The sequence below is a fragment of the Pseudomonas sp. GM78 genome, assembly GCF_000282475.1.
In the GTDB taxonomy this organism is placed as follows: domain Bacteria; phylum Pseudomonadota; class Gammaproteobacteria; order Pseudomonadales; family Pseudomonadaceae; genus Aquipseudomonas.
In genome coordinates this window covers 1-107,077 of the sequence record NZ_AKJF01000201.1, presented here as the reverse complement: position 1 = coordinate 107,077, position 107,077 = coordinate 1, and the positions used below count along the sequence as shown (strand labels likewise).

Annotated in this window: 88 protein-coding genes, 1 pseudogene and 1 riboswitch; of the genes and pseudogenes, 55 read left to right on the top strand and 34 right to left on the bottom strand. The window is 56.8% G+C overall.

What is annotated here, in order from left to right:
* Positions 1 to 182 precede the first annotated feature (182 nt).
* Together PMI35_RS03685 and PMI35_RS03690 are read right to left on the bottom strand one after the other, a co-directional pair.
* On the bottom strand, positions 183 to 1,496 hold the full coding sequence (locus PMI35_RS03685; RefSeq protein ID WP_008065290.1) for a PQQ-dependent sugar dehydrogenase: 1,314 nt from the start codon (positions 1,494 to 1,496) through the stop codon (positions 183 to 185).
* 67 nt (positions 1,497 to 1,563) lie between these two features.
* Positions 1,564 to 2,148: a hypothetical protein gene (locus tag PMI35_RS03690; protein WP_008065289.1), complete on the bottom strand. Its 585-nt coding sequence runs from the start codon at positions 2,146 to 2,148 to the stop codon at positions 1,564 to 1,566.
* Positions 2,149 to 2,300: 152 nt separating this feature from the next.
* Positions 2,301 to 2,534: riboswitch (cobalamin riboswitch) on the top strand.
* A gap of 83 nt (positions 2,535 to 2,617) precedes the next feature.
* Here PMI35_RS03690 and cobO point away from each other — a divergent pair.
* The 14 genes from cobO to PMI35_RS03755 all read left to right on the top strand — a co-directional run bounded on the left by cobO (position 2,618) and on the right by PMI35_RS03755 (position 14,060).
* Positions 2,618 to 3,229 (top strand): cob(I)yrinic acid a,c-diamide adenosyltransferase, encoded by a 612-nt coding sequence (cobO, locus tag PMI35_RS03695; RefSeq protein WP_008065287.1) that lies wholly within the window; start codon positions 2,618 to 2,620, stop codon positions 3,227 to 3,229.
* Complete coding sequence (locus PMI35_RS03700; RefSeq protein WP_008065286.1) at positions 3,226 to 4,608, top strand: cobyrinate a,c-diamide synthase; 1,383 nt, start codon at positions 3,226 to 3,228, stop codon at positions 4,606 to 4,608. The genes cobO and PMI35_RS03700 overlap by 4 nt, the downstream gene beginning before the upstream one ends.
* Complete coding sequence (gene bluB / locus PMI35_RS03705) at positions 4,605 to 5,255, top strand: 5,6-dimethylbenzimidazole synthase (protein ID WP_008065284.1); 651 nt, start codon at positions 4,605 to 4,607, stop codon at positions 5,253 to 5,255. The genes PMI35_RS03700 and bluB overlap by 4 nt, the downstream gene beginning before the upstream one ends.
* A complete protein-coding gene (cbiB, locus tag PMI35_RS03710; protein WP_008065282.1) occupies positions 5,252 to 6,160 on the top strand; it encodes an adenosylcobinamide-phosphate synthase CbiB in 909 nt (302 codons plus the stop codon). Before bluB ends, cbiB begins: the two co-directional genes overlap by 4 nt.
* Positions 6,153 to 7,145 carry a threonine-phosphate decarboxylase CobD gene (cobD, locus tag PMI35_RS03715; RefSeq protein ID WP_032832067.1) on the top strand — a complete coding sequence of 331 codons (993 nt, stop codon included), beginning with the start codon at positions 6,153 to 6,155 and terminating at the stop codon, positions 7,143 to 7,145. The genes cbiB and cobD overlap by 8 nt, the downstream gene beginning before the upstream one ends.
* The gene (locus PMI35_RS03720) at positions 7,142 to 8,593 is read left to right on the top strand and encodes a cobyric acid synthase (protein WP_008065279.1); all 1,452 of its coding nucleotides are present in this window, start codon (positions 7,142 to 7,144) and stop codon (positions 8,591 to 8,593) included. The genes cobD and PMI35_RS03720 overlap by 4 nt, the downstream gene beginning before the upstream one ends.
* Positions 8,594 to 8,740: 147 nt before the next feature.
* Positions 8,741 to 9,262 (top strand): bifunctional adenosylcobinamide kinase/adenosylcobinamide-phosphate guanylyltransferase, encoded by a 522-nt coding sequence (gene cobU, locus PMI35_RS03725; RefSeq protein ID WP_008065273.1) that lies wholly within the window; start codon positions 8,741 to 8,743, stop codon positions 9,260 to 9,262.
* Positions 9,259 to 10,314, top strand: a complete 1,056-nt coding sequence (gene cobT / locus PMI35_RS03730) for a nicotinate-nucleotide--dimethylbenzimidazole phosphoribosyltransferase (RefSeq protein WP_008065271.1) — start codon at positions 9,259 to 9,261, stop codon at positions 10,312 to 10,314. Before cobU ends, cobT begins: the two co-directional genes overlap by 4 nt.
* On the top strand, positions 10,311 to 10,886 hold the full coding sequence (cobC, locus tag PMI35_RS03735; protein WP_008065268.1) for an alpha-ribazole phosphatase family protein: 576 nt from the start codon (positions 10,311 to 10,313) through the stop codon (positions 10,884 to 10,886). Before cobT ends, cobC begins: the two co-directional genes overlap by 4 nt.
* Before the next feature lie 2 nt (positions 10,887 to 10,888).
* Positions 10,889 to 11,620: an adenosylcobinamide-GDP ribazoletransferase gene (locus PMI35_RS03740; RefSeq protein ID WP_008065265.1), complete on the top strand. Its 732-nt coding sequence runs from the start codon at positions 10,889 to 10,891 to the stop codon at positions 11,618 to 11,620.
* A gap of 21 nt (positions 11,621 to 11,641) precedes the next feature.
* The gene (locus PMI35_RS03745; RefSeq protein WP_008065263.1) at positions 11,642 to 12,046 is read left to right on the top strand and encodes a MarR family winged helix-turn-helix transcriptional regulator; all 405 of its coding nucleotides are present in this window, start codon (positions 11,642 to 11,644) and stop codon (positions 12,044 to 12,046) included.
* Positions 12,047 to 12,098: 52 nt separating this feature from the next.
* Entirely contained in the window at positions 12,099 to 13,307 is a 1,209-nt protein-coding gene (locus tag PMI35_RS03750) for an MFS transporter (RefSeq protein WP_008065262.1), read from the top strand.
* On the top strand, positions 13,304 to 13,426 hold the full coding sequence (locus PMI35_RS35685) for a hypothetical protein (protein ID WP_008065259.1): 123 nt from the start codon (positions 13,304 to 13,306) through the stop codon (positions 13,424 to 13,426). Before PMI35_RS03750 ends, PMI35_RS35685 begins: the two co-directional genes overlap by 4 nt.
* A 67-nt stretch (positions 13,427 to 13,493) precedes the next feature.
* On the top strand, positions 13,494 to 14,060 hold the full coding sequence (locus tag PMI35_RS03755) for a glutathione peroxidase (protein ID WP_008065253.1): 567 nt from the start codon (positions 13,494 to 13,496) through the stop codon (positions 14,058 to 14,060).
* A 227-nt stretch (positions 14,061 to 14,287) separates the two neighbouring features.
* Here PMI35_RS03755 and PMI35_RS03760 read toward each other — a convergent pair whose 3' ends face one another.
* From PMI35_RS03760 to PMI35_RS03770, 3 genes are all read right to left on the bottom strand, one after another.
* Entirely contained in the window at positions 14,288 to 15,565 is a 1,278-nt protein-coding gene (locus PMI35_RS03760) for an OmpP1/FadL family transporter (protein ID WP_008065250.1), read from the bottom strand.
* 146 nt (positions 15,566 to 15,711) lie between these two features.
* Positions 15,712 to 16,194 carry a hypothetical protein gene (locus PMI35_RS03765; protein WP_008065248.1) on the bottom strand — a complete coding sequence of 161 codons (483 nt, stop codon included), beginning with the start codon at positions 16,192 to 16,194 and terminating at the stop codon, positions 15,712 to 15,714.
* A 262-nt stretch (positions 16,195 to 16,456) separates the two neighbouring features.
* Positions 16,457 to 16,681, bottom strand: coding sequence for a hypothetical protein (locus PMI35_RS03770; protein ID WP_007898912.1), 225 nt, complete (start codon positions 16,679 to 16,681; stop codon positions 16,457 to 16,459).
* 977 nt (positions 16,682 to 17,658) lie between these two features.
* Between PMI35_RS03770 and PMI35_RS03775 the strand changes: the two genes are divergently transcribed.
* Positions 17,659 to 17,982 (top strand): hypothetical protein, encoded by a 324-nt coding sequence (locus PMI35_RS03775; RefSeq protein ID WP_063887084.1) that lies wholly within the window; start codon positions 17,659 to 17,661, stop codon positions 17,980 to 17,982.
* A gap of 175 nt (positions 17,983 to 18,157) precedes the next feature.
* Positions 18,158 to 19,522, top strand: coding sequence for a DNA recombination protein RmuC (gene rmuC, locus PMI35_RS03780; protein ID WP_162831858.1), 1,365 nt, complete (start codon positions 18,158 to 18,160; stop codon positions 19,520 to 19,522).
* Between the two features lie 139 nt (positions 19,523 to 19,661).
* Here rmuC and PMI35_RS03785 read toward each other — a convergent pair whose 3' ends face one another.
* Both PMI35_RS03785 and PMI35_RS03790 read right to left on the bottom strand, forming a co-directional pair.
* Positions 19,662 to 23,132: a hybrid sensor histidine kinase/response regulator gene (locus tag PMI35_RS03785; protein WP_008065244.1), complete on the bottom strand. Its 3,471-nt coding sequence runs from the start codon at positions 23,130 to 23,132 to the stop codon at positions 19,662 to 19,664.
* Positions 23,133 to 23,299: 167 nt separating this feature from the next.
* Positions 23,300 to 23,836: a TetR/AcrR family transcriptional regulator gene (locus PMI35_RS03790; protein ID WP_008065243.1), complete on the bottom strand. Its 537-nt coding sequence runs from the start codon at positions 23,834 to 23,836 to the stop codon at positions 23,300 to 23,302.
* A 129-nt stretch (positions 23,837 to 23,965) separates the two neighbouring features.
* Here PMI35_RS03790 and PMI35_RS03795 point away from each other — a divergent pair, with 129 nt between their 5' ends.
* From PMI35_RS03795 to PMI35_RS03805, 3 genes are all read left to right on the top strand, one after another.
* Positions 23,966 to 25,156 (top strand): MFS transporter, encoded by a 1,191-nt coding sequence (locus PMI35_RS03795; protein ID WP_008065242.1) that lies wholly within the window; start codon positions 23,966 to 23,968, stop codon positions 25,154 to 25,156.
* 105 nt (positions 25,157 to 25,261) lie between these two features.
* Positions 25,262 to 26,413 (top strand): TDT family transporter, encoded by a 1,152-nt coding sequence (locus PMI35_RS03800; RefSeq protein ID WP_008065240.1) that lies wholly within the window; start codon positions 25,262 to 25,264, stop codon positions 26,411 to 26,413.
* A gap of 104 nt (positions 26,414 to 26,517) precedes the next feature.
* Positions 26,518 to 28,392 (top strand): MFS transporter, encoded by a 1,875-nt coding sequence (locus tag PMI35_RS03805; RefSeq protein WP_008065237.1) that lies wholly within the window; start codon positions 26,518 to 26,520, stop codon positions 28,390 to 28,392.
* 8 nt (positions 28,393 to 28,400) lie between these two features.
* Here the strand turns inward: PMI35_RS03805 and PMI35_RS03810 are convergent, their stop codons facing one another.
* The 5 genes from PMI35_RS03810 to PMI35_RS03830 form a co-directional block, all read right to left on the bottom strand.
* Positions 28,401 to 29,327 (bottom strand): GGDEF domain-containing protein, encoded by a 927-nt coding sequence (locus PMI35_RS03810; protein ID WP_008065233.1) that lies wholly within the window; start codon positions 29,325 to 29,327, stop codon positions 28,401 to 28,403.
* 360 nt (positions 29,328 to 29,687) lie between these two features.
* Positions 29,688 to 30,428: a YciK family oxidoreductase gene (locus tag PMI35_RS03815; RefSeq protein WP_008065232.1), complete on the bottom strand. Its 741-nt coding sequence runs from the start codon at positions 30,426 to 30,428 to the stop codon at positions 29,688 to 29,690.
* A gap of 175 nt (positions 30,429 to 30,603) precedes the next feature.
* Positions 30,604 to 31,275, bottom strand: coding sequence for an N-acetylmuramic acid 6-phosphate phosphatase MupP (mupP, locus tag PMI35_RS03820; RefSeq protein ID WP_008065230.1), 672 nt, complete (start codon positions 31,273 to 31,275; stop codon positions 30,604 to 30,606).
* A 4-nt stretch (positions 31,276 to 31,279) separates the two neighbouring features.
* Complete coding sequence (ubiG, locus tag PMI35_RS03825) at positions 31,280 to 31,978, bottom strand: bifunctional 2-polyprenyl-6-hydroxyphenol methylase/3-demethylubiquinol 3-O-methyltransferase UbiG (RefSeq protein ID WP_008065228.1); 699 nt, start codon at positions 31,976 to 31,978, stop codon at positions 31,280 to 31,282.
* Between the two features lie 58 nt (positions 31,979 to 32,036).
* The gene (locus tag PMI35_RS03830; RefSeq protein WP_008065226.1) at positions 32,037 to 33,371 is read right to left on the bottom strand and encodes a TRZ/ATZ family hydrolase; all 1,335 of its coding nucleotides are present in this window, start codon (positions 33,369 to 33,371) and stop codon (positions 32,037 to 32,039) included.
* Between the two features lie 108 nt (positions 33,372 to 33,479).
* On the opposite strand from PMI35_RS03830, the gene mtnA reads away from it, so the two are divergent.
* From mtnA to PMI35_RS03915, 19 genes are all read left to right on the top strand, one after another.
* A complete protein-coding gene (mtnA, locus tag PMI35_RS03835; protein WP_008065224.1) occupies positions 33,480 to 34,556 on the top strand; it encodes an S-methyl-5-thioribose-1-phosphate isomerase in 1,077 nt (358 codons plus the stop codon).
* A gap of 427 nt (positions 34,557 to 34,983) precedes the next feature.
* The gene (gyrA, locus tag PMI35_RS03840) at positions 34,984 to 37,638 is read left to right on the top strand and encodes a DNA gyrase subunit A (protein ID WP_008065222.1); all 2,655 of its coding nucleotides are present in this window, start codon (positions 34,984 to 34,986) and stop codon (positions 37,636 to 37,638) included.
* Between the two features lie 250 nt (positions 37,639 to 37,888).
* Positions 37,889 to 38,974 (top strand): 3-phosphoserine/phosphohydroxythreonine transaminase, encoded by a 1,086-nt coding sequence (gene serC, locus PMI35_RS03845; RefSeq protein ID WP_008065221.1) that lies wholly within the window; start codon positions 37,889 to 37,891, stop codon positions 38,972 to 38,974.
* Positions 38,974 to 40,068, top strand: a complete 1,095-nt coding sequence (pheA, locus tag PMI35_RS03850; RefSeq protein ID WP_007939916.1) for a prephenate dehydratase — start codon at positions 38,974 to 38,976, stop codon at positions 40,066 to 40,068. The genes serC and pheA overlap by 1 nt, the downstream gene beginning before the upstream one ends.
* A gap of 13 nt (positions 40,069 to 40,081) precedes the next feature.
* On the top strand, positions 40,082 to 41,194 hold the full coding sequence (gene hisC, locus PMI35_RS03855) for a histidinol-phosphate transaminase (protein WP_008065219.1): 1,113 nt from the start codon (positions 40,082 to 40,084) through the stop codon (positions 41,192 to 41,194).
* A gap of 28 nt (positions 41,195 to 41,222) precedes the next feature.
* On the top strand, positions 41,223 to 43,430 hold the full coding sequence (locus tag PMI35_RS03860; protein WP_032832079.1) for a bifunctional prephenate dehydrogenase/3-phosphoshikimate 1-carboxyvinyltransferase: 2,208 nt from the start codon (positions 41,223 to 41,225) through the stop codon (positions 43,428 to 43,430).
* Complete coding sequence (gene cmk / locus PMI35_RS03865) at positions 43,427 to 44,116, top strand: (d)CMP kinase (protein WP_008065217.1); 690 nt, start codon at positions 43,427 to 43,429, stop codon at positions 44,114 to 44,116. The genes PMI35_RS03860 and cmk overlap by 4 nt, the downstream gene beginning before the upstream one ends.
* 119 nt (positions 44,117 to 44,235) lie before the next feature.
* Positions 44,236 to 45,930 carry a 30S ribosomal protein S1 gene (gene rpsA, locus PMI35_RS03870; RefSeq protein ID WP_008065216.1) on the top strand — a complete coding sequence of 565 codons (1,695 nt, stop codon included), beginning with the start codon at positions 44,236 to 44,238 and terminating at the stop codon, positions 45,928 to 45,930.
* A 216-nt stretch (positions 45,931 to 46,146) separates the two neighbouring features.
* Entirely contained in the window at positions 46,147 to 46,425 is a 279-nt protein-coding gene (locus tag PMI35_RS35550) for a hypothetical protein (RefSeq protein ID WP_032832066.1), read from the top strand.
* Between the two features lie 131 nt (positions 46,426 to 46,556).
* Positions 46,557 to 46,853, top strand: a complete 297-nt coding sequence (gene ihfB, locus PMI35_RS03875; RefSeq protein WP_003218804.1) for an integration host factor subunit beta — start codon at positions 46,557 to 46,559, stop codon at positions 46,851 to 46,853.
* 27 nt (positions 46,854 to 46,880) lie between these two features.
* Positions 46,881 to 47,120: a LapA family protein gene (locus tag PMI35_RS03880; protein ID WP_008065215.1), complete on the top strand. Its 240-nt coding sequence runs from the start codon at positions 46,881 to 46,883 to the stop codon at positions 47,118 to 47,120.
* A gap of 69 nt (positions 47,121 to 47,189) precedes the next feature.
* On the top strand, positions 47,190 to 47,585 hold the full coding sequence (locus tag PMI35_RS35680; protein WP_081504866.1) for a GDP-mannose 4,6-dehydratase: 396 nt from the start codon (positions 47,190 to 47,192) through the stop codon (positions 47,583 to 47,585).
* Positions 47,586 to 48,001: 416 nt separating this feature from the next.
* Positions 48,002 to 49,444, top strand: coding sequence for a mannose-1-phosphate guanylyltransferase/mannose-6-phosphate isomerase (locus PMI35_RS03885; RefSeq protein WP_008065211.1), 1,443 nt, complete (start codon positions 48,002 to 48,004; stop codon positions 49,442 to 49,444).
* A 125-nt stretch (positions 49,445 to 49,569) separates the two neighbouring features.
* Complete coding sequence (locus PMI35_RS03890) at positions 49,570 to 50,934, top strand: phosphomannomutase/phosphoglucomutase (protein ID WP_008065209.1); 1,365 nt, start codon at positions 49,570 to 49,572, stop codon at positions 50,932 to 50,934.
* A gap of 740 nt (positions 50,935 to 51,674) precedes the next feature.
* On the top strand, positions 51,675 to 53,024 hold the full coding sequence (locus PMI35_RS03895; RefSeq protein ID WP_008065207.1) for a class I SAM-dependent methyltransferase: 1,350 nt from the start codon (positions 51,675 to 51,677) through the stop codon (positions 53,022 to 53,024).
* Positions 53,024 to 55,558 carry a glycosyltransferase family 4 protein gene (locus tag PMI35_RS03900; protein WP_008065204.1) on the top strand — a complete coding sequence of 845 codons (2,535 nt, stop codon included), beginning with the start codon at positions 53,024 to 53,026 and terminating at the stop codon, positions 55,556 to 55,558. The genes PMI35_RS03895 and PMI35_RS03900 overlap by 1 nt, the downstream gene beginning before the upstream one ends.
* A 43-nt stretch (positions 55,559 to 55,601) precedes the next feature.
* Complete coding sequence (locus PMI35_RS03905; RefSeq protein ID WP_008065202.1) at positions 55,602 to 57,242, top strand: DUF6311 domain-containing protein; 1,641 nt, start codon at positions 55,602 to 55,604, stop codon at positions 57,240 to 57,242.
* Positions 57,239 to 58,183 carry a glycosyltransferase family 2 protein gene (locus PMI35_RS03910; RefSeq protein WP_008065201.1) on the top strand — a complete coding sequence of 315 codons (945 nt, stop codon included), beginning with the start codon at positions 57,239 to 57,241 and terminating at the stop codon, positions 58,181 to 58,183. Before PMI35_RS03905 ends, PMI35_RS03910 begins: the two co-directional genes overlap by 4 nt.
* Positions 58,180 to 58,575, top strand: a complete 396-nt coding sequence (locus tag PMI35_RS03915) for a GtrA family protein (protein ID WP_008065199.1) — start codon at positions 58,180 to 58,182, stop codon at positions 58,573 to 58,575. The genes PMI35_RS03910 and PMI35_RS03915 overlap by 4 nt, the downstream gene beginning before the upstream one ends.
* 171 nt (positions 58,576 to 58,746) lie before the next feature.
* Here PMI35_RS03915 and PMI35_RS03920 read toward each other — a convergent pair whose 3' ends face one another.
* Genes PMI35_RS03920 through PMI35_RS03955 form a run of 8 tightly spaced genes read right to left on the bottom strand, consistent with a single transcriptional unit; the run spans position 58,747 to position 67,013 of the window.
* On the bottom strand, positions 58,747 to 60,054 hold the full coding sequence (locus PMI35_RS03920; RefSeq protein ID WP_008065197.1) for a glycosyltransferase: 1,308 nt from the start codon (positions 60,052 to 60,054) through the stop codon (positions 58,747 to 58,749).
* Positions 60,051 to 61,088 (bottom strand): glycosyltransferase family 4 protein, encoded by a 1,038-nt coding sequence (locus PMI35_RS03925; protein ID WP_008065195.1) that lies wholly within the window; start codon positions 61,086 to 61,088, stop codon positions 60,051 to 60,053. The genes PMI35_RS03920 and PMI35_RS03925 overlap by 4 nt, the downstream gene beginning before the upstream one ends.
* Entirely contained in the window at positions 61,085 to 62,119 is a 1,035-nt protein-coding gene (locus PMI35_RS03930; protein ID WP_032832062.1) for a glycosyltransferase family 4 protein, read from the bottom strand. The genes PMI35_RS03925 and PMI35_RS03930 overlap by 4 nt, the downstream gene beginning before the upstream one ends.
* 2 nt (positions 62,120 to 62,121) lie before the next feature.
* Positions 62,122 to 63,222 carry a DegT/DnrJ/EryC1/StrS family aminotransferase gene (locus PMI35_RS03935; RefSeq protein ID WP_008065191.1) on the bottom strand — a complete coding sequence of 367 codons (1,101 nt, stop codon included), beginning with the start codon at positions 63,220 to 63,222 and terminating at the stop codon, positions 62,122 to 62,124.
* 10 nt (positions 63,223 to 63,232) lie between these two features.
* Positions 63,233 to 63,862 (bottom strand): acetyltransferase, encoded by a 630-nt coding sequence (locus tag PMI35_RS03940; protein ID WP_008065184.1) that lies wholly within the window; start codon positions 63,860 to 63,862, stop codon positions 63,233 to 63,235.
* 16 nt (positions 63,863 to 63,878) lie between these two features.
* The gene (locus PMI35_RS03945; RefSeq protein ID WP_008065183.1) at positions 63,879 to 65,426 is read right to left on the bottom strand and encodes an FkbM family methyltransferase; all 1,548 of its coding nucleotides are present in this window, start codon (positions 65,424 to 65,426) and stop codon (positions 63,879 to 63,881) included.
* Between the two features lie 6 nt (positions 65,427 to 65,432).
* Positions 65,433 to 66,176 carry an ABC transporter ATP-binding protein gene (locus PMI35_RS03950; RefSeq protein ID WP_008065182.1) on the bottom strand — a complete coding sequence of 248 codons (744 nt, stop codon included), beginning with the start codon at positions 66,174 to 66,176 and terminating at the stop codon, positions 65,433 to 65,435.
* 12 nt (positions 66,177 to 66,188) lie between these two features.
* The gene (locus PMI35_RS03955; protein WP_238543210.1) at positions 66,189 to 67,013 is read right to left on the bottom strand and encodes an ABC transporter permease; all 825 of its coding nucleotides are present in this window, start codon (positions 67,011 to 67,013) and stop codon (positions 66,189 to 66,191) included.
* A 188-nt stretch (positions 67,014 to 67,201) separates the two neighbouring features.
* Between PMI35_RS03955 and PMI35_RS34850 the strand changes: the two are divergent.
* From PMI35_RS34850 to PMI35_RS03990, 8 genes and pseudogenes are all read left to right on the top strand, one after another.
* Positions 67,202 to 67,458, top strand: a pseudogene (locus tag PMI35_RS34850) (hypothetical protein); the annotation flags it as partial.
* Between the two features lie 666 nt (positions 67,459 to 68,124).
* The gene (gmd, locus tag PMI35_RS03960) at positions 68,125 to 69,156 is read left to right on the top strand and encodes a GDP-mannose 4,6-dehydratase (protein WP_008065180.1); all 1,032 of its coding nucleotides are present in this window, start codon (positions 68,125 to 68,127) and stop codon (positions 69,154 to 69,156) included.
* Positions 69,156 to 70,052 (top strand): GDP-mannose 4,6-dehydratase, encoded by an 897-nt coding sequence (locus PMI35_RS03965; protein ID WP_008065179.1) that lies wholly within the window; start codon positions 69,156 to 69,158, stop codon positions 70,050 to 70,052. Before gmd ends, PMI35_RS03965 begins: the two co-directional genes overlap by 1 nt.
* A complete protein-coding gene (locus PMI35_RS03970; protein WP_008065177.1) occupies positions 70,053 to 71,198 on the top strand; it encodes a glycosyltransferase family 4 protein in 1,146 nt (381 codons plus the stop codon). It begins immediately after the preceding gene.
* The gene (locus PMI35_RS03975; RefSeq protein ID WP_008065175.1) at positions 71,195 to 72,304 is read left to right on the top strand and encodes a glycosyltransferase family 4 protein; all 1,110 of its coding nucleotides are present in this window, start codon (positions 71,195 to 71,197) and stop codon (positions 72,302 to 72,304) included. Before PMI35_RS03970 ends, PMI35_RS03975 begins: the two co-directional genes overlap by 4 nt.
* Before the next feature lie 54 nt (positions 72,305 to 72,358).
* On the top strand, positions 72,359 to 73,330 hold the full coding sequence (locus PMI35_RS03980) for a UDP-glucose 4-epimerase family protein (protein WP_008065173.1): 972 nt from the start codon (positions 72,359 to 72,361) through the stop codon (positions 73,328 to 73,330).
* Entirely contained in the window at positions 73,327 to 74,355 is a 1,029-nt protein-coding gene (locus tag PMI35_RS03985; protein ID WP_008065155.1) for an MraY family glycosyltransferase, read from the top strand. Before PMI35_RS03980 ends, PMI35_RS03985 begins: the two co-directional genes overlap by 4 nt.
* Positions 74,356 to 74,462: 107 nt before the next feature.
* A complete protein-coding gene (locus tag PMI35_RS03990) occupies positions 74,463 to 76,457 on the top strand; it encodes a polysaccharide biosynthesis protein (protein WP_032832061.1) in 1,995 nt (664 codons plus the stop codon).
* A gap of 113 nt (positions 76,458 to 76,570) precedes the next feature.
* Here the strand turns inward: PMI35_RS03990 and rfbC are convergent, their stop codons facing one another.
* From rfbC to PMI35_RS04020, 10 genes are all read right to left on the bottom strand, one after another.
* Positions 76,571 to 77,116, bottom strand: a complete 546-nt coding sequence (gene rfbC / locus PMI35_RS03995) for a dTDP-4-dehydrorhamnose 3,5-epimerase (protein WP_008065142.1) — start codon at positions 77,114 to 77,116, stop codon at positions 76,571 to 76,573.
* Positions 77,116 to 77,997, bottom strand: a complete 882-nt coding sequence (gene rfbA, locus PMI35_RS04000; protein WP_008065141.1) for a glucose-1-phosphate thymidylyltransferase RfbA — start codon at positions 77,995 to 77,997, stop codon at positions 77,116 to 77,118. Before rfbA ends, rfbC begins: the two co-directional genes overlap by 1 nt.
* An 8-nt stretch (positions 77,998 to 78,005) precedes the next feature.
* Entirely contained in the window at positions 78,006 to 78,908 is a 903-nt protein-coding gene (gene rfbD, locus PMI35_RS04005) for a dTDP-4-dehydrorhamnose reductase (protein ID WP_008065139.1), read from the bottom strand.
* Positions 78,905 to 80,005, bottom strand: coding sequence for a dTDP-glucose 4,6-dehydratase (gene rfbB, locus PMI35_RS04010; protein WP_008065137.1), 1,101 nt, complete (start codon positions 80,003 to 80,005; stop codon positions 78,905 to 78,907). Before rfbB ends, rfbD begins: the two co-directional genes overlap by 4 nt.
* A gap of 254 nt (positions 80,006 to 80,259) precedes the next feature.
* Positions 80,260 to 81,426, bottom strand: coding sequence for a nucleotide sugar dehydrogenase (locus tag PMI35_RS04015; RefSeq protein WP_008065135.1), 1,167 nt, complete (start codon positions 81,424 to 81,426; stop codon positions 80,260 to 80,262).
* Positions 81,427 to 81,456: 30 nt separating this feature from the next.
* Positions 81,457 to 82,788 carry an alginate O-acetyltransferase AlgX-related protein gene (locus PMI35_RS34260; RefSeq protein WP_008065133.1) on the bottom strand — a complete coding sequence of 444 codons (1,332 nt, stop codon included), beginning with the start codon at positions 82,786 to 82,788 and terminating at the stop codon, positions 81,457 to 81,459.
* 28 nt (positions 82,789 to 82,816) lie between these two features.
* Positions 82,817 to 83,629: a prolyl oligopeptidase family serine peptidase gene (locus PMI35_RS34770; protein WP_008065131.1), complete on the bottom strand. Its 813-nt coding sequence runs from the start codon at positions 83,627 to 83,629 to the stop codon at positions 82,817 to 82,819.
* Between the two features lie 113 nt (positions 83,630 to 83,742).
* Positions 83,743 to 86,805, bottom strand: coding sequence for a glycosyltransferase (locus PMI35_RS33370; protein ID WP_008065129.1), 3,063 nt, complete (start codon positions 86,803 to 86,805; stop codon positions 83,743 to 83,745).
* Positions 86,806 to 86,874: 69 nt separating this feature from the next.
* Positions 86,875 to 88,908 carry a hypothetical protein gene (locus PMI35_RS0133040; protein WP_008065124.1) on the bottom strand — a complete coding sequence of 678 codons (2,034 nt, stop codon included), beginning with the start codon at positions 88,906 to 88,908 and terminating at the stop codon, positions 86,875 to 86,877.
* Positions 88,905 to 90,773: a glycosyltransferase family 2 protein gene (locus PMI35_RS04020; protein ID WP_443217074.1), complete on the bottom strand. Its 1,869-nt coding sequence runs from the start codon at positions 90,771 to 90,773 to the stop codon at positions 88,905 to 88,907. The genes PMI35_RS0133040 and PMI35_RS04020 overlap by 4 nt, the downstream gene beginning before the upstream one ends.
* On the opposite strand from PMI35_RS04020, the gene PMI35_RS36010 reads away from it, so the two are divergent.
* A complete protein-coding gene (locus PMI35_RS36010) occupies positions 90,762 to 91,349 on the top strand; it encodes a hypothetical protein (RefSeq protein ID WP_401316495.1) in 588 nt (195 codons plus the stop codon). The two genes, PMI35_RS04020 and PMI35_RS36010, sit on opposite strands and share 12 nt — an antisense overlap.
* 65 nt (positions 91,350 to 91,414) lie before the next feature.
* Here PMI35_RS36010 and PMI35_RS04025 read toward each other — a convergent pair whose 3' ends face one another.
* The 3 genes from PMI35_RS04025 to PMI35_RS04035 form a co-directional block, all read right to left on the bottom strand.
* Positions 91,415 to 93,904, bottom strand: a complete 2,490-nt coding sequence (locus tag PMI35_RS04025) for a glycosyltransferase (protein WP_008065114.1) — start codon at positions 93,902 to 93,904, stop codon at positions 91,415 to 91,417.
* Between the two features lie 149 nt (positions 93,905 to 94,053).
* Positions 94,054 to 95,427: a DUF4214 domain-containing protein gene (locus PMI35_RS04030; RefSeq protein WP_008065112.1), complete on the bottom strand. Its 1,374-nt coding sequence runs from the start codon at positions 95,425 to 95,427 to the stop codon at positions 94,054 to 94,056.
* Positions 95,428 to 95,444: 17 nt separating this feature from the next.
* The gene (locus PMI35_RS04035) at positions 95,445 to 96,266 is read right to left on the bottom strand and encodes a hypothetical protein (protein WP_008065111.1); all 822 of its coding nucleotides are present in this window, start codon (positions 96,264 to 96,266) and stop codon (positions 95,445 to 95,447) included.
* Positions 96,267 to 97,184: 918 nt separating this feature from the next.
* On the opposite strand from PMI35_RS04035, the gene PMI35_RS04040 reads away from it, so the two are divergent.
* The 6 genes from PMI35_RS04040 to fabF all read left to right on the top strand — a co-directional run bounded on the left by PMI35_RS04040 (position 97,185) and on the right by fabF (position 104,524).
* On the top strand, positions 97,185 to 98,927 hold the full coding sequence (locus PMI35_RS04040; protein ID WP_008065110.1) for a type I secretion system permease/ATPase: 1,743 nt from the start codon (positions 97,185 to 97,187) through the stop codon (positions 98,925 to 98,927).
* Positions 98,928 to 98,940: 13 nt separating this feature from the next.
* Entirely contained in the window at positions 98,941 to 100,269 is a 1,329-nt protein-coding gene (locus PMI35_RS04045) for an HlyD family type I secretion periplasmic adaptor subunit (protein WP_008065109.1), read from the top strand.
* Positions 100,266 to 101,663 (top strand): TolC family outer membrane protein, encoded by a 1,398-nt coding sequence (locus PMI35_RS04050; protein ID WP_008065108.1) that lies wholly within the window; start codon positions 100,266 to 100,268, stop codon positions 101,661 to 101,663. Before PMI35_RS04045 ends, PMI35_RS04050 begins: the two co-directional genes overlap by 4 nt.
* Before the next feature lie 217 nt (positions 101,664 to 101,880).
* Positions 101,881 to 102,216: a ComEA family DNA-binding protein gene (locus PMI35_RS04055; protein ID WP_008065107.1), complete on the top strand. Its 336-nt coding sequence runs from the start codon at positions 101,881 to 101,883 to the stop codon at positions 102,214 to 102,216.
* A gap of 207 nt (positions 102,217 to 102,423) precedes the next feature.
* Positions 102,424 to 103,218 (top strand): SDR family NAD(P)-dependent oxidoreductase, encoded by a 795-nt coding sequence (locus tag PMI35_RS04060; RefSeq protein WP_008065106.1) that lies wholly within the window; start codon positions 102,424 to 102,426, stop codon positions 103,216 to 103,218.
* 31 nt (positions 103,219 to 103,249) lie between these two features.
* Entirely contained in the window at positions 103,250 to 104,524 is a 1,275-nt protein-coding gene (gene fabF, locus PMI35_RS04065; RefSeq protein WP_008065105.1) for a beta-ketoacyl-ACP synthase II, read from the top strand.
* On the opposite strand, the gene PMI35_RS04070 is transcribed toward fabF, so the two are convergent.
* Positions 104,521 to 105,072, bottom strand: coding sequence for a TetR/AcrR family transcriptional regulator (locus PMI35_RS04070; RefSeq protein WP_008065104.1), 552 nt, complete (start codon positions 105,070 to 105,072; stop codon positions 104,521 to 104,523). The two genes, fabF and PMI35_RS04070, sit on opposite strands and share 4 nt — an antisense overlap.
* 174 nt (positions 105,073 to 105,246) lie before the next feature.
* On the opposite strand from PMI35_RS04070, the gene PMI35_RS04075 reads away from it, so the two are divergent.
* Together PMI35_RS04075 and PMI35_RS04080 are read left to right on the top strand one after the other, a co-directional pair.
* Entirely contained in the window at positions 105,247 to 105,900 is a 654-nt protein-coding gene (locus PMI35_RS04075) for a GntR family transcriptional regulator (protein ID WP_008065103.1), read from the top strand.
* 15 nt (positions 105,901 to 105,915) lie between these two features.
* On the top strand, positions 105,916 to 106,767 hold the full coding sequence (locus PMI35_RS04080; protein WP_008065102.1) for an urea carboxylase-associated family protein: 852 nt from the start codon (positions 105,916 to 105,918) through the stop codon (positions 106,765 to 106,767).
* Positions 106,768 to 107,077 lie beyond the last annotated feature (310 nt).

The following is a 107,077-nucleotide window of genomic DNA, read 5'->3' as shown; positions in this document are numbered from 1 at the left end:
AATCTCCCACAACAAGCTTCGATGCGGCATGGATCAACGTTGGTAGAGGCTCCGATGGAGGTCGTCACAGGTTGACGGCTCAGGGTGTGAGGGGGCAAGAAAATCAAGATCTAAAGCCCCGCAAACGCAAACGCAAACGCAAACGCAAAAGCCGACCGGTCGACCTGTTTTTCAAGTGCAGGTTATTGCGCTGCCGACACCCGCCACACCTTGTTCCCCACATCATCGGCCACCAACAAATCCCCTTGCTGATCAATCACCACACCCACCGGCCGGCCCATGGCTTTTTCCTCGTCATTGAGGAAGCCGGTGAGCACATCCACCGGTTGCCCGTTCGGCTTGCCGCCGCTGAAGGGCACGAAAATCACTTTGTAGCCGCTGTGCGGCTTGCGATTCCATGAGCCATGCTGGCCGATGAACGCGCCTTCCTTGAACTGCGCCGGCAACCTGTTGCCTTCGGCAAACGTGAGGCCCAGTGAGGCGGTGTGGGGGCCCACCGCGTAGTCCGGGGCAATCGCCCTGGCCACCAGGTCGGGGTTTTGCGGTTCGACGCGCACGTCGACGTGCTGGCCGTAATAACTGAACGGCCAGCCATAGAAAGCGCCATCTTTCACCGAAGTGATGTAGTCCGGCACCAGGTCGCTGCCGATTTCGTCTCGCTCGTTGACGGCCGTCCACAGCGCACCACTTCGTGGCTCCCAGGCCATGCCGTTGGGGTTGCGCAGGCCCGATGCGAAGATCCGGTGGTTGCCGGTGGCGCGGTCCACTTCCCAGATCGCCGCGCGACCTTGCTCCTGGTCCATGCCGTTTTCGCCGATGTTGCTGTTGGAGCCCACCGTGACGTACAGCTTGCTGCCGTCCTTGCTGGCGATGACGTTTTTGGTCCAGTGGTGATTCAGGGTTCCCCCCGGCAGGTCGACGACCTTGATCGGTTTTGTCTTGATGGCCGTGTCGCCGTTTTCATAGTGGAAGCGCAGCAGGCGGTCGGTGTCGGCAACGTACAGGTCATTACCGACCAAGGTCATGCCAAAGGGCGAGTTGAGGTTTTCCAGGAATACCGTGCGGGTTTCGGCAATGCCGTCGTGGTCGGAATCGCGTAGCAGTGTGATGCGGTTCGGGCTCGGGACGGCGGCACCGGCGCGGCCCATGACTTTTTTGGTGATCCAGCCCTTGATGCCTTTGTTGTCATCGGGTTTGGGCGGGGCATTGGTTTCGGCGACCAGCACGTCGCCATTGGGCAGCACGTACAGCCAGCGCGGATGATCGAGGTTCTCGGCAAATGCGCCGACCTGAGTGCCGCTGGCCGCGACGGGTTTTGCGCCGTCCGCCCAGCCGATGGCCGGGGCGATGTTCATCGTCGGGAACAGTGTCTTGTTCGGTTCCGGGAGCTTGGGGGACGGCCCGGTGCCGTCGATGACTTGCAAGCGGGCGGTTTCGCCACAGGCGGCGAGCCCTCCCGCTAATGCGATAACGAAAACCAGTTGGGACGTGCGCATTGCTGACCTTCCCTATGAGTGAGGTGACTTAAATCATAGAGAAGCGTGACAGCCCGATGGTTCAACCTCAGCCCCGGGCTTCCTTGAGCAGCACGGCAATACCGGGGTGATAGTGACCGGCTTCGTTGCGCAATTTGCGATAGGCATACGGGAAATACCAGGCCACGGCGCAGCAGTGCTCCTTTTGCAGGTCATCGACCATGTCCTGCAGTTCTTCGGGGGTGGCACCTTGTTGGCTCTTGTGCGGAGCGACGAACAGGCAGCCAATTTTCAGGTCGCTGGCGTAGCTGATTTTTTTCGCGTCGCTGGTGATGTCCTGCAGGGCTTGGGTCAGGTTCAGGCTGTTGACCCGCGGCCAGCGTTGGGTGGTCTGCAGCCAGGCGCGTGCTTCGGTCGTGGCGATGAACAGATCGGCGCGGCCATTGCGTTCGCCTTCCTCGACCTGTTTGCGCGTGGGCGATTGTTGCAGCGTGATCATCTCGGCCATCCATGCGGCGGCAGAGAGCAGGCCGAGGTTGGCTTTTTCGTCGAGCCAGTAGGGTGTCTCGCTGTCGCCGCGCACGGCGTTGTAGCGGTCGATACAGTCGAACCAGCGTTCCAGTACCGGACTCAGGAATTCCAGCTTCGGATTGCTGATGATCATGCCTTGCATGGGGCTCACCCTTATTATTGTGTTGTGAGGTCGTGGCTATTTGATATCGCTGCTGTGAGTGTGACACAAGATTGACGTCATTTTATGGATGGATGGCAGTTATTCGTTCCGACACCTTGTCTTCAATTGACGCTCCACCCCCAACCCTCTAACCTTCGCCGCTTGTTTCAGGTGCTCTGTGGCTTGGGTCGACAGAGTGAAACAGGGAAGCCGGTGAGTGAGCGCTTCAGTTGATGAAGCCCTGCGATCCCGGCGCTGCCCCCGCAACGGTAAATGAGTGAAAACTGCGTCTGAAGCCACTGCGTCGATCATTGATGCGGGAAGGCGCGCAGTCAGGCATCACGCCGCTCATGAGCCCGGAGACCGGCCTGATCCATCCAAGCGGCATCACGGTGGGCGATGCCAGGCTTCTTGCCGTCTATTCTTGTGCCTGCCCGCCGTTAATCCTGCCTCAACGGAGAGCTCCCCCATGTCTGATACCCCTGATCGTGACGAACGTCATCTGGCGCGCATGCTGCGCAAAAAAGCCGTGATCGACGAGCGCATCGCCAATTCCCCGAACGAATGCGGTCTGCTGCTGGTGCTGACCGGCAACGGCAAAGGCAAGAGCAGCTCGGCGTTCGGCATGCTTGCGCGTGCCATGGGGCATGGCATGCAGTGCGGCGTGGTGCAGTTCATCAAGGGGCGCAATAGCACCGGCGAGGAGTTGTTCTTCCGGCGCTTCCCCGAGCAGGTGCGTTTTCATGTGATGGGCGAGGGCTTCACCTGGGAGACCCAGGACCGCCAGCGCGATATCGCCGCTGCCGAAGCGGCCTGGGCAGTGTCGCAGCAACTGCTGCGCGATCCATCGATCGGCCTGGTGGTGCTGGACGAACTGAACATCGCCCTCAAGCACGGCTACCTCGATCTCGATCAGGTGCTCAGCGATTTGCAAGCGCGCCCGCCCATGCAGCATGTAGTGGTCACCGGTCGCGGCGCCAAGCCGGAGATGGTCGAGCTGGCCGATACCGTCACCGAAATGGGCATGATCAAACACGCCTTCCAGGCCGGTATCAAGGCGCAAAAAGGCGTCGAGCTGTGAACCAGCCTCGACATTGCCCGGCGGTGCTGATTGCCGCGCCGGCGTCCGGTCAGGGCAAGACCACCGTGACCGCCGCGCTGGCCCGGTTGCATCGTAACCAGGGACGCAAGGTTCGCGTGTTCAAGTGCGGCCCGGACTTTCTCGATCCGATGATCCTCGAACGCGCCAGCGGTGCGCCGGTGTATCAGCTGGACATGTGGATGGTCGGCGAGCAGGACAGTCGTCGCCTGTTGTGGGAGGCCGCCTGCGACGCCGACCTGATCCTGATCGAAGGCGTCATGGGGCTGTTCGACGGTACGCCGTCCAGCGCTGATCTGGCGCGGCATTTCGGCGTGCCGGTGCTCGCTGTGATCGACGGCACCGCGATGGCCCAGACCTTTGGCGCACTGGCCCTGGGCCTGGCGCGTTATCAGCCGGACTTGCCGTTTGCCGGCGTGCTGGCCAACCGCGTGGGCACCCTGCGTCACGCGCAACTGCTCGAAGGCAGCCTGACCGAAGGCCTGCGCTGGTACGGCGCCTTGTCCCGGGAGACCGGGATCGAATTGCCGAGTCGACACCTGGGCCTGGTGCAGGCCAGTGAATTGAACGACCTCGATGCGCGCCTCGATGCGGCGGCCGACGCCCTGGCCAGCAGTTGTGAAGTCGCGCTGCCGCCGGCGGTGGAGTTCGCTGCGCCGGATGCAGTGACGGTCGAACCCTTGCTGGCGGGCGTGCGCATTGCCGTGGCCCGCGACGAAGCGTTTGCCTTTACCTATGGCGCCAGCCTCGATTTGCTGCGGGCGATGGGCGCCGAACTGCGGTTTTTCTCGCCGATCCGTGATGCGGGTTTGCCAGAGGCAGACAGCCTGTACCTGCCGGGCGGCTATCCGGAATTGCACCACGTGGCTTTGGCGCAGAACACCGCCATGCTCAGCGCCATCCGCGCGCACCACGCGGCGGGCAAACCCTTGCTGGCCGAATGCGGCGGCATGCTTTATCTGCTCGATTCGTTGACCGATGTCGAGGGTACGCGTGCAGAGCTGGTCGGTTTGTTGAAAGGTGATGCGGTGATGCAGAAGCGCCTGGCTGCGTTGGCTCTGCAAGCGGTGGAGCTGCCGGAAGGGTCCCTGCGTGGGCACACCTATCATCATTCGCTGACCAGTACCGAGCTTGAGCCGATTGCCCGTGGCCTGAGTCCTAACGGCGGGCGCGGGGCCGAAGCGGTTTATCGTGAGGGGCGGATGACGGCCTCTTATGTGCATTTTTATTTCCCGTCCAACCCGTCGGCGATAGCTGCTCTATTTGTACCTGACTGTGCGGACGCCACCGCGAGCAGGCTCACTCCTACAGTTGATCACCTAACCCCTGTGGGAGCTGGCTTGCCAGCGATGAGGCCATGACTGACAACGCCTTCAGCCCGGCCGAACGCGCAGCGGTCTACCGCGCCATCGGCGAACGTCGCGACATGCGTCACTTCGCCGGCGGCACGGTCGAGCCTGAATTGCTGCGGCGCCTGCTCGAGGCCGCGCATCAGGCACCGAGTGTCGGCCTGATGCAGCCCTGGCGCTTCATCCGCATCAGCGACCCCGCCTTGCGCAGCCAGATCCAACGGCTGGTGGAGCAGGAACGTATCCGCACCGCCGAGGCCCTGGGTGAGCGCACCGACGAATTCATGCAGCTCAAGGTCGAAGGCATCAACGATTGCGCCGAGGTACTGGTCGCCGCCCTGATGGACGATCGCGAACGGCATATTTTCGGTCGTCGCACCTTGCCGGAAATGGACCTGGCCTCGTTGTCCTGCGCGATCCAGAACCTCTGGCTGGCGTCCCGCGCCGAAGGGCTGGGCATGGGCTGGGTCTCGCTGTTCGAACCACAGGCCCTGGCAGACCTGCTGGGTCTTCCGCCTGGCGCCAAGCCCTTGGCCATTCTCTGCCTGGGCCCGGTCAAGGCCTTCTATCCGGCGCCGATGCTGGTACTCGAAGGCTGGGCGCAGTCACGTCCGCTGAGTGAGCTGTTGTATGAAAATTATTGGGGAGTGAGTCAATGAGTGTGGCGTTGTTGAGTGTCGCCGCGGTAGCGCTGGATGCGCTGCTGGGTGAACCCAAACGCTGGCATCCGCTGGTGGCGTTCGGCCGTTTTGCCGAGCGCATCGAGCAACGTTTCAATGGCGGCGGTCGCGGCTGGCGCAGCCATGGGGTAACCGCGTGGGTGATCGCCGTGTTGCCGCTGACCCTGTTGGCCACGGCGTTTTCATGGGCGCCTTACGTCGGCTGGATCGTCGAGATTCTCGCGCTCTATTGCGCCCTGGGCATGCGCAGCCTCGGCGAGCACGTCACGCCGGTGGCCAAGGCCTTGCGCAGCGGTGATCTTGAAGAGGCGCGCCAGCGTGTGAGTTACCTGGTCAGCCGCAAAACCAGTGATCTGGATGAAACTGCCGTGGCTCGTGCTGCTACGGAGTCGGTGCTGGAAAACGGCAGCGACGCGGTGTTCGCCGCGCTGTTCTGGTTTGCCGTTGCCGGTGCGCCGGGCGTGGTGCTCTACCGTTTGAGCAACACCCTGGACGCGATGTGGGGCTATCGCAACGAACGCTTCGAGCGTTTCGGCTGGGCGGCGGCGAAGATCGACGACGTGCTCAATTACATTCCGGCGCGCCTGGTGGCGCTGACCTATGCGCTGCTGGGCAAAACCCGCCTGGCGTTGAAATGCTGGCGCACCCAGGGGCCGACCTGGGACAGCCCGAATGCCGGTCCGGTGATGGCGGCGGGTGCCGGTGCGTTGGGCGTCGAGCTGGGCGGGCCGGCGATTTATCACGGTGAACTGCATCAGCGCCCGACGCTGGGCGAGGGCGTGCCGGCGGATGCCGACGCCATCGACCGCGGCTGGCAGCTGGTGCAGCGTGGGGTATGGTTGTGGCTGCTGATTCTGTGCGTGGGGTCTGAATTTTATGCTTGAGCACGGCGGACGATTGCGCAAGGCGGCGCACGATTACGGCATCGACGAAGCCGATTGGCTCGACCTGTCCAGCGGCCTGGCGCCCTGGCCGTTTCCCGTGCCGGACATCCCGCAACGGGCCTGGGCACGGTTGCCGGAAACCGATGACGGCCTGGAGCAGGCGGCCTGCGATTACTACGGAACCCTGCAGGCACTGCCGGTCGCCGGTTCGCAGATGGCCATCCAGTTGCTGCCGCGTTTGCGCCGGGCGGGCAAGGTTGGCGTGCTGTCGCCCTGTTACGCCGAGCATGCCGAGGCGTGGCGCCGCAATGGCTATATCGTGCGTGAGGTGCTGGAGCAGGAGGTCGACTTCTTCGTCGACAGCCTCGACGTGCTGGTGGTGGTCAACCCGAACAATCCGACCGGGTTGAACCTGACGCCCGCCCGGCTGCTTGACTGGCATTCGCGTCTGGCACCGCGCGGTGGCTGGCTGGTGGTGGACGAGGCTTTCATGGACAACACGCCGCACCTGAGTGTGGCGCCGTTTGCTCATCAGGTCGGCTTGATCGTGCTGCGTTCCTTTGGCAAGTTTTTCGGCCTGGCCGGCGTGCGCCTGGGGTTTGTCCTGGCTGAGCGCAAGTTGCTCAAATTGCTCGCCGAGCAGGTGGGGCCGTGGGCGGTCAGCGGGCCGACCCGGGTGCTGGGCCAGGCGTGCCTGCGCGACACCGAAGGACACGTGCGACAGCGGGTACGGGCCGATGAGGCCAGTGAGCGTCTGGCAACCTTGTTGACCCGGCACGGCTTCCAGCCCCAAGGCGGTTGCGCCCTGTTCCAATGGCTGATCACCGAGCGCGCCGAAGTGCTGCACGAATTCATGGCCCGGCGCGGCATCCTGTTGCGCCTGTTCACCCACAACAGCAGCCTGCGTTTCGGCCTGCCTGGCGATGAAGCCGACTGGGCACGGCTGGATGCAGCATTCGACGCCTTCACCAGGGAATACCAATGACCACCTTGATGGTGCAGGGCACCACGTCCGACGCCGGTAAAAGCACGCTGGTGACGGCACTGTGCCGCTGGGTGACGCGCCAGGGTGTCAGCGTGGTGCCGTTCAAGCCGCAGAACATGGCGCTCAACAGCGCGGTGACTGCCGACGGTGGCGAGATCGGTCGCGCGCAAGCCGTGCAGGCCCAGGCCGCCTTTCTTGAACCTCACACCGACATGAATCCGGTGCTGCTCAAGCCCAACAGCGATACCGGCGCCCAGGTGATCATCCATGGGCGTGCGGTCACCACGATGAACGCCGTGGCCTATCACGACTACAAGGCCATCGCGATGCAAGCGGTGCTGGCCTCCCATGAACGCTTGAGCGCGGCCTATCCGGTGGTGATGGTCGAGGGCGCGGGCTCACCGGCCGAGATCAACCTGCGCGCTGGTGACATCGCCAACATGGGCTTCGCCGAAGCGGTGGATTGCCCGGTGGTGCTGATCGCCGACATCAATCGGGGCGGGGTGTTCGCCCACCTGGTGGGCACCCTGGAACTGCTGTCGCCCACCGAGCAGGCGCGGGTCAAAGGCTTCATCATCAACCGTTTTCGCGGTGATATCGCCCTGCTGCAACCCGGCCTCGACTGGCTTGAGGCGCGTACCGGCAAGCCGGTGATCGGGGTGCTGCCGTACGTGATGGACTTGCACCTGGAGGCCGAGGACGGTATCGACCAGCGCCAGGCCGACAAGGCCGAGCAGGTGCTCAAAGTGGTGGTGCCGGTGTTGCCGCGCATCAGCAACCACACCGATTTCGATCCACTGCGCCTGCACCCGCAAGTGGACCTGCAATTCATCGGCCCCGGCCAGGCGATTCCGGCGGCCGACCTGATCATTCTGCCAGGCTCGAAAAGCGTGCGCAGCGACCTGGCCTATCTGCGCGCCAATGGCTGGGAAACCGCGATCTCGCGACACCTGCGCTATGGCGGCAAAGTGCTGGGCATCTGCGGCGGCCTGCAGATGCTCGGGCAGCAAGTGCATGACCCGCTGGGCCTTGAAGGCGCGCCGGGGTCTAGTGACGGCTTGGGCCTGCTGGCATTCACCACGCAGCTCGAAGAACACAAGCAACTGCGCAATGTGCGCGGGCGCCTGGCGCTGGAGAATGCGCAAGTCAGCGGCTACGAGATCCACGCTGGCGTGACCACCGGCCCGGCCCTGGAGAACGCCGCCGTGCAGCTGGACGACGGTCGCTGCGATGGCGCGCAGAGTGTCGATGGGCAGATTTTCGGCACCTATTTGCATGGCCTGTTCGAATCCCCGGCGGCGTGTAGTGCGCTGTTGCGATGGGCGGGTTTGCAGGCGGTGCAGGAGGTGGATTACCACGGGTTGCGCGATCGGGATATCGAACGGTTGGCGGATTTGGTGGAGAAACATCTGGATACCCGGCTGTTGCGGGAGCTCTGTGGTTTTTGAGGTGGCTGTGCCGCCCTCTTCGCGGGCAAGCCCGCTCCCACAGTGTCCGAGTTGAAACACACATTTTTTGACACCAAAGATCCCTGTGGGAGCGGGCTTGCCCGCGAAGAGGTCCGTTGCCTCACTGAAGATTTGAAGGAATAAACAATGCTCCAACTGATCCTCGGCGGCGCCCGCTCCGGCAAGAGTCGCCTGGCAGAAAAACTGGCAACAGACAGCCAGCTGCAAGTGACCTACATCGCCACCAGCCAACCCCTGGACGGTGAAATGAACGAGCGCGTCGCCCATCACCGCGCCCGCCGTCCGGCCGAATGGGCGTTGATCGAAGAGCCCGTGGAACTGGCCCGCGTCCTGTGCGAAAACGCCCGCGCCGAGCGCTGTCTGCTGGTGGATTGCCTGACGCTGTGGATGACCAATCTGCTGATGCTCAAGGACAGCGAGCGTCTGGCGGCCGAACGCGAAGCCTTGCTCGAATGCCTGGCGTCGTTGCCGGGTGAAATCATTTTTGTCAGCAACGAGACCGGAATGGGTGTCGTGCCGCTGGGCGAATTGACTCGCCGCTATGTCGATGAAGCCGGTTGGCTGCATCAAGCCCTGGCCGAGCGTTGTCAGCGTGTCGTCCTGACCGTCGCCGGCCTGCCCCTGACTTTGAAAGGAACTGCGTTATGACCTCATCCTGGTGGCTGAACCCGTGCCAACCGATCGACGCCCAGGCTGTCGAGCAGGCGCAAGCCCGTCAACAGCAACTGACCAAGCCGGCCGGCTCCCTCGGTCAACTTGAGTCGGTGGCGGTACAACTGGCCGGACTCCAGGGGCAGGTCAAGCCGAGTCTTGCGCGGGTGTCGATCGCGATTTTTGCCGGTGACCATGGTGTGGTGGCCGAGGGCGTGTCGGCCTACCCCCAGGAAGTCACCGGGCAGATGCTGCACAACTTCGTCAGCGGCGGTGCGGCGATCAGCGTATTGGCGCGGCAGTTGGGCGCCTCCCTGGAAGTGGTCGACCTGGGCACCATCACACCGTCGTTGAGCCTGGCGGGTGTGCGGCACCTGAACATTGGGCCCGGCACGGCGAATTTTGCCCAGGGGCCGGCGATGACCGTGGCGCAAGGTGAACAAGCGTTGCTGGCCGGTCACGACAGCGTGCAGCGTGCCATCGCGACGGGCGCGCAACTGTTCATCGGTGGCGAAATGGGCATCGGCAACACCACGGCCGCCAGCGCCCTGGCCTGTGCCTTGCTGGATTGCCCGGTGGCGCACCTGACCGGGCCGGGCACGGGGCTGGATGCGACGGGTGTCAGCCATAAAGCGCAGGTAATTGAACGCGCGTTGGTACTGCACGGCGCTCAGCGTGGCGATGCGCTGCAGACCCTGTTCAATCTCGGTGGGTTTGAAGTCGCCGCACTGGTCGGCGCCTACCTGGCGTGCGCCCAGCAAGGCGTTGCGGTGTTGGTGGACGGGTTCATCTGCAGTGTCGCGGCGTTGGTGGCGGTGCGCTTGAATCCATCGTGCCGGCCATGGCTGTTGTTCGCTCATCGCGGCGCCGAGCCGGGGCATCGTCATGTGCTGGAAACCCTGAAGGCCGAACCCTTGCTGGACCTCGGCTTGCGCCTGGGCGAGGGCAGTGGCGCGGCGTTGGCCGTGCCATTGCTGCGCCTGGCCTGCGACCTGCACGGGCAGATGGCGACGTTCGCCGAAGCGGCGGTGGCGGATCGCCCGGCATGATCTTGCATCTGGATCTGTTGCGTCACGGTGAAACCGAGCTCGGCGGCGGCCTGCGCGGCAGCCTCGACGATGCGCTGACGGACAAGGGCTGGGCGCAGATGCGCCAGGCGGTGGCGGAGCAGGGGCCTTGGGATCGCCTGGTCAGTTCGCCGTTGCAGCGCTGTGCGCGCTTCGCCGAAGAGCTGGCGGCGCAATCAGGACTGCCGATCGAGCTGGACAAAAACCTGCAGGAACTGCACTTCGGTGCCTGGGAAGGGCAGAGCGCTGCGGTACTGATGGAAACCGACGCCCAGGCCCTGGGTTTGTTCTGGGCTGATCCTTACTCGTTTACCCCGCCTGAGGGTGAACCGGTCGCGGACTTTTCCGCGCGGGTGCTGGCGGCGGTGGCGCGTTTGCATGCGCAGTACGCTGGCGAACGCGTGCTGCTGGTCAGTCATGGCGGGGTCATGCGCCTGTTGCTGGCTCACGCCCGTGGCTTGCCGCGCGAGCAGTTGCTCAATGTCGAAGTGGCTCATGGCGCGCTGTTCTCGTTGTCGGTCGAGCCCGGTGGCGTCTTGAAGGAAGTGCGCTGAACATGTTGCCATTCTGGATCGCCCTGCAATTTCTCAGCAGCCTGCCGATTCGTCTGCCTGGCATGCCGACGCCGGAGGAGCTGGGACGCTCGCTGCTGTTTTATCCGCTGGTGGGCTTGCTGTTCGGCGGCATTCTGTGGGGGTTGAACGGGTTGCTGCTGGGCGCGCCACTGTTGCTGCATGCGGCACTGTTGCTGACGACGTGGGTGCTGCTCAGCGGCGGGCTGCACCTGGACGGCCTGGCCGACAGCGCCGACGCCTGGCTGGGCGGATTCGGCGACCGCGAGCGCACGCTGACGATCATGAAGGATCCGCGTAGCGGACCGATCGCCGTGGTCACGCTGGTGTTGGTGTTGCTGCTGAAGTTTGCCGCGCTGGTCGCGCTGATCGAACAGCAGCAGGCCTTGGCCCTGATCTTCGTTCCCTTGATCAGCCGCAGTGCGTTGCTGGGGCTGTTCCTGACCACGCCCTATGTGCGTCCCGGCGGCTTGGGCCAGGCCCTGGCCGATCATCTTCCGCGATTGGCGGGCAAGCAGGTGTTGGCGGGCAGTGCCTTGCTGTGCGTGCTGATCTCTGGACTCAACGGTGTTTGGGCGCTGCTGCTCGCGGCGCTGATGTTTGCCTGGTTGAGGCAGGTGATGCTGCGCCGATTGGGCGGCACGACAGGCGACACGGCGGGGGCGTTGCTGGAATTGCTGGAAGTTGCGATCCTCGCAGGACTTGCACTTATCTAACCACGGGTATATACACGCACCATGCTCGACTCCCAATGTTTATGCATCAACCTGCGTCGCGCCGCCCGTGGCGTCAGCAGGCATTACGACGGCGCCCTCGATGGCTTCGGGATCAACGTTGCGCAGTATTCTTTGCTGTGCAACCTGCAGCGCCTGGATCAACCGAGTATTTCCACCCTCGCCGAGGCCATGGGCCTGGATCGCAGCACCCTCGGGCGCAATCTGCGGGTGCTGGAAGGCGAAGGGCTGGTGACCCTGGTCGAAGGCGAGGACATGCGCAATCGCATCGTCCTGTTGACCGAGGCGGGCGCCGAGCGCCTGAAAGCCGCCTTGCCGGCCTGGGAAGCGGCGCAACAGCGATTGGTCGATCGCCTGGGCGCGGAAAAGCGTGAGACCTTACTGAAATTGCTGGACGAACTGGCCTGAGGCCAGTTTTTTCGATTTTAAGCGGGTATATACCCGCGTATGGAGAACAAAAATGACCTCGATGTGGCGTACGTGCGGTTGGGTTTTGCTGGGAAGTGCGCTGATCCTGGCGTTGTCCCTGGGGGTGCGACACGGCTTCGGGCTGTTCCTGGCGCCTATGAGCGCCGAGTTCGGCTGGGGGCGTGAGGTCTTCGCCTTCGCCATCGCCCTGCAAAACCTGATCTGGGGCCTGGCGCAACCCTTCACCGGTGCCCTGGCCGACCGCTTTGGCGCGGCGAAAGTGGTGCTGGTCGGCGGTGTCCTGTACGCGGCGGGTTTGGTGTGCATGGGGCTTTCCGACTCGGCGGTGACCTTGTCCCTGAGCGCCGGCCTGCTGATCGGGATCGGCCTGTCCGGCACGTCCTTCTCGGTGATCCTCGGCGTGGTCGGGCGCGCGGTGCCGCCGGAAAAACGCAGCATGGGCATGGGTATCGCCAGTGCCGCCGGTTCGTTCGGCCAGTTCGCGATGCTGCCCGGCACGCTCGGGTTGATCGGCTGGCTCGGCTGGTCGGCGGCGTTGCTGGCGCTGGGTCTGCTGGTGGCGCTGATCGTGCCGCTGGTGGGCATGCTCAAGGACAAGCCGCTGCCGGTCATGGGCCACGAACAGACCCTTTCTGAAGCACTGCGCGAGGCCTGTTCCCATTCGGGATTCTGGCTGCTGGCGTTCGGCTTTTTTGTCTGTGGCTTCCAGGTGGTGTTCATTGGCGTGCACCTGCCGGCCTACCTGGTGGATCAACATCTGCCGGCGACGGTGGGCACCACGGTGCTGGCGCTGATCGGCCTGTTCAACATCTTCGGCACCTACACTGCCGGCTGGCTCGGTGGACGCATGTCCAAGCCGCGTTTGTTGACTGGCCTGTACTTGTTGCGAGCCGTGGTGATCGCACTGTTCCTGTGGGCGCCGGTGACGACGACCAGCGCCTACCTGTTCGGCATGGCCATGGGGTTCCTGTGGTTGTCGACCGTTCCCTTGACCAACGGCACCGTGGCCACCTTGTTCGGCGTACGAAACCTGTCCATGCTCGGTGGGATTGTTTTCCTGTTTCACCAGCTCGGGTCGTTTCTCGGTGGCTGGCTGGGCGGGGTGGTGTATGACCGGACCGGGAGCTACGACTTGATCTGGCAGGTGGCGATTCTCTTGAGCCTGATGGCGGCGGCCCTGAACTGGCCCGTGCGTGAGCGGCCGGTGGCGCGCCTGCAAAGCCAGATGAGTGCAACATGAACAGGCTCTGGCCGCGGGCCCTGATCATCGCTGCCTGCGCCTTGTTGCTGACCCTGGCCTGGTGGGGCTGGCATCAGGGCGGCCTGGCGTTGATGCAGCTGGGTATGGGGGTGTGCTAGAGACTTGCTAGGAGGAAGTGAGGGCGAGTAACTTCAATCTCACACGAATTCTCAAGGAAGCACCGATATGCTGATGCGCTGGTTGGCGGTTCCCGCGTTACTGGTAGCCTTTACCGGATTGGCTCAGGCGCAAGAGTGCCCGACGCTGCTGCAAGGCTCGTTGCCCAAGTTGCGTGCCAATGAATCCATCGATCTGTGCCAGCGCTTCGCCGGCAAGCCGCTGGTGGTGGTCAATACCGCCAGCTTCTGTGGGTTTGCCCCGCAGTTCAAAAGCCTTGAGGCGCTCAATCAGCGTTACAAGGAGCAGGGACTGGAAGTGATCGGTGTGCCATCCAATGACTTCAAGCAGGAGTCCAAGGACGGCGCCGAAACAGCCAAGGTCTGCTACGTGAACTACGGCGTGACTTTCACCATGACCGAGCCGCAAAAAGTCCGTGGTGACGATGCAACGCACCTGTTCAAGGTACTCGCCACACAGAGCAGCGCGCCGAAGTGGAATTTCTACAAGTACGTTGTCGATCGCCAAGGCAAGGTGGTTGCCAGTTTCTCCAGCCTGACCAAGCCCGATGATCCCGAGTTCATTGAGGCGGTGGAGAAGGCCCTGGCTTCGCCACCATTGGCTTCCACCCCCTGATCTGTGGGATAGGGCTCGCTCGCGAAATACCCAAAAGCCCCGCGCTCTCTGTAGGAGCGAGCCTGCTCGCGATGGACTTGAGAGCGCCGCGGGGTGCCAGGCTTCACGCATTATCGTTGACGTCCATCGCGAGCAGGCTCGCTCCTACAAAAAAGCCCCGCGTTCTGCCGAAGATCGCGGGGCTTTTTTGATTCAGGCGGCGAGTGTTTCAGGCTCGCCGACGCTCATCAGAAGCGGTAAGTCGCGCCGATACCGAAACCGTTCGCCCAGTTTTCGTACTTGGCGCTGTAGGCCTGGTTGCGTGGAGCGCCGTTGCTGTTGTTGACCTTGACTGACTCTTCACGCAGGTACGAGTACGCCAAGTCGATGGTCAGGTCGTCGGTCGGGCTCCAGCCGGCGCCCAGGCTGAAAATCTTGCGATCGCCAGTCGGGATGCGTGGAGAGCGGTTTTCATTGTTGGTCGGCGACTGGTCGACGGACAGACCGGTACGCAGCACCCACTGCTTGTTCAACTGGTAGGAAGCGCCGATGGCGTGAGCCCAGGTGTCGTGCCAGTTTTGCTCTTCAGTGATGGTGCCGAACAGGGGGGTCAAGGTCGCTGGAACACCGCTGTTCTCAACGCTGATTTCTTTCAAGCGGCTCCAGCGAGTCCAGGTGCTGCCTGCGTAGAGGGTCCATTGGTCGTCCAGTTGATGAGTAACCGAAAAGTCGACCGACTCAGGCGTGGTGATGTCCAGCGAAGCGTCGTACTTCTGGTTCGGGTTCTGACGCAGGTTCGTGAGGAAGCCATAGTTGACCTTGGTGTCACCCTCGAGTTTGTACTTCACTTTCGAGTGGTAGGTCAGGCCGACGCGAGTGCTGTCGGTGGCTTGCACCAGGATACCGATGTTGTAGCCCAGAGCGGTGTCGTCGCCCTTGATCTTGACTTCGCCATCCGGTGCGCGCGGGTTCAGCGACAGGTTCGATTCCAGCTTGCCGTCAATGCGGTTGATGGTCGGACCGAAACCGATCGACACCTTGTCGTTGAAGGCGTAGCTGACGGTTGGCTGCAGGGTCACGATCGTGACTTCACTCTTGCTGCCAAAGTATTTACCGGCGAAGCCGTTCTCGTAGTCGGTCACCAGGCCGAATGGAGCATAGACGCCGAAGCCGACTGCCCACTGGTCATCGAGTGGCTTTACGTAGTAGCCCATGGGCACGCCCATGAAAGGGACCATGTCACCTTTGTTGGTGCCGCTATTGGGGCGGGAGCTGGCATCACTGATGTCAGCGTGTGCGTCAATGAATGCAACGCCACCGGTCACTTGTTCGCGCTTGAGGCGAGACATGCCGGCAGGGTTGCCAAAAACGGTGGATGCGTCGTCGGCAGAAGAAGATCGCCCGGCAAAACCTGTCCCCATCCCGCTGATGCTTTGTTCGTTGAGGGCAAAACCACTTGCGAAGAGTTGGGTGGATGCCAAGGCAACGGCGAGGCTAATGGTGGTTTTGAGCATTACTTTTTTCATTATTAGAACTCCTGGTGATCACCGGGGCGAAAATTACCAACATTTTCGTCCCAGCGCCATAGGCTGTAATGCTTGATTTAGAGCGGTTTTGTAGGACAATCCGACCAGATTCGCTGCCAGTTGAGCGATCTTTGGATCCAGGGATTTCAGCAGGCGACCAGATTCATCGGTGCAACACAGGTTTGCCAGGCGCAGGTGAAGTCTCTCAGGCGCCCCTGGGGCTGGAAAGTCTGGCGCCAGATTCGGGCCATGCCCAGCAGGTCGTCTGCTTCGGGGAGGGGGGTGTTCTGTTCTTCGACCAGCAGCCAGGCGATGGCGGTGGCGTAACGCAGGTTGACGGTCAATTCCAGGTGCGGGCCGCTGAGGAATGCATGTTGGCTGGCCAGGCCTCGGACCAGGCTTGCGCGTTCCGGATCGAGTGCCAGGTAATGGTCCCAGAGTGCCTGGTGGCGGGGTTCGGCGATTCGGTACAGGCCGTGTCCACGGCGGTCATGCAGGGCGGAACCAAGGGCTGACTGGCTGGCGGCGATGCCTAGCAGCAGGGATTCGGCGGTTGCGCTATGGCGTCCAAGGTAGATCAAGGTCGGACGGATCACAAAGCGGCACAGTTCGCTGGCAGCGATACCCATAAAACCCTCGATACATCAATTTGGCGACGAACCTGAAAGGCTTTGGCAGCGGTGAATCGACTCAGGCTCGTCGGAAGCGGATCAAGCCGCTTGAGTTGAAGTCTAGTGTCATATTCACCGCGTAAAGGACTGTTTTTAAAATATTTGTGCCTGCGAGTTATAAACCTTATATCTATCCGTGCTTAGTCATCGTGAAACGTGGGGCAACAAAAAGCCCCGCTTTTCGGGCGGGGCTCTTGAGTGTTTCAGCCTTGCGGGCGTTTCAGGCGACCAGGGCCTGGCGCGTACGCTCGATCACCGCCTGCAGCGGTTCGGCGCTGGAGTACTGGTCGGGGTACAGGCGTTCGCTGTGACGGGCGATGCCGTGTTCGTTGACCAGGGTAAAGCTGAAACAGCCTTTGCGAGCGGCCATGATCAGGCAGTTCATCGGTGCAAAAGCGTTGGTAAGGGTGCGGATAGCATCCTGGGTGTGGATTTGAGTAGACATAGTCATTGGGTGTTCCTACAAGCGACACGGATAAGAGCCGTGCAAAATTAAAACGTTCCAGTAACGACGACCACCGTTGGTCGAACGAAGAACCCGACTGGAACAAAGCAGCCAGTTTGAAGCGCTGATAATTGGCGCGCTTGGGCTGGCAGGTAGGTACTTAGGAGGGCAGGCAGCACATCAAGGGCAAAGGTTCTGGGCCCGGGGTGAAGATCCTGATCAATTTGCAGGCTGGTTCGGTCAGAGTAAGCGAGCCTGGCAACACCCTTTGCTTTCGATTCAAAGGCTGTGTTGGCGCAAGATTTACCTGGAAACCATCGAGGTGGCCGATCCCGCTTTTTCGGTAGCGGCTTCCTGTGGGAAGGCTGCGCCGGGGGGATTTGTTCGACCAGAATTGACTTTCAGCTTGGTACTAACGCCGCGGATACTAACGGATTGAACAGGCAAAGGGAAGGGCGTTGGCAAAAAATCCTGGATGTTCGCTTGGCAGCTTCCTTCGCTGGCAACTGGACGAGGCTTGGAAACTGTTCGGTCATCGCGCGCAATCCGACCGGCGGTCATCGCTGAAAGCGTGCTGGGGCGCGGGTTTGCCGGGGGGTTATCCCCAGTAATCAAGAAAATTGCGCCGAAAAAACCCGGTGATATAACCGTCCAGAAGGTAGTTGTGCACATTAGTTGCGCGGACTGTCACCGTGCTGTCATCCAGCCTTCAAGCGCAGTGGGTGCCTGTAACCAAAATTTAAGTCAATGAAAAACATCGCTTTTTTTAACTGGTGAAAAAATCGTCAGTTTGACTGCAGGCCCCATTCCATAAGCCTTTGCGCGAGTTCAATGACGGTTGTCCACTGAGTTATCCACAGCTTCTGTGGATTGTCCCGAGCGCTTGCTCTAGGACGGGCGTGCCGGGTTTTTTTCGGCTTTACCTGTAAGAAAAAGAGAGTAGAGTGGCGCGCCTTCCGATCTGCCCACAGTGTTTTATGAAGTTTCGTACACCACCTCCTTCCTCTTCCGCCAAATCGTCCACGGTTGCCTCCCCCAAGCGCTTTTCGATGCGGGTGGCCGAGTGGTTGCTGGACAGCCCGCGCCTGGGCGAAAACCCCAACGTCAAACACATCGCCGGACGTTTGCTCAAGCAACCGGCCCGTGAGGGCGTCGTCGCTGCGCAGAGCCGGCTGGGGCAACTGATGTGCCGTGAATGCGGCAACGCCCGGGATCGCCGGATTGGCCAGGATCTCTTGCGTCAGGCCGCGCGGGCAGGGGACCTGCGTGCGCAGCAGGAACTGGGTTTGCTCGAAGACTGAGCTGTCCAAGACCTGACGCCTTGGTTAACCTTCAGGCTTTATTTCAATGGCAGGAGTGGCTATGGCTATGGACTTGACCAGCGCATTGCTGGGGCTGGCGGGCGCGGCGCTGCCGTTGCTGGTGTTGGCCTGGCAACTGCAGCGCCGGGCGAGCACCGCTCAGGCCCAGGCGTCGCTGCTGGAAGAACGCCTGGCCACGGCGCATCTGGCGCAGGATGGCCTGAATGCGCAACTCGAGGCTTGTCGCGATGAAATCGCTGACCTGGGTCAGGCCAACGCTGCCAAACAGGCGGACCTCGCCGCCGTGCGGCGTGAGGTCGAGTTGCTGCAGATCGAGCGTGACGATGCCCGCGATGCGGCCCACGCCTGGAACATCGAACGCGCCGGCAAAGAAGCCGAACTGCGCCGCCTCGACGCCCAGGCCGCGTCCCTCAATGCCGAGTTGCGTGAGCAACAGGAAAGCCATCAGCAGCGCCTCAACGACCTGCAGGGCTCGCGAGACGAGTTGCGTGCGCAGTTCGCCGAGTTGGCGGGGAAAATCTTCGATGAGCGCGAGCAGCGTTTTGCCGAAACCAGCCAGCAGCGCCTGGGGCAATTGCTCGATCCATTGAAGGAGCGCATCCAGTCGTTTGAAAAACGCGTCGAGGAAAGTTATCAGGCCGAAGCCCGGGAGCGCTTTTCCCTGGCCAAGGAACTGGAGCGCCTGCAACAGCTCAACCTGCGCCTGAGCGACGAAGCCACCAACCTGACCCGCGCCTTGAAAGGACAGAAGACCCAGGGCAACTGGGGCGAGTTGATTCTGGAGCGCGTGCTTGAGCACGCGGGGCTTGAGAAGGGGCGCGAGTACCAGACCCAGGTCAATCTCAAGGGCCCGGACGGCGAGCGTTTCCAGCCCGACGTGATCATCTACCTGCCGGGCGACAAGCAGGTGGTGGTCGATTCCAAGGTCAGCCTGACGGCCTATCAGCAGTACGTGGCGGCCGAAGACGAAGCCATCGGCCAGATCGCCATCAAGCAGCACGTGCTGTCGCTGCGCAATCACGTCAAGGGCTTGGCCGGCAAGGACTACAAACGTCTGGACGGCTTGCACAGCCTGGATTTCGTCCTGTTGTTCGTGCCGATCGAAGCGGCGTTTTCCGCCGCGTTGCAGGCTGAGCCCACGCTGTTCCAGGAAGCCTTCGACCGCAACATCGTGATCGTCAGCCCGACCACGCTGCTGGCGACCCTGCGTGTCATCGACAGCCTGTGGAAACAGGAGCGGCAAAGCCAGAACGCCCGGGAAATCGCCGAGCGGGCCGGCTGGCTGTACGACAAGTTCGTGCTGTTCATCCAGGATCTGGACGAGGTGGGCAATCGCTTGCAGCAACTGGACAAGGCCTACAGCTCGGCGCGCAACAAACTGACAGAAGGCCGCGGCAACCTGGTCAGCCGCAGCGAGCAGCTCAAGTTGCTGGGGGCGCGGGCGAGCAAGAGCTTGCCGGCGGATTTGCTGGAGCGGGCGATGACCGATGTGGACGGCTTGGTCGAGTTGCCGGAATAAACCAAAAAGCATCGCGGGCAAGCCCGCTCCCACAGGGTTAAGGGTCGTTCACATAATCTGCGTCCAACGCAAAACCTGTGGGAGCGGGCTTGCCCGCGAAGGCGTCAGAAGCTATGCCACGGGATTAAAGCCAGCAACATTACAACGGCAAATGCCGACTCAACAACGCCCGCAACGCCGCCGGTTTCACCGGCTTGGCCAAATAATCCAACCCCGCCGCATGCACCTGGGCCATGGTCTCGGGCCGACCGTCGGCGCTGATCACCACGCCGGGCACCGGCTCGCCCAATCGTGTGCGCAGCCAGGCCATCAGCTCGGTCCCGGTTTCGCCGTCGTCCAGGTGGTAATCCACCAGCGCCAGTTGCGGGCGCAAGCCATCGCCGAGCAGGGCCATGCACTCCTGGCGGTTGCGCGCGGTCCAGACCTGGCAGCCCCAGCGGGTAAGCAGGCTGTTCATGCCGATCAGGATGCTGTCTTCGTTGTCGATGCACAGCACATGGGCGCCGCTGGGTAGCTTGCCATTGAGTTCGATCGCCTTGTTCGGCAGCGCGGCTTGCGCGCGGGCCAGGGGCACGGTGACGCTGAACACGCTGCCGCGCCCCGGCCACGAGCGTACGCGCAACGTGTGCCCCAGCACGCGACATAATCCGTCGGCGATCGCCAGCCCCAGCCCAAGCCCTTTTTCGGCGCGGGTCTGATGGCTGTCGAGGCGTTTGAATTCTTCGAAGATCACCTGTTGCTTGTCTTCCGGTATGCCTGGCCCACGGTCCCACACTTCCAAGCACACCTCGCCCTGGCGACGACGCACGCCCAGCAGCACCGGCCCTTTGGCATAGCGGAACGCGTTGGTCAGGAAATTCTGCAGGATGCGGCGCAACAGCTTTATGTCGCTGTCGATGCGCAACTTGCTGCTCCTGACGCGAAATTCCAGGCCCTGGTCCCGCGCCAGCGCCTTGAACTCGGCACCCAGGGTGGTGAACAACTCATCGAGCGCGAACGGCTTGGCATCCGGGTTGATCTTGCCGTTTTCCAGGCGGGAAATATCCAGCAAATCGCTGATCAGGTCTTCGGCCGAGCGCAGCGAACTGTCCAGGTGCTGGACCAGTTTTTGCGCCTCGGTGGACAAGCCGTCGTCCTGGTGCGTCAGGGCGGCGGAGAACAGGCGCGCGGCGTTCAACGGTTGCATGAGGTCATGGCTGACGGCTGCCAGGAACCTGGTTTTCGACTGGTTCGCCGCCTCGGCGGTGCCCTTGGCTTCGGTGAGGGCCACGTTGAGTTGCGACAGCTCGTGGGTGCGTTCGGTGACGCGCTGCTCCAGGCCTTCGTTGGCCTCGGTCAACGCCTGCTCGGCTTCGCGGAACGCGGTGATGTCGGTGAAACTCATGACGAAACCGCCACCGGGCATCGGGTTGCCGATCAGTTCGATCACCCGGCCATTGGGAAACAGCCGCTCGGAAGTATGCGCCCGACCCTGGCGCATCCAGTGCAGGCGTCGCGCGACGTGCACTTCGGCTTCGCCGGGCCCGCACAGGCCGCGCTCGGCGTTGTAGCGGATGATGTCAGCAATCGGCCGGCCGACGCTGATCAGGCCGTCCGGGTAGTTGAACAGCTCCAGGTAGCGGCGGTTCCAGGCCACCAGTTTCAGCGACTGGTCGACCACGCTGATGCCCTGGGTGATGTTCTCGATCGCGCCTTGCAGCAGCGCGCGGTTGAATTGCAGGACTTCCGAGGCTTCGTCGGCGATGCGCACGACGTCTTCGAGCTGCATCTCCCGGCCTTCAATGGCGGCTTTCACCACGGCGCGAGTCGATGAAGCGCCCAGTACACCCGCGAGCAATCGTTCGGTGTGGGCGATCCATTCACCATCGGCGTTCTGGTTCGGATTGAAGCCCTTGCCCTGGCGGTAGGCAAAACGGATGAAGCTCTGCCGCGCGCGTTCTTCACCGACGAAGCGTGCGGCCAGTTGCAGCAGATCGTCGATCTGTACCGCGAGCAGCGAGCGTGCGCTGGGCCGGGCGCTGATTTCCTGGCCGATGAAGCGCCCGGCCTGCCAGTGCTCCGACACGCGGGTGCGCGACAGCACCGAGACCCAGGCGAACAGTGTGAAGTTGCCCGCCAGCGACAGCACCACGCCCTGGGTCAGCGGGGTGATCGGCAGGTTCAGCGGGTTGCTGTGCAGCCAGGCCAGGCCCGGGAAACTGCTCAGGGACAAACCGAGGCTGTGGGCGGCAATCGGCAGGATCAGCGTGTAGAACCAGAGAAAGGTACCGGCGGCGAGGCCGGCAAATACGCCGCGGCGGTTGGCCTGTTTCCAGTACAGCGCGCCGAGCATCGCCGGTGCCAGTTGCGTCACGGCGGCGAAGGCGATCTGGCCGATGGTCGCCAGGCTGGCGGTCGATCCCAGCAGGCGATAACTGACGTAGGCCAGCAGCAGGATGACCACGATGGTCACGCGGCGCACCGACAGCATCCACTGGCGGAACACCTCGAACGGGCGCTCGGCATTGTTGCGCCGCAGTAGCCAGGGCAGCAGCATGTCGTTGGAGACCATGGTCGACAGCGCCACGCTGGCCACGATCACCATGCCGGTGGCCGCCGATGCGCCGCCGATAAAGGCCAGCAACGCCAGGGCAGGGTGAGCCTGGGCCAGCGGGAGGCTGATGACGAAGGAGTCCGGCAGCACGGAACTGGGCAGCATCATCTGCCCCGCCAGCGCGATCGGCACGACGAACAGGGCCGCCAGGGCCAGGTAGGCCGGGAACACCCATTTGGCCAGGCGCAGATCCTGCGGGTCGATGTTCTCGACCACGGTCACGTGGAACTGCCGCGGCAGGCAGATGATCGCCATCATTGCCACGCCGGTCTGCACCACCATCGATGGCCAGTTAATGGTCTCTTTCCAGTATTCCTCGAGGCGCGGGGCGAGCATGGCCTGGTCGAACAGGTCATCGAAGCCGTCGTACAGGCCGAAGGTCACGTAGGCGCCAACCGCGAGGAAAGCGAACAGCTTGACCAGCGACTCGAACGCAATCGCCAACACCATGCCGCGGTGGTGTTCCGTGGCGTCGAGGTTGCGCGTGCCGAAGACAATGGTGAACAACGCCAGGACCAGGGACACCACCAGCGCGGTGTCCTGCGCGCGAACCCCCATGGCATCGGCGCCGGCGCCGATCAACAGGTTCACGCCGAGCACGATGCCCTTGAGCTGCAACGCGATGTAGGGCAGCACGCCGACCAGGCAGATCAGGGCCACCACCACCGCCAGGGATTGCGATTTGCCATAGCGGGCGGCGATGAAGTCGGCAATGGAGGTGATGTTCTCCTGCTTGCTGATCATCACCATTTTCTGCAGAACCCACGGCGCACCGATCAACAGCAGGATCGGCCCGAGGTAGATTGGCAGGAAGGACCACAGCTGCTCGGCCGCCTGGCCTACCGCGCCGAAGAAGGTCCAGCTGGTGCAGTAGACCGCCAGCGAAAGGCTGTACACCCAGGCCCGCATCCGCGGCGGCAAGGGCGCGCTGCGACGGTCGCCGTAGAAGGCGATGGCGAACATAATGGCCATATAGGCCAGGGCGACGACGGCAATCAGCCCGCTGGACAGCGACATGGGAACTCCAGGCAACCAAAGACACCCGGGCCTCCCGCCCGGACTGACAGTCTCGCACGATGGCCGGGGTTAGTCAGTGTCGACCAAGGTCGTGGCGTGGCGGGGTGTCGCAGCAGATTGATGGTGCCTGTGCTGCCCTCATCGCGAGCAGGCTCGCGAAGGCGGCCTCACTGACTCAACGCAATCTCGATCAACCGATGCAACTCCTCAAACTCCAGCGGCGCCTCGGAAAACAGGATGCGAAACACAATAGGCGCAGCCACCATGTTGATCAGCCGGTCGACATCAGGTTTGGGTTGGTCCGGGTAGCGATCGAGGATGACCTGCAGTTGCCCGCCGATGATCGTCGCGCAATAGCTGGGCTTGAGGCTCGATTGCACGTCGCGCAGCATGTTGCGCCCAGGGGCGGAGCTCATTTCGTCCAGGTACTGATCCGCCCAGGCCCGCACATCGCCCAGCAGGCTGCCGGTGTTGGGCGACTCGGTTTCCGGTTGCATGCGGGCCAGGGCGACGTCCGCCAGCAGCGCCGACAGATCCCCCCAGCGCCGATAAATGGTCGAAGGCGTGACCCCCGCGCGCGCGGCGATTTGCGGCACGGTGACGCTGGCGCGGTCTTGCTCTTCGAGCAGTTCGCGCACCGCGGTATGGATCGATTCCTGTACCCGGGCGCTGCGGCCGCCGGGACGTAAAGTGGGCGCTGTCATTGCGTGTTTCCTGTTTCGCGGGGCTCTGTAGGGCCATGCATCTGACCTTAACACAAAGAATTTGCTTTAAGCGCCAGTCGGTAGCACACTCCGCAAAAGCAAAAAATTAGCTTTTGTGGAGTGTTGCCCATGTCCAGTTCTCATTCACACCGTGCAAGCTTGGGGTTCCTGGCCATCACCTTGCTCAGTTTTCTGGCGGCTTCCACGGCGCCGACGCCGTTGTATCACTTGTATCAGGAGCAGCTGCAATTTTCCGCTGCCATGCTCACCCTGATTTTCGGCGTCTATGCCCTCAGCCTGCTGGCCGCGCTGCTGACCGTGGGTTCGCTCTCGGACTACCTGGGACGCAAGCCGGTGATTTTCACTGCTGTCGTGCTCAATAGCGTGGCGATGCTGTTGTTCATTTACGCCGATAGCGTCGCCTGGTTGATTGGTGCCCGGGTGCTGCAAGGTTTCGCCACCGGCATGGCGACCGCCGTGCTCAGTGCCACCTTGCTGGATGTCGATCGCCAGCAGGGGCCGCTGATCAACAGCGTTGCGCCCTTGCTCGGCATGGCTATGGGCGGCATGGGTTGCGGCTTGTTGGCGCAGTTCGCACCCGCGCCCCTGCAGTTGACTTACTGGCTGCTCCTCGCCCTGTTTGCGTTGCAGGCCGTGTATGTCTGGCGTTTGCCAGAGAGCGTATCGCCCCAGGCCGGGGCCTGGGCATCGTTGCGCCCGACATTGCATGTGCCTGTTCAAGCGCGTTCGACCCTGTGGCGGGTATTGCCGCTCAACGTGGCGACCTGGGCGCTTGGCGGTTTTTACGCATCGCTGGCACCGTCGCTGGTGCGTACGGCCACCGGTTCGACCTCGAACCTGATTGGCGGAGCTACGGTCGCGGCCTTGACGTTGACCGGTGCCTCGATGATTTTCACCCTGCGTAACCAACCCGCCGGCAAAGCGCTGCAGTTGGGCACCAGTTTGCTGCCGACGGGTATCGTCCTGATCCTGCTGGGTGTGCACAGCGCCAGTCTGCCCCTGTTTTTCCTGGGCACACTCGTGGCCGGCTGTGGTTTCGGTGCCGGATTCCTTGGTGCCGTACGCAGCCTGGTGCCCCTGGCCTTGCCCCATGAGCGGGCTGGATTGATGTCGGCGTATTACGTGCTCAGTTACCTGGCGTTCTGCCTGCCGTCGTTCCTGGCCGGAAACCTGACGCATACGTTCGGCCTGGTGGCGACTGCCGATGGCTATGGTGCGGGGCTGATCATCCTGTCCGTCGGCGCCTTGCTGATGTCGTTGCGGCAACGCAGGGCCCGGGTGTGCGTTGCATGTGATTGATTGTTTATCTGTAAAATAGATAACAGTTAGAGAAATTACCCGTTATATAGATATTCGATTCGGATCTAACATGGGCTCCACCTCACGAGAGGACAGGAGTTCGCCATGACATGCCCCAATACCCTCAAGCCCGGTTTCAAACCGTTTAGCCATTTGCAGCACCCGCGCGAAGTCATTCGCCAATTCACCCCCAACTGGTTCGCCGCCACCATGGGCACCGGGGTGCTGGCCTTGGCGCTGGTGCAATTACCCGTTGCCAGTCCAGTGCTGCACGCCATTGCCGAAGCCCTTTGGCTGTTCAATATCGTGCTGTTCCTGTTGTTCACGGCGCTGTACGCGGCGCGCTGGGTGATGTTTTTCGATGAGGCGCGGCGGATTTTTGGCCACTCCACGGTATCGATGTTTTTCGGCACGATCCCCATGGGCCTGGCGACCATCATCAACGGCTTTCTGCTGTTCGGCTTGCCGCGCTGGGGCGACGGCGTGATCCACCTTGCCGAGGCCTTGTGGTGGCTGGACGTGGCGATGTCGGTGGCGTGCGGGGTGCTGATTCCCTTCCTGATGTTCACTCGCCAGGAGCACAGCATCGATCAGATGACCGCGGTCTGGCTGTTGCCGGTGGTGGCAGCGGAAGTGGCGGCCGCCAGCGGTGGCTTGCTGGCGCCGCACCTGGCCGATGCCCATGGGCAACTGGTGATGCTGGTGACCAGCTACGTGCTCTGGGCATTTTCCCTGCCGGTGGCGTTCAGCATCCTGACGATTCTGCTGCTGCGCATGGCGCTGCATAAACTGCCCCACGAAAACATGGCCGCGTCGAGCTGGCTGGCACTCGGACCGATTGGTACCGGTGCGCTGGGCATGTTGCTATTGGGCGCCGATTCACCGGTCATCTTTACCGCCAACGGTTTGCCGGGTGTCGGTGAAATTGCCGCGGGGCTGGGCCTGGTCGCCGGGATCACCCTGTGGGGCTTTGGCCTGTGGTGGATGCTGATGGCCGTGCTGATCACCCTGCGTTATCTGCGCGCAGGCATTCCTTTCAATCTCGGCTGGTGGGGTTTCACCTTTCCGTTGGGCGTCTATTCTTTGGCAACGTTGAAACTGGCCAGCACGCTGCACCTGACGTTTTTCAGTGTCTTTGGGTGTGTGCTGGTGAGCCTGCTGATCGTGATGTGGCTGATCGTCGCCAAGCGTACGGTGCAAGGTGCCTGGCGCGGCGAGCTGTTTGTCTCGCCGTGCATTGCAGGATTGAAGAAATAACCGGCAAAGATTAGGTAATGTGTGGCCTGGATCGACGTGCGACATTCCAAGACTGTATCCAGGCCACTCGCTACCCACTCATAAGCTTCAGGGACACATGGAAGATGAGTCACCCTTCACAGTTCACCTTGCTGCGCACCCGGCGCTTCCTGCCGTTCTTCGTGACCCAGTCCCTCGGGGCGTTCAACGACAACATCTTCAAGCAGTCGTTGATCCTTGCCATCCTGTACAAGCTGTCGATCGAAGGTGACCGTTCGATCTGGGTCAATCTGTGCGCGCTGCTGTTCATCCTGCCGTTTTTCCTGTTCTCGGCGCTGGCCGGGCAGTTCGGTGAGAAATTCGCCAAGGACGCGCTGATCCGCCTGATCAAGCTCGGGGAGATCGTCATCATGGCGGTGGGCGCGGTGGGCTTCCTGTTCGATCACCTGTCGTTGATGCTGCTGGCGCTGTTCGCCATGGGCACACACTCGGCGCTGTTCGGGCCGGTGAAGTATTCGATCCTGCCCCAGGCCCTGCGTGAAGATGAGCTGGTGGGTGGCAACGGCCTGGTGGAAATGGGCACTTTCCTGGCAATCCTGGCCGGGACCATCGGTGCCGGCATCATGATGTCGTCCAGTCACTACGCGCCAGTGGTGTCCACCGCGATCATCGCTATCGCCGTGCTCGGTTACCTGGCCAGCCGCGGTATTCCACGGGCGGCGGCGGCCTCACCGCAAATGCGCTTGAACTGGAACATCTTCAGCCAGTCCTGGGCCACGTTGAAACTGGGCCTTGGGCAGACCCCGGCGGTGTCGCGTTCGATTGTCGGCAACTCCTGGTTCTGGTTTGTCGGGGCGATCTACCTGACGCAGATCCCGGCCTATGCCAAGGAGTGGATGCACGGCGACGAAACCGTCGTGACCCTGATCCTGACGGTATTCTCGGTCGGCATCGCCGTGGGTTCGATGCTCTGCGAGAAACTCTCCGGGCGCAAAGTCGAAATCGGCCTGGTGCCGTTCGGTTCTTTCGGGTTGACCGTGTTTGGCCTGTTGCTGTGGTGGCATTCCGGCGGGATTCCTGACAATGCCCTGGGCCATGGCTGGCTCGAGATCCTCGGGTTTGGCCACGCCTGGCTGGTGTTGCTCGACATCCTCGGCCTGGGGGTGTTCGGCGGTTTCTACATCGTGCCGCTGTATGCCCTGATCCAGTCACGCACCGCCGAGAACGAACGGGCCCGGGTGATCGCCGCCAACAACATTCTCAACGCGCTGTTCATGGTGGTGTCGGCGATCGTCTCGATCATCCTGCTGAGCCTGGTCAAGCTGTCGATCCCGCAATTGTTCCTGGTGGTGTCGTTGCTGAACATCGGCGTCAACGCCTACATCTTCAGGATCGTTCCCGAGTTCACCATGCGTTTCATGATCTGGCTGCTCAGCCATTCCATGTACCGCGTGGAGCATCGCAACCTCGACCTGATTCCCGATGAGGGGGCGGCGTTGCTGGTGTGCAATCACGTGTCGTTCGTCGATGCCTTGCTGATTGGCGGTGCGGTGCGTCGGCCGATCCGCTTCGTGATGTACTACAGGATCTACAACTTGCCGGTGCTCAATTTCATCTTTCGTACCGCGGGGACGATACCGATCGCGGGTCGTCAGGAAGACATCCAGATCTACGAAAAGGCCTTCACGCGCATCGCGCAATATCTGAAGGACGGAGAGTTGGTGTGCATCTTCCCCGAGGGCAAGTTGACCGCCGATGGCGAGATCAACGAGTTCAAGGGCGGGCTCACGCGTATTCTCGAAGAAACCCCGGTGCCGGTCATTCCCCTGGCATTGCAGGGGTTGTGGGGCAGCTTCTTCAGCCGCGATCCGGGCAAGGGGCTGTTTCGCCGCTTGTGGTCGCGGGTGACGCTGGTGGCGGGACCGATGGTGGCCGTTGAAGCGGCGCAGCCGGCCAAGCTACAGGCAATGGTGGGTGAACTGCGTGGCGCGGTGCGCTGACCCGGATATCACCCCGCCATCGTCAGCCGGTTACGCCCCTCGCGCTTGGCGACGTACAATGCGCTGTCGGCCCTGCGCAACAGGCTCTCGGCGGATTCGCCGGGCAGCAGGGTCGAGCAGCCGAGGCTGACCGTGAGCTCAACGGTGCGGCCATCGGCTGGATAATCCTCGGTCTGCGCTGCGAACCGCAGGCGTTCGCCGACCAGGGCCGCCGCTTCCCGGCTGGTGTTGGACAGCAGGATCAGGAACTCTTCGCCGCCGTAGCGAAACACCATGTCGACATTACGCAGCTGGTTCTTGATCGAGGCGGCCACCGCCTTGAGCACGTCATCACCGGCGCTGTGCCCATGGGTGTCGTTGATCTGCTTGAAGTGATCGATGTCCAGCATCAACAGCGACAGGGGCTGCATATGCCGTCGTGCCAGTTCGATTTCCCGCTGCAGCGTCTGGTCCATGGCGATGCGATTGCCAGTGTCCGTCAGCGGATCGCGCAATGCACTCTGGGTGGCGGCGCGGTACAGCAGGGTATTGCGCATCGGGAAGAGCAGGGCGGCCAGCAGGGACTCGAGGTTGGCCTGTTCCTGTTCGCTGAAACGCTGGTTGCGACGAAAGATCAGTTCGCCCAGGTGCTCGCCTTCGTGGCTCAGGCTGTAGCTGATCGAGTGGTGGCCCCGAAGGCCGAACTCCAGGCGCAAGTCGCTGCTCTTGTGCAGGTAGCTCAAGGCATCAAGGGGGACCAGTCGTTGGATTTCGCGGTAGAACAGCCCGAGTATGCGTTGCGGCTCAAGGCTGGTTTGCAGCTGCAGGTTCAATTGCTGACGCATCTGCGCGAGGCTGACGGGCCTCTCCAGTATCGGTGGCTGCTGACCAAAGCCCAGGCGTTGCAATTTGGCGCTGTCAAAGTCAATTGCGTTGGTCTGGGAAGGTGGTTTCATATGGCGTGCGCCCTTAAGCAGTAAGGCTGTCTTACAAGCTGGGTGCGAGCGGCTCCAGGCCGCGCGTCATACTGGTCCGTCAGTCCCGTAGGACATTTCGTACAAGCTTAATCTGCTTTATCGCAGATTAGTAATCGGCAATTTGGCCTCGCAACCTCGGCTTTCCCACAGCTGGTTCGGACAAATGTGGAGCGAAAGTCGTGCCATTTAGCTGGATTTAGCAAAAACCCTTATATATCAATAGATTGATGGTGGTTAAAGTTGGCGAGGGGAATTTTTCGACGGTTGTTTGACTGAATGCACGTTGTCGTTGTTGTGCCGCGTCGGGAAGTCGACGCGGCACAAAAGCGACGGACGGTATTACTGGGCGTTGAACGCCTGGCCGTTGATACCGCTGCTGTCCGGGCCCATCAGGTAGAGGTAGACCGGCATGATCTCCTCGGGCGTAGGGTTGTTCAGCGGGTTTTCACCCGGATACGCCTGGGCGCGCATGCTGGTGCGAGTGGCCCCCGGATTGATGCTGTTGGAGCGGACCGGCGCCACGCTGTCGACTTCGTCGGCCAGGGTTTGCATCAAGCCTTCGGTGGCGAATTTCGAAACCCCGTAAGCGCCCCAGTATGCGCGACCCTTGCGCCCGACGCTGCTGGAGGTGAACACCACAGAGGCGTCCTGGGACAGCTTGAGCAGTGGCAGCAGGGTGCTGGTCAACATGAACATGGCGTTGACGTTGACCTGCATGACACGCATGAAGTTTTCGCCGGACAGCTGTTCGATCGGGGTGCGTGGGCCGATGATCGACGCGTTGTGCAACAAGCCATCCAGGTGGCCGAATTCGCTTTCGATCATCGCGGCCAGCTCATCGTATTGATGGGGCAGGGCGGTTTCCAGGTTGAAAGGGATTACGGCCGGTTGCGGATGGCCGGCGGCTTCGATCTCGTCGTAGACCTGGATCAGGTTGGCTTCGGTCTTGCCCAGCAACAGGACGGTGGCGCCATGGGCGGCATAGGTTTTGGCGGCGGCAGCGCCAATGCCACGACCGGCACCGGTGACCAGGATGACCCGGTCCTTGAGCAGATCGGGGCGGGCGGAGTAATCAAACATAAAAAACCTCACGAAAACAGACGACAGATCGCGGCGCGGCCATTCGCGGGCAAGCCCGCTCCCACAGGTCCTGTTGAGGATACAAAATTTGTGATCACCCCGGACCCTGTGGGAGCGGGCTTGCCCGCGAAGGCGTCAGCATTAGCGCCGCATTCCAAAAAAGGGGTGTGGACTCTTAGCAACCACAGAGCGCGCTATCAAGCACCTTGCGCAACTCAAACGGATGATCAACCACCACGTCCGCCCCCCAATGCCGCGGATTGTCGTCCGGGTGGATATAGCCAAACGTCACGGCGGCCGTCCGGGTACCGGCATCGCGCCCCGATTCGATATCGCGCAGGTCATCGCCCACGAACAAGACGCTGGCCGGATCGAGGTCGAGCATCTTGCAGGCGAGGATCAACGGTTCCGGGTCGGGCTTGCTGTTCTTCACGTGATCCGGGCAGATCAGCAGTGCCGAGCGCTCGGCCAGCCCCAGCTGCTGCATGATCGGCTCGGCGAAACGCAGCGGCTTGTTGGTGACCACGCCCCAGATCAGGTTGGCCTTCTCGATGTCGGCCAACAGTTCACCCATGCCGTCGAACAGCTTGCTGTGTACCGCGCAGCCCACCAGGTAGCGCTCGAGGAACTCCAGGCGCAATTCCTCGAAACCTGGTGACTCCGGGTCCATGGAGAAGGTCACGGCGACCATCGCCTTGGCACCACCGGAGATTTCGTCGCGGATATGCTTGTCGTTGATCGGCGGCAAACCGCGGTCGGCACGCATCGCCTGGCAAATCGCAATGAAGTCCGGCGCGGTGTCGAGCAGGGTGCCGTCCATGTCGAAAAGAACTGCTCTGATACGCATCGGCTTACTCCTCGCGCAGGGTCTGGATCATGTAGTTGACGTCCACGTCGGACGCCAGTTTGTAATGCTTGGTCAGCGGGTTGTAGGTCAGGCCGATGATATCCTTGACGGTCAGGCCGGCCATGCGGCTCCAGGCGCCGAGCTCGGAAGGGCGGATGAATTTCTTGAAGTCGTGGGTGCCGCGTGGCAGCAACTTCATGATGTATTCGGCGCCGACGATGGCGAACAGGTAAGCCTTCGGGTTGCGGTTGATGGTGGAGAAGAACACCTGGCCGCCCGGCTTGACCATGCGGAAGCACGCGCGGATCACCGAGGATGGGTCAGGTACGTGTTCAAGCATTTCCAGGCAGGTGACCACGTCGAACTGCTCGGGCATTTCCTCGGCCAAGGCTTCGGCGGTGATCTGCCGGTATTCGACGTTCACGCCCGATTCCAGCTGATGCAGTTGGGCCACCGCCAGTGGCGCTTCGCCCATGTCGATGCCGGTCACGGTCGCGCCGCGCTGGGCCATGGCCTCACTGAGGATGCCGCCGCCGCACCCAACGTCGAGGACTTTCTTGCCGGCCAGGTTGACGCGTTCGTCAATCCAGTTGACGCGCAGCGGATTGATGTCGTGCAGCGGTTTGAATTCGCTCTCGCGGTCCCACCAGCGATGGGCCAGGGCTTCGAATTTGGCGATTTCGGCGTAGTCGACGTTGCTCATGGTTTAAGTCCTCTAAAACTTGAAAAATCCTGTAGCCCCGGTGTTGAGTCCGGGGGGCTTACGATTCTTTGCGGCCGCTGATGCGCTGGCCCCAGGCCTTGGCGGTGGCGATGAGTTGTTGTTCATCCAGGCGCGTCAGGCGGCGGTCGTCGAGCAGTTGCTTGCCCGCGACCCAAAGGTGTTTCACGCAATCGCGACCGCTGGCATATATAAGCTGCGAAACCGGGTCGTAGACCGGTTGCTGGGCCAGGCCCGAGAGGTCGAACGCCACGATGTCGGCGGCCTTGCCAAGTTCCAGCGAACCCACCTCGGTTTCGATCCCCAGTGCGCGTGCACCGTTGAGGGTGGCCATGCGCAAGGCGCTGTGGGCGTCCAGTGCGGTGGCCGAGCCCGCGACGGCCTTGGCCAGCAGGGCGGCGGTACGGGTTTCGCCCAGCAGGTCCAGGTCATTGTTGCTGGCGGCGCCGTCGGTGCCGAGGGCCACGTTGACCCCGGCCTGCCACAAACGCTCCACCGGGCAGAAACCGCTGGCCAGCTTCAGGTTCGACTCCGGGCAGTGAATGACATGGGTGTTGCTTTCTACCAGCAACACCAGGTCTTCCTCGCTGATCTGGGTCATATGCACCGCCTGGAAACGTGGCCCCAGCAGGCCCAGGCGCGCCAGGCGGGCCAGCGGCCGTTCACCCCGTTGTTCGAGCGCTTGCTGCACTTCGAAAGCGGTTTCGTGCACATGCATGTGGATCGACGCGTCCAGCTCTTCGGCGATCACCCGGATTTTTTCCAGGTTTTCATCGCCCACGGTGTAGGGTGCATGGGGGCCGAAGGTGATTTTGATCCGTTCGTGATGCTTGAGGTCGCCAAACAGCTCGACACCCTGGCGAATCGCGTCGTCCGCCGTGCTGGCGCCCGGGATCGGGAAATCGAGGATCGGAATCGCGATTTGTGCGCGAATGCCGCTGTTGTGCACGCGCTCGCTGGCAACCTTCGGGAAGAAATACATGTCAGAGAAGCAAGTGATGCCGCCCTTGAGCTGTTCGGCGATGGCCAGGTCCGTGCCGTCGCGTACGAATTCCTCGTCGACCCACTTGGCTTCGGCCGGCCAGATGTGGTTTTCCAGCCAGGTCATCAGCGGCAGATCGTCAGCCAGGCCGCGGAACAGGGTCATTGCCGCATGCCCGTGGGCATTGATCAGGCCTGGGCTGAGCAGGATGTCAGGCAGTTCGCGCACTTCGGTTGCGTTAAGCTGCAGGGCATCGCGGCGTGGACCGATGAAAGCGATGCGCCCGTCACGGATGCCCAGGCCATGATCCTTGAGCACGACGCCAGCGGGTTCGACGGGTACCAGCCAGGTCGGCAGCAACAACAGATCGAGCGCAACGGCAGTGTTCGGCATCGAGGTTCGGTTCCAGGGCTTTTGTAAAGGATGGCGAAGTATACCCGAGCGTCTTGGCTGGGGGATCGCTATAATCGGCGGCTTTTGTTTCTGACTGCGGGGTGTGGGATGCGCGATCGACTGTTGGCTGCTGAGAAGGTAAAGGCCATCGATTGGCGTGATGGCACCTTGTACCTGCTGGATCAGCGTGTTTTACCGTTCGAGCAAACCTGGATCGCCTGCACCAGCGCGGCGGGCGTGGCCGAGGCCATTCGCTCGATGGTGGTGCGCGGCGCGCCGGCCATTGGCATCAGTGCCGCCTATGGCGTTGTGCTGGCGGCGCGCGCCCGGTTCGCCGAGGGCGGCCACTGGCAGGCAGCGCTGGAGGAGGATTTCACGTTGCTCGCCGATGCTCGTCCGACCGCGGTCAATCTGTTCTGGGCGCTGGGCCGCATGCGCGAGCGCCTGGCGCGGCTGAAAAAGCACGCGGACCCTTTGTCCGTGCTGGAAGCCGAGGCCCTGGCCATTCACGAAAGCGACCGCGAAGCCAACCTGACGATGGCGCAACTGGGCGTCGACCTGATCCGCAAGCACCAGGGCAACGCCCAGGCGATCCTGACCCACTGCAATACCGGAGCGCTGGCCACCGGTGGCTTCGGCACGGCGCTGGGGGTGATTCGCGGCGCCTTCATCGAGGGTATGGTCGAGCGCGTGTATGCCAGCGAAACCCGTCCATGGCTGCAAGGCTCGCGCCTGACCGCCTGGGAGCTGGCCAACGAAGGCATACCGGTGACCCTGCATGCCGACTCCGCCGCCGCGCACATCATGAAAATCAAGGGCGTCACCTGGGTCATTGTCGGCGCGGACCGCATCACCGCCAATGGCGACGTGGCCAACAAGATCGGCACCTATCAGCTGGCGGTCAATGCCATGCACCACGGGGTGCGCTTCATGGTGGTGGCGCCGAGTTCGACCATCGACATGGAACTGGCCAGTGGCGACGACATTGTGCTCGAGGAGCGAGACGGGCGTGAGTTACTGGAAGTGGGTGGCCAGCGGCTTGGGGCGGGTGTCGATGCGTTCAACCCGGTGTTCGACGTGACCCCGGCGGACCTGATCGATGCGATCGTCACCGAAAAAGGCATCGTCGAGCGGCCGGATACGGCGAAGATGACGCAGTTGATGTGCCGCAAGCGCCTGCATTGATGGGCTGTGGTGTTTGATAGGGCGCCATCGCCAGCAGGCTGGCTCCCACAGGGTTCGTGATCGGCACAATTCAACTGTGGGAGCCAGCCTGCTGGCGATGAGGGCCTGAAAGTCAATAAACATCCATAATTTGGCCCCGAATTCTGCATTCGCAACAGCTCTAAGCCTCTCTCGTCCCCTTCAAGCCTGTCATCGGTCAACTAACTATGCTCCATGCGCATCAGGGGGATAGGTGCGTGGCGGCTCTTGTGATAACATCCGGCGGTTTCCAAGGTTGCTCCGCGGGGCGACCTTTACTGCGCAGATCCATGGCATAACTCGTTGATTTGTCGTAAGTCGGTGCACGGCACTCAGCCTGCAGCGGCGAGCTTCGTTCGTCCCATATGGATGAGACGAAGTTTCACCAGAAAAAGGAATCAGGCTTCTCATGGGCGAACTGGCCAAAGAAATCCTCCCGGTCAATATCGAAGACGAGCTGAAGCAGTCCTATCTCGACTACGCGATGAGCGTAATTGTCGGGCGGGCACTGCCGGATGCGCGCGATGGCTTGAAGCCCGTGCACCGGCGCGTACTGTTCGCGATGAGCGAGCTGGGCAACGACTTCAACAAGCCGTACAAGAAATCTGCCCGTGTTGTCGGTGACGTGATCGGTAAGTATCACCCGCACGGTGATACCGCGGTGTACGACACCATCGTTCGGATGGCGCAGCCATTTTCCCTGCGCTACCTGCTGGTAGACGGCCAGGGCAACTTTGGTTCGGTGGACGGCGACAACGCCGCGGCCATGCGATACACCGAAGTGCGCATGACCAAGCTGGCGCACGAGCTGCTGGCTGACCTGCATAAAGAAACCGTGGACTGGGTGCCGAACTACGACGGCACCGAAATGATCCCGGCGGTCATGCCGACCCGTATTCCCAACCTGCTGGTCAACGGCTCCAGCGGTATCGCCGTGGGCATGGCGACCAACATTCCGCCGCACAACCTCGGTGAAGTCATCGACGGTTGCCTGGCGCTCATCGACAACCCCGAGCTGACCGTCGACGAGCTGATGCAGTACATCCCGGGTCCGGACTTCCCGACCGCCGCGATCATCAACGGTCGCGCCGGCATCATCGAGGCCTACCGCACCGGTCGCGGGCGCATCTACATGCGTGCCCGCTCGATGATCGAAGACATCGACAAGGTCGGTGGTCGCCAGCAGATCGTCATCACCGAACTGCCTTACCAGCTGAACAAGGCCCGTCTGATCGAGAAGATCGCCGAGCTGGTCAAGGAGAAGAAACTCGAAGGCATCACCGAACTGCGCGACGAGTCCGACAAGGACGGTATGCGCGTCGTGATCGAGCTGCGTCGCGGCGAAGTGCCTGAGGTGATCCTCAACAACCTCTACGCCCAGACCCAGCTGCAAGCGGTGTTCGGTATCAACATCGTCGCGCTGATCGACGGCCGTCCACGCATCCTGAACCTCAAGGACCTGCTGGAAGCCTTCGTGCGTCACCGTCGCGAAGTCGTCACCCGCCGTACCGTGTTCGAACTGCGCAAGGCGCGCGAACGTGGCCACATCCTCGAAGGTCAAGCGGTTGCCCTGTCGAACATCGACCCGGTCATCGCCCTGATCAAGGCCTCGCCGACCCCGTCGGAAGCCAAGGAAGCGCTGGTCAGCACCCCTTGGGAGTCCTCGGCGGTAGTGGCGATGGTGGAGCGTGCCGGTGCCGATTCGTGCCGTCCGGAAAACCTCGATCCGCAATACGGCCTGCGCGACGGCAAGTACTTCCTGTCGCCAGAGCAGGCGCAAGCCATCCTGGAACTGCGTCTGCACCGTCTGACCGGCCTGGAACACGAAAAGCTGCTGGCCGAGTATCAAGAGATCCTCAACCAGATCGGCGAGCTGATCCGCATCCTCAACAGCGCCACGCGCCTGATGGAAGTGATCCGCGAAGAGCTGGAAGTGATCCGCGCCGAATACGGCGACGTGCGTCGTACCGAAATCCTCGATGCGCGTCTGGACCTGACCCTGGGCGACATGATCCCGGAAGAAGATCGCGTCGTGACCATTTCCCACGGTGGCTACGCCAAGACCCAGCCGCTGGCGGCCTACCAGGCCCAGCGTCGTGGCGGTAAAGGCAAGTCGGCGACCGGCGTCAAGGATGAGGACTACATCGCTCACCTGCTGGTTGCCAACAGCCACACCACGCTGCTGTTGTTCTCCAGCAAGGGCAAGGTGTACTGGCTGAAAACCTACGAAATCCCGGAAGCCTCCCGTGCCGCCCGTGGTCGTCCGCTGGTCAACCTGCTGCCGCTGGATGACGGTGAATACATCACTACCATGTTGCCGGTCGAGGAATACACCGAAGGTCACTTCATCTTCATGGCCACCGCCAACGGCACCGTGAAGAAGACCCCGCTGGAATCCTTCAGCCGTCAACGCAGCGTCGGCCTGATCGCGCTGGAGCTGGACGAAGGCGACGTGCTGATTTCCGCGGCCATTACCGATGGCGAGCGCGAAGTCATGCTGTTCTCCGATGGTGGCAAGGTCACCCGCTTCAAGGAATCCGACGTTCGCGCCATGGGCCGTACCGCCCGCGGTGTGCGCGGCATGCGTCTGCCGGAAGGGCAGAAGCTAATTTCCATGCTGATCCCGGAAGAAGGCAGCCAGATCCTCACCGCTTCCGAACGTGGTTTTGGCAAGCGCACGGCGATCACCGAGTTCCCTGAGTACAAGCGTGGCGGCCAGGGCGTTATCGCGATGGTCAGCAACGAGCGTAACGGCCGTCTGGTCGGTGCGGTCCAAGTACTTGATGGCGAGGAGATCATGCTGATTTCCGACCAGGGCACCCTGGTGCGTACCCGTGTCGACGAAGTGTCCAGCCTGGGTCGTAACACCCAGGGCGTGACCCTGATCAAGCTGGCCAATGATGAAACGCTGGTCGGTCTGGAGCGGGTCCAGGAGCCATCGGAAGTCGAGGGTGAAGAGCTCGAAGGTGAAGAAGGTGCCGAGTTCGACAGCAATGTCGTGATCGACGACATCGTCGACGACCAGCAACTCGACGCCGCTGCTGACGAAGAACCACAGGAATAAGCGGGTAAGCAGGGGGCGGATGAAAATTCGCCCCCTTGTTGTTTGTCCTGAATGAAAAATTCGACACCCATGGAGTCCCTTGTAGGAGTGAGCCTGCTCGCGATGCAGGCGCCGCGGTATGTCTGACACATCGCGGTGATGCAATCGCGAGCAGGCTCACTCCTACAAAAGCTGTGCTTCAGCAGGGACTCTGTGTCGATTGATGTTGTGATTTATTGCGTGATACCACCAAATCAGAGCGAGATTGGATGTGAGCAAGAGAGCCTATAACTTCTGTGCCGGTCCTGCGGCGCTTCCCGAAGCTGTCCTGCAGCGCGCCCAGGGTGAACTTCTCGACTGGCACGGCAAGGGCCTGTCGGTCATGGAAATGAGCCATCGCAGCGATGAGTTCGTGTCCATCGCCACCAAGGCCGAGCAGGATCTGCGTGATCTGCTGAATATCCCGTCGAACTACAAAGTGCTGTTCCTGCAAGGTGGCGCCAGCCAGCAGTTCGCCCAGATTCCCCTGAACCTGTTGCCTGAAAGCGGTACCGCCGACTATATCGACACCGGTATCTGGTCGCAGAAAGCCATCGAGGAAGCGTCGCGCTTCGGCAACGTCAATGTTGCCGCCACCGCCAAGCCCTACGACTATTTCGCCATTCCCGGCCAGAACGAATGGAAGCTGTCTGCAGATGCGGCCTACGTCCACTACGCGCCGAACGAAACCATCGGCGGTCTGGAATTCCAGTGGGTTCCGGAAACCGGCGATGTTCCGCTGGTCGCCGACATGTCTTCGGACATCCTGTCGCGCCCGATCGATGTTTCGCGTTTCGGCATGATCTACGCCGGCGCCCAGAAGAACATCGGCCCGAGCGGCATCGTGGTCAATATCGTTCGCGAAGACCTGTTGGGTAACGCCCGTTCCATTTGCCCGACCATGCTCAACTACAAGGTCGCGGCCGACAACGGCTCGATGTACAACACCCCGCCGACCCTGGCCTGGTACCTGTCCGGCCTGGTGTTCGAGTGGCTGAAAGAGCAGGGCGGTGTCGAGGCTATCGGCAAGCTCAATGACGTCAAGCAGCGCACGCTGTACGACTTCATCGACGCCAGCGGTCTCTACAGCAACCCGATCAACAAGTCGGACCGCTCGTGGATGAACGTACCGTTCCGCCTGGCCGACGACCGTCTGGACAAGCCGTTCCTGGCCGGTGCCGACGAGCGTGGCCTGCTGAACCTCAAGGGCCACCGTTCCGTGGGCGGCATGCGCGCCTCCATCTATAACGCCGTCGACATCAGCGCGATCAACGCGCTGGTGGCGTACATGGCAGAGTTCGAGAAGGAACACGGCTAATGTCTGAGCAAGAACTCAAGGCACTGCGCCTGCGCATTGATGCCCTGGACGAAAAGGTCCTGGAGTTGATCAGTGAGCGCGCACGCTGCGCCCAGGAAGTTGCGCGGGTAAAGATGGCCTCGCTGGCCGAAGGCGAAGTGCCGGTGTTCTATCGTCCCGAGCGCGAAGCTCAGGTGCTCAAGCGTGTCATGGAGCGCAACCAGGGGCCGCTGGGCAACGAAGAGATGGCGCGGTTGTTCCGCGAAATCATGTCCTCGTGCCTGGCCCTCGAGCAGCCGCTGAAAGTGGCGTACCTCGGCCCTGAAGGTACCTTCACCCAGGCCGCGGCCATGAAACACTTCGGTCACGCCGTGATCAGCAAGCCGATGGCGGCCATCGACGAAGTGTTCCGCGAAGTGGCGGCCGGTGCGGTGAACTTTGGCGTGGTCCCGGTGGAAAACTCCACCGAAGGCGCAGTCAACCACACCCTCGACAGCTTCCTTGAGCACGACATGGTGATCTGTGGTGAAGTCGAGCTGCGGATCCACCACCACCTGTTGGTCGGTGAGAACACCAAGACCGACAGCATCAGCCGTATCTATTCCCACGCCCAGTCCCTGGCCCAGTGCCGCAAGTGGCTGGACGCCCATTACCCGAATGTCGAGCGCGTGGCGGTGTCCAGCAACGCCGAAGCGGCCAAGCGGGTCAAGGGTGAGTGGAACTCGGCGGCGATCGCCGGCGACATGGCAGCCGGCCTCTACGGGCTGACCCGACTGGCCGAGAAAATCGAGGACCGTCCGGACAACTCCACGCGCTTCCTCATGATCGGTAACCAGGAAGTGCCGCCGACCGGCGACGACAAGACCTCGATCATCGTCTCGATGAGCAACAAGCCGGGCGCGCTGCACGAATTGCTGGTGCCGTTCCACGACAACGGCATCGACCTGACGCGCATCGAGACCCGTCCGTCGCGCAGCGGTAAATGGACCTACGTGTTCTTCATCGACTTCGTCGGCCACCACCGCGACCCGCTGGTAAAAGGTGTGCTGGAAAAGATCAGTCAGGAAGCAGTAGCACTCAAAGTGCTGGGTTCCTACCCGAAAGCAGTTCTCTAAGGGGCGGTAGCAAATGAGTGGCAATTTCCTCGCTCTGGCACAGCCGGGCGTGCAACAACTTTCGCCTTACGTTCCGGGCAAGCCCGTGGACGAACTGGCGCGTGAGCTGGATCTCGATCCGGCCAGCATCGTCAAGCTGGCCAGCAACGAAAACCCGCTGGGCGCGAGCCCCAAGGCCCTGGCCGCCATCCGTGATGCCCTGGTCGAGCTGACCCGTTATCCGGACGGCAACGGTTTTGCGCTCAAGACCCTGCTGGCCGAACAGTGCCGCGTCGAGCTCAATCAGGTGACACTGGGCAACGGCTCCAACGACATCCTGGAGCTGGTCGCTCGTGCCTACCTGGCGCCGGGCCTGAATGCGGTGTTCAGCGAGCATGCGTTCGCGGTCTACCCGATCGTGACCCAGGCCGTCGGCGCCCAGGCCAAAGTGATCCCGGCCAAGGATTGGGGGCATGACCTGCCGGCCATGCTGGCGGCGATCGACGCCGATACCCGCGTCGTCTTCATCGCCAACCCGAACAACCCGACCGGGACCTGGTTCGATACCGAGGCGCTGGACGAATTCCTCCAGGACGTGCCGGAGCACGTGCTGGTGGTGCTGGACGAGGCCTACATCGAATACGCCGAAGGCAGCGACTTGCCGGACGGCCTGGACTTCCTGGCGGCCTACCCGAACCTGCTGGTGTCGCGCACCTTCTCCAAGGCCTACGGCCTGGCGGCATTGCGCGTCGGTTATGGCTTGTCTACCGCCGTGGTCGCCGATGTGCTGAACCGCGTGCGCCAGCCGTTCAACGTCAACAGCCTGGCCTTGGCCGCTGCGTGCGCTGCGCTGCAAGACGCCGAATACCTGGCTGAAAGTCGTCGCTTGAACGAGTCGGGCATGCAGCAACTGGAAGCGGGTTTCCGCGAGCTGGGGCTGAGCTGGATTCCATCCAAAGGCAACTTCATCTGCGTTGATCTGGGCCGCGAAGCGGCTCCGGTGTTCCAGGGCTTGCTGCGCGAAGGCGTGATCGTGCGTCCGGTGGCCAACTACGGCATGCCGAACCACTTGCGCGTCACCATCGGCCTGCCGACGGAGAACAGCCGCTTCCTCGAGGCGCTGACCAAGGTTATGGCCCGTGGTTGATGTGACTGTGCCGCAATCTGCTGAACCCTTGGTCGGTCGCCTGGTGGTGGTCGGCCTGGGGTTGATCGGCGGTTCGTTTGCCAAGGGTTTGCGCGAAAGTGGCGTGTGCCGCGAAGTGGTCGGGGTCGACCTCGACCCGCAGTCGCGCAAGCTGGCGGTCGAACTGGGTGTGGTGGATCGCTGTGAGGACGACCTGGCGGTCGCTTGCCAGGGGGCCGACGTAATCCAGCTGGCCGTGCCGATCCTTGCCATGGAAAAAATGCTTGGCCGATTGGCCGGCATGGATTTGGGGCAAGCGATCCTGACGGACGTCGGCAGCGCCAAGGGCAATGTCGTGCGTGCGGCGAGCGAAGCTTTTGGCGGCATGCCGGCGCGTTTCGTGCCGGGGCATCCGATCGCCGGTTCCGAGCAGAGCGGGGTGGAAGCCTCCAATGCCGAACTGTTCCGTCGCCACAAAGTGATCCTGACACCGCTGGAACAGACTGATCCGCAAGCCTTGGCCGTGGTTGACCGCTTGTGGCGCGAGCTGGGTGCTGATGTCGAGCACATGCAGGTCGAGCGGCACGACGAAGTGTTGGCCGCCACCAGTCATCTGCCGCATTTGCTGGCATTCGGCCTGGTCGACTCGCTGGCCAAGCGCAATGAAAATCTTGAGATCTTCCGTTACGCTGCGGGCGGTTTCCGCGATTTCACAAGAATCGCCGGGAGCGACCCGGTCATGTGGCATGACATCTTCCTCGCTAACCGCGAAGCTGTCCTGCGCACACTCGATACATTTCGCAGCGACCTCGACGCCTTGCGCGACGCGGTCGATGCAGGGGATGGGCACCAATTGTTGGGCGTTTTCACGCGCGCCCGGGTTGCCCGCGAGCATTTCAGTAAAATCCTGGCCCGTCGGGCCTATGTGGACGCTATGAATTCCAACGATCTGATTTTCCTGGCTCAACCTGGTGGCCGCCTGTCCGGTCGGATTCGCGTACCAGGCGACAAGTCGATTTCCCACCGTTCGATCATGCTGGGCTCCCTGGCCGAAGGCGTCACCGAAGTCGAAGGCTTCCTCGAGGGCGAAGACGCCCTGGCGACCCTGCAGGCATTCCGTGACATGGGCGTGGTCATCGAAGGCCCGCACCATGGTCGTGTGACCATTCACGGCGTCGGCCTGCATGGCCTCAAGCCAGCACCGGGCCCGATCTACCTGGGTAACTCCGGCACGTCGATGCGCCTGTTGTCCGGCCTGCTGGCCGCACAAGACTTCGACAGCACTCTGACCGGCGACGCTTCGCTGTCCAAGCGCCCGATGAATCGCGTGGCCAACCCGCTGCGTGAGATGGGCGCCGTGATCGAGACCGCCGCTGAAGGTCGTCCACCGATGACCATTCGCGGTGGCAACAAGCTCAAGGGCCTGACCTACACCATGCCGATGGCCAGTGCCCAGGTTAAATCCTGCCTGCTGCTGGCGGGGCTGTACGCCGAAGGCAAGACTACCGTTACCGAGCCTGCGCCAACCCGTGACCACACCGAGCGCATGCTGCGTGGCTTCGGCTACCCGGTGACCGTTGACGGTGCAACGGCTTCGGTCGAGTCCGGCGGCAAGCTGGCCGCGACCCACATCGAAGTGCCGGGCGACATCTCGTCGTCGGCGTTCTTCCTGGTGGCCGCTTCTATTGCTGAAGGTTCGGAGTTGGTGCTTGAGCATGTCGGCATCAACCCGACCCGCACCGGTGTCATCGACATCCTGCGCCTGATGGGCGCGGACATCACTCTGGAAAACCAGCGTGAAGTGGGTGGCGAGCCAGTAGCTGACCTGCGCGTGCGGGCAGCTAAACTCAAGGGTATCGAGATTCCCGAGGCGCTGGTTCCGCTGGCCATCGACGAATTCCCGGTGCTGTTCGTGGCTGCTGCTTGTGCTGAAGGGCGCACTGTATTGACCGGCGCCGAAGAGCTGCGAGTCAAGGAGTCGGACCGTATCCAGGTCATGGCCGATGGCTTGCTGGCATTGGGCGTAAAATGTGAGCCGACCCCGGATGGCATCATCATCGACGGCGGCCAGATCGGCGGCGGAGAAGTGCACGGTCACGGCGACCACCGGATTGCCATGGCCTTCAGTGTTGCCTCGCTGCGCGCCACTGCACCGATCCGCATCCATGACTGCGCCAACGTCGCCACCTCGTTCCCCAACTTCCTCGCGCTGTGCGCGCAGGTCGGTATCCGCGTTGCCCAAGAGGCTCAGTCGTGAAGAGCACTGCACCGGTCATCACCATCGATGGTCCAAGTGGTTCGGGCAAAGGCACGATCGCCGGGATCCTGGCCAATCGCCTGGGCTGGAACCTGCTCGATTCCGGTGCGCTGTACCGTCTGCTGGCCTTCGCTGCCCACAACCATGGCGTCGACCTGACCAATGAAGAGCTGCTGAAGAAACTTGCCGCTCATCTGGATGTGCAGTTCATCGCGGCGACCGAAGGTCAGCTGCAGCGCATCATCCTGGAAGGTGACGAAGTCAGCGATGTGATCCGTACCGAAAGCATCGGCTCGGGTGCGTCCCAGGTGGCTGCGTTGCCCGCGGTGCGCGAGGCGCTGCTGCAGCGCCAGCGCGCCTTCCAGGAAGCGCCGGGCCTGGTGGCCGACGGTCGCGACATGGGTACGGTGGTGTTTCCGGATGCGCCGCTGAAGATTTTCCTGACCGCCAGCGCCGAGGAGCGGGCACGTCGTCGATATTTGCAGTTGAAGGACAAAGTCGAGGATGTTAGTCTGTCGAGTCTGCTAGATGAGATACGTGCACGCGATGAGCGTGACACCCAGCGAGCGGTAGCCCCGCTCAAACCGGCGGCTGACGCCATACAGCTGGATTCCACGGAATTATCCATCGAGCAGGTGCTGGAACGCATCATGAGCGAGATCGCCATTCGCGATATCGCCGGGTGAACAAGAAGGCCGCAGGGGACCAGTCATAGTTCTGTGGTGCTTCTTCTAAATGAAACTAACCCACACCGTCTGGGGTGTGGAGATGGGCGTATTCTTCGCCCTCATCAACAGGAATTAAAATGAGCGAAAGCTTTGCGGAACTCTTTGAAGAAAGCCTAAAAACCCTGAACCTTCAGGCAGGCTCCATCATCACCGGTGTTATCGTTGATATCGATTACCAAGCTCGCTGGGTAACCGTTCACGCTGGCCTGAAGTCTGAAGCACTCATCCCGCTTGAGCAGTTCTACAACGACGCTGGCGACCTGACTATCAACGTCGGTGACGAAGTTCACGTTGCGCTGGACTCGGTTGAAGACGGCTTTGGCGAAACCAAGCTGTCCCGTGAAAAAGCCAAGCGCGCTGAATGCTGGATTGTTCTGGAAGCAGCCTTCGCAGCCGAAGAAGTGGTCAAGGGCGTTATCAACGGTAAGGTTAAAGGCGGCTTCACTGTCGACGTTAACGGCATCCGTGCGTTCCTGCCAGGTTCTCTGGTTGACGTCCGTCCAGTGCGCGACACCACGCACCTGGAAGGCAAAGAGCTGGAATTCAAGGTCATCAAGCTGGACCAGAAGCGCAACAACGTTGTCGTTTCCCGTCGCAGTGTCCTGGAAGCCGAGAACTCCGCCGAGCGCGAAGCTCTGCTGGAATCCCTGCAGGAAGGCCAACAAGTCAAAGGTATCGTCAAGAACCTCACCGATTACGGCGCATTCGTCGATCTGGGTGGCGTCGATGGCCTGCTGCACATTACCGACATGGCTTGGAAGCGTATCAAGCATCCTTCCGAAATCGTCAACGTTGGCGACGAGATCGATGTCAAGGTTCTGAAGTACGATCGCGAGCGCAATCGTGTTTCCCTGGGCCTGAAGCAACTGGGCGAAGATCCATGGGTTGCTATCAAAGCCCGTTACCCAGAAAGCACTCGCGTTACCGCTCGTGTTACCAACCTGACCGACTACGGCTGCTTCGCTGAGCTGGAAGAAGGCGTTGAAGGCCTGGTACACGTTTCCGAAATGGACTGGACCAACAAGAACATCCACCCTTCGAAAGTCGTACAAGTCGGCGACGAAGTGGAAGTTATGGTTCTGGACATCGACGAAGAGCGTCGTCGTATCTCCCTGGGCATCAAGCAGTGCAAATCTAACCCATGGGAAGATTTCTCTGGCCAGTTCAACAAGGGCGATAAAATCTCCGGCACCATCAAGTCGATCACCGATTTCGGTATCTTCATTGGTCTGGACGGCGGCATCGACGGCCTGGTTCACCTGTCCGACATTTCCTGGAACGAAGTTGGCGAAGAAGCTGTTCGTCGTTTCAAGAAGGGCGACGAGCTGGACACCGTTATCCTGTCGGTTGACCCAGAGCGCGAGCGCATCTCCCTGGGTATCAAGCAACTGGAAAGCGATCCGTTCTCCGAGTACGTTCAAGAGAACGACAAAGGCGCAATCGTTAAGGGCATCGTGAAAGAAGTTGACGCCAAAGGCGCCATCATCACCCTGGCCGACGATATCGAAGCGACTCTGAAAGCCTCCGAAATCAGCCGTGACCGCGTTGAAGACGCGCGCAACGTTCTGAAAGAAGGCGAAGAAGTAGAAGCCAAGATCATCAGCGTTGATCGCAAGAGCCGCGTAATCCAGCTCTCGATCAAGTCGAAAGACGTTGAAGACGAGAAAGAAGCTATCCAGAGCCTGCGCGACAAGCCAGTAGCTGGTGACGCTCCAGTAGCCACCACCCTGGGTGACCTGCTGCGTGCTGCACAAGCGGAAAAACAGAACTAAGTTCTGACTTTCTGTAAAAAAGGGCGACTTCGGTCGCCCTTTTTTGTGCCTGGAATTTGGCCGATCCGCCGTCGGCGCGATCTTCTGTGTGGCTAGTCACGAAACATTTCCTCGCCAAAACTGTCTCTTTCCTTAGCAGGATCAATCGCTTATTTGCAGCTAGTCTTAGTCTGGGGCAAGCGACGGTCGGGCAGTCTGCCTGACATAAGGATGCGAATGAAAAGGCTCGTTGTCGTGATGGCAATGCTGGCATTGGTGAGTTGTACAACTAATACAAGAACGCATGCGGTGCGTGGGGTCAGTGGTATCGAGGTCGATTGCTCGGGGCTGGGATCGGGGTGGGAGAGGTGCCAAAAGCGCGCGGGCAAAGAATGCAAAGGTGCAGGCTACAAAGTCGTAGCAAGGTCCGATGACGCCAAGGAAGAGCAAGAGTTTCTCTTAGGCCTCAATCCTGCGGGCTTTAGCACGCGGACGATGTTGGTTATCTGCAGGTGAGTGGGCGGGTTGGGGGTTGCGGTGTCTGAGCGAGAAAAAAACAGGGTTCGGGATGGGGCTGTTCAAATTTGTCAGGGCATGCTAAAACCTTTGAAGCGCTGATCTAGCTGCTTGAAAAAGAAGGGAAAATTATGACGAAGTCGGAGTTGATCGAACGAATTGTCACCCATCAAGGGCTGCTCTCATCAAAGGATGTGGAGCTGGCCATCAAGACCATGCTTGAGCAAATGTCCCAATGCCTGGCTACCGGCGATCGCATCGAGATCCGTGGGTTTGGCAGCTTCTCCTTGCACTACCGCGCGCCGCGCGTAGGTCGCAACCCAAAAACTGGCCAATCTGTCAGCCTCGACGGTAAATTCGTTCCGCATTTCAAGCCGGGTAAAGAGCTGCGCGATCGTGTGAACGAGGACGAGGAGGAGGGAGTTTGATGGCAGCTGCACTTCAAGGAGGCCCTGATGCATAACCTCAAGCGCGTATTGCTCGCGGTATTCGTTCTGTTGCTGATTTTGGCGATCCTGGCGTTCGTTCTCGAGAACCAGCAATCGGTCGCGCTGCTGTTCCTGGGATGGGCGGGGCCGCAACTCCCTGTTTCGGTGGTTTTGGTGATTGCGTTGTTGGTTGGCATGGTGATTGGTCCGGTTATCAGCTGGTTGCTGGCTCGCTCCTCCAGAGCCTCGCGCAAGCGCCTTGTTTGATTGCGGCACGGGCGTGATGCGCGTCAGTGCTTGTCATATCCGTTAGTCGAGCCAGTAGAGGCATAAAGGCTGCTTGCTTGTGGCTCGGCCGGTTCCACCGCCAGCGACTCTATTGTCAGCGCCGAAAAGCTGACTTGCGCCGCAAATCTCTATTCCCTGGCTGAGGTTGGCCAAAGACCTCGCTATGTTTTCGAGCGGGTTGACCGCATTCTGCAGCAGTACCAACCCGACGCCATCATGCATCTGGACGCCCCGTCTCATATAGATCGCTCGATCTCCGGGTCGGCTGAATTCATCCAAACCAATTTCTTTGGCGCATACACCTTGCTGGAAGCGGTCTGCGGCGATGGTGCGCGTAAGGTCGCAGTTGCGTTCATTTTCCTGGTGTTGGGTGATTCGCAGGGCAGCTGTCGATTCAAGCAGGTTGACTTGAAAAAACCGAATAGGGGGATTCCCTGCAAATAGTTACCGGAGGCGCCGAGTCGCTGCGGTTTGATGCTGGATGATGGTTGATGTTATTTTGATAGCTCGGAAGAAAGTATTTATTTGTTTTCAAATGATTTTTTTGTCTCCTGTCGGCGCATGAGTTATTAATTCCCAGTACTAGCTGTAGAATGGCCGGCAGAAGTATTCGCCCCTGGTTCGGTGCTGCATCTCGATCTCAACTGACTTGTTTTTTCTTGAAAAAGGCATAATTGCCGAACAGCCTCCACACGGGGGGCAGGAACGTTGGAAGCGCGAGTGCAGGCAAGGCTGGAAAGGTCTGGAACGACGTAGAGCTGTCAATCCTGCTAGTGACTATGATGCAGGAATGACTGGAAACATAACTGAGCCCCGCTTGCTGGTTGCATCTGCCAGAGGGGGGATTAAGGACTTAGAGCATGGAACTGATTCCCGTAATTTTGTCTGGTGGAGTAGGTAGCCGGTTGTGGCCTGTTTCTCGAGAAGCTCATCCAAAGCCGTTCATGGAGCTGCCGGATGGTCAGAATCTGATCCAGAAAACCTTCCTGCGCGCTTCAGGCCTGGAAGGTGTTGTGGAGATTCTTACGGTGACCAACCGTGAGCTCCTGTTCAAGACTGAAGACGAGTACGGTTCGGTCAATAAAGCCAAGCTTGCTCAGGGTTTCATTCTTGAGCCTTTCGGCCGTAACACAGCTGCTGCCGTCGCCGCTGCCGCGCTCCAGCTGGAAGCCACGCATGGCCCGGATGCGCAGATGCTGGTGCTGGCTGCCGACCATCTGATCCAGGACGAAAAAGCCTTTGCCGAAGCGGTGGTCAGCGCTACGAAGCTTGCCGCTGAAGGATGGCTGGTAACGTTCGGTATTCAACCGACTTATCCTGAAACCGGGTTTGGTTACGTCGAAGCGCAAAAAGATGCACCACTGAAGGGTGGTTTGAAGGTCGCGCGCTTCGTTGAAAAACCAGATCTCAACACTGCGCAAGGCTATGTCAGCGCAGGTAACTACTTCTGGAATTCCGGGATGTTCTGTTTCCGGGTGGGCACGGTGCTGGAAGAGTTGCGCCAGCATGCTCCGGATGTGGTTGAGGCAGTTGCCAGGACAATCGAACTTTCGCGTCTGACCTCATCTAACAAGTACCGTTGCCTGGCGCTTGATGCAGATGCATTCGCGGAAGTGCCGGACATTTCCATTGATTATGCATTGATGGAGCGTTCGTCCAAAGTGGCTACCGTGCCCTGCGATATCGGTTGGAGCGATATCGGCTCCTGGAACGCGGTCAGTGAATTGACCGAGTCTGACGAGAACGGCAACCGATTCGAAGGTGAAGTGCTGTCCCACGGTTCGCGTAACAACTATGTGAACAGTGAGGGTCGCCTGACTGCGCTGGTGGGCGTGCAAGACCTGCTGGTGATCGATACACCCGACGCGGTGATGATTGCCCACAAGGATCACGCCCAAGACGTAAAACATATCGTCAACCAGCTCAAGGCATCCAGCCACACCGTGCATTTGCTCCACCGCACTGTGCACCGTCCTTGGGGTACCTATACGACACTGGAAAACGGTGAGCGCTTCAAGATCAAGCGTATTGTGGTGAAGCCTGGTGCATCCCTGTCGCTGCAAATGCATCACCACCGCAGTGAGCACTGGATCGTGGTCAGCGGTACTGCTGTCGTCGTCAACGACCAGAAAGAGTTGATGCTGCATACCAATGAATCGACCTTCATTCGCGCAGGTCATAAACACCGCCTGAAAAACCCGGGTGTGATTGATCTGGTGCTGATCGAAGTGCAGAGCGGCGACTACCTCGGCGAAGACGACATCGTTCGTTTTGAAGACAACTACGGTCGCGTCGACAAGTAACAATACTGAACCCGAAGCGAGCCTCGCGCCTTACGAGGTCAGCACGCCAGCGGCATCAGGCCCTGGCGGTTCATTCTTGCCGTTGCCGCCTCAGGGCGGCAGCGGACTTTCAGTTAGTGAGTAGTATGTATTCTCCTATCGTGACGCAATGCTTCAAAGCCTATGACATCCGTGGTCAGGTTCCCGCTCAACTTAACGAAGACATCGCCTACCGCATAGGTCGCGCGCTCGTGGCTGAGTTGCAGGGGAAAACCTTCGTGGTGGGCCAGGACATGAGGCTCGAAAGCCCACCCTTGGCGGCAGCGCTGCTGCGCGGGATTACCGAGGCAGGTGCCGATGTGATCGACATCGGGCTGTGCGGCACCGAGGAAGTCTACTTCGCCACCAGTCACTACAAGGTCGACGGCGGCGTAATGATTACCGCCAGCCATAACCCCAAGGGTTATAACGGCATGAAGTTGGTCAAGGCCGAGTCCCGTCCAATCAGCGGCGATACCGGTCTCGACGCTATCCGTCAGCGTGTCGATCAAGGTGAGCTTGGCACCGTTGCGACAGAAAAAGGCGCGGTACGCCAAGCGTTCGACAAGACCGCCTACATCGACCATTTGCTCACCTACGTCGACATCAGCGCCTTGAAGCCCCTCAAGATCCTCGCAGACCCGGGCAATGGCGCTGCTGGCCCTGTGATGCAGGCATTGGCTGCACGACTGCCGCTGCAATTTGTGTTCATCAATGAAGTGCCCGATGGCCACTTTCCGAACGGCGTACCCAATCCATTGCTGCCCGAGAACCGCGAACTGACTCGTCAGGCGCTACTGTCCAACCAGTGCGACATGGGCCTGGCCTGGGACGGTGACTTCGATCGCTGCTTCTTCTTCGATGCCGATGGTCGGTTCATCGAGGGCTATTACCTCGTTGGTCTGCTGGCTGAGATGTTGCTTAAGCAACACCCAGGCAGCAAGATCATCCACGACCCGCGCCTGACCTGGAACACCATCGAACAGGTCGAACAGGCAGGCGGTATCGCCGTTCAGAGCAAAACCGGACATGCATTCATCAAAGAACGCATGCGCGAGGAAGACGCGGTGTATGGCGGGGAGATGAGCGCTCACCACTACTTCCGCGATTTTGCGTACTGCGACAGTGGGATGATTCCATGGTTGTTGGTTGCGGCATTGATGTCGACAACGGGTAAGACTCTTGCGCAGTTGGTAGATGAGCGTATCGAGTCGTACCCATGCACAGGCGAGATCAACTACCGGGTTGAGGATGTGGCTGCTACCTTGCAGAAAGTCTTGGCTCATTACCTGCCTGAGAATCCTGAACTCGATAGGACAGACGGCATCAGCATCTCGTTTGCGGATTGGCGTTTCAATTTGCGGGGTTCCAATACCGAGCCATTGTTACGACTCAACGTCGAGGCTAAGGGGAATCAGGAGCTGATGTGGGCTCGCTTGAAAGAAATCGAGTTGCTAATTAAAGAAGGTTGATGCCTCTGCGCTCTTCGGTGGTCGACGCGCGACCTGACGCACCTGTCAGGCGGTGACCCGCGAAAACTTGGCCATCAGGCGAACACTCCAGTGATTCGCCTCGCCCGATGTGGTGCATCGGGCGTTAGGGCGAGGCAGTCGATTATTTCGACGAGCCTGTCTACACCTGCTCCGATGGCATGCAGTGCATGCTGCTTTCGCTGTGGCCGCGGCACAATTCGTCTTGGGGATCTAATCGTGGGCGAATCGCTGTCGATCACTGACGGCTACTTTCAGCACAAGAGAAGTCATGGACTTCTACGGCGCCTTCGTTGCCAAAGAATTGAACGCAATGGTACAGGTGCGAGCTGCACACCGGCTCCATACAGACCCGATCCGGCAGCGGTGATGTTAGTATCGAGTACCTATCAGCTGGAGAAAACGTATCCTTGCTCATCGGCCAAGGGTTACACAGTGCCAGCCCGGAGTTGGTCGTTGGTTATCCGATCAAGGACAGGTTTGGGCAGCCAGTGCTTGGCAACAACACGCAGCACTTGGGCTCCAAAGCTGATGACCTCGAAGTGGATCAGGAAGCCGGGTGTGGGATCGTATTCTGTGGTCGTCGCAATACATGCAGCGGACAATCATTTATCACGTAATTACGAGTGGGTGGGTTCAATCCAAGTGTTTAACGTAGTCAATAGTTCGCAAAGCACGTTTGTCGGATTTTTCAGGATGCCTCCTGCCGTGGAGTGCAATTGATGGGTTATGGTTTTTCCAGAGCTTTTCAAGGGCAGAATCGCGGTTCCAGAGAACTGATCAGCCAGCGACTTGAAGCGTACCTTCCATTTCTTGCGCCATTGAAAGAGCTGTATCCAGACTACCCCATCCTGGACCTGCGGTGTGGACGCGGCGAGTGGCTTGAGCTGCTTGGCCGCGAAGGCTTTGCGCCTTCAGGGGTAGACCTCGACGACGGTATGCTTGAAGCATGTCGCATGCTGGAGCTGCCTGTGCGCAAGGATGACGCGCTCAGCGCTATGCAGAAGCTGCCTGATAACAGTCTTGTTGCCGTAACCGGCTTCCAAATCGCTGAGCAGGTTTCATTCCCGGTCTTGCAAAAACTGATCGCTGAAGCGCTGAGGGTTTTGCGTCCTGCCGGGGTTTTGATCCTTGAGAGCCCCAATGTCGAAGGCGTGGTGGTAGGTGACGAGCGTTTCTACATGGACCCCGCCCACCAGCGCCCGTTGCCGAGCCTGCTGCTGTCGTTTTTGACTGAGCACAGTGGTTTTGCCAAATCCAGGATCGTGCTTCTTCAGGAAGCACCCGCGCTACGGGATGAAAGCAGCAGGGATGGCATGTGGCAAGTGCTGTCGACTACCCGCCCTGACTGTGCCGTCGTGGCGCAAAAGCAAGCAGCACCCGAGTTGCTCTGCGTGTTCAATCCTGTATTTGACGCGGCCCAAGGCGCACCGCTCGATCAACTGGCAGTTCGCGACGACTGCGTTTTGGAAAGCCAACTTTCAAAAATAGAGGATGAGATGTCGACAGGCCGTGCGGATTACCTGAAAGCATTGGACAGCATCCAGCGTCTTCAAGTCGAACAGCTAATGCATATGCAGGAGCGTTACAAAAACAGCTTGGATGCAGCACTGGCCAAGACGGATGCATTGCAGGCTGAACTCAATAAAGCACTTGGCAATGCAAACAGCTGGGAACTGCGCGCCACTACGTACGAGCAGCAGCTGGAAACCGTGCGCAACAGCACATCCTGGCGCATCACCGCGCCATTCCGCCTAATGGTCCGCGCCATTCGCTGGCCATTTCGTTCCAGCAGGTCACCGCTGAGCCAAGTGTTGCTCCGCGGAGTTCCACATGCTCGGCTCTATCTGGCTCGCCGCCCTGTAATCCAGCGCCGGCTCATGGCGATCTTGAATCGCAGTCCATGGCTTGTGGCCAAGCTGCGAAGTTTGCATCAGCGCACTCTTAACGCCGCTGCGGCAGCGACTGCCCATAGTCTTCAGGACGGTGAGATTGATCACGCGCCACTGACTCAACGGGGTCGTACTATCGAGAGTGCCCTCAGGGAAGCCATGATTAAGGACCAGAAATAATGCGTATCGTAATTGACATGCAGGGCGCACAGACTGAAAACCAGTTCCGTGGTATTGGTCGCTACAGCTTGTCCCTGGCGCAAGCTATCGTGCGTAATCGTGGCGAAAATGAAGTTTACCTGGTGCTCAACGGTATGCTCAGCGAGAGCGTTGACCGAATCCGCACAGCTTTCATTGGGCTCCTGCCGCAAAGCCACATCCGCGTGTGGTACAGCCAAGGGCCAGTGTGTGAACACGATCCAGCTAACAGTGCCAGAAAGCAAATGGCGCAACGGATTCGACAAGCTTGTATCGATGACCTGAAGCCTGACGTTGTACATGTCACCAGCGCGATAGAAGGCTACGTGGACGATGCGGTCATCGGCAGTCCTCTACTGGACACTCATGCACTTGTCAGTGCCACAATCTATGACCTCATCCCGCTGGTCACCCCGAAGCAGTATCTGGACGGCAACCCCGGCTATAAAAAGCATTACCTGGAAAAAGTAGACGCTTTCAAGGATTACGGTTTGCTGCTTTCCATTTCCGATTTCGCCCGAGAAGAAGCCTTGTCGTTGCTGCCGCTGGACAGCGCGAACGTGGTCAACGTCTCCACCGCAGCGGACGATGTCTTCCGGCCGGTTGCCCTCAGCTCGGATGAACGTGACGCGCTCGATAAAAAATTCGGCCTGCGACAAAAGTTCGTGCTGTATTCCGGTGGCGCCGATGACCGCAAGAACCTGCCGCAACTAATCAAGGCCTTCGCCGTTGTAAAGGCGGAACTGGAAGATATTCAGTTGGTGTTTGCGGGAAAAATGCCCGAGCTCCACATCTACAACTTCCAGAAGCTTGCCCACGACCAAGGCCTGAGCCAAACCGACCTGGTGTTTACGGGCTACATTACCGACTCGGAGTTGGTCGCCCTGTACAATGTGTGCAGTTTGTATGTGTTCCCCTCATGGCATGAAGGTTTTGGCCTGCCACCGCTCGAGGCCATGAAGTGTGGCGCTCCAGTGATTGGTGCAAATAAGTCCAGCGTGCCAGAAGTGATTGGTTGGGAAGAAGCGACCTTCGACCCGTTTGATATCCAGGCCATTTGTGGAAAACTTCGTCAGGCGCTGACAGACGATACTTTCAGTGCTGCACTGGTAACACATGGTCTGCAGCGTGCAGAGCAGTTCTCCTGGGACCGTACCGGCATGGCAGCTGTAGCGGCGTTCGAGCAAGCTTTTGCAAATTTCGAACGGCCAGAGAAGTGCAGTGATACCTCTCGGTCATCAGGAGACGGTACGCAAGTGCTGATCGACGCACTGGCTGCTACCGGGCACCTGCACACAGGCGCTGTGGATATTCAGCGACTAGCCAAGATTATCGATTATTCGCTGCAAGGTCTGGCCGGCAAGCCAACTCTGTTCGTCGATATCTCAGAGTTGTGCAAGCATGATGGCAAGAGTGGCATTCAGCGAGTCGTGCGCAGCATTTTGGCGGAGTGGTTGAACAATCCTCCCGAAGGTTATGAAATCAAGCCGGTGTACACCAAATCGGGGGAGACTTTTTACCGCTACGCGTCGCATTTCGCCACAATGTTTCTGGGTAAGGACGCTAGCGAAGCAGGCCAGGACGAGCCCATCAGCTACCGGGCAGGGGACGTGTACCTGTGTCTGGATCTACTCATGGACGTGATTCCGTACAAACAAACCTACCTCGATACGATGCGCGCCCATGGGGTCAGCATTTTTTTCGTGGTCTACGATCTCCTGATTCTGCAACTTCCTCATTGTTTTGTTGAAAGTCTGCAAGCGCACTATATGAAATGGATTCATGCCGTGGCCCAGTACGACGGCGCGATATGTATATCCCATGCAGTCGCTGACGAACTAGGTAAGTGGCTGGACAAAAATGTGCCACCACGCAAGCGTCCATTTCGTATCGGTGCGTTCCATCTGGGCGCCGATATTGATCAATCAATGCCTTCCACCGGTTTTCCGGAGAACCCTGCGCTGCGGATCGAGTCGCTGGAGGCATCACCGAACTTTCTGATGGTGGGTACACTGGAGCCCCGTAAAGGGCACGCGCAGGCCCTTGATGCCTTTGAGCTGCTTTGGGCAGCTGGTATCCAGGCAAACCTGATCATTGTAGGCAAGCACGGCTGGCTGGTGGATGAGCTTGCGACCAGGCTTATTAATCATCCAGAATTGGGGCGGCGGCTGCTCTGGCTTGAAGGGGTAAGCGACGAATACCTGGAGCATCTCTATACCCACTGCGACTGCTTGGTGGCCGCCTCGTATGGCGAAGGCTTTGGCTTGCCATTAATCGAAGCGGCACAATACAAGCTGCCGATTATCGCGAGGGATCTGCCCGTATTCCATGAAGTGGCGGGTGAATTCGCATGGTACTTCAAAGGGGCAACTGCGCAGGATATTGCTGACCGCTTGGCCGAATGGCTGAAGTTGTATGAACTCAAGCAGCATCCGCAGTCTGGAGAAATGCCTTGGCTGACCTGGAAAGGCAGTGCGCAGCAGCTCATTGGCGAGATTGATAAGTGCGCGTTTTAACGCGCCAGCCATTACCTAGTATGAATTTCAGGACGTTTTGATTATGGATTTCAAGCTTGACTCAACGGGCAGGGCCGGCTTTGCAGTGGCTTTGGCGATTGGGTTGTTTTTTGTATGGCGATACTTTCCCACCGGTTTCGTCTTAGGGACCTCTTCTTATTGGTTGACCGAAGTTGATGACGTCACTCAGTATTTTGCAGGTTTCAATGCTTTTTTTAGCGCGCCGTTCAGTTATCCACTGCTGAGCTTCGATAGCATTAATTATCCACAAGGCACCCGGGTAACATTTGTAGACGCGATACCCCTGTACGCGCTATTACTGAAGCTCTTCGTACCTGCCAGTTTTGCTCCATTCAACCCGTTTGGATTCTGGGTAGCCCTGGCATTTGTCGGTCAGGCAATATGCGCGTGGTGGATACTCCGGGAACTGCAGATAAAGTCATGGCTTGCGTTGCTAGCCTTGACCGTGTGCTTGTTGACGTTCCCGGCGCTGACGACGCGGTTGGGCCATATTTCGCTGATGTCGCACTGGATCATACTATCCTCTTTGGCACTGTACATCCGGTGCAGAAGGACCAACGAACCACAGCGTTTTGCCTGGTCACTGCTGCTGGTGGTGGCGTTTTATATCAATATTTACTTATGTGTAATGGCAAGTGCCATCTATATTGTCAGTTGCCTGTGCAACCGTGCGAAATTTCAGCCAGCTGAACTGGGTCGGGCGTTAATTCCGTTCCTGATAATCGGCGCGAGCTTATTCCTGACCATACTGCCGATGGAGCGAGTTGCGGTAGGCAAGGAGGGGGGGTTTGGCATTTATTCGATGAATCTGCTATCGCCCTTTCATGGCGGAAATTACCTGAATTTTCCCGATCCGGAAATGCCGGGCCAGTATGAAGGATTCAATTACATCGGCCTCGGCGTACTCCTGGCATTTGCATTGAGCGTTGTACTCAACCGCAAGGCCGCTGTGGGGAGTTTTTCGCAGCACCGAGCATTGACATGGCTAATGTTTCTGTTTACTGCCTATGCGTTGTCCAATATCGTTTATTACGGCGTCCACCAAGTAGTAACCATTAACTATCCGTCCTTCATGGATCAAATCACTTCCCAGTTCCGAGCGTCTGGGCGTTTCTTCTGGCCGGTAGGATACTGCATCGTTATTTTTGCAATCGCGACTCTGTACAAAAAGCTTGGTCCGGTTTTATTTTCAGGGTGCATGGTTCTATTGGTGCTGCTGCAAGTGTCTGACCTGTCTAACCTACGCCATCGGCTTGTCGATACCGCCAAGCGTCCGCCTTCTCTTGTGTTGACGCAGTCTGCATGGGATCAACAAGTCACCAGCGAAATTAAGGAACTGTATTTCTTTCCGAAGTTCCGCTGCGGGCGTTCGGAGCTGATTCTCAATACCTTGATGCCCACGATGCGCTATGCCGCTGTGCATGGCATCAAGATCAATACTGGCTACGTAGCGCGGGCGAATTCCAATTGTAGCGTCGAGAGCACAAAGGCTGAAATTGCTGCATCAGCACCGGACCACTCCTTATATGTGTTTGTCAAAGGCGACTATCCGCAAGTGGAGCAGGTGAAGGCCTTGTTCCCTGACAAGTATCTGCCTACCTGTATAGAAGTCGACTTTGCCAATATCTGCCGTCTTAATCACCGGGTGCGTGAATTTCAATGATAACCTCAGAAAAACGCAAAATTTCCCTAGTGTCCCCTTTCTACAACGAAGAAAAGGGCGTGCAGGCATTCTTCAATAGAATCAATGAAGTGTTTGGTCCGCTGGCAGATCGGTACGATCTTGAAGTCATCGCGATTAACGATGGAAGCCGTGATCAGACCTACGAGGAGCTGATCAAGGCCAAGGTGAAAAACCACTACCTGACTATTGTCGACCTGTCGCGTAATTTTGGTAAGGAGGCTGCCATTTCTGCGGGGCTGGACTTCGCAACTGGCGACGCGGTGATTCCGATTGACTCCGATCTTCAGCATCCACCCGAAGTGGTCATTGAACTCATTGAAAAATGGGAGGAGGGCGCTGAGGTGGTACTGGCGAAGCGAGTCGACCGTGAAACCGACCGAGCCCTTCAAAAGCTGACTGCCAACTGCTTCTACAAGTTTCACAACCGTATTTCCGACATCGATATCCCGGCCGATGTCGGTGATTTTCGCCTGATGGATCGCAAAGTGGTCGAAGCGTTGAAGACTCTGCCGGAGACTCGCCGCTTCATGAAAGGCCTGTTCGCCTGGGTAGGTTTCCGAACCACCACGGTGGAGTACAAGGTGGCCCCTCGTGAGCACGGCACCACAAGCTTCAACACCTGGAAGTTGTGGAACTTCGCGCTCGAAGGTATTACCAGCTTCAGTTCTGTACCTCTTCGAGTGTGGACCTATCTGGGTGGCGCGATCTCAGCTTTGTCATTTGTTTACGCAGCCTATCTATTAATCAAGACATTGTTCTTTGGCGCTGACACTCCTGGCTACGCCTCAATCATGATTACTGTGCTGTTCGCCAGCGGTGCACAACTGATCGGGATCGGTGTTCTCGGTGAATATGTGGGCAGGATCTTTGCTGAGTCCAAAAATCGGCCGGTATATATCGTACGTGACGTGATCAAGTGAACAACGTGATCATTCCTGCGAAATACCATGAATTCATAATCTTCGGCTTGGTTGGCGTAGCGAACACAGCAGTGCATGCCAGTATCGTCATTGCATTGATGGAAATCTTCGCGCCACCAGCCTTTGTAGCTAACGGGGTGGCATTTGTATTTGCCAATCTGATGTCATACGCGCTCAACAGCCGGTTTACATTCAAGACCCCCGTAAGCTTCCTGGGCTACCGACGGTTCCTTGTGGTATCCCTGGTTTCTTTGGCACTCACGCTCTTGATCACTTCCATAGTTGAATACCTTGGTTGGCATTACGGTGTTGGCTTGGTAATGGTGATCCTTGTGGTGCCGGTATTGAATTACTTGGTCATGAAAATCTGGGCATTTGCCCCCACACGATGACGGTGGAGGCTTGCGCACTCAGTGAATTGGAGTTGAACGTGGCCGCCATTAAAGTCGATACAAGCCGATCAACTGGAAAGAATGGACAGTAGATTACTCAAAGGCTAACACTGCTTGTAGTGGATCGACGGCTTTGGATATCCGTCGAACCACTAAAGCTAATGCAGTTGATTAGTGCGGATGGATCTCGTTAAAAATAGCCAGTGGAGCAAGTGACTCATTGTTTTGCAACAGGTTGGTGTCGGCACCCCAGCCCTGAAGTATGCCAGCATAATACGATGCCGCCTTCAGGGTAGAACTGGTTCTAATGCAGGCGGTGCTCATGTCGACTAACTGGCGGGCGTAGTTTTCAGCCGTGAAGGTCGATTTTGCCCATTCCTGTGCTTGCTGGCCTTTTACATCTAAAAGGTCAGGGTTTGCATGGAGAGACAGTAGTGTTGCTTCAAGCTCTTCGATTTCTTTATCATGGTTTATTTTTAGAACGTATTGCTCGGGAAGCTCGCTGTAAAAACCTGTATTGGTGACAATCGTGGTTTTTCCGTAAAGCATTGCTTCGATTGCGGAGGCTGACGCCGCTTCCAAGCTAGGCCAGCGCAAGCAGCTAATAATGTCTGCATCAATTATGGCTAGTGCCAAGGTGGTTCCGTCAACCTCTCCCGAAATCTCGATGTCTACGCCATGGCTTTGCGCGAGATCAAGGATTTTAACTTTTACATCAGGCTGAATAGCCCCCACCAATCGATAAGACACTGCTTCTCTAAGCGTTGGGTTAGCGGCGATGGCCTTGATGCAGGATTCGACTCTCTTGTTGGGGTTAACATGACCGATGGTTAGCAGCTTGAGCTTGGTCGCTGGCACACGTTTTTGCTTTGTTCCAGCCAGTGAAAGGCCGGGGCAGTCATAAGCCAGTGGCACTACCCGCACAGGGCCTGGGCAGGAACTCAAAACTCTGTCACAGCCCCAATTGCTATGAGTCACCACTCCGGATGCCATCGAGCAAATCCACTCAGTCATGGGGGACTGATCTTTGGTGAGTTCGATGAATGCTTCATTACCACTAATGTTGAAAAAGCGCTCGGCAGCCTCATTCGAATAGTAAGTACTTAATACTTTTCGTGCCTGTTCAGTATGATTTTGGGCCCAGCCCCAAAACAGGTGCCCAAGGAAAAAATCATGCAGACAAATAATGCCACTAGAGCGCGCTAGCCACTCAATGTTGCCTTGATGGAATTCGTAGCTGTTTCCAACCTGATGAATGCATACATCGGCGTTTTCTATGCTGGCCTGGACCTCGGATGTGTCTATCCAGGAAGTAACATCGCAGCCGAAGTCATGCGTTTGGGTATTAAGAAGCCCGATTATTTCAGTGCGAACTACGACGACTTCATGTTTTTGGGACACAAGAGCATGCGTCACCAAACTTGTCATCCGGCCAATGGCTGAGGTTTGAATGGCTGGAGTGAAAATTAGAAACTTCATTTCAGAAGCGCCTCGATGGTTTCATTCCAATTGACGCCCAGACTATTCCACAGTGCGTGTGCAGCAGCCCCATATTCGACGGTTGTAGATTTACTGACGACCACAGCGCTCATGGCAGCAGCCAGGCCTTCAGCCGTGGGTTCCGCCACCCAGCCGGTAACACGGTCCTTGACCAATCCCAATATGCCGCCGCTGTCAGTAGTAGTGATCAGCGCCTTGGAGGCAGTAGCGGCCTCCATGGCCACATAACCCAGCGAATCTTCATCGAATGGTATATAGGCCACAGCCATCGCGCCGTTTACATAGTCGACATAGGTCGAGCGTGGCAAAAAGCGCAGATCCAAGCGAACTCTGTCCGTTACGCCCAGTGTCTGGGCCATCTCAATCAGTTGCTCAGCATCCGCTGGTGACTCCGGCGGTCCGGCAATAATCAACTTGACGCGCTTATCGGTCTTTGCCAAAGCCTGAAGGAGCAGGAACTGGCGCTTCATGCCATTGACTCTACCTCCAGCGAAAATATAGTCGCCGTGGGTGCCATTGATAAATGATTCTGGATCATTGACAGGTGGCAGCAATACCGTTGAGTCAAAGCCGTTATATTTCAAAAGGCGTTGTCGGGTTACTTCTGAGTTGGTGTAGATATGCCTGCTCTGGGAGAAGCATTCGTTATCTGCATTCAGAATAGCGGAGCGAATATCGTCTCCACTCTGGCCGGGCGGTAGATTTGTTTGACCTGCATCATACAGATCGTAGGCCTGGCGATACTGATGCAAAAGCCACAACGATTTTCTCGGATGTGGAATCAAGTAGGCTGGAAACTTAAGTGCGATTACATGATCTACATTCGTCAGTTCAAGTGCGCGTGCCATCAACATCTGGGAGGGTATTTTGTTCGAAGGTTCCCATTGAAACGGAATGCGCAAGATTTCGGACTCGTGTCCTGCAAGAGTCAGATGCTTTTGCACATTGACGGCGAGCTCCTCAGCACCACCCCATATGAAAGGTGCCATGTTGTTGACAACCAAAACTTTCATGCTAGAAGTCGCTCTAGAACGTGTTTCCAGGAAATATTCAAGTCAGCCAAGCGTTGTTTGGCATTGACGCCCATGGCTTCAGTGTTCGCCCGATTCAGGTAAAGCCTGTCCATTGCCTGTGCGAGAGATTCTGGCGTTGGATCGGCAATTAGACCATTGAAACCATCTTGCACCAGCTCCAGAACTCCGCCTGAATCCGTCGTGGTCAAAATCGCTTTAGAGGAATGGCTGGCTTCCAGGCTCGGATAGCCGTAAGAGTCTTCGTCTAACGGTAAATAGGCCACCGCGAGACATTTTGCAAACTGTTCTACTTTTTCTTCCTCGGTAATCCAGCGGTTTTCCAGCATAATCCGGTCAGAAAGGTCAGCCGCCTTGATCTTTTCTTCAATCGAGTTGGGGTATTCAGCTCCGCCACTGGAGCCTATAAGCCTCAATCGTACCGGCGTCTTGGTATGCGCCATGGCCTCTACCAGCAGGTGTTGGCGTTTATGGTGTTCCAGTCGGCAGATATACACAATTTCATCGCTTTGCCCTGAGCAATGAAAACGTTCAGGTAGAAAAACCGGAGGGTACAAAACCTCGCTGTCCAATCCGTTGTAACGCTTAAGTCTTGCCGACACGACTTGCGAGTTGGTAAATACGGCTCTTGCTTCACGCAGTGCTTGATCATCAACGGAATACAGTGCGTTGCGAAAGCCGCGGAACTTTTCGTCGTCGGGGTAGGGGCGATACTCGGAGTCCCATAGGTCATAAAAAATGCGCACGTGATGAATAAACCACAAAATTTTATGTGGGTGCGGAATCAAGTGAGCTTGCGGTCGGAAGCAGATTATCCGGTCAGCGGACTCAAGATCCACCCAGCGGAATGCCATCATCTGTTGAAATAAAGTGTCAGGATTATCAACCTCAGGAAGATAGACTATTTCAACATGATGGCCTGCTTCACGTAGGGTAGTTGCAAGCCATTCCACGATGTTTCGACTTCCGCCGCGCACAAATGGCACCATTGAAGAACACAGCGCGATCTTCATTTTTACAATAGGACCTTTTTCAAGGTGTCCGCGATACGAAGGATATCTTCCTGAGTCAAATCCTGGTGCGTTGGCAAGTTAATGCCACGACCAGACCAAAGGTCTGCAATAGGGTAGATACCGTCTTCTTTGTAAGGTGGTAATACATGCATTGGATAGAAGACTGGCCGCGTTTCGATGCCCATGTCGTCCAGCATCTTCATCACGGCATCACGCTTGTTCTCGTCGCCGTCGCGCAAGAAGATGTTATACATCCAGAATACTTGCTTTGCCCAACTCGCTTGAGTGGGAAGTAAGATCTTGTCTTGCAATTCTTGAAGTGCGTCGTTGTACCACGCTGCGAGGTGGTTGCGCTCAGAAAGGGCGGTATCGATGTTTTCCATTTGCGCCAAGCCAATAGCAGCTTGAATATTAGTCATCCGATAGTTGTAACCGACAACAGGGAACCAATAACGGCGTTGCGGGTCCATTCCTTGCCCGCGCAACAGTCGAAGCTTGGCGGCCAGTTCATCGTCATTAGTCGTGACCATTCCACCCTCACCAGTGGTGATGATCTTGTTACCAAAGAAGCTAAAGGTGGCACAAGTGCCCAAGGTGCCGACTTTCTTGCCTTTTACTTCGGCGCCGTGTGCTTCTGCGGCATCCTCGACAACCCAGAGACCGTGCTTGCGAGCGATTTCGTTAACCAGGTCCATTTGAGCGGGGTGACCATACAAATGAACAGGAATAATACCCTTTGTTTTCGTTGTAATTTTGCTTTCGATTTCCAGCGGATCGATATTCATGGTCTCGGCGCAGACGTCGACCAGAACAGGGGTAGCGCCGCAGTAACGTACAGCGTTAGCCGTGGCGATATAGGTAACGGTCGGAATGATGACTTCGTCACCCGGCTGCAAGTTCAGAGCCACCAGTGCGAGATGTAGTGCAGTCGTACCATTATTTGTGGCTATCGCATGTTTGACGTCGCAGAATTTGGCGAAGCTGTCTTCAAACGCACCGATGTACTTGCCGTTCGACGAGATCCAGTTGGTATCAAGGCAATCGAGTACATACTTTCGTTCGTTTCCAGCCAGTTTCGGTTGTGCGACAGAAATACGTTTCATACTTAATCCTTCAAATAATATTTATAGCTTTGGCTGGAACGCCAACGACTGTGGTTTTCGAGTCGACATTCGATATTACCACGCTCCCTGCACCAATCATCACGCACTCGCCCACACAGATGCTCGGAATGATTTTGGTGCCGATGCCCACAAATGACTCTTTACCGATATGTACGTTGCCGGCAAGGGCTGATTGTGGGGCGATGTGAGCAGCGCGACCGATTTGGCAGTCGTGATCAACCGTCGCCCCGGTATTGATGATGCACAAGTCATCAATTGTGGCTTCCGCGTTTACTACCGCGCCCGCCATTATCGCTACACCTTTGCCAATCTTTGCCGAGGGTGAAATTACAGCACTCGGACTGAATGCGTTCACGAGCTCGTAACCGAGGTCGGTAGCAGTTTTGGCTAAACGATTTCTCAGCGCATTCGAGCCAATGGCTACGAAAACTTTCGAGTAGCCTTCTCTTCGTAGCGTTGTGAGGTGCTCGTCGGATTTAAGGACAGGAACCCCCAGGCATGTGTCTGAGCTGTCAGCGGAACCGATACAGAAAGCAACTAAGTCACCTTGAGCCTTGAGCAACTCAATGCAAACTTTTGCATGGCCGCCTGCACCTATAATGACAATCTCACTCTTCATGCTGTATTTCCAATGTTTAGATTGTTTGGGTCTTAGAAAAGAACAAGTTTACGGCTCCCGCAATTTTCAGTTCTTCAACGCTGTGGGTTTCAAGCTCTCCCGAGTTAGCGTTGATGACTTGATAGTCGAAACCCAGGTTGCTGAATTTTTCGAGCCAGTCTTCAATGGTATGACCTGTCCGCTCCAAGTGAGAAAGGCCCAGCTCGACGATAAGTTTGATCTGCGGATTATCTTTCAGCAACCGCTTGGCGCCCTCAATAACCTCCAGCTCTGCACCTTCTGCATCAATTTTCAGGAGGTGAGCCACCTGATTTGGCTTTATTATTTCGTCCAGGGAAATCAGTTCGACCTGAACGGGTGGTTTGGCAAGCGCCGCAGGCGTATCGAGTTTAAAAAGAGAGTGGTGGCCGCTTGTCGCGCCCAGATTGAGCAGTTGCGAGCCTGACTTGTTTGATACGGCCATCTGGTGGGTTTCAGTAATGCCTGAAAAGCCATTAATCCACATGGTTTTATCTATCAGGGCTTTCGTCGGGCCGAAGGGTTCGAAGCCAATTATTTTGCCGGAACCATTCATGGCTTGAGCGGCTGCTAGCATGTGCATTCCAATGTTAGCGCCAACGTCGATGTAGGTGTCGCCAGGTTTTAATGTTTTACGGATGAGCTGGCGGGTTCCTGGCTCCAGTTCTCCAGCTTCGAGAAGCGTTGCGATCAATGCGTGATCGTCAGCCGAGCAAAGTACGAAGCCGATTTCACTCCGTATCATTATTTCGTCAGACCCACAGTTCACAGCTACGCGTCGAGCGGACGCGTAGGTGTATTCTTCAATTCTATTAATTTGCTGTACCAGTTCTGCGGGTACAAGTTGCTGAGGATGTTCTGCGGCTAATCGTTGGCTCGCAGCAACAGAGGCAACATGCTGCTCCAGTTCTTCGATTTTCAGAATGAGCTGATCCATGGCTGCTGAGTTTTCCAGCACTTCAATTTTCTGAATGAGTCCGTCCATTGCTGTTTTGTGTTCCAGTGCTCCAATTTTGAGCAGGAGCGCATCCATGGCCGTCTGATGCTCCAGTGCTTCGATTTTGAGTTGAAGTCCAGCTACGGCTGAGGGGTTTTCCAAGGCTTTGATTTTTAGCAGGAGTTCATCCATGGCTGATTGATGCTTTATTGCTTCAATCTTGAGTAGAAATTCATCCATGGCTGCTTGTTGTTGGCGAGCAATACCCAAGGATTGGGTGCTAAAACCAGCGATGAAGTACTCTCGGGCACGAAAGGCGATCGGCTTGATGAGCGGCTTCAGGATTCTATATGTATGCTTTGCAATCAGTCGCAGCACGCGCTTGATTTTTGCCTTGAAGCTGTCACGGTAAAAGGAAGATTGCTCAGCCGGGGGTTGAAAGTTTTCTGCCGGCTGAGGCTCTACGGATGCATCCTTCCGTAGGGCCTGTTCAGGCGTATCCAGCAACTGGGGTTCTTCCGGCAAACCGCTGCAGTTACTTTGCATCCGCTTAGATGTCGAGGAAAATGCAGTGCCGACATCTAGGCCTTCGCGTTTTATCGTCTTCATTGGCGCTTAAGCTCCAAAATAGGCAGCAGTGACCGTTTCCGGGTCGCCATCCATTTTTATCTTGCCGTGCTCCAGCCATAGTACTCGATTGCAGGTGTGCATAACCAATTCCCGGGAGTGGCTGGCTATGACCAGTATATTGGTTGACTTGACAAGCTCTCTCATTCGCGCTTCAGCTTTTTGCTTGAAGCCTTCATCGCCTACGGACAGCCATTCATCCATCAACAGAATTTCTGGTCTGACTGTGGTTGATACGGCAAAGGCTAGGCGCAAATGCATACCGGTTGAGTAAGTACGCAGCGGCATGTCCACGAAATCACCCAGTTCCGAAAATTCGATGATCTCATCAAGTTTTTCTTTCACTTGGGTTTTTGTCATTCCCAGTAGGCCGCCGCGAAGAAAAATATTTTCTCTGCCGGTCGCTTCGGGATCAGTGCCTAGGGAAATGTCGATGAGCGAGCCGATCTCGCCGTTGATCCGGGCCGTGCCCGAAGAGGGCTCATATACGCTACTCAGCAAGCGCAGCAGGGTGCTTTTTCCGGCTCCGTTATGCCCGAGCAGCCCGACCCGGTCACCCTTGTTGAGCGTGAAAGTGAGGTCTTCCAGTGCTCGGACAACTACACGCCCTTGCTGATCGGAGCCCAATTGTCCGCCCGTCGCAACCTGAATCAGACGCTTTTTCAGGGAGCGGCTGTTGGCGTTGTAAATCGGGAAATCCACGCAAACATTTTTGAATTCAATTGAGGACATTAAAATTTCTTCTTAGAGCCAGTAGGCGATACGGCGCTTGTATCGGCCATAAACCACGAGTGCGATGAGCCATCCAGCGGCCGCCATGCCAAGCGAAACCCACCAATTAGTATCGGAAGGCAGTTGCCCAATCAGCGGGGAGCGCACCACGGAAATAAGATGATAGGTCGGATTCAGGTCTAGCAGATACAGACCTGCACGTTGTGGCAGCAAGTTTGGCATCCACATGATCGGGGTGAGATAGAAAACGATTTGCAGCAAGCTACCTATGATTTGCGGAAGGTCGCGATAACGTGCGCACAAGACCGCCAGCAACAGTGCTATCCAGGTCAGATTCAGGAGTACAACGAGCAAGCCTGGGATGCTGACTAGCGCTATCCAGGTCAGTGGCTTGCCGACTGCTAGCAGCACCAGCGGGAAGATCAGGATGTTGTGACCCAGAATTAATATGTTCCGCCAAATCATGCGAAGTATGTGGGTAAACAAGGGGATCGGTAGCTGCTTGATGATCCCTTCGGCGGAGATAAAGCCAGTGCATCCCTCATTTATAACGGTTGCGATGAAGCCCCAGAGGATCATGCCGACTGCTAGGAAGGGCAAAAACTCCTGGAGGGGAGAATTAAAGATCTGACCGAAAACGACGCCGATGGTGCCGATCATCACGCCCATGCTTATTGTCAGCCAGAACGGACCGAGCGCGGACCGTCTATAACGCTGACGAACGTCCTGCCAGCCAAGCATCCCTACCAAAGCGTATCGCCTCATCGCAGCGACGATGTCCGACAGGGCGATACTTACTGAACCATTGCGCATTGAAGACACCAGATTATTGATCAAAAAAACGCCCCATTTTAGGCAGGTGTCAGTGACGTGTCACTCTTTGTAGTTTTTTTCTATCCTGCATTCGTTCAGTTGCTTGAAGCATGCTCTGAAAATTCTCCAGTGGCGGGTCTCACCGGCTCCGCACAAGTCCCCAGATCTGCTTAGATATAGCCTTGTCACTGCCCCGAGCCCGCCATGAGCAGATGAGCTTTTTCGACTTCGAGCATGCTGGCGAGCGCTGGCAAGCACGCCGCCAACAGTTTCTCGTTGAGATGGATCAGGTTGTCCCCTGGAGTGGCTTGCTGAAGCCCATTGAACCGGATTGCCCTGAGGATAGCGGAGGTCGAAAACCCCTTGCGATTCTTGCGGTCAGACGATGAAAGCTAATCTGTATTTCTTTGGAATGAAGGCTCATGCCGGTGCCGATGTTGAGTCTGTGCTGGTTCACCACGTTCACGGCATGCACCGGATTTTTTGCAATCAATCACGCCGAGTCTATCGAGATTTACAGCGGTTGCCGGGATTAGGCACCATGCGAGTGTTCCTCTAGGTCGTTGGGAGTAGCCGGGGGTCAACACAGTTCGGCGTGGGGTCATCCCGCTTCGGGGTCAGGGTATTAGTGCAAGACGGTGTAGGAAACAGATGCCTTTGCAACTCAGCGCCAGAAAACGCAAAGGGCCAAGACAGCCCGCTGGCAGCGAAGGGGGTAAGGTAGTCAGAAACGCGGGCTCACCCATTTGCAAGCTGAAGGCGATGTGGCTGGCAGTTAGCGCCACCTCAGCTTGAGATGCAGAAAACTTGAATCTTACGCATGAATAACGCTCCGCGACGACCTCTCTGCCCCGAAAAAAAAGGGGGGGGTGGTGAATTAACCTAGCGTGGCTACCTGGCTGAAGGGGGGGGGCGGATTGCCGTGGTATCCGAATTCAGAGGGTCTGCCAGTCAGTCGTCGTTCGATGACGACAAAAAAGCTTGGACTGCTCATTGGTTACCCTTTGGGTATCGTCCTGAGGGAGCGCATTCTGTATGATCTGCAAGATTTTGAGGCTCAGCAGGTCGGAGCCGAAATGGCGCATATCTACATAAGGGCCTGTTTAGGCACTCAAATGGAGTTTAGAGGAATCGCATGAAAGCAATTGTCACTGGTATTACAGGTCAAGACGGCGCCTACCTGGCGGAACTGCTGCTGGAGAAGGGGTACACCGTATACGGTACCTACCGTCGTACTAGCTCTGTCAATTTCTGGCGTATCGAAGAGTTGGGCATTCAATCCAACCCTAACCTGCATTTGGTCGAATACGACCTGACTGACCTGTCAGCCAGCATCCGCCTGCTGCAAACTACCGAAGCCACTGAGGTCTACAACCTTGCAGCGCAGAGCTTTGTGGGTGTTTCGTTCGAGCAGCCGCTGACCACTGCTGAAATTACCGGCCTGGGCGCGGTCAACCTGCTGGAAGCCATCCGTATCGTTAATCCCAAGGTGCGCTTCTACCAGGCATCTACCTCCGAGATGTTCGGCAAGGTACAAGCTATCCCGCAGATCGAAAGCACGCCTTTCTACCCGCGTAGCCCGTATGGTGTGGCCAAGCTCTACGCTCACTGGATGACCATCAACTATCGTGAGTCGTACGGGATTTTCGCTACCAGCGGCATCTTGTTCAACCATGAGTCTCCGCTGCGTGGCCGTGAGTTTGTAACTCGCAAAATCACCGACTCCGTCGCCAAGATCAAGCTGGGTCTGATGGACAAGATGGAATTGGGCAACCTGGACGCCAAGCGCGATTGGGGTTTTGCCAAGGAGTACGTGGAAGGCATGTGGCGCATGCTGCAGGCTGATGAGCCGGATACTTTCGTGTTGGCGACCAATCGCACCGAAACTGTTCGCGACTTCGTTTCCATGGCATTCAAGGCAGTGGGTATCACCATTTCCTGGGCCGGTACTGCGGAAGACGAGCAGGGCACTGATGCAGCAACCGGCAAGGTGCTGGTCACGATCAACCCGAAATTCTACCGCCCGACTGAAGTTGAGTTGCTGATCGGTAACCCGGCCAAAGCCAAGGAAGTTCTCGGTTGGGAGCCAAAAACTACCCTGGAAGAGCTATGCCGCATGATGGTTGATGCTGACCTGCGTCGTAATGAACAAGGATTCTCGTTCTGATGACCAATGCTGGCAAACGTGCACTGATTACGGGTATTCAAGGCTTCACCGGTCGTTACATGACTGCTGAACTTCGAGCTCATGGCTACGAGGTTTTCGGATTGGGCAGTCAGCCCTCCGATGAGCACAATTATCATCAGGTAGACTTGGCCGATGGTCCTGGTTTGCGCACGTTGCTGGCAAAGATTCAGCCTGACGTTGTGGTGCATCTCGCAGCATTGGCGTTTGTTGGGCATGGCGCAGCGCACGCTTTCTATCAGGTCAACCTGATTGGCACGTGCAATTTGCTGGAAGCCATTGCCGGCAGCGGCAAGACGCCGGATTGCGTATTGATTGCCAGTAGCGCGAATGTCTATGGCAACGCGTCGGGTGGCTTGTTGTCGGAGACCACGCCTCCGGCACCAGCCAACGATTATGCTGTCAGCAAGTTGGCCATGGAATACATGGCCAATCTCTGGCACGACCGTCTACCCATCGTGATCACTCGTCCTTTCAACTACACGGGTGTTGGCCAGGCCGAAAACTTCCTGTTGCCAAAAATTGTTTCTCATTTCCGCCGCAAGGCGCAGAGGATCGAACTCGGTAACCTGGATGTCTGGCGCGACTTCAGCGATGTTCGCGCGTTAGTGGCTGCTTATCGGGAATTGATTGAAGCGAGACCGCTTGGTCAGACTATCAATGTCAGTTCGGGGCAGACCCATTCGCTGCGTGAGATCATCGAGCTGTGTAAAGGGATTACCGGGCACGATATCGAGGTTGATGTGAATCCTGCCTTTGTCCGTGCCAACGAGGTGAAAACCCTCTGCGGAGATAACTCCAGATTGCTGGCGCTAGTACCTGGCTGGGCAACCCCTTCCTTGGGCGAAACCCTGAACTGGATGCTGACGGCCGATTAAATGAAGTTAATTCTGTCTGTTGAACCGGTTCGCTTCCCGCTAACCGGTATTGGTCGTTACACCTATGAATTGGCGCTGCGACTGCAGCAGAGTCCAGAAATCGTCGATCTGCAGTTTTTTTCTGGTCGAAGGTTCTTACCAACGTTACCGACAGCTGCCGAAGCGTCCGGTAGCGGTTACGGCCTGAAACGGGCTGTACAAAAAAACTTCCTGGCGGTCGAGGCTTATCGTCTCCTGATGCCATTGCTCAGGAAACATGCTCTAAAAGGTCATGGTGATTTTCTTTACCATAGCCCTAATTATTATCTGCCGCCTTTTCCGGGCCGCAGTGTTGCAACCTTCCACGATTTGTCGCCCTTTACCTGGTCTCACTGCCATGCGCCGCAGCTTGTGCGCTATTTGCAGAAAGAGCTTAAAACCACTTTGGTAAGGGCGGATGCGCTGATCACTGACTCCGAGTACACGCGCAGAGAGTTAGCCGATTACTTTTCCTGGCCTATCGAGCGTATCCATACGGTACCGCTCGCCAGTTCCGCGGAGTTTCATCCTCGTAGCGCAGAAGTGCTCAGAAGTGCGCTTTCGCGTCATGGACTTGAGGTGGGCGGTTACAGCCTTTTTGTCGGGACAATCGAGCCTCGCAAGAACATCGAGACGTTGCTTGATGCCTACTCCCGGCTTCCGCTCGAGTTGCGCAAGCGCTGGCCGTTGGTGTTGACCGGTTATCATGGCTGGCGAAACGAGGCCATTCACCAGCGTCTGGAAAGTGCAAAGCGCGAAGGCTGGGCTTATTACCTGGGTTTTGTACCCAGTGAAGATCTTCCTTTGTTGTTTGCTGGTGCTCGTCTTTTTACCTTTCCTTCGCTTTATGAAGGGTTTGGATTGCCGGTACTAGAGGCGATGAGTTCCGGTGTACCGGTGGTCTGCTCAAACAGCTCTTCGTTACCGGAAGTCGCCGGTGAAGCCGCATTGATGTGCGATGCCAAGGACACGGAAACGCTGACACAGCTCATCCGTCGAGGTCTGGAAGATGAGATGTGGCGTGCCAGTGCCGTCGAGCAAGGTTTGTTGCATGCTGCCAGGTTTTCCTGGGAGCGCTGTGCAATGCAAACGCTTGAGGTTTACCAGAAGGTGGTCAAGGGACAATGATCAAGGTTCTGCACTTCTTCAAGACGTACTACCCGGAGACCATGGGTGGTATCGAGCAAGTCATTTTTCAGATTGCCGAAGGCGGGATCCGTCACGGGTTTGAATCTGAAGTGCTTTATCTCAGTGAGCGAGGTGCGGCACGCAATGAAAGGGTGGGGCACCATTTGACTCATCGCTCCAAACTCGATTTGCATGTCGCCTCCACCGGTTTCTCGCTATCGGCGTTCAAGGATTTTGCCGAGTTGGCGAAGAAGGCAGATATTGTTAACTACCATTTCCCATGGCCTTACATGGATCTGGTGCATTTTGTCAGTCGAATCAACAAGCCAGCTGTCGTCAGTTATCACTCGGATATCGTCAAGCAAAAAATGCTTCTCAAGCTTTATCAACCGTTGATGAATCGCTTCTTGTCCAGCGTTGACTGTATTGTCGCTTCTTCACCTAACTATGCTGAAAGCAGTCCGGTATTAACACGTTTCAAAGACAAGGTTCGTGTCGTGCCTTATGGGTTGGACCGTGAAACCTACCCCACGCCTTCGGCGCAGAAACTTGCATTGTGGCGTGAGCGTCTGGGAGAGCGTTTTTTTCTGTTCGTCGGTGCATTGCGTTACTACAAAGGCCTGAACTATTTGCTTGAGGCCGCTAAAGCGACTCAACTTCCCGTCGTCATTCTGGGAGGAGGGGGGCTTGAGGTTGAACTCAAGGCACAGGCTGATCAAATGGGATTGTCCAACGTGCATTTCCTTGGTGGGTTACCTGACGAAGACAAGGCTGCTCTTCTGCAACTGTGCTACGCGTTCGTTTTCCCTTCACACCTGCGATCTGAGTCTTTCGGTATTTCGTTGCTTGAAGGTGCGATGTACGGCAAGCCAATGATTTCCTGTGAAATGGGTTCTGGCACCACTTACATCAATATTGCGGGGGAGACCGGTTTGGTCGTGCCTCCCCGTGATTCCGTCGCGCTGGCCGCGGCAATGACCTGCCTCTGGAATCAGCCGGATGTGGCGGCAGCGATGGGAGAGGCGGCGCAGCGACGTTTCGAAACGGTGTTCTCTTCTGATTCGATGGCAAAATCCTATGCCGAGATTTATCGCTCACTGCTTTGAAAGATTGCGGCACAGTGCCCGGGCATTGTTTTTTTTGTATTCCAAGGGCCACTCATGAGATCTATGTCATTTCTGGTTACCGGCGGTAGCGGATTTCTGGGGCGGGCATTGATCAATCGATTGGTGCAGATGCCTGGGTGTTTAGTTACAGCGCCTTTGCGAACACCGTCCGCCACACTGCCCATGGGAGTGCGTTCGCCGCAGTTGGGCAGCCTCAATGGAGCAAACGATTGGAAGACCACCCTGACTGACGTCGATGTAGTTGTCCATGCGGCTGCTCGGGTTCATGTCATGAATGAGGTGGCTTCGGACCCGTTGGCGGCGTTTCGTGAAGTCAATGTCGAGGCTACACTCAACCTTGCCCGTCAGGCCGCGGCGTACGGTGTGAAGCGTTTTATCTTCATCAGTTCCATCAAGGTAAATGGGGAAGGCACAGCGCCGGGCACCGTATACCGGGCAGATGATGTACCAGGCCCCATTGACCCTTACGGGATCTCCAAATATGAGGCAGAGAAAGGATTGATGGCGCTCGCCGCAACCACGGGGATGGAGGTGGTCATCATCCGGCCCGTATTGGTCTATGGCCCAGGCGTCAAAGCCAACTTTCTCAGCATGATGCGCTGGTTGTATCGTGGCGTTCCGTTACCTTTTGGCGCTGTCGACAATCGGCGTAGCCTGGTTTCCGTAGACAATCTGGTGGACTTGATCGTCACCTGTTCCGATCATCCGGCGGCCACCAATCAAGTATTCCTGGTCAGCGACGGTGAAGACGTCTCGACCACGCAACTGTTGCACAAGTTAGGGGCAGCCTTGGGCAAGCCAGCCAGGTTATTGCCCGTACCGGCGCGACTCATGAGTGGCGTTGCCGCGTTACTTGGTCAGCAAGCACTGGCAGATCGTATTCTCGGGTCCCTGCAAGTTGATATCAGCAAAAACCGACAACTATTGGGCTGGAGGCCTCCGGTCACACTCGATCAAGCTTTGGCCCTGACGGCGCAACATTTTCTGGACTCCCATAAATCATGAATTATGGCTGGTTTATCCCTGTCATTGTCGCTGCGTCTTTTTCCCTGACGTGGGCCCTGCGTCGTTATGCCCTCTCACGAAGCCTGATGGATATTCCCAATGCGCGTAGCTCTCACTCGGTGCCAACGCCTCGGGGTGGAGGCGTGGCAATTGTCCTGGCATTTACCTTGGCGCTGTTGATGCTTTGGTTGGCAAGGTTGATGCCCTCCCAGGCGTTTCTAGGCATTGCGGGTGCCGGCACCCTGATCGCCGTTATCGGATTCATGGATGACCACGGGCACATCGCTGCCCGTTGGCGCTTGTTGGGGCATTTCGCTGCATCGATCTGGTTGCTATTCTGGCTCGGTGGGTTGCCCGTTATTGAGTTCTTTGGGTACCCATTTGACCTCGGATGGTTTGGTCATGTGCTAGCGACGTTTTATCTGGTTTGGCTGCTCAACCTTTACAACTTCATGGACGGTATCGACGGAATTGCCAGTGTCGAGGCAATTTGCGTTTGTCTCGGGGCTTGTTTGTTGTACTGGGTGAGTAATGCGGCGGACTTGATCTGGGCTCCGTTGTTGTTGGCCATTGCCGTAGCCGGTTTTCTGTTCTGGAATTTCCCCCCCGCGAAAATTTTCATGGGGGACGCCGGGAGTGGTTTTCTGGGGATTGTCCTTGGAGGGCTCTCACTCCAAGCAGCGTGGGTCTCGGCAGACTTGCTGTGGGGCTGGCTGATCTTGCTGGGCGTGTTCATTGTCGATGCAACGTTCACGCTGTTTCGCCGTTTACTGCGCGGCGACAAGGTCTATGAAGCGCATCGCAGCCATGCCTATCAGTTCGCCTCTCGTCGGTTTGGCAGCCATTTGACGGTTACAGCGGTCGTGGGGGCGATCAATTTGCTTTGGCTGTTGCCTATCGCAGTAGGCATTACACGATTCGGCCTGAACGCAGGGGCGGGATTGATTTTGGCCTATGCTCCATTGATTGCGCTCGCTATCAAGTACCACGCGGGCGAGCTTGAAACCCCACCGGTGAAAAACTGAGTAACATTTCGGTCATTTCGATTCTAAAGTGGATGAGATGCGCCTATAAGGTTCCACTACCGTGATATGGCAGTTCAGGGGAGAAGGCAAAGGTGTTTGAAGAGTTCATGGACAAGGTCAGGGCAGGCCTTTTAGGGCTTCCCAGACGCCGCAAGCGACTGATACAGGTGACCACAGACATCGTTTTGGTCTGGGGAGCTCTGTGGTTGGCATTCCTCGTGCGACTGGGCATCGATGATATGTACAACCCCTTCAGGGTCCATTTCTGGTTGTTCGTCAGCGCCCCTGTCGTCGCCATACCGCTATTCATCAGGTTCGGCATGTACCGTGCCGTCATGCGCTACTTCGGCAATGACGCGCTGATCGCTATTATCAAGGCGGTCAGTCTTTCCTCGTTGATTCTGGCGCTCGTGGTCTATTGGTACAGCAATCACCAAACCGTAGTGCCGCGATCCATCGTCTTCAACTACTGGTGGTTAAGCCTCGTTATCATTGGCGGGCTACGTCTGTGCATGCGCCATTACTTCATGGGCGACTGGTTCGCCGGCGCTCAACATATCTCCTTTACCGTTCGCGATGATAGCCTCACCAAAGTCGCGATCTACGGTGCGGGAGTGGCGGGAAATCAGCTGGTCGCGGCGCTTCGCATGGGGCGGGTCATGCGTCCCGTGGCGTTTATCGATGACGATCAAAGCATCGCAGATCGGGTGATTGCCGGTTTGCAGGTCTATAAACCCAAGCATATTCAACAGATGATCGACGAGACCGGTGCTCAGGAGATTCTTCTGGCGCTTCCGTCATCTACCCGTGCACGACGTCGGGAAATCCTGACTTTCCTGGAGCATTTCCCGCTGCACATTCGCAGCGTTCCCAACTTTAGCGACCTGGCGAGCGGCCGGGTGAAGGTTGAAGACATTCAGGAAGTCGATATCGCTGACTTGCTGGGACGCGATTCGGTGCCTGCACAACCGGACTTGCTCGAGCGCTGTATCAAAGGCAAGACAGTCATGGTGACAGGGGCTGGGGGCTCGATCGGTTCAGAGCTGTGTCGACAGATCTTCTCGCTGGCCCCGACCACGCTTTTGTTGTTTGATCACGGCGAATTCAACCTCTATAGCATTCTCACGGAGCTGGAGCAGCGTGCGGCCCGGCAGACGGTGCCTATTCGACTGTTGCCGATCCTCGGCTCCATACGTCATCAGGACAAACTGGTGGATGTGATGAAGACCTGGGGTGTAGATACGGTCTACCACGCAGCAGCGTACAAACACGTACCCATGGTCGAGCACAATATTGCAGAAGGCGTGTTGAACAACGTCATTGGTACGCTCAACACCGCTCAGGCCGCATTGCAGGCGGGTGTTTCCAACTTTGTGCTGATCTCCACGGACAAGGCGGTTCGTCCCACGAATGTGATGGGCAGTACCAAGCGTCTGGCCGAATTGACGCTCCAGGCCTTGAGTCATGAGATTGCGCCGGTCCTGTTCGGCGACAAGGCCAATGTATCCAGAGTTAATAAAACGCGCTTTACCATGGTTCGTTTCGGGAATGTGCTGGGGTCCTCAGGTTCGGTGATTCCGCTGTTTTACAAGCAGATCAAGGCCGGAGGACCATTGACAGTCACTCACCCGAAAATCACTCGCTATTTCATGACCATTCCCGAGGCCGCGCAACTGGTGATCCAGGCGGGTTCCATGGGGCAGGGTGGGGATGTGTTCGTGCTCGACATGGGCGAGCCGGTGAAGATTGTCGAGTTGGCAGAGAAGATGATTCATCTGTCCGGTTTGAGTGTTCGTTCGGAGAGAAATCTCCAGGGCGATATCTCGATCGAATTTACCGGGCTGCGCCCTGGTGAAAAGCTTTACGAAGAGTTGCTGATTGGCGACAACGTCAGTGCCACCCAGCACCCGATGATCATGAGCGCCAATGAAGATCACCTGCCTTGGGATGTACTCAAGGATAAACTGTCCGAACTACTCAGCGCCGTTGAAAAGGATGATTACGCACGTGTACGCCAGTTACTGCGTGACATGGTCAGCGGCTATACCCCTGACGGCGATATTGTCGACTGGATTTACCAGCAGCGTCGCCTTGAGCCATGATTGTTTCGCATGGTGTTTAGAGCATCACGCTTTTAATGCCAAACATTGAAAGCCCCACCTGAGATTTTCCGGTGGGGCTTGTGCAGCAATTGCTATTACTTCAGCTCAAACCTTCAAAAGACTTCGGCATTGGCGAGCAATACACCAAGCTGGTCCTTTCCAGACAAGATAGGCTCGCCGTCGTATCCCCAATCGATGCCAATTTCAGGGTCGTTCCACATGATGCACCGCTCGCAAGATGGCGAGTAGACATCGGTCGTCTTGTAGAGGAATTCAGCCGTATCGCTCAAGGTGACAAATCCGTGGGCAAATCCAGGTGGAATCCACAGTTGTCGCTTGTTGTCGGCAGAAAGAATTTCACCTACCCATTGGCCAAATGTAGGGGAGTTACGGCGGATATCCACCGCCACATCGAAGACTTCGCCTTGAATGACTCGTACTAACTTGCCTTGTGCGTGCGGGGGCAATTGGTAGTGCAGTCCGCGCAGAACACCCTTTACCGACCTGGAATGATTGTCCTGCACAAAGCTGGGCTTGACATCCGTAGCCTCATAAAAGGCACCCGCGCTAAAACTCTCATAGAAGAATCCGCGCTCATCCCCAAACACCTTGGGAGTAATCAATACGACTTCAGGAATTGCCAGTTGAACGCCTTGCATCAGTACACCTTGTCCTTCAGGAGGTTTTGCAGGTACTTGCCGTAACCATTTTTAGCCAGTGGTTGCGCCAGGCGCAGTAAATGTTCCGCGTCGATCCAACCTGCTCGGAAACTGATCTCTTCAGGGCAGGCCACTTTCAGGCCTTGGCGCCTTTCGAGGGTTGCAATGTACTGACTGGCCTCAAGCAAGCTGTCATGGGTGCCGGTGTCAAGCCATGCATAGCCACGGCCCATGATTTCGACATGCAGATTCTGTTGATCAAGATACAGGGAGTTGAGGTCTGTGATTTCCAGCTCACCCCGAGGTGACGGTCGCAGTTCTTTAGCCAGATCAACTACTTGATTGTCGTAGAAATACAGGCCGGTCACCGCATAGCTGGATTTCGGTACGAGAGGTTTTTCTTCCAGGGACAATACACGGCCAGCCGAATCAAACTCCGCAACACCATAGCGCTCTGGGTCCTGCACATGGTATGCGAACACCGTTGCACCCGTATCACGTTGCATGGCACTGTTGAGCAACGGTTGGAAATCATGACCGTAGAAAATGTTGTCGCCCAGAACCAGTGCCGATTGATCGTTGCCAATAAAATCGGCGCCGATTACGAAGGCCTGTGCCAAACCATCCGGGCTCGACTGCACGGCATAGGATAGATTGATGCCCCACTGGCTGCCGTCGCCCAGCAGCTGTTCAAAGCGAGGGGTATCCTGGGGAGTAGAAATAATCAAAATGTCGCGGATGCCCGACAGCATCAATGTGCTGAGCGGGTAGTAGATCATCGGCTTGTCGTAAACCGGCAAAAGTTGCTTGGATATCGACAAAGTCGCGGGGTGCAGTCGAGTGCCCGATCCACCCGCCAAAATTATTCCTTTACGTGCCATGTTGCCTCCTAGTTGATTATTTCATTCAGCATGCGCGTGACACCGAATTGCCAATGCGGCAGTTTCAGGCCAAAAGTCGACTCCAGCCGATTGCAATCAAGGCGTGAGTTCCGTGGTCGTGCCGCTGGCAGCGGGTACGCCTCGGTCATGATTGCGCCGACTTTTGCGGCACTGACCTTGAGAGGAATACCCGCCTTTTCCGCATGCTCCAGTACATGGCGTGCGAAGCCGCACCATGAGGTCTCGCCCTTCGCCGCCAGGTGATAAATCCCTGCCAGGGCGTGACTGTCGTTGGACATCAGTAAGCGAATGGCATGAGCCGTCACATCGGCAATCAAGTCTGCGCCGGTCGGCGCTCCAATCTGATCGTCGACGACGTTCAGTTGTTCGCGTTCCTGAGCCAAGCGAAGCATGGTCTTTGCGAAGTTGTTACCACGTTCGGCGTAGACCCAACTGGTCCTGAACACGACGCTTTTTGCGCCCGAGGTCGTGATAGCTGCTTCACCCGCACGCTTGCTGCTGCCGTAGACGGACAACGGCCCTACAGCGGTGGTTTCATCTTTGGGCTGGTCACCGCTGCCATCAAATACATAGTCGGTAGAGTAGTGAACCAGCCAGGCACCAAGAGCCACAGCCTCCCTCGCGAGGACACCGGCGGCCTCGGCGTTGATACGGTAGGCGATCTCTGGCTCGCTTTCGGCCTTGTCTACGGCGGTGTAAGCCGCTGCGTTGACAATCACCTGGGGCGCTACTCGTCGAACAGTGGCTGCCAGGCCATCGAGGTCTGCCAAGTCACCGCATAATCCATTCTCACCTTGGCGATCGAGCGCAATCACCTCGCCCAAAGGGGCGAGGGCACGTTGGAGTTCCCAACCCACTTGACCATTTTTGCCTAGTAGTAGGATCTTCATGCGTGTTCGGTCTTGTATTGCAGTTTTTCCCATTCCCGATAACTGCCATCGAGCACGCCGTTCACCCAAGGCTGATTCGCCAGGTACCATTGCACCGTCTTGCGGATACCCGTCTCGAATGTCTCGGCAGGCAACCAGCCCAGCTCACGCTCGATCTTGCGCGCGTCGATAGCATAGCGACGGTCATGGCCGGGGCGATCAGTGACATGGGTGATCAATTCTACATAACGTTCAACAGGGGCATCGGTCAGCGCATGGCGAACACCACGCCCTGCTGCCGGCGCCAACTCGTCCAGCAAATTGCAGACGGTGTGCACGATGTCGATGTTGGCCTTCTCGTTCCAGCCGCCGACGTTGTAAACCTCTCCTGGAGTCCCTGCTTCAAGAACTCGACGAATGGCTGCACAGTGGTCTTCAACAAAGAGCCAGTCACGGATCTGTTGCCCGTCACCGTAAACAGGCAGCGACTTGCCGGCGAGTGCGTTGACAATCATCAACGGGATCAACTTTTCCGGGAAGTGGAAGGGACCGTAATTGTTCGAGCAATTGGTGGTCAGCACCGGCATGCCGTAGGTGTGATGATATGACCGCACCAGGTGATCGCTTGCAGCCTTGCTGGCAGAGTAGGGGCTGTTAGGAGCATACGGAGTTGTTTCGCTGAACGCGGGATCTTCCGCGCCTAATGTTCCGTAGACCTCATCGGTGGAGACGTGAAGAAAGCGGAAGGCGCTTTTGGCTTCAGCGTCCAGACCCGACCAATAAGCTCGTGCGGCCTCGAGCAAGCGGAACGTACCATTCACGTTGGTTTCGACGAATGCCTCCGGGCCGTGAATGGAGCGGTCCACATGGGACTCTGCAGCAAAATGGACCACTGCGCGGGGGGCGTACTCGGAGAACAAGCGTGCGAGGAGCTCGGCGTCCAGGATATTGCCATGGACGAAAGTATGCTGTGGCGAATTCTCTAACGACTGTAGGTTCGCCAAATTACCGGCATAGGTCAGTGCGTCCAGATTCAAGATAGGCTCGCTGCTATGTGCACACCATTGCTGAGCGAAATTGGAGCCGATAAACCCGGCTCCGCCTGTGATTAAGATCATCCGTAATATCTCTTGGCGTTTGAAGTTCTAACTGGTTGCGTATTATTACAGCTTGAGCACGATTTGTAAAAGTTCCGTGTAGCGCGTCATTTACGTCGGCTTGAATTCGTATGGTTATCGTTAAATAGCTATTAGGGACGCTCCGAAAGCAAAATTCTGTCACCATATAAAACTATAGTGACGGTGTAATTGTGCGCGTCAAGCTGTTTAGATTTCGGCGTGATCAAAAAAACAGCATGATTGAGTAGTTTCATTCAGTCACTGCCAAATAGGTCCCTGGTGTAAACTTTTTCTAAAACGTCAGACAATTCATCGGAAAGACGGTTGGCAATTATAATATCGGCTTGACTTTTAAAGGTGTAAAGATCATTGATTACTTTTGAGTTGAAGAAGGTGGAGTCGCTCATTGTTGGCTCATATACGACAACTTCGATACCTTTTGATTTTAATCTTTTCATTATACCTTGTATGGATGAGGTGCGGAAATTGTCTGACCCGGACTTCATTATCAACCGATAAATTCCAACTGAGCGCGGATTCTTTTTAAGGATAGAATCGGCTATGAAGTCTTTCCGCGTAGTATTTGAGTCTACAATTGCCTTAATCAATGTGCTTGGCACGTCTGCATAATTGGCCAATAATTGCTTGGTATCTTTTGGAAGGCAGTAGCCGCCGTAGCCGAATGACGGATTGTTGTAGTGGTTTCCGATGCGAGGGTCTAAGCTTACCCCTTCGATTATGTTTTTTGTGTTGAGTTTGTGTACTTCTGCATAAGTGTCGAGTTCGTTAAAGTAGGCAATTCGCATTGCTAGGAAAGTGTTGGAGAAAAGTTTAATGGCCTCGGCTTCAGTCGAGTCTGTTAAAAGTATCGATATGTCGGATTTTATTGCACCCTGCTTAAGTAGGTTTGCAAATGTTTCGGCCTGCTTGGTTTTGCTTCCAACAATAATTCGAGACGGATGCAGATTGTCGTATAGTGCGCGCCCTTCGCGCAAAAATTCAGGAGAGAATAATATTCTCTCATAATCAAAATGGTGACGCATCCGTTCAGTAAAGCCAACGGGGACAGTTGATTTAATAACTATAGTGGTTTTCTTGTTGTAGGAAAGTATATCATTTATAACATTTTCTACTGATGATGTATTGAAGTGGTTGGTTTCTGGATCATAATCTGTAGGCGTTGCAATGATAACAAATTCAGCATCTTCGTACGCTTGTTTTGTGTCCAGGGTCGCATGTAGATTTAGGGTTTCATTTGCTAGAAAATCTTCTAGTCCAGAATCGGAGACTACACTTTTTCGCTGGTTTAGAGCATTTACTCGGGTTGGCGATATATCTAGAGCAGTAACTTCGTTATGTTGCGCAAGCAAAACAGAGTTAGATAATCCAACATAACCTGTTCCAACAACGGTAATTTTCAAGACGCTTCTCGCTTTTGTAGTTACAATCACTTATGGGTGGTGGTGAGGTTGGTTGTACAGTTGCTCTAGCATTTTTTTTGTGTAAAAAATGCTAGATTGATCTTGCTGTTTATTCATATGATTGGTAACAAGTATTAGATCGTTTGGGGTAAATCCCAAAAGCTTGTCATGTATGGTATCCCAGATACTTTGATTAGCCTCTGGTGGTCTAGCTAAAAATCGTTGATTTGTTTGTAGTAGTAAAAAATCAGGGTGTTCTTGGTCTACGATTGATTGATCAAAAATTGCTGCAGTGTGTGCATATACAATTCTGCGAAATACACAGGCCAACTGAGCTATAAGGTTTACAGAGAAAGAATCACCGAAAATGAGTAAAGTATACTCAGTAGAGCTTTTAATATTCTCATAAATCCATATTCTGCCGATATTTGATATGCCGTTGTCAAATATTTTAATGGCGCTAGTTGGTGCATTTGATAATAATAATGATGTTGATGTTTGTTCTGGAAACAACTTTGAACCCAAGTCTCCTTTAGACGATACGGCCTTGAAAGAATTAATTAAACGGTCGGAGTGCGACCCTAGTTTAAATCCTTTTAGTATATCTATTGCCCCTAAATAAGCCCCGTAGTCGCTCCAGTGAGTGTCTGTGCGGTAATAAGAAAGTTCCCTGGCTTCGTGTAGTTGTTTTAACGGGTAGACGATATTATCCATGAGTTTGAACTCATGCAAAAACTGATCGATGGGGGTTGTCTTTCCGCGATTGAATGGATAGAAATCGGGAAATAACTCTTCTTTGGCTGGAGCCACAAAGAATTGCCATGTCAAGTCTGCGTCAGATGCTTTTTTGCGTATCCAGTTGTAATAATCTCGCCACCTTAAGATGGTCTCAGTAGATAGAGTAAACTTGCCCCGAAATTGATCAACGCTTCTATTTGTATCGTTGTCTAAAAATAACCAGTTATCAGTTCCGATAAGAACCTTTGGTCTAGCAACAGCAGCGATTACTTGAATCCAGTATTCGCAGCCATCCTGCTTTAATCCAAAGTCTAAATGCTCTTCAAATTGGATTTTAATATCAAATCCACATTTCGAACTAAAATTGCCTATAGTTTCAGCTGTAAGTAATCTAGTTAATACATCAGGCCTTTCTTCGGTTAACTGAAATTCATACGTTTTAAGCGACGTGCGGATAAGTATGCTGGTATTTTGTGAGCTTAACACCCAGCCCTTGATTTCTAGTAAATCATTGTGCACCGCGCATGAAGCAGCGTTAAGTGGGGTATCAATCCACCATCTAGCATTTGGGCGTTTTTGGTCCGCGCTTATGATAGGAAGATATTTGAATTCACGTGTCGGCACGATAACTCTCTCGATAAAAGCATATTAATCAAGCATAAGGGTGAGAAAATTTTTCCATTATAGGTAGCATGATTTGAGGGCCTGGGGGATTATGCCCCATGTCCATATCATAAAAAAACTTTACAGTTAGTTCGTTAGATAACGCATGTCCACTGAGCTTTGCTAATAGTGGGGCAACGTGCTCTGACACGTGCCAATCATCAGCGGTATTTATCATGATCAAACATGGTGGTGTATAGTTTTCTTTTTTGAATAAAGCATAAATAGAAAATCGCCATGGGTATTCTGTATTAATTTGTGTCGTGTTTCGAGAGTAAAATCCGGATCTGATGATTTTCCCCAATTCGGGTATGTTGTGGAAGCGAAAAAGGTCAGTTTGCGGATTTACTACTAATGCTCTCGAACCTCGAAGATAGGTAGCAAAGCCTAATGAAGAAAACCCGCCGGCTGATGAACCAAAAAAGTTAATTTGCTCTTTTGGAATTCCCATGAATTCTAGCAGTTCTCCGATATATTTGGCAGTTTCGTAGAGGTAGTCAGTTTTATCATTTCCCAAGAACCAGCCAACTTGAATATCTTCATCGAGTGCTAAGCTTGGGTCCGAAAGCGATAGTCCTACACCTTCTAAGGAGCTAAACCATTTAGCTCTTTGGAAGTAAGGTACTGGGAACTGCTTTCTATCTAACCACCCGGGTGAAAAAATCCACGCTCGTTTAAATTCAGACGGACGAAAATAGAAATCTAGTGTAAACGCGCCTAAATTTACGTTGTACCAGCCTTCCGAAGTTATAGCGTTGAAGTCATTACGATCAACTATTTTTTTTTGTAATTCAATTGTCATCTTATTCTCATGCTGTAAAAGGCTCTAATTATCTGATAGTACGATATCTAGTTGAATTAGAGCCTTCGGTTAGCCTGGTGCAGGTATATGTATTAATGAGATTTGATTCTGTCTCAGTCAAAACAATCCCAGGCCGCCTTGCGGAAGTTTAGTTCTTTAGAGGTCGAACTGTCCCACTGGTTTCGCCGAAACATTAATTCAAACTCGCTCATTAATGCGTTGTCATCCCTCAGGCTATCTGTTGCCTTTTGAAGTTTATGAGTAACAAACGCCTCTGGTACATAATAGAGTTTTCGTTTCAATGTGTTTCTCATGAGGTCACAATATGTGCGGTCTGAACGGTAGTGTCGCCCATACTCAGCATCTAATGGTCCTATATCATTAATAACATCACGCCGAATGTACACGGCAAAGAATGCAGCATATGAAAGGTCAAGAGGACTTCCATCATGGAAAAGAGAAACTTCTGCGATATTTTGATGGTGGGCTGAAATGTTTACATCGCAGTCATTCATTTCGTTTGCATAGGGGACGTGGGTACGAAGTGTTTTTGTGTTTTTTGGAAGTATTTGTCTTGGTACAGTCATTCCTGCATCTTTCAACTTGTAGCAAGCGTTTTGCAGGGCTTGTATTGCTCCGCCATGAATCATCGCGTCATTATTAAGTAGTAGAATATCGGCGTCCTTCTGAGCGGACTCAATACCTTGGTTGACGGCATAGGTAAAGCCAAAGTTCTTAGTATTTTCTATTAGGGTAATTCTAGATTTTTCTGCCTCTGAACGCAGATATTCTTTTACTTCGATGCTTGATGCATTGTCAATCACTATCGTACTCAGCATTCCATACCATTCAAAGGCGTGGATAGAGTCTATACATTCCTGAATATCTTCCAGTGACTCCCAATTTGGTATTACAATTGTAACGCGCCGTTTAAGTTTTTGTTGGGCGGTTTTTAATTGCTTAATTGCTAGTCTTTCCGACATGCGATTGCGAACAACGCCCATGTTGACTAAGTGTCGCGAATCATTAGTTACTGTATTTTCCGCCTTGTCATAATAATACTGACTAAGTAGTACTGGTACAGAAAACATGGTGCCTTGTTCAGATGCTTTCAGGATTAAGTCGTAATCGACGAATCTTTTTAAGGTTTCGTCAAAACCCTTTATTTTACTAAGAAGCTCTCGGCGATGGGCGAACGCGTTCAAGTCAATATAATTATTATTTTCTAGAAGGGAGCGGTTGAAGTGACCGTACCTGGCGGCAAATGGGGTTGATGACTCTCCGCGGTACAGAAGTTGCCCGGAATAAATAGAGTTGGCATTGGGCAGACTCATAAAGGCGCCTACTGTTGCGCCTATATAGCGGCTATCCCATAAGTTGTCGGAGTCAAGATATGTTACGATTTTACCTTGTGCCGCTTCTAATCCCTTATTTCTCGACGCAGAGTGACCTTGATTAGTAGTTTGACGTAAAAGGCGAATTCGGCTGTCATTGAATTGTTCTATGATTTGAATGCTGTCGTCAGTACTACAGTCATCAATAATGATAAGCTCAAAGTTTGTGTAGTATTGAGAAAGTACAGATTGAATTGCTAGACTAATTATTTTTTCACGATTGTAAGTTGGCATTATTACGCTTACAAGCGGCTTGTTTTTAGACTCTGTAGCTTTGTGATGTAATCTATTAGCAATGTTTTCCATCATGGCGAAACTGCGCTTATCCTCTTCAGTGAAAGGCGCGTTGACCATAGGCTGAGTCATTGACGATTTTAAAAAGCCCGAAAAATCGACATAGCTTCGTTTCGGTTGTTTCCACGAGCTTGTTTTTTCCGAAATAATGGTCTTTGTTTGAGCGTCAATTAGAAAAATCTTATGTTTTTTACCGTTCATGAAAGCATGAGGAACAGTCACAGAAAATGCATGCTTGCCTTCATTTATATTATGGGCTTTCAGATCAGCTCTAAATGTGCTTGCCTCTACGGTGATATCCGTACCAGTATCCGTATCGCTACCGAAGCGTAATATAGCTGTCCTGGGAGCTTGATCTCCGATGGCAGCAACCCAGCCGTGAATCTCAGCACGATCAACAACGCATTCCAAAGAACCTCGAATTTTCAGTTTGGCCAGTTGAGGAATGCTCTTTAGTGTAGATTGTGCCTCAATGATGGTTGCGGTTTTGGGAGCAGCGGCGGGTGTCAAATTTTCTAGTAAAGCTACTATTGATATTTGATTTTTTGCTAAGTCGTTCGGAAAAGTCTTTGACTCTACTGTGTAGTCGTTGATTTTTACGACGTCATTTAGAACTACTTTAGCGCCCATGATTGTTGGTAATAGACCGAACATTCTCTCGACTGCATGCGCCGGAGTACCGTCATCAGTATAAGTTGCCGGCTTCATTTCGATTTTTTGCATCTGCTTATAAATGTCACCTAGGATGTCAGTAGAGATCCAGAAGCAGGTACCAGCAAAAAAACCCCAATCATTTTTGTTGAAGTTAAAATCACCTACGAGCTCTCCAAATATTGATTCAATATTTTGGGAGTTCTTCCATAAATTAGATGGGCCATAAATGTAAAGCTGCTTCGCTCCCGCGAGTTTTACATGATGGTTGCTCTGAAATAAATTGATAGTGTTTTGGACTTGTTGTTTGCTGCCCAAAACTCCCTTCAATAAAGTTTGTCGCCACTGATCAGGTTTTTTGTTGCCTTTTTTTGTATGTATTTTGCATATGAAGCTGTATTGCGATAGGTTGTGCTTCTCCATTAAGTTAAATAGAGCGCCAATATCCTGGCCAATATTGGGAACCGGGATAAGGTGCGCTTTAGGGAAGGTCTTTTTAATGATATCTATTTTTTCGTTGCCAAAATCCTCGGGAAACGTTACATATTGATCAGCGTCTTGTGGGAAGTTTTTCGAATAGATTTCTAGATCCGGAAGTGTGTCCAGATGGAATGCATGGATGACTAGAGCGTAATTATGTACGCTTTTATTTGTCGTCGGGAGTGTTGAGATACGATTTGAAATTATTTTTACGTTAAAATCAATCAGCTCATGAAGTTCGCCGTTTTCTAGGCGTGCGACATTGTACAGCTCCAGTGCTTCACTGTAATTTTGCTGCCTTAAAGCCATGTTCGCTCTAGAAAAAGCGCTGTGAGTGTTTTTGGTTTGGGTTTTCATATTCTTTGCTCGGGTGCATAAAGCCAAAGTTAATTTTTCGTTTTTGTTATGAAATGATGATTGTGGATTTTATTTGGCTCTTGCTGTGGATGTGTTCTTGGATAGTATGGTTTTAACGTCGCTCGATAGTGTGTGCCATTTTTTCCAAGCGATTTTTACATTCGGATTTTTATGTTGTAGGCGTTTGAGCTGAATTGGTAAGTTGCTTATCAGGCTGGCAACGAGAATTTGGTCCTGTTCGGGCAGTTGGTTCCAGATGTTAGTATCCATAGCAGTGGGTTGCGAGAACCTTAACTCTAGGCGAGCACCTCTTTCATCGTCGCTTTCTATAAACCAATTTTTGAACGCGTGTTGGCTTGATTCCGGGAACTCTATTCTTGGATGCTGACCGAATGTCGCTGTTGACTCATCTACTGTGGCAATTTTGTAGTTGAATTCTGAAGTCGTAAATTGCCCTAGGCTCAAATTGTTAAATCTTATGCCAATGTATCGATACTCATCATTTTGAGCGCTTTCGCTTAGTTGTAGGTCGTCGTAGCGCAGAATCTTTGGCCAGTTTGCTAATGTTTTTTCTAGGTTGTACAGACCAATCACTAGAGCATTCTTGTCAAAGTCCACAGGAAGTACAAGTGTTTTGGTGTTTTGTAAATAACTGATTAATTTTTTTACAAGAATAAGTAGTCCGGACCAGTCGCTGCTGCCAAGCTTGCTAATAGTTTCATTGTTTCCCTGGTATGCGGAACCTTGATTGGGCGCACATAATAGTTCTTCGTGCTCAAGGAGTGCCAGTGGCCAAGCCTCTACACTTCCCATTGGGCGTTGAAGCAAAATTTCGGTGACACCATTTGAGGTGCGTGTTTGAAACGCAAGCTCAGGTACCTTTTTCTCGCCTAGATAGACATTGCTTATGTTCCACTGAAGCGTCTTCTCTTTATTTTTTTCTTTACTTGCTACCTGTTCGACTTTCAGTGTTTCTAGTTCCCAATAACCTGGGTTGTCTTCCAAGATTCGCTTAATGCGGCTCTGTAGTGCTTCGGTTGTTTTTTCAAGCGCGTTTTTTTCAGTAATGTTTAAAGCAAGTGTTTCTTGGGTATGGTGGAGTTGACCGAGTAGTAACTCATTTTCCAAGACCGCTGATGCAAGGAGTTTTTGGTTTTTGCTGGTCTCAGAGCTATGCTCTTTTATCAGGTCTTGATATCGCTTCTCTGATTGAGTTTCTAATTGCTTTATTTGAGGGCTGAGGTCATTTAGCTTGGATAGATTTTTTTTTTGCTCGGTGAGGGCGATCTGCAACTCTTTTTGCTTAATTTGCAGTCGCGCTTCTAGCTGGGTATTAGCGGTATGTACTTTAAAGTTCTCGCGTTTTGTTTTTATATGATCAGCAATTACTTGGTCAAAAATTGGAGTCTTGATTTGCGTTGTTTGGACGAGTTGGCGTGCCTGGACTTCATTGTGCAGCTCCATGGCATATTTGTGACGTTGAACAAGATTGTTGATCAGATAGAGATCCAGATGCTGCTCATCTGTTTGCTGAGTACGTTTTGGTAGTGAGTCTTGAAATGAAAGAAGCCATTTTTTATCCAAGGCCTTTATATGCAGGGCTGGATCTTTTGTGGCTGCGACGCTGTCAACAAATACGCTGCGAGCGGGCTGCGAAATATGAAAGCTCAACATTGCTTGAGTTAACTGGCACCAGTTTTCTAAGGCTGCTTCTAGCGCTAGTAAATTGTCCTTACCTTCATTTAAAGCCGCAATTAATGCCGCTTGAGGTGAGGTATGCATCAATACGAAGTGAGTGTTTTTATCGAATTCCGACCAGTATTGAAGAAATCGGTGGCTTTTTTCTTCTGCCCACAACCATACTGGTTGGTTATGGTTTGCGTAAAAAATATCTACAGCTAGTTGATCCCATGTACGACCAAGTTGCACTGGTGCCGATGGAGAGCCGGTTTGTGTTGCCAGTGCTTTTTCATGCCATTGGGCAATGGATATTTTTTCATTCCTCAAGGCAGGTACTGCAACTGTCGACCCTGCCGCTATCAGGGCGGCAGCAAATTGATCAAGAGTGCTTTGAATACTACCGGTAATACATAGGCTTTTCATATTTGTACGCCGATGGAAATAGGTTGAACATGTTTGATTGGAGCCGAATCTACGTTTTTAGGAGCGAAAGATATTGCAGGCGTAGTTTTGGTCTCAATTTGAAATAATTCTGATGCTGATAGTGAGTTTCCTATTCGGGCATCGGTTTGCACGTGCTGGCGGGAGCGAGCTTTGACAGGCCTAGGAGGCATCGCCAACCCTCCGTAAGGACCACTCAAATATTCAGCCGAGAGGGCGGGGTGGTAGTAAACATCCTGCTGCCCTGATTGAGACCAGCGCTCGATAAACAGTTGTTGTTCACGCATGGCTCGTGATTTTTTCTCGGTGGTGTGATCTTTACCTCGACTGGCAGACTCGGCATGAATGAGTTGTGCGAAGGGCGTCCATATCAGGTGCAACCCGCTTAGCTGGATTTTCAGGCACAAGTCGACGTCGTTGAAGGCCACGGGGAAGGCGCGTTCGTCCAGTCCTCCCAGTGCCTGGTACAGTGTTTTGTGGAGCAGGAGGCAGGCGGCGGTGACTGCGCTTTGTTGCCGAGCCAGTTGGTTCATGCCCAGGTAACCTGGATCGCCCTGATGGAGGTTATTACCGGTGTGCGCAGCCAAGCCGTTGATACCCACTACAACTCCACCGTGCTGCACCATGCCATTGGGCCATAGGAGTTTTGCTCCGACGGCGCCGACGCCTGGGCGAATCGCCTGGCTAACCATTTCTTTCAACCAACCAGGCTCGATGATCTCGATGTCGTTGTTGACTAGGCCAATCAGTTCGCCGCTGGCCAGTTCCACTGCGCGGTTATTGATAGTGGAGTAGTTGAACGGATAGGGATGGGCCAATACCTTCACACCAAGCGCCGGTAATTTGGCGAGGTACTCGAGCGCGGCCGGGTCGCTGGACTGGTTGTCCACCACGATGATTTCGAGGTCAGGGTAATCGGTGTTACTCAGCAGGCCTTCTATGCAGGTGCGCAAGAGCCCGACCTGATCGCGTGTAGGTACGATCAGGCTGACTTTTGGCAGTGTCTGCGGCAGTGGCCAATGGGTGCGCAATAGGCCGGGGTAGTTCGGTAATGATTGAACACGGGCACCGCGCGCCAGTCCTTGGCTCAGCCATTCCATCGCTTCGCGGCGATCCGGCGAGGCTGGTGCGTCGGCGGGACTTGCCGGTGAATGATAATGACGGTGGTAAAGCACCTTTGGCAGGTGCACCACCCTTGCCTTGCGCCGCTCGCTGGCCAGGGCAACTGCTGCAAGAAAGTGATGCCAATCCAGTACCTGCAGGCCATGTTCGGGAGTGAGTAACACCAGTGCTTGCTGGATTATGTCTGCACTGAAAGCCGCACCGGGGCTGAACAGGTCTGCGCCGATAAACAGATCCACATCCCACACCGGTTTCAGCCAGGGTAGGCTGCGCTCCCTTGAAGGGCCGTCGCGATCACAATCGGCAAAAGCCCAGGCATTGCCGCCACTCAAGGCCCCATGCAAATGATCGATTGCGTGGCTGGGCAAGTGATCGCCACCCTGGACCGGGACAATGGTGTTGCAGCCAGTGCTCAGCAGCTTGAGCAGCGCCGGCAGGATGTTCTCGATGCGGCCTTCGGCGACTTCACCGACGGCCATGCGTTGCTGGTGGATACTGGCCAGGGTGACGGCATCATCAGGCGGGTTGCCGGTACTGATCAGCAACACTCCGACTTCGCCCGGTGGCAACTGGGCCGGCATCGGCTCGGCCTGCTGAAAGCATTCGAACCACTGTGCGTAATGGTGGAAGCCGGCACTTTTGGGTGCCCAGCGGTTTTGTTCACCGGCCAACTGAGTGATCAGTTTCAAGGTGTCGGGATTGGGCGACTTTGCATGATCGTGCAAAAGTCCTTCCAGGCCCTGGGGCCAGCAGCACAGCGTGACCGGGCTGCCGGAGAGTGCCTGGCCCAGGTCGTTTTCGATGTGCAGGACATGGGGCTCACCGTCGGCCAGCAACCAGGGCAGCTCGACAGTGAAACCATGGTCAGCGCTGCTGCGATTGGCCAAGGCCAGATGGCGCTGGTCGCAGGTCACGCGGGCTTGGACCTGGCCTTCTTCGCGCACAATGATCTGCATGTGCCGATGGGGTACTTGCGGATCCCAACTCCAGCCGCTGAGGCGCAATCCACCGTTGTACCAGACCTGGGAAGCGATGGCGGCTGGCTCGTTGGCGGGTTGGCCGGGCAGTTGCAGGCAGCCTGGGAGCAGGTCGGCCTGGTTGGCGACCTTTATGCTGATCCGGCTCGCGTTGTTCAACCAGGCGTCCTTCAGTTGTACGGCAAAGCCGTGGAACTGATCTCCCGTGGTTGCGTTGGGTTGGAACTGATCGGCTCGGGCCAGGGCCACGCCTGCGCCGTCTACCAGTACCTCGATCACCAGGCGCGCATCAGGTTGGGCCGTGTCCAGGGCCCAACCCTGTAGCACGTCGCCGTACAGCCCGGTGATCTCGCCTTGGTATTCGGAGCGTGGAGTAAGGGTCATGCTATTCATAGGGCATCCACTGGCGCGGGGGCTGGGGTCGAGAAAATGGACAGTTGAGCCACTGGCAAGGCACCGGCTTCACGAGCGACATCGCCAGACTCGGCGTACAGGGCCAAGCCATGTTCGTCAGCCAGGTCTGCTGCCGCCCAATCAGATCCAGGGGCTGGGTCGAGGCTGAGGGCTGCGGTGCACCCTGCCAAGGCAAGGGTTTCGGTAATGTTCAGGCCCGGAAGTTGAGCCAATGCCTGTACCGCACCGGTCGACAGCAGTGTGCTCAGCCAGGGACTTTCGCCGACCACCAATAACAGGTACGGGTGTTGCTCGCGCTTGATGCGTTGGCCAAGCTTGAGCCAACGCTGCGCCACATCGGCGTTGTTCAGCCGATCGGCGATCAAGAGCGTGCCGACTAGGGCGCAGGTTTTCATAGGCTGGGGGGCGGGGGGGGCAAAACTCGGTACTTTTGCTTGGGGAAACGCGGCGTTATAGCGGGCATGCAGTGCTTGCCAAACCATTTGAACGCTCTGCGCCTGATTGGCGAAGCCCCGCCAGTACAAGTCACCCTGCTCTGCAAGCAAGCGGTCGTCGCGGCAGTTGATCCGGTAAGACCGTTGCAGCTGGGCCGGCAAATCACTCAGTTCTACGGGGCAGCCGTCGAGTTGCTGATAGGTCAGTTGCTGGAGTGGCAGTGATTGCAGATCGGCCAGCAGTTGCGATGCGTCATTTGGCAACCGGTATTCCAGTGACAGGGGCAGGCCGGGCAGCGCTGCAAGCAGAGTTACCTCGGTATCTTGGCCGCGATTGAGGTATTTCAAAGCCAGGGGCGCGGTCGAGGGGAGGTCGCTCTCGATAAAAAGGTCTTGTGTTCCATCGAGCCCGTTCTCGCTGGTCATCCAGCTGCGCAACTGCGCCAACCGGGCTCGCTGCAGCGCCTGGCGCGCTGGCTGCAATGGATCGCGCAGGCAAAAGGCGGTGTAGCGCGATTCGGCATCGGGGTATCGCCGCCTTAGAATGGCGTTGTTATGGGCAACGCGCAGGATCTTCTCATCGCCAAAAGAGATGCCGCCCTGGTGCGCGACGAATACCCGAGGGGCGCCCATATGCCGCCAGCCTAAGTTGCGGGCGCGCAGGCACCAGTCGGTTTCCTCGCCGTAGCCGCGCGACAGGTGAACCTCATCCAGGTAGCCGACTTCATCCAGGGCGCTGCGCTTTATATAGAGGCAGAAGCCGCAGCCTGTTTCGATCTCGACGGCGGCGCTGTCGGTCTGGCTGGCCAAGTGGTCCAGTTGAGCCTGTTGCTCGGCGCTGGGCATGGCCTGGCTGACGCGGCTGAGCGGGAAGCTCATCAGCTCGCCGTTATTGGTAAAGGGGGTGACCGAGGCGATGTCGTCGGCTTCGTATGCCACTGCGTGGAGGCGATCCAGCCAGTTTCCGTTGACGCGGGTGTCGGCGTTCAACCAGACCACGTCTCGTTCCGGGCTCAGGGCCATGCCGCGGTTGGTGTTGCGAATAAAGCCCAGGTTGGTCGGTTGGCGCACGTAGTGAATCTGGCCGCTGGCGGCCAGCTTCTTGAGGGCTTGGCTCAGTGCCCGGTTCGGGCTGGCATCGTCCAGCACCACCAGCCGATGTTCGGTTTGGTTGAGGCTGCGGTTGCGCAGCACGCTGTCGATGCACTCCAGGGTTTCGGCAAGGCCTTCGTAGACGGGGACCAGCACATCGACGGGTTGTTGCCGGGCAACATTTCCTGCCACTGGCATTGGCGGAACGAAGGGGGAGAGTACCGACAGCGGACTGCCCAAAAGGGCGGCGCCATCCTTGAAGCGGATTTGCAGTTCCGGGGTCGGCTGCGAGACTTGAACCTGAATGCCACCATGGGTCGCACTGAGCCCCGCCTGCTGCAGCAAAGGGTGAGTTGAGTCGGCCGGGAACTGTGTCGTGCGTCCGTTGACCTGCAGTTGCAGGCGCAGGGGCGTTTGCGGTGCGCGCAGGTTCAGTGCCCAGCCTTGGATTGCCCCGCTCTGGGCATCGTAGCGCACCACGCCCACGTTTTTGGGGGCGTTGGGTAGCGCGCTCAGCAGGCCAAGCACAAGTTTCAGTTCGTTGCTGTCGTTGATTTCGGGCAAGTGGGCCAGGATCAACTGGCAAAGTATTGCCGGCTGTTCGGACTGGCTACGCGCTTGCCAGAGTGCCATGCGCAACGTTGGGTCTTGGGGTTGGTCGCGCCACGCGGCGCTGAGCAACCGGGTCGCCGCCTTGGCGTTTTTTTGCGCCAGAAGGCTGCGTGCGAGCAGTGCTCGAACGTCGGTACGCTGAGGCAGCTGATGGGCTGCACCACTGAGGTAGACGAAGGCACGCTGCGGGTCTTTATGTTGCAAGGCCTCGATCCCTTTCCAGATCAGGGCCTCGGAACGATATTCGGGGGTATGCAAGGCACGTTCGAGGTGAGCCTCGGCACTGTCATGGAGACCGGCTTGGCGGTCGCGATGGAAGTGGTCCATAAGCGATCCCGGCTTATGGTCTATATGTCTTGACATGATTATCTGGGTTTCGCTGTAAAAACAAAAAAGAGGGCCCCAAGAAGGAGCCCCTTTTCAAATACCCCCAGCCTTGCGGCTGGGAATATTCAGGCTTGTTGCTGGGTGGGGTGTTACGCCACGCCGTGTACTACAACCACGTTGCCGTTGCTGTCGATACCTTCGTCGGAACCGACGATACCGATGGCCACTTCAGCCTGGGTAGCGCCGTGCTCCAGAGCGTTGGTCCAGGCAGCCTTGCCTTCCGCGTCTGCATCGCGACCCAGCGCGTTGCTGTAGAGCTGATCGATGAAATCAGATGTGGACTTGGCGTTGGACTCGTTCGAGCTGCTGATGCTTTGTGCGACCGAGGCACGGTCAGCACCGGCAGACAGTGCGGCAACCCAGTTCTCCAGACCTGCATCGTCAGCTTCACGACCCAGTACGCTGGTGTACAGCGCCTTGACATAATCGGTGTCGCTGGCACTTGCGCTTGCAGCCTTGCCTTCATCAGAGTTGCTGAGGCCAGCAATGACGTCGGCACGGCTTGTACCATTTGCCAGCAGGTTCAGCCAGGCCGCCTCGCCGCCAGCGTCCGCATCGCGGCCCAGCAGAGTGGAGTACACGCTTTGAATGAACTCGCTGTTCATGTTGTTCTGGAACTCGCTGGAGTTCAGGAAGCCTTGCGCGATGTCAGTCAGTGCAGTGCCGGAAGCGGCATTGCTCCAAGCCTCGGCGCCATTTGCGTCAGCGTCACGGCCCAGCAGGCCATTGTAGAGGCGCAGAGCAGCTGCTTCTTCATCGGTGCTGGCAACAACGATCGACTCGTTGTTGTCGAAGCTGATGAATTCGACACTCGAAGTGTTGATGGCGTGATCACCGCCGTTCAGGTTCAGCGAACCGCCCGATACGGATGCGATGAAATCAGCACGCGAGCCTGCAACATGAGCCACGTCATAGCCTGCGCCAGCATCGACGGTGTCGTTGCCAGTACCGGTGTAGATAGTGTCGCGGCCAGTGCCAGTCGAGATCTGGTTGTCGCCGCTGTTGGCGATAACTACGTTGTTGCCGTTGCCCAGGATCACGGTATCGTTGCCGGTACCGGTGTCGACAGTAGTGTTGCCGTTGCCGACGGTGATGTGGTCGTTACCGTTGCCGCTGACGATTACGCGATCGGTGGTGTCGACAGACGCCGCGGTGAAGTCCAGAGCCAGGTTGGCGTCGCTGGCGAAGACAAATGCCTTGGTGTCGGACAGGCCCGCAGTGGTCAGGTCCACAGTGACATCAGTACCGGCAGCGCCAGCGATGCCAGCGAAGATAGCCTGAGTGGTCGAACCGGTCGGTGCAACGACGCTGCCCTTGCCATCCCACGAACCGATTGCGACGGTCTCTGCGTTATCCAGATTGAGGATTTGCGAGATAGCGTTAGCGGTGGTGCTGGAGATGCTAGCGTTTTGGGTCAGGGCGTCTTTGACGTCGCTGGCCAAGAACGGGTTATCGTATTGCATGCTTCAATTCCTGTAGATCAGGCCAATTGGCCCTCATGGCTATATGTTTGCGTAGTCGCAAGGTTTTCCCAGGGAGACTTATAGCGGGGAGCGTTGATCTCAGGATGGGCGAAGATGGAAAGCTTGATTCCAACCAGGGGTTCTTGGCCGCTGGGGCCGAAAAACATCTGGTCAGCAACAATGGGTTGCGGATCGGCGCCTGCGAAGGCGACCTCGCCAACCAGTCGATAACGACTGCTGTGGGGGCCGGTCAGGCTGAAGCCGACAGCGATCAGGGGCGTGGCCTTGCCGCGCGTGCCGCAATAGTGACCGGAAAGAACTTTGGGGCTGGGGCCTGAGCCGGCGACGGTACTGGTGTACACCAGGTCAACGCCATCGGGACGGTCTGCCCAGTCAACCAGGAAGCCTTCAATGTTGGTCGTGCCCTGGCGCTCACCAAGCCACTCTTGGGTGGCAGTGACATCACCGCGGGATTGAATATGGCCGATCAATTTTAAAGTCCCCGGCGCAACCGCAGATGGTAACTCGCTGCTGGTTTCTTTGGCGGGGGCGGGTGGCACGAAGTTGCGCATGATGGCGGCCGAAGTGTCGATTCGGTCGATACGCAGATCAACAGGATCGACTTGGACATTGGCCAAGTGGTATTCGGTGATCAGTACGGTAGTTACGCCGTTTTTGACGCGACCGATGATGCAGTCACCCAGTTTGGTCAGCATGTTTTTGCTAACACCCTCGGCGGGGAAAAAGTCAATAAGACCTTTGCCAAGGGGCGCTTGTTGAAGCGCTATGCAAACAGTTTTGTCTGTACTGGTTTGTGACGCATAACGAAAGATATACATCCCTGGCTCAAGAAGAGTGACCCGGGAAGTGATCTTAAGTCCATCAGTGCTTTGCGAAGACACGCGGTAAAACTCCTTCAATCCTTGAACTGGATAATCCATACAAGGCTCAACAAATATCTGATGAGCGCATGTAGCCTATATAGTTAAAAGGCTAATGGCGGATTGGTGGCTTCCTTGACGGCAGGAAGATTAAGCTATCTGGATTTTTTTAACAATCCTGTGTCGAAACAATTTTTGCATTGCAAGGGAGGTTGGCCAAAAACCTCGCCTGGACCCCGTGAAATCACGGCGTCCGTCCCCTCGCTGGTCGGCGCAAACGCCCGCCCGGCCCGGGGCCTGTCTAAAATTTTTGCTATGCACCTTCGCAACCTGGACCTGGTGGTTTGTCTGGGCAAGATCTTGCGCGGCAGAGAAAAGCAGGCCGGGAAAATGTTGATCGGCAAACGGTGTGTTTATGTTTTTGGGGTGTCGGTGCAAAGCAGGTCAGACGTTTGGGTTGGCCATGCTTGTTGTGCTTTTGAGTCTGCCTAGTGTTCTCTGGCTGTTCGGCGGAGCATGCAAATTGGCGGCTATGGTAGAGGCAAAAAAACCAATTGTCTTTACCAGCGGTCGACTCGGTACTTGCTTTGCTAAAAAATATTTTTTGTGCACCCTAAAGAAAGTGGACTTGCTGCCGGTTGTCTTTAAGTCGGTCCTGACCAGTCAGTCAGCATGAGGGTGGATTGTTACAGTTGCTCAAGCTAGTTGAAGGGAAGTGTCGGTGGTGCGGGAGGTAAAAAGGGGCGTTAATTTGGGCTGGCGTCATTCGTCGCTTCCATCATTAAACTTCCTTTACCAAGCACTTTTCTGGCTGCCGGTGCTGGAGGTGGGTGGTACACTGCCGCGCTTTACGCCTTCCCACTCAGTATGGATGCTATGAGTCGCCTACCCGAAAACAACTTGCAAGCCGCCTTGAGGGTTTGCAAGAGCAGCTTTATTTCCGTCGGTTTTTTCAGTCTGTTCGTTAATGCGCTGATGTTGGTTCCGACGTTCTTCATGATCCAGGTTTCCGGTCGCGTAGTGCCCAGCAGCAGCGTCTCCACGCTGGTGATGCTGACACTCATCCTGACCGTATTGATGTTGACCCTGGGTTCACTGGAGTGGGTGCGCTCACGGATCATGGTGCGTATCAGCAACCGGCTTGACGCCCTGTTGAGTCATGACGTTTATCGAGCCAGCTTCCGCAGGGCCCTGGACAGTGGCGGTATGGATGCGTCGGCCCAGTCGCTCAATGACCTTACGTCCCTGCGCCAATTCCTGACCGGCAATGGCCTGTTCGCCTTCTTCGATGCGCCGTGGCTGCCGGTTTATACCGCGGTCATGTTCATGTTCCACCCTTTATATGGGTGGGTTACCGTGGGTTGCGCGGCCGTACTGATCTGTCTGGCTGTGTTGAACCAGCGCTTCACTGGCAAGGCGCTGGCGGAGGCCAACAAGGAAAACGTTGCAGCCTCCCTGCACACCACCAAAACCCTGCGCAATGCCGAAGTCATCGAATCAATGGGGATGCTTGGCACCCTGATGAGCCGCTGGGCACAGCGCCAGCGTAAGGTACTGAGGCTGCAGTCGTATGCCAGCGACAAGAGCGGCATCATTACATCCGTGTCCAAGACGTTCCGTCAGTGGACTCAGTCCATCATGCTGGCGCTAGGTGCTTACCTGGTAATCACCCACGAGATAACGCCGGGCTTGTTGATGGCCGGCTCGCTGTTGCTCGGACGCGCCTTGTCCCCTATCGACCAGATGATCGGCAGCTGGAAGGGCTTTGTCGGTGCGCGGGTGCAATACAACCGCCTGAACGAGACCCTGGACAAGCTGAGTGCCGAACCTGAGCGCATGAAGCTGCCCGCACCGCAGGGGCATATTCAAGTAGAGAACCTGATCGTGACCCCACCGGGTGCGAAAACCCCGGTTATTCGTAACATCAGCTTCGTCGCTCCGGCAGGTACCGTGGTGGGCATTGTCGGGCCCAGCGCGGCGGGCAAGTCGACACTGGTTCGGGCGCTGATGGGGATATGGGCGCCGCAGCATGGCGTGGTGCGCCTGGACGGTGCGGATATCAGTACCTGGGACAAGCACGAGCTGGGCCCGCACGTGGGTTACCTGCCGCAGGACATCGAGTTGTTCGAGGGCAGCATCAGCGAAAACATTGCCCGTTTTGAAGCGATCGATGCCGAGAAAACAGTGCACGCGGCCAAGGTCGCGGGTGTGCATGAAATGATCCTGATGCTCCCCGACGGTTACGACACGGTCATCGGCAGCGACGGTGTCAACCTGTCTGGCGGTCAGCGCCAGCGTATTGGCCTGGCGCGGGCACTCTACGGTAATCCGCGATTGATTGTCCTGGATGAGCCCAACTCCAACCTTGATGATGTCGGCGAGCGTGCCTTGGGTGTCGCCTTGCAGAAAATCAAGGAAACCGGTGCCACGGTGTTCATCGTCTCGCACCGCCCCAATATTCTTGCCCGGCTCGATCGCGTGATGGTGTTGAATGCCGGCACCATCAGTCTTTATGGTGCGCGTGAGCAGGTTATTGCCGAGCTGGCGGCCCAGCAAGCCAAGACTCAGCAGCGGGTCGCCCAGGCGGCCGCTTCAGATGCGGCTTCGGCCGGCGCGTGAAAGGAATCCATCGATGACCCGTACTACCCTGATCACCCTCAACGATGACGAATTGGATGAGGTGCCTACTTCTGACCGAAATATACGCCGGCTCGGCCTCGGCATTGTGCTTGTAACCTTCGGCCTGTTTGGCGGCTGGGCTGCTTTCGCTCCGCTGGGTAACGCTGTATTTGGCAGTGGGCAGGTTACAGTCCAAAGCTATCGCAAGACGGTTCAGCATCTGGAGGGCGGCATCGTCAAGGAGCTGCTCGTGCATGATGGGGATCTGGTGCGCAAGGGCGATCCGCTGATTGTGCTGGATGAGTCGCAAATCAGTTCCGAATACGAATCTACCCGTAGCCAGCTGATTGCCGCCAAAACCAAGGAAGCCCGTTTGCGAGCCGAACGCGATGACTTGCCGGCGTTGCCGATGGTGTCGATTGATGGTCCTGATTCGCAGCGCGCGCAGGAGGCATTGGAGGGCGAAACGCATGTCTTCAATGCTCGGCGTGGTTCGCGTCTTGGGGAAATAGCGGTCAAGAAAGAGCGTATTGCTCAGCTCAGTCAACAGATCGCCGGACTGGAAGCGATGGTTCGTACCAAAGTAGGGCTGGAGCAGTCCTACAGCGGTGAGATTGCTGAGCTCAAGGAGCTGTTAGCCCAGGGGTTCGTCGACAAGCAAAGGTTGTTGGAGCAGGAGCGCAAGCTGGACATGCTCAGGTCGGAAGTGGCTGACCACAAATCGAACATCCTGACCACCCGTTTGCAGATTAACGAAACGCAGCTGGAGATTGTTCAGCTCACCAAGAACTTTAACTCCGAGGTGGTGAAAAACCTTGCCGATGTGCAAAGCGAGGTCTTTGAGCTGCAGGAAAAAGTCAGTGCACTCAAGGACAGGCTCTCGCGGATAGTCATCCGGGCTCCGGAGGGTGGCATGGTGCTGGATATGAAGGTGCATACCGTGGGTGGTGTGATCAGCCCGGCCACACCCTTGATGGACATCGTGCCTGAAGCCTCACAGTTGGTGATTGAAGCGCGCGTCGGCACCAATGATATCGATCGCATCTCGTTGGGCAAGACGGCGGACATTCGCTTCACCGCATTCAATTATGCGACCACGCCGGTTATCGAGGGCGAGGTCACTCGAATATCTGCGGACCGCTTGACCGATGAGCGTTCGGGTGACAGCTATTACCTGGTGCGGGTGACACTCACGGACGAGGGTGCGAAAAAGCTCGGCGATCGCAAGTTGTTGCCAGGTATGCCGGCGGACGTGCTGATCAATGCGGGTGATCGAACCATGCTGCAGTACCTCCTGAAACCGGCTCGCAACATGTTTGCCAAGTCGATGATCGAGGAATGATTGTGCGTTTGTTACCCGTTGTGCTCCTCGTTTTATCGATTTGTCAGGCTCAAGCGGCAGCTGCGAAGGGAGAGCGTGGTGTCAGTGCCAATGATTATTCGGTTGACCTGATGGCGCTGTATCGCGAGGCGCGGTTGGAAGATCCGCGCATTATCTCGGCCTACGCCAAGGCGCGATCCGCGTCCGAACAGCAGCGCGCCGCGCTGGGTAGTTTGCTCCCGCAGGTCTCGGCCAACGGCGGTTACAACCGCATCTTGCGCAAGGACGATGCCTCGCGGGAAATCTATGACAACAACAATTACGGATTGAGCCTGACCCAATACATCTATAACAAGCAGGCTTGGGAAAGCTGGCAGAAGTCCAAAAGCGTCAGCCGGCAAAAGGTCTCGGAAGCTGATGAGGCTCAGGCCGAGGCTACGGTGGATCTGGCCAGGCGCTATTTCGTCGCGTTGGCGGCCGATGACGACCTGGAACTGGTCATGGCCGAGCGTCGGGCGACGCAAAAAAATCTCGACCAGGTCAATGCGCTGTATGCCCGGCACATGGCCAAGATCACCGATCAACTGGACCTGCAGGCGCGGGTCGACAGCCTGGCGGCCCAGGAAGTCGAATCGCGCAACCAGGTGCGCCTTAGTCGCGCGGCACTGGCCGAGTTGGTGGGGCGACCTATTAATGAGCGCCTGAGTCGCGTGCGCAGTGATGTGGAGTTCCAGGCGCCTATGGAAAGCCTGGATAACTGGTTGCAACTGGCAGCGAGTGGCAATCCGGCCCTGAAGGCGAGCCAGAGCGGCGTCGAAGCGGCCGAAGCGGCGGTGCGTGAAGGCAAGGGCGGGCATTATCCATCCCTGACGTTCAGTCTGAGCGGCCAGCAGAGCGACGTGGGGTATGACAACACCCTGACCCCGCGCAGCGACAGCTACGTCGCCACCCTGGGTGTGAAAGTGCCGATATACAGCGGTGGCTCCACCTCGGCCCGTGTTCGTGGTTTATATGACGATCAGCAAGTAGCAGAGGAGCAACTGGAGGGAGTAAGGCGCCAAGTGGTTAAAGAAACCACGAATGCCTACCTGACGGCTCAATCCAGTGTCGAGAAGATCCGTGCGAGCCGCAATGCGTTGTCTTCGGCCAGCCAGTCCAGCATTGCCGCACAGAAGGCGTTCACCTATGGCGTGGTGAACGCGGTGGATGTATTGACCAGTGTGCAGAACGAATTCAAGGCGCGTCGCGATCTGCTCAAGGCTCAGTACGATTTTGTCATCAACTTGTTTGCGCTCAACCGCTGGGCTGGAAAGCTCTCGGAAGGTAGCGTGGCCAGTGTCAATGCGTGGCTGAGTGCGGAGGACAGTAATGTCATCCAGCCTGATGCGTCCAATCCCAAGCAGGTCAGTCGTTAGGTTGGTTTTCACATTCGAGATTGTGAATGGGGCGGACGTGTCTCCGGTTGATTGCTCGGCGGTAACACCCGGCGGTGAAGTCGTCGACGTCCCCTGATCCCGGATTATCTCACATCCCGCAACAGACACATTTTTGACACCCTCCCCACATCGCCTAACTTGAGGAAGCAGCTGCGGAAAAAGCTGCTTCCTCAACCGATGTCATGGAGCGTCATTTATGCGTACAGGCTATTTCTATTCCCTGGTTTTTGCCCTGCTCACCAGTGCCACTATCACTGCCAATGCTGCGCCTGCGGTCAAGCCAGAGGCTTCCAAGGCTCCGGTGGCGATGGAGGCTGCGGTGAGTACGCAATCAGGCAAAGTGGACCTCAACAAGGCTGATGCGCCAACCTTGCAGCGTGAGTTATCCGGTGTAGGGGAGGCCAAGGCTTTGGCGATTGTTGCGTATCGTGAAAGTAATGGTCCTTTCGCATCTGTCGACGAGTTGCTCGAAGTGAAAGGTATCGGCAAGGCCCTGCTGGATAAGAATCGCGAGAAGCTTCAGGTGAACTAAGCTTGTTAATCAGCCTTGGAGGCCGGTCATTGACCGGCCTTTTTTCTTTCTGGCGAATGCTGCGAGGTTTTGCCTTTCGTCGCCAATTAAAAAATTACGGCTATCATATGCTAATTAAATTATGCCTATAATAAATTCGATTTCCATCAAGGCGCGCTGAGTGCCTGGCGCGTATCCATTCCTCTGGCATCTCCCAGGAGCAACGTCATGACTTCCATTCAGTCCCAAGGTACGGCCCTCGTCACCGGTGCGTCTTCCGGTATCGGCGCGGTCTACGCGCAGCGGTTGGCCGCGCGTGGTTTTGATTTGTTGTTGGTGGCCCGTGATCAAGGACGGCTTGAAGCGGCGGCGAGCGCGTTGCGCGATGCCCATGGTGTTCAGGTTGAGGTGTTGAAGGCGGATTTGACGCAGAAGGATGACGTCCTGAAGTTGGAGCAGCGTCTGCGCAGTGATTCAAGTATCAGCCTGTTGCTGAACAATGCGGGGGTGGCGGCGGATGGGTTGTTGGCCAATGCCGATCTGGACCAGATGGAGCGCATGATCCAGTTGAACATCACGGCGGTCACGCGTTTGGCGTCGGCGGCGGCGGCGAGTTTTGCCAAGGCGGGTCGAGGCACGATCATCAACATTGCATCGGTGGTGGCGTTGTTTCCCGAGCGTTTCAATGCCACGTACAGCGCGAGCAAGGCTTATGTGTTGAGCCTGACCCAATCATTGAGCGCTGAGCTCGACGGCACCGGCGTCAAGGTCCAGGCTGTGTTGCCAGGGGTAACACGCACTGAAATCTGGGAGCGCTCGGGTATCGATGCGTCGCAGATTCCGGAGGAGATGGTGATGGAGGCGGGTGAGATGGTCGATGCGGCCCTGGCGGGGCTGGATCAGGGTGAGTTGGTGACCATTCCGTCATTGCCGGATGCTGGTGACTGGGATGCATTTGTGGCGGCGCGACTCGTCATGGCGCCTAACCTTTCCAAAAGCAAAGCGGCTGCGCGTTACAAATGACGCGCGCGAACCGGTATGAGGTGGTTGCGGTATGAGTGATCGTCGAGTGGTAGTGACAGGCATGGGGCTGGTGTCTCCGCTGGGTAGCGGTGTCGAAGCGGTCTGGGCGCGTTTGTTGGCCGGGCGTTCCGGGTTGCGCAACTTGCCGGACGAGGTGGTGGCCGATCTGCCGGCCAAGGTCGGCGGGGCGGTGCCAACCCTGGCGGAGGACCCGCAGGCGGGTTTTGATCCGGATCGGGCAACGGCGCCCAAGGAACAGAAGAAGATGGACAGGTTTATCCTGTTTGCCATGGAGGCGGCGCGGCAGGCCATCGAGCAGGCGGGCTGGCAGGCGCAAACAGCGGATGCCCAGGAGCGCACGGCAACCATCATCGGTTCCGGTGTCGGTGGTTTCGGGGCGATTGCCGATGCGGTGCGTACCACGGACAGTCGTGGGCCGCGGCGTTTGTCGCCGTTTACCATTCCTTCGTTTCTGGTCAACCTGGCGGCGGGGCATGTGTCGATCCAGCATGAATTCAAGGGCCCGCTGGGCGCGCCGGTCACGGCCTGTGCGGCCGGCGTCCAGGCCATTGGCGATGCGGTGCGGTTGATTCGTAGCGGTGAGGCGGATGTTGCGGTGTGTGGGGGGGCGGAGGCGGCGATCGATCGGGTCAGTCTTGCCGGCTTTGCGGCGGCACGTGCCTTGTCCAGCGCTTTCAATGACACTCCGGAGCGCGCCTCGCGACCGTTCGATCGCGACCGCGACGGCTTTGTCATGGGCGAAGGGGCTGGCCTGCTGGTTGTCGAATCCCTGGAGCATGCCTTGGCGCGGGGCGCTCAACCCCTGGCAGAAGTGGTTGGTTACGGCACCAGTGCCGACGCCTATCACCTGACCGCCGGGCCTGAGGATGGCAGCGGCGCTCGCCGGGCGATGTCATTGGCATTGGCGCAGGCAGGGGTTTCGCCGGACCAAGTGCAACATCTGAATGCGCACGCCACCTCGACACCAGTGGGCGACCTGGGGGAGTTGGCGGCCATCAAGGCATTGTTCGGTTCGCAAAACGGTATTGCAGTGACCTCGACCAAGTCGGCCACCGGGCATTTGCTCGGTGCCGCTGGCGGGCTCGAAGCCATTTTCACGCTGCTGGCGATCCGGGACCAGATTGTGCCGGCGACCCTCAATCTCGATAATCCGGACCCGGCCAGTGAAGGCGTGGATATTGTCCGTGGCCAGGCGCGGCCCATGGCGATCGAGTACGCGCTGTCCAACGGTTTCGGGTTTGGCGGGGTCAATGCCAGCGTGCTGTTCAAACGCTGGGTTGATTAGTCCCGGATTAGGTGGTTGCGTGCCACTTCGAGGATCTCGGCGGCCAGCTCGGGGTTCTCGACGCTGCGCGAAAGCAGCAGCGCGCCGATCAGTGTGGACATGATGACGATGCTGCGATGCTCGATGTTTTCGCCCTCGAGGGTGCCCTGGATCTGGCGAAGTCGTGCATGGAGTACCACGTCGGAAGTGGGGCTCGGTTGGCCACGCATGCCGAGTTCCGATGACATGGTCGGCAGCGGGCAGCCTTCGTGGGGCGAAGTCTGGTGCCATTCGGACAGGTACGCGTTGATGAATGCCTCCAGCGGGCGCTCCTGGGCAAACAGCTCCGCGCAGGTGACGTCCACTTGATCCCCGGCTGCCTGTAGCGCTTTTTCCACCAATTCGTCCTTGGACTTGAAGTGTGAATAAAAGCCCCCGTGGGTCAAGCCCAGCGCTTTCATCAGCGGTTGCAGGCCGGTCGCGCCGATGCCGTCTCGGCGAAAGCGTACGGAAGCTTCCTTGATGATGCGTTGGTGAGTCTGGGCTTTATGGTCCTGCGAGTAACGCATCTGATATCTCCACATCAATGCGCCATATTAACCAATGAAAATTGGATGGTGACTGTACTTCTATTTCTAAAAAGCATGCAGATGCGTCGAACTTGATCGAAACCCCAATGAAATATGGCACGAATAGTGATTATTCATTCATCAACGATTGTTGAACAATCCAAGGTAATGAGTATGAACAGCGGACTGTCATTGGCCGATCACATCACACTGGAGCTACGCGGCGACATTATTGGTGGGCGATTACTGCCCGGCATGGCCCTGGTGGAAAGTGATCTGGTGGTCGCTTACAACGCTTCGCGCAATACCATTCGCGAGGCCTTGCACCGCTTGGGTCAGGAAGGTTTGACCCGCTATGTGCGCAACAAGGGGGGGATGGTGCGCCGGTTGGGGTTCGAGGATGTGCGGGACCTGTTTCGGGTTCGTCGCACGCTCGAATTGCAGGCGATCAGTGCCAGCCGGCCCCTGCGCGAGTATGAGTCCGACCGCATGCTTGAAGCCCTGGAAGCCGCCGAGCTGGCCCGGGAGCGCGAGGACTGGCGCGCCGTCGGCACCCATGGCCTGGCCTTTCACCAACATATCGTCGGGTTGTTGCGCAGCCCGTTGTTTGACGCGTTCTTCACCAACGTCGTCGCGCAATTGCGTCTGGTGTTCTGCAGCGCCCCCGATGAATCACGTTTCCAGGCGCCCTGGCTGGCTCGCGATCGGCAGATCCATGAGCTGCTCCTCGAGGGCGACAAGCGCGGGGCCGAAGACGCCATGAGCCTGTATCTCGACGATTCCGAACACCTGCTGTTGCGATTGTTTGCCCCTGCCTCCCATCACTGATCGAGGATCTGTGCCATGTACAAAGACTATCCAGCGGCCTATCAAGTCAGCAAAGGCTCGGCCTTGCAGGTGGACAAGGCCTTCTACGAGCGAGTTCGCGACGCGAAGGGTGGGCGCACCCTGATCGAGTCATTCGAAGTGCCGATCCGTACCGGTCGTGCCTGGAAGGTGCCGGCCGGGCACGTGTTTCGCGTCACCACGCCGGTCGGGCCGCAAGTGGGGGATTTCAATGTATGGAACGCCAACGATCCGCGCGAACGCTTGTGGGCGGCACGGACCCGGCAGTTGCAGGGGGCGCACGTCAGCACCCACGACCGGCTCTGGTCGAACCTGCCGTTCTTGCGGCCGCTGGTGACCATCACCGACGACAGCCTCGCGGCGTACGGTATCGATGAGCATGGCGGGCGCCTGCACGACTTGCTGGGTACCCGTTGCGACCCGTACGTGAACAAGATGCTCACCGGCGAGGACTTTCATCATCACTGTCATTCCAACCTGACCCGGGCGGTACTGCCTCACGGCCTCAGCGAATTTGACGTGCATGACGTGCTGAACATTTTCCAGTGCACGGGGCTGAACCACGACGACATGTACTTCATGAAGTCTTGCCCGGCGCAGAAGGGCGATTACCTGGAGTTCTTCGCTGAGATCGATCTGCTCTGCGCATTGTCGACTTGCCCGGGAGGCGATCTGTCGCTGGCCATGTGGGGGCCGGATGCGCAGGATCCGTTAAGCGTATGCCGGCCGTTGGGGGTGGAGGTTTATCAACTGGATGATTCGTTGCTCGAGGGCTGGAGCCAGCCGGAGCGTGCAACGTACAAGGGGCTGCATGGGTTGCACATTGCGAAGGCCGATTGGGAATTGTAGGAGCGTGCGGCGTGGCGATCCGACTTGCCCGCGAAGAACGATGACGCGGTGTGTCAGATGCGCCGTGTCGCCTGGTTCGCGGGCAAGTCGGATCGCCGCACCGCTCGCTCCTACAGTCAACCCGCCGCGAGCTTTTCAAGCAGATTGCATGTCCTTGAACCAGCTCATATTTTTTAATCTGCACGAACGGTTGTAACTTCGTCGCAGATAGGTACAATGGCGCGGCTCGCCGTCAGGTGAGCGTCGTTATGGTGACCCCATCGGTCCCCCCGCAACGATCAGCCGTGAACCCGGTCAGGCCTGGAAGGGA

Coding starts and splice junctions, on each gene's coding strand:
- PMI35_RS03685 (WP_008065290.1), bottom strand. CDS start 1,496: ATGCGCACGTCCCAACTGGTTTTCGTTATCGCATTAGCGGGAGGGCTC.
- PMI35_RS03690 (WP_008065289.1), bottom strand. CDS start 2,148: ATGCAAGGCATGATCATCAGCAATCCGAAGCTGGAATTCCTGAGTCCG.
- cobO (WP_008065287.1), top strand. CDS start 2,618: ATGTCTGATACCCCTGATCGTGACGAACGTCATCTGGCGCGCATGCTG.
- bluB (WP_008065284.1), top strand. CDS start 4,605: ATGACTGACAACGCCTTCAGCCCGGCCGAACGCGCAGCGGTCTACCGC.
- cbiB (WP_008065282.1), top strand. CDS start 5,252: ATGAGTGTGGCGTTGTTGAGTGTCGCCGCGGTAGCGCTGGATGCGCTG.
- cobD (WP_032832067.1), top strand. CDS start 6,153: ATGCTTGAGCACGGCGGACGATTGCGCAAGGCGGCGCACGATTACGGC.
- PMI35_RS03720 (WP_008065279.1), top strand. CDS start 7,142: ATGACCACCTTGATGGTGCAGGGCACCACGTCCGACGCCGGTAAAAGC.
- cobU (WP_008065273.1), top strand. CDS start 8,741: ATGCTCCAACTGATCCTCGGCGGCGCCCGCTCCGGCAAGAGTCGCCTG.
- cobT (WP_008065271.1), top strand. CDS start 9,259: ATGACCTCATCCTGGTGGCTGAACCCGTGCCAACCGATCGACGCCCAG.
- cobC (WP_008065268.1), top strand. CDS start 10,311: ATGATCTTGCATCTGGATCTGTTGCGTCACGGTGAAACCGAGCTCGGC.
- PMI35_RS03740 (WP_008065265.1), top strand. CDS start 10,889: ATGTTGCCATTCTGGATCGCCCTGCAATTTCTCAGCAGCCTGCCGATT.
- PMI35_RS03745 (WP_008065263.1), top strand. CDS start 11,642: ATGCTCGACTCCCAATGTTTATGCATCAACCTGCGTCGCGCCGCCCGT.
- PMI35_RS03750 (WP_008065262.1), top strand. CDS start 12,099: ATGACCTCGATGTGGCGTACGTGCGGTTGGGTTTTGCTGGGAAGTGCG.
- PMI35_RS35685 (WP_008065259.1), top strand. CDS start 13,304: ATGAACAGGCTCTGGCCGCGGGCCCTGATCATCGCTGCCTGCGCCTTG.
- PMI35_RS03755 (WP_008065253.1), top strand. CDS start 13,494: ATGCTGATGCGCTGGTTGGCGGTTCCCGCGTTACTGGTAGCCTTTACC.
- PMI35_RS03760 (WP_008065250.1), bottom strand. CDS start 15,565: ATGAAAAAAGTAATGCTCAAAACCACCATTAGCCTCGCCGTTGCCTTG.
- PMI35_RS03765 (WP_008065248.1), bottom strand. CDS start 16,194: ATGGGTATCGCTGCCAGCGAACTGTGCCGCTTTGTGATCCGTCCGACC.
- PMI35_RS03770 (WP_007898912.1), bottom strand. CDS start 16,681: ATGTCTACTCAAATCCACACCCAGGATGCTATCCGCACCCTTACCAAC.
- PMI35_RS03775 (WP_063887084.1), top strand. CDS start 17,659: ATGAAGTTTCGTACACCACCTCCTTCCTCTTCCGCCAAATCGTCCACG.
- PMI35_RS03785 (WP_008065244.1), bottom strand. CDS start 23,132: ATGTCGCTGTCCAGCGGGCTGATTGCCGTCGTCGCCCTGGCCTATATG.
- PMI35_RS03790 (WP_008065243.1), bottom strand. CDS start 23,836: ATGACAGCGCCCACTTTACGTCCCGGCGGCCGCAGCGCCCGGGTACAG.
- PMI35_RS03795 (WP_008065242.1), top strand. CDS start 23,966: ATGTCCAGTTCTCATTCACACCGTGCAAGCTTGGGGTTCCTGGCCATC.
- PMI35_RS03800 (WP_008065240.1), top strand. CDS start 25,262: ATGACATGCCCCAATACCCTCAAGCCCGGTTTCAAACCGTTTAGCCAT.
- PMI35_RS03805 (WP_008065237.1), top strand. CDS start 26,518: ATGAGTCACCCTTCACAGTTCACCTTGCTGCGCACCCGGCGCTTCCTG.
- PMI35_RS03810 (WP_008065233.1), bottom strand. CDS start 29,327: ATGAAACCACCTTCCCAGACCAACGCAATTGACTTTGACAGCGCCAAA.
- PMI35_RS03815 (WP_008065232.1), bottom strand. CDS start 30,428: ATGTTTGATTACTCCGCCCGCCCCGATCTGCTCAAGGACCGGGTCATC.
- mupP (WP_008065230.1), bottom strand. CDS start 31,275: ATGCGTATCAGAGCAGTTCTTTTCGACATGGACGGCACCCTGCTCGAC.
- ubiG (WP_008065228.1), bottom strand. CDS start 31,978: ATGAGCAACGTCGACTACGCCGAAATCGCCAAATTCGAAGCCCTGGCC.
- PMI35_RS03830 (WP_008065226.1), bottom strand. CDS start 33,371: ATGCCGAACACTGCCGTTGCGCTCGATCTGTTGTTGCTGCCGACCTGG.
- mtnA (WP_008065224.1), top strand. CDS start 33,480: ATGCGCGATCGACTGTTGGCTGCTGAGAAGGTAAAGGCCATCGATTGG.
- gyrA (WP_008065222.1), top strand. CDS start 34,984: ATGGGCGAACTGGCCAAAGAAATCCTCCCGGTCAATATCGAAGACGAG.
- pheA (WP_007939916.1), top strand. CDS start 38,974: ATGTCTGAGCAAGAACTCAAGGCACTGCGCCTGCGCATTGATGCCCTG.
- hisC (WP_008065219.1), top strand. CDS start 40,082: ATGAGTGGCAATTTCCTCGCTCTGGCACAGCCGGGCGTGCAACAACTT.
- rpsA (WP_008065216.1), top strand. CDS start 44,236: ATGAGCGAAAGCTTTGCGGAACTCTTTGAAGAAAGCCTAAAAACCCTG.
- PMI35_RS35550 (WP_032832066.1), top strand. CDS start 46,147: ATGAAAAGGCTCGTTGTCGTGATGGCAATGCTGGCATTGGTGAGTTGT.
- ihfB (WP_003218804.1), top strand. CDS start 46,557: ATGACGAAGTCGGAGTTGATCGAACGAATTGTCACCCATCAAGGGCTG.
- PMI35_RS03880 (WP_008065215.1), top strand. CDS start 46,881: ATGCATAACCTCAAGCGCGTATTGCTCGCGGTATTCGTTCTGTTGCTG.
- PMI35_RS03885 (WP_008065211.1), top strand. CDS start 48,002: ATGGAACTGATTCCCGTAATTTTGTCTGGTGGAGTAGGTAGCCGGTTG.
- PMI35_RS03890 (WP_008065209.1), top strand. CDS start 49,570: ATGTATTCTCCTATCGTGACGCAATGCTTCAAAGCCTATGACATCCGT.
- PMI35_RS03895 (WP_008065207.1), top strand. CDS start 51,675: ATGGGTTATGGTTTTTCCAGAGCTTTTCAAGGGCAGAATCGCGGTTCC.
- PMI35_RS03900 (WP_008065204.1), top strand. CDS start 53,024: ATGCGTATCGTAATTGACATGCAGGGCGCACAGACTGAAAACCAGTTC.
- PMI35_RS03905 (WP_008065202.1), top strand. CDS start 55,602: ATGGATTTCAAGCTTGACTCAACGGGCAGGGCCGGCTTTGCAGTGGCT.
- PMI35_RS03910 (WP_008065201.1), top strand. CDS start 57,239: ATGATAACCTCAGAAAAACGCAAAATTTCCCTAGTGTCCCCTTTCTAC.
- PMI35_RS03920 (WP_008065197.1), bottom strand. CDS start 60,054: ATGAAGTTTCTAATTTTCACTCCAGCCATTCAAACCTCAGCCATTGGC.
- PMI35_RS03925 (WP_008065195.1), bottom strand. CDS start 61,088: ATGAAAGTTTTGGTTGTCAACAACATGGCACCTTTCATATGGGGTGGT.
- PMI35_RS03930 (WP_032832062.1), bottom strand. CDS start 62,119: ATGAAGATCGCGCTGTGTTCTTCAATGGTGCCATTTGTGCGCGGCGGA.
- PMI35_RS03935 (WP_008065191.1), bottom strand. CDS start 63,222: ATGAAACGTATTTCTGTCGCACAACCGAAACTGGCTGGAAACGAACGA.
- PMI35_RS03940 (WP_008065184.1), bottom strand. CDS start 63,862: ATGAAGAGTGAGATTGTCATTATAGGTGCAGGCGGCCATGCAAAAGTT.
- PMI35_RS03945 (WP_008065183.1), bottom strand. CDS start 65,426: ATGAAGACGATAAAACGCGAAGGCCTAGATGTCGGCACTGCATTTTCC.
- PMI35_RS03950 (WP_008065182.1), bottom strand. CDS start 66,176: ATGTCCTCAATTGAATTCAAAAATGTTTGCGTGGATTTCCCGATTTAC.
- gmd (WP_008065180.1), top strand. CDS start 68,125: ATGAAAGCAATTGTCACTGGTATTACAGGTCAAGACGGCGCCTACCTG.
- PMI35_RS03965 (WP_008065179.1), top strand. CDS start 69,156: ATGACCAATGCTGGCAAACGTGCACTGATTACGGGTATTCAAGGCTTC.
- PMI35_RS03970 (WP_008065177.1), top strand. CDS start 70,053: ATGAAGTTAATTCTGTCTGTTGAACCGGTTCGCTTCCCGCTAACCGGT.
- PMI35_RS03975 (WP_008065175.1), top strand. CDS start 71,195: ATGATCAAGGTTCTGCACTTCTTCAAGACGTACTACCCGGAGACCATG.
- PMI35_RS03980 (WP_008065173.1), top strand. CDS start 72,359: ATGAGATCTATGTCATTTCTGGTTACCGGCGGTAGCGGATTTCTGGGG.
- PMI35_RS03985 (WP_008065155.1), top strand. CDS start 73,327: ATGAATTATGGCTGGTTTATCCCTGTCATTGTCGCTGCGTCTTTTTCC.
- PMI35_RS03990 (WP_032832061.1), top strand. CDS start 74,463: ATGGACAAGGTCAGGGCAGGCCTTTTAGGGCTTCCCAGACGCCGCAAG.
- rfbC (WP_008065142.1), bottom strand. CDS start 77,116: ATGCAAGGCGTTCAACTGGCAATTCCTGAAGTCGTATTGATTACTCCC.
- rfbA (WP_008065141.1), bottom strand. CDS start 77,997: ATGGCACGTAAAGGAATAATTTTGGCGGGTGGATCGGGCACTCGACTG.
- rfbD (WP_008065139.1), bottom strand. CDS start 78,908: ATGAAGATCCTACTACTAGGCAAAAATGGTCAAGTGGGTTGGGAACTC.
- rfbB (WP_008065137.1), bottom strand. CDS start 80,005: ATGATCTTAATCACAGGCGGAGCCGGGTTTATCGGCTCCAATTTCGCT.
- PMI35_RS34770 (WP_008065131.1), bottom strand. CDS start 83,629: ATGACAATTGAATTACAAAAAAAAATAGTTGATCGTAATGACTTCAAC.
- PMI35_RS33370 (WP_008065129.1), bottom strand. CDS start 86,805: ATGAAAACCCAAACCAAAAACACTCACAGCGCTTTTTCTAGAGCGAAC.
- PMI35_RS0133040 (WP_008065124.1), bottom strand. CDS start 88,908: ATGAAAAGCCTATGTATTACCGGTAGTATTCAAAGCACTCTTGATCAA.
- PMI35_RS36010 (WP_401316495.1), top strand. CDS start 90,762: ATGATCGTGCAAAAGTCCTTCCAGGCCCTGGGGCCAGCAGCACAGCGT.
- PMI35_RS04025 (WP_008065114.1), bottom strand. CDS start 93,904: ATGGACCACTTCCATCGCGACCGCCAAGCCGGTCTCCATGACAGTGCC.
- PMI35_RS04030 (WP_008065112.1), bottom strand. CDS start 95,427: ATGCAATACGATAACCCGTTCTTGGCCAGCGACGTCAAAGACGCCCTG.
- PMI35_RS04035 (WP_008065111.1), bottom strand. CDS start 96,266: ATGTATATCTTTCGTTATGCGTCACAAACCAGTACAGACAAAACTGTT.
- PMI35_RS04040 (WP_008065110.1), top strand. CDS start 97,185: ATGAGTCGCCTACCCGAAAACAACTTGCAAGCCGCCTTGAGGGTTTGC.
- PMI35_RS04045 (WP_008065109.1), top strand. CDS start 98,941: ATGACCCGTACTACCCTGATCACCCTCAACGATGACGAATTGGATGAG.
- PMI35_RS04050 (WP_008065108.1), top strand. CDS start 100,266: ATGATTGTGCGTTTGTTACCCGTTGTGCTCCTCGTTTTATCGATTTGT.
- PMI35_RS04055 (WP_008065107.1), top strand. CDS start 101,881: ATGCGTACAGGCTATTTCTATTCCCTGGTTTTTGCCCTGCTCACCAGT.
- PMI35_RS04060 (WP_008065106.1), top strand. CDS start 102,424: ATGACTTCCATTCAGTCCCAAGGTACGGCCCTCGTCACCGGTGCGTCT.
- fabF (WP_008065105.1), top strand. CDS start 103,250: ATGAGTGATCGTCGAGTGGTAGTGACAGGCATGGGGCTGGTGTCTCCG.
- PMI35_RS04070 (WP_008065104.1), bottom strand. CDS start 105,072: ATGCGTTACTCGCAGGACCATAAAGCCCAGACTCACCAACGCATCATC.
- PMI35_RS04075 (WP_008065103.1), top strand. CDS start 105,247: ATGAACAGCGGACTGTCATTGGCCGATCACATCACACTGGAGCTACGC.
- PMI35_RS04080 (WP_008065102.1), top strand. CDS start 105,916: ATGTACAAAGACTATCCAGCGGCCTATCAAGTCAGCAAAGGCTCGGCC.